Source organism: Clostridium sp. BL-8 (assembly GCF_002006495.1).
In the GTDB taxonomy this organism is placed as follows: Bacteria; Bacillota; Clostridia; order Clostridiales; family Clostridiaceae; genus Clostridium.
In genome coordinates, this window is the sequence record NZ_LZZL01000016.1 from 1 (window position 1) to 80838 (window position 80838).

Annotated in this window: 70 protein-coding genes and 4 pseudogenes; 10 read left to right on the top strand and 64 right to left on the bottom strand. The window is 29.4% G+C overall.

Annotation, left to right across the window (positions count from 1 at the left end):
* Window positions 1–166: 166 nt before the first annotated feature.
* The 12 genes from CLOBL_RS07445 to CLOBL_RS07500 all read right to left on the bottom strand — a co-directional run bounded on the left by CLOBL_RS07445 (window position 167) and on the right by CLOBL_RS07500 (window position 14637).
* On the bottom strand, window positions 167–2344 hold the full coding sequence (locus tag CLOBL_RS07445) for a sensor histidine kinase (RefSeq protein ID WP_077858440.1): 2178 nt from the start codon (window positions 2342–2344) through the stop codon (window positions 167–169).
* A gap of 269 nt (window positions 2345–2613) precedes the next feature.
* Complete coding sequence (locus CLOBL_RS07450) at window positions 2614–3318, bottom strand: response regulator transcription factor (protein WP_077858502.1); 705 nt, start codon at window positions 3316–3318, stop codon at window positions 2614–2616.
* Window positions 3319–3578: 260 nt separating this feature from the next.
* On the bottom strand, window positions 3579–4835 hold the full coding sequence (locus tag CLOBL_RS07455; RefSeq protein WP_077858441.1) for an HD domain-containing phosphohydrolase: 1257 nt from the start codon (window positions 4833–4835) through the stop codon (window positions 3579–3581).
* Between the two features lie 236 nt (window positions 4836–5071).
* Window positions 5072–6580, bottom strand: a complete 1509-nt coding sequence (locus CLOBL_RS07460) for an IMP dehydrogenase (RefSeq protein ID WP_077858442.1) — start codon at window positions 6578–6580, stop codon at window positions 5072–5074.
* A 233-nt stretch (window positions 6581–6813) separates the two neighbouring features.
* Window positions 6814–7614: a histidinol-phosphatase HisJ gene (gene hisJ, locus CLOBL_RS07465; RefSeq protein WP_143323846.1), complete on the bottom strand. Its 801-nt coding sequence runs from the start codon at window positions 7612–7614 to the stop codon at window positions 6814–6816.
* 88 nt (window positions 7615–7702) lie between these two features.
* Window positions 7703–8173: a GNAT family N-acetyltransferase gene (locus CLOBL_RS07470; protein ID WP_077858444.1), complete on the bottom strand. Its 471-nt coding sequence runs from the start codon at window positions 8171–8173 to the stop codon at window positions 7703–7705.
* A gap of 128 nt (window positions 8174–8301) precedes the next feature.
* Window positions 8302–10230 (bottom strand): ABC transporter ATP-binding protein, encoded by a 1929-nt coding sequence (locus tag CLOBL_RS07475; RefSeq protein WP_077858445.1) that lies wholly within the window; start codon window positions 10228–10230, stop codon window positions 8302–8304.
* Window positions 10227–12002: an ABC transporter ATP-binding protein gene (locus CLOBL_RS07480; RefSeq protein ID WP_077858446.1), complete on the bottom strand. Its 1776-nt coding sequence runs from the start codon at window positions 12000–12002 to the stop codon at window positions 10227–10229. The genes CLOBL_RS07475 and CLOBL_RS07480 overlap by 4 nt, the downstream gene beginning before the upstream one ends.
* A gap of 21 nt (window positions 12003–12023) precedes the next feature.
* On the bottom strand, window positions 12024–12467 hold the full coding sequence (locus CLOBL_RS07485; protein ID WP_077858447.1) for a MarR family transcriptional regulator: 444 nt from the start codon (window positions 12465–12467) through the stop codon (window positions 12024–12026).
* Between the two features lie 332 nt (window positions 12468–12799).
* Window positions 12800–13006, bottom strand: a complete 207-nt coding sequence (locus CLOBL_RS07490; protein WP_009170540.1) for an alpha/beta-type small acid-soluble spore protein — start codon at window positions 13004–13006, stop codon at window positions 12800–12802.
* A gap of 122 nt (window positions 13007–13128) precedes the next feature.
* Window positions 13129–13923, bottom strand: a complete 795-nt coding sequence (locus CLOBL_RS07495; protein WP_077858448.1) for an HD domain-containing protein — start codon at window positions 13921–13923, stop codon at window positions 13129–13131.
* 174 nt (window positions 13924–14097) lie between these two features.
* Entirely contained in the window at window positions 14098–14637 is a 540-nt protein-coding gene (locus tag CLOBL_RS07500; RefSeq protein WP_077858449.1) for an isochorismatase family protein, read from the bottom strand.
* A 300-nt stretch (window positions 14638–14937) separates the two neighbouring features.
* Here CLOBL_RS07500 and CLOBL_RS29130 point away from each other — a divergent pair.
* From CLOBL_RS29130 to CLOBL_RS07515, 3 genes and pseudogenes are all read left to right on the top strand, one after another.
* Window positions 14938–15084, top strand: a pseudogene (locus tag CLOBL_RS29130) (spore coat associated protein CotJA); the annotation flags it as partial.
* A 96-nt stretch (window positions 15085–15180) separates the two neighbouring features.
* A complete protein-coding gene (locus CLOBL_RS07510) occupies window positions 15181–15432 on the top strand; it encodes a spore coat protein CotJB (RefSeq protein WP_009170536.1) in 252 nt (83 codons plus the stop codon).
* A 15-nt stretch (window positions 15433–15447) separates the two neighbouring features.
* Window positions 15448–15639, top strand: a pseudogene (locus CLOBL_RS07515) (manganese catalase family protein); the annotation flags it as partial.
* A gap of 230 nt (window positions 15640–15869) precedes the next feature.
* Here CLOBL_RS07515 and CLOBL_RS07520 read toward each other — a convergent pair.
* The 6 genes from CLOBL_RS07520 to CLOBL_RS07540 form a co-directional block, all read right to left on the bottom strand.
* Window positions 15870–16157, bottom strand: coding sequence for a hypothetical protein (locus tag CLOBL_RS07520; protein ID WP_077858451.1), 288 nt, complete (start codon window positions 16155–16157; stop codon window positions 15870–15872).
* A gap of 425 nt (window positions 16158–16582) precedes the next feature.
* Window positions 16583–17734: an AI-2E family transporter gene (locus CLOBL_RS07525; RefSeq protein ID WP_077858452.1), complete on the bottom strand. Its 1152-nt coding sequence runs from the start codon at window positions 17732–17734 to the stop codon at window positions 16583–16585.
* Window positions 17735–17975: 241 nt separating this feature from the next.
* Window positions 17976–18335, bottom strand: a complete 360-nt coding sequence (locus tag CLOBL_RS07530; RefSeq protein WP_077858453.1) for a hypothetical protein — start codon at window positions 18333–18335, stop codon at window positions 17976–17978.
* A gap of 600 nt (window positions 18336–18935) precedes the next feature.
* Entirely contained in the window at window positions 18936–19112 is a 177-nt protein-coding gene (locus tag CLOBL_RS27920) for a hypothetical protein (RefSeq protein ID WP_179117701.1), read from the bottom strand.
* Between the two features lie 174 nt (window positions 19113–19286).
* The gene (locus CLOBL_RS07535; RefSeq protein ID WP_077858454.1) at window positions 19287–19913 is read right to left on the bottom strand and encodes a hypothetical protein; all 627 of its coding nucleotides are present in this window, start codon (window positions 19911–19913) and stop codon (window positions 19287–19289) included.
* Between the two features lie 284 nt (window positions 19914–20197).
* The gene (locus tag CLOBL_RS07540) at window positions 20198–20653 is read right to left on the bottom strand and encodes an ATP-dependent metallopeptidase FtsH/Yme1/Tma family protein (protein WP_077858455.1); all 456 of its coding nucleotides are present in this window, start codon (window positions 20651–20653) and stop codon (window positions 20198–20200) included.
* 317 nt (window positions 20654–20970) lie between these two features.
* On the opposite strand from CLOBL_RS07540, the gene CLOBL_RS07545 reads away from it, so the two are divergent.
* Window positions 20971–22635 carry a recombinase family protein gene (locus tag CLOBL_RS07545; protein WP_077858456.1) on the top strand — a complete coding sequence of 555 codons (1665 nt, stop codon included), beginning with the start codon at window positions 20971–20973 and terminating at the stop codon, window positions 22633–22635.
* Window positions 22616–22993: pseudogene (locus tag CLOBL_RS07550) on the top strand (manganese catalase family protein); the annotation flags it as partial. The gene CLOBL_RS07545 and the pseudogene CLOBL_RS07550, both read left to right, overlap by 20 nt.
* Window positions 22994–23150: 157 nt before the next feature.
* Here CLOBL_RS07550 and CLOBL_RS27925 read toward each other — a convergent pair.
* The 15 genes and pseudogenes from CLOBL_RS27925 to nifH (CLOBL_RS07620) all read right to left on the bottom strand — a co-directional run bounded on the left by CLOBL_RS27925 (window position 23151) and on the right by nifH (CLOBL_RS07620) (window position 39871).
* Complete coding sequence (locus CLOBL_RS27925; RefSeq protein WP_179117700.1) at window positions 23151–23327, bottom strand: hypothetical protein; 177 nt, start codon at window positions 23325–23327, stop codon at window positions 23151–23153.
* 308 nt (window positions 23328–23635) lie between these two features.
* On the bottom strand, window positions 23636–23878 hold the full coding sequence (locus CLOBL_RS07555; protein ID WP_077858458.1) for a hypothetical protein: 243 nt from the start codon (window positions 23876–23878) through the stop codon (window positions 23636–23638).
* A 294-nt stretch (window positions 23879–24172) separates the two neighbouring features.
* The gene (locus tag CLOBL_RS07560; protein WP_077858459.1) at window positions 24173–27103 is read right to left on the bottom strand and encodes a helicase C-terminal domain-containing protein; all 2931 of its coding nucleotides are present in this window, start codon (window positions 27101–27103) and stop codon (window positions 24173–24175) included.
* Window positions 27104–27267: 164 nt separating this feature from the next.
* Complete coding sequence (locus CLOBL_RS07565; RefSeq protein WP_077858460.1) at window positions 27268–28041, bottom strand: homocitrate synthase; 774 nt, start codon at window positions 28039–28041, stop codon at window positions 27268–27270.
* Window positions 28042–28099: 58 nt separating this feature from the next.
* The gene (locus tag CLOBL_RS07570) at window positions 28100–29017 is read right to left on the bottom strand and encodes an isopropylmalate synthase (RefSeq protein WP_077858461.1); all 918 of its coding nucleotides are present in this window, start codon (window positions 29015–29017) and stop codon (window positions 28100–28102) included.
* A 391-nt stretch (window positions 29018–29408) separates the two neighbouring features.
* Window positions 29409–30620: pseudogene (gene nifB, locus CLOBL_RS07575) on the bottom strand (nitrogenase cofactor biosynthesis protein NifB); the annotation flags it as partial.
* Window positions 30621–30838: 218 nt separating this feature from the next.
* Window positions 30839–31222 carry a P-II family nitrogen regulator gene (locus tag CLOBL_RS07580; protein WP_077858463.1) on the bottom strand — a complete coding sequence of 128 codons (384 nt, stop codon included), beginning with the start codon at window positions 31220–31222 and terminating at the stop codon, window positions 30839–30841.
* A gap of 22 nt (window positions 31223–31244) precedes the next feature.
* Complete coding sequence (locus CLOBL_RS07585) at window positions 31245–31571, bottom strand: P-II family nitrogen regulator (protein ID WP_077858464.1); 327 nt, start codon at window positions 31569–31571, stop codon at window positions 31245–31247.
* Between the two features lie 139 nt (window positions 31572–31710).
* Window positions 31711–32691, bottom strand: a complete 981-nt coding sequence (locus CLOBL_RS07590) for a helix-turn-helix transcriptional regulator (RefSeq protein WP_077858503.1) — start codon at window positions 32689–32691, stop codon at window positions 31711–31713.
* A gap of 136 nt (window positions 32692–32827) precedes the next feature.
* A complete protein-coding gene (locus tag CLOBL_RS07595; RefSeq protein WP_077858465.1) occupies window positions 32828–34171 on the bottom strand; it encodes a nitrogenase component 1 in 1344 nt (447 codons plus the stop codon).
* Window positions 34156–35694, bottom strand: coding sequence for a nitrogenase component 1 (locus tag CLOBL_RS07600; RefSeq protein ID WP_077858466.1), 1539 nt, complete (start codon window positions 35692–35694; stop codon window positions 34156–34158). The genes CLOBL_RS07595 and CLOBL_RS07600 overlap by 16 nt, the downstream gene beginning before the upstream one ends.
* Window positions 35695–35810: 116 nt before the next feature.
* Window positions 35811–37196: a nitrogenase component 1 gene (locus tag CLOBL_RS07605; protein WP_077858467.1), complete on the bottom strand. Its 1386-nt coding sequence runs from the start codon at window positions 37194–37196 to the stop codon at window positions 35811–35813.
* 44 nt (window positions 37197–37240) lie between these two features.
* Complete coding sequence (locus CLOBL_RS07610; RefSeq protein WP_077858468.1) at window positions 37241–37582, bottom strand: Fe-only/vanadium nitrogenase subunit delta; 342 nt, start codon at window positions 37580–37582, stop codon at window positions 37241–37243.
* A gap of 38 nt (window positions 37583–37620) precedes the next feature.
* Window positions 37621–39024 carry a nitrogenase vanadium-iron protein, alpha chain gene (vnfD, locus tag CLOBL_RS07615; protein WP_077858469.1) on the bottom strand — a complete coding sequence of 468 codons (1404 nt, stop codon included), beginning with the start codon at window positions 39022–39024 and terminating at the stop codon, window positions 37621–37623.
* Between the two features lie 22 nt (window positions 39025–39046).
* The gene (gene nifH / locus CLOBL_RS07620) at window positions 39047–39871 is read right to left on the bottom strand and encodes a nitrogenase iron protein (RefSeq protein ID WP_077858470.1); all 825 of its coding nucleotides are present in this window, start codon (window positions 39869–39871) and stop codon (window positions 39047–39049) included.
* Window positions 39872–40778: 907 nt separating this feature from the next.
* Between nifH (CLOBL_RS07620) and anfO the strand changes: the two genes are divergently transcribed.
* Together anfO and CLOBL_RS07630 are read left to right on the top strand one after the other, a co-directional pair.
* Window positions 40779–41414 carry a Fe-only nitrogenase accessory protein AnfO gene (anfO, locus tag CLOBL_RS07625; RefSeq protein ID WP_179117702.1) on the top strand — a complete coding sequence of 212 codons (636 nt, stop codon included), beginning with the start codon at window positions 40779–40781 and terminating at the stop codon, window positions 41412–41414.
* A 102-nt stretch (window positions 41415–41516) separates the two neighbouring features.
* Entirely contained in the window at window positions 41517–42488 is a 972-nt protein-coding gene (locus CLOBL_RS07630; protein ID WP_077858472.1) for a hypothetical protein, read from the top strand.
* A 217-nt stretch (window positions 42489–42705) separates the two neighbouring features.
* Here CLOBL_RS07630 and CLOBL_RS07635 read toward each other — a convergent pair whose 3' ends face one another.
* From CLOBL_RS07635 to CLOBL_RS29135, 30 genes are all read right to left on the bottom strand, one after another.
* Window positions 42706–43689 (bottom strand): helix-turn-helix transcriptional regulator, encoded by a 984-nt coding sequence (locus tag CLOBL_RS07635; protein ID WP_077858473.1) that lies wholly within the window; start codon window positions 43687–43689, stop codon window positions 42706–42708.
* 240 nt (window positions 43690–43929) lie between these two features.
* Complete coding sequence (locus CLOBL_RS07640) at window positions 43930–45015, bottom strand: ABC transporter substrate-binding protein (RefSeq protein WP_077858474.1); 1086 nt, start codon at window positions 45013–45015, stop codon at window positions 43930–43932.
* A gap of 44 nt (window positions 45016–45059) precedes the next feature.
* On the bottom strand, window positions 45060–46100 hold the full coding sequence (locus CLOBL_RS07645) for a radical SAM protein (RefSeq protein ID WP_077858475.1): 1041 nt from the start codon (window positions 46098–46100) through the stop codon (window positions 45060–45062).
* Window positions 46101–46151: 51 nt separating this feature from the next.
* A complete protein-coding gene (locus tag CLOBL_RS07650; protein WP_077858476.1) occupies window positions 46152–46643 on the bottom strand; it encodes a hypothetical protein in 492 nt (163 codons plus the stop codon).
* A 28-nt stretch (window positions 46644–46671) separates the two neighbouring features.
* Window positions 46672–47757: an ABC transporter substrate-binding protein gene (locus CLOBL_RS07655; RefSeq protein ID WP_077858477.1), complete on the bottom strand. Its 1086-nt coding sequence runs from the start codon at window positions 47755–47757 to the stop codon at window positions 46672–46674.
* Window positions 47758–47873: 116 nt separating this feature from the next.
* Window positions 47874–48968, bottom strand: coding sequence for an ABC transporter substrate-binding protein (locus CLOBL_RS07660; RefSeq protein ID WP_143323848.1), 1095 nt, complete (start codon window positions 48966–48968; stop codon window positions 47874–47876).
* 89 nt (window positions 48969–49057) lie between these two features.
* Window positions 49058–49840: an ABC transporter ATP-binding protein gene (locus CLOBL_RS07665; protein ID WP_077858479.1), complete on the bottom strand. Its 783-nt coding sequence runs from the start codon at window positions 49838–49840 to the stop codon at window positions 49058–49060.
* Entirely contained in the window at window positions 49837–50913 is a 1077-nt protein-coding gene (locus tag CLOBL_RS07670; RefSeq protein WP_077858480.1) for an iron ABC transporter permease, read from the bottom strand. The genes CLOBL_RS07665 and CLOBL_RS07670 overlap by 4 nt, the downstream gene beginning before the upstream one ends.
* 90 nt (window positions 50914–51003) lie before the next feature.
* Window positions 51004–52092 (bottom strand): ABC transporter substrate-binding protein, encoded by a 1089-nt coding sequence (locus CLOBL_RS07675; protein WP_242953797.1) that lies wholly within the window; start codon window positions 52090–52092, stop codon window positions 51004–51006.
* 607 nt (window positions 52093–52699) lie between these two features.
* Complete coding sequence (locus CLOBL_RS07680) at window positions 52700–53683, bottom strand: helix-turn-helix transcriptional regulator (protein WP_077858481.1); 984 nt, start codon at window positions 53681–53683, stop codon at window positions 52700–52702.
* A 261-nt stretch (window positions 53684–53944) separates the two neighbouring features.
* Window positions 53945–55108, bottom strand: a complete 1164-nt coding sequence (locus tag CLOBL_RS07685) for an ABC transporter substrate-binding protein (protein WP_077858482.1) — start codon at window positions 55106–55108, stop codon at window positions 53945–53947.
* A gap of 45 nt (window positions 55109–55153) precedes the next feature.
* Window positions 55154–56308: an ABC transporter substrate-binding protein gene (locus tag CLOBL_RS07690; RefSeq protein WP_077858483.1), complete on the bottom strand. Its 1155-nt coding sequence runs from the start codon at window positions 56306–56308 to the stop codon at window positions 55154–55156.
* Between the two features lie 28 nt (window positions 56309–56336).
* Entirely contained in the window at window positions 56337–57137 is an 801-nt protein-coding gene (locus CLOBL_RS07695; RefSeq protein WP_077858484.1) for an ABC transporter ATP-binding protein, read from the bottom strand.
* A 7-nt stretch (window positions 57138–57144) separates the two neighbouring features.
* The gene (locus tag CLOBL_RS07700; protein ID WP_077858485.1) at window positions 57145–58206 is read right to left on the bottom strand and encodes an iron ABC transporter permease; all 1062 of its coding nucleotides are present in this window, start codon (window positions 58204–58206) and stop codon (window positions 57145–57147) included.
* Between the two features lie 17 nt (window positions 58207–58223).
* Window positions 58224–59399: a nitrogenase component 1 gene (locus CLOBL_RS07705; RefSeq protein WP_077858486.1), complete on the bottom strand. Its 1176-nt coding sequence runs from the start codon at window positions 59397–59399 to the stop codon at window positions 58224–58226.
* Window positions 59389–60864, bottom strand: coding sequence for a nitrogenase component 1 (locus CLOBL_RS07710; RefSeq protein ID WP_077858487.1), 1476 nt, complete (start codon window positions 60862–60864; stop codon window positions 59389–59391). The genes CLOBL_RS07705 and CLOBL_RS07710 overlap by 11 nt, the downstream gene beginning before the upstream one ends.
* A 235-nt stretch (window positions 60865–61099) precedes the next feature.
* Complete coding sequence (locus CLOBL_RS28920) at window positions 61100–61228, bottom strand: hypothetical protein (RefSeq protein WP_278281324.1); 129 nt, start codon at window positions 61226–61228, stop codon at window positions 61100–61102.
* A gap of 543 nt (window positions 61229–61771) precedes the next feature.
* Window positions 61772–64480, bottom strand: coding sequence for a nitrogenase cofactor biosynthesis protein NifB (gene nifB / locus CLOBL_RS07715; RefSeq protein WP_077858488.1), 2709 nt, complete (start codon window positions 64478–64480; stop codon window positions 61772–61774).
* Window positions 64467–65831, bottom strand: a complete 1365-nt coding sequence (nifE, locus tag CLOBL_RS07720) for a nitrogenase iron-molybdenum cofactor biosynthesis protein NifE (protein WP_077858489.1) — start codon at window positions 65829–65831, stop codon at window positions 64467–64469. The genes nifB (CLOBL_RS07715) and nifE overlap by 14 nt, the downstream gene beginning before the upstream one ends.
* 377 nt (window positions 65832–66208) lie before the next feature.
* Entirely contained in the window at window positions 66209–67573 is a 1365-nt protein-coding gene (gene nifK, locus CLOBL_RS07725; RefSeq protein ID WP_077858490.1) for a nitrogenase molybdenum-iron protein subunit beta, read from the bottom strand.
* Window positions 67573–69159, bottom strand: coding sequence for a nitrogenase component I subunit alpha (locus CLOBL_RS07730; protein WP_077858491.1), 1587 nt, complete (start codon window positions 69157–69159; stop codon window positions 67573–67575). Before CLOBL_RS07730 ends, nifK begins: the two co-directional genes overlap by 1 nt.
* A 17-nt stretch (window positions 69160–69176) precedes the next feature.
* On the bottom strand, window positions 69177–69560 hold the full coding sequence (locus CLOBL_RS07735) for a P-II family nitrogen regulator (RefSeq protein ID WP_009170519.1): 384 nt from the start codon (window positions 69558–69560) through the stop codon (window positions 69177–69179).
* 19 nt (window positions 69561–69579) lie between these two features.
* Window positions 69580–69906, bottom strand: a complete 327-nt coding sequence (locus CLOBL_RS07740; protein WP_009170518.1) for a P-II family nitrogen regulator — start codon at window positions 69904–69906, stop codon at window positions 69580–69582.
* Between the two features lie 79 nt (window positions 69907–69985).
* Window positions 69986–70807: a nitrogenase iron protein gene (gene nifH, locus CLOBL_RS07745; protein WP_077858492.1), complete on the bottom strand. Its 822-nt coding sequence runs from the start codon at window positions 70805–70807 to the stop codon at window positions 69986–69988.
* Window positions 70808–71284: 477 nt separating this feature from the next.
* On the bottom strand, window positions 71285–72214 hold the full coding sequence (locus CLOBL_RS07750) for a hypothetical protein (protein WP_077858493.1): 930 nt from the start codon (window positions 72212–72214) through the stop codon (window positions 71285–71287).
* 23 nt (window positions 72215–72237) lie between these two features.
* Window positions 72238–72843 carry a Fe-only nitrogenase accessory AnfO family protein gene (locus CLOBL_RS07755; protein ID WP_077858494.1) on the bottom strand — a complete coding sequence of 202 codons (606 nt, stop codon included), beginning with the start codon at window positions 72841–72843 and terminating at the stop codon, window positions 72238–72240.
* 108 nt (window positions 72844–72951) lie between these two features.
* The gene (locus CLOBL_RS07760; RefSeq protein ID WP_077858495.1) at window positions 72952–73917 is read right to left on the bottom strand and encodes a helix-turn-helix transcriptional regulator; all 966 of its coding nucleotides are present in this window, start codon (window positions 73915–73917) and stop codon (window positions 72952–72954) included.
* Window positions 73918–74040: 123 nt separating this feature from the next.
* A complete protein-coding gene (locus tag CLOBL_RS07765; RefSeq protein ID WP_077858505.1) occupies window positions 74041–74988 on the bottom strand; it encodes an ABC transporter substrate-binding protein in 948 nt (315 codons plus the stop codon).
* 474 nt (window positions 74989–75462) lie between these two features.
* The gene (locus CLOBL_RS07770) at window positions 75463–75669 is read right to left on the bottom strand and encodes a TOBE domain-containing protein (RefSeq protein WP_077858496.1); all 207 of its coding nucleotides are present in this window, start codon (window positions 75667–75669) and stop codon (window positions 75463–75465) included.
* A gap of 252 nt (window positions 75670–75921) precedes the next feature.
* Entirely contained in the window at window positions 75922–77442 is a 1521-nt protein-coding gene (locus CLOBL_RS29135; protein WP_077858497.1) for a GTP-binding protein, read from the bottom strand.
* Between the two features lie 332 nt (window positions 77443–77774).
* On the opposite strand from CLOBL_RS29135, the gene modA reads away from it, so the two are divergent.
* The 3 genes from modA (at window position 77775) to CLOBL_RS07790 (ending at window position 80411) form a co-directional block, all read left to right on the top strand.
* Window positions 77775–78581 (top strand): molybdate ABC transporter substrate-binding protein, encoded by an 807-nt coding sequence (gene modA / locus CLOBL_RS07780; protein ID WP_077858498.1) that lies wholly within the window; start codon window positions 77775–77777, stop codon window positions 78579–78581.
* A gap of 106 nt (window positions 78582–78687) precedes the next feature.
* Entirely contained in the window at window positions 78688–79362 is a 675-nt protein-coding gene (gene modB / locus CLOBL_RS07785; RefSeq protein ID WP_077858499.1) for a molybdate ABC transporter permease subunit, read from the top strand.
* A gap of 2 nt (window positions 79363–79364) precedes the next feature.
* On the top strand, window positions 79365–80411 hold the full coding sequence (locus CLOBL_RS07790) for an ATP-binding cassette domain-containing protein (RefSeq protein WP_077858500.1): 1047 nt from the start codon (window positions 79365–79367) through the stop codon (window positions 80409–80411).
* A 111-nt stretch (window positions 80412–80522) separates the two neighbouring features.
* Here the strand turns inward: CLOBL_RS07790 and CLOBL_RS07795 are convergent, their stop codons facing one another.
* Window positions 80523–80729, bottom strand: coding sequence for a TOBE domain-containing protein (locus CLOBL_RS07795; protein WP_077858501.1), 207 nt, complete (start codon window positions 80727–80729; stop codon window positions 80523–80525).
* Window positions 80730–80838: the final 109 nt, after the last annotated feature.

Consider the following 80838-nt stretch of genomic DNA (forward strand, 5'->3'; position numbering starts at 1 on the left):
TTGATTTTCTACATTTAACATTTAGATATTTACTTAGCAGATAGACATCCTAAATATAATTTTATTATTGCAACATATATAAAAGAAAAGAATAGAAAGAATTTTTTTTAACCATAAAGTACTTTATTTACAACTTAATAAAAAATATTCAAAAATGTTTATTAGCTTATTTTCTAAATTGAATTATAACTTTAAATAAATCTCCATCTATTTCTATATCAAATCTACCTCCTTGAACTTCTATAAAACTCTTTGCAATTGCAAGGCCAAGCCCTGAACCTTCCGTATTTCTAGATTTATCTCCCCTTTGAAATCTTTCTGCAATATCAAAAGCATTGAATGTTATTTCTTCAGCAGACATATTTCTCATAACAATTTCTACGTTTCCATCATTTTCAACTATGTCTACATATACTCTAGAACCTTTCATTGCATATTTAGTAATATTATTTATTAGATTTTCAAAAATTCTAAAAGTCTTTTGACCATCAAGTTTTAGTATGATTTTAGAACTTGGAAAATTATTTTTTATTCTTAAATCAGAATTTCTTATTTTATCCTCTAATTCTATTTGAGTCTGTTTCATTAGCTCTACTATATCTACATTCACTAAATTAAGTTTAATATCACCGCTAGTAGCTTTACTTACTTCAAATAAATCTTCTATTAAAAATTTTAATCTCTGAGATTTTTTATCAATAGTATCTATATATAACCGGCGTTCTTCTTCAGATATATTTTCATTTTTTAATAAATCTACATAAGTTATTATTGAAGTTAGAGGTGTTTTCAAATCATGTGATACATTAGATATTAGTTCTGTCTTCATCTTTTGACTTTTAACCTCCTCATCTACTGCACGTTTAAAACCTTTTTGTATAATTTTTATTTGTTCTTTAAATGGATTAAATAACCCCAAATCTTCATTTATTTCTACATCAAGATTTCCATCCGCAATTTGATTAGTAGCCTTTAAAAGTATTTTGAATTTCATCCTTACGTTATCTACATATTTTCTAAGCATAATAAATAATACTATTGAATACATTATTGATGCTGCTATTCCGAATAACCACATTATAGATATTATTGATAATATTACAAAATTTATTAAAAGAACTTTTATAATAACTTTGTTAGACTTATCAGTCAAATCTATATGTTCTACATAATCAATTAGGCTATCAGCAAACTTTTTTAATAATTTAAATATTTTAATCACTAGTAATTTTTCCTTGAAATATTTAACTATTCCAGTATCAAATATATACTTTAATAGCATATCTCCTGCAAAAATGAAATACAAGATTAATGTCCAAATAATGATATTTACCACAATTGCTATTGGATCTGCAATATTAGCTGTAATATATTGCCCCATCAGATCTTTTGCAAGCCTGCCTTTTAAGGTTTCTAAAATAACCTCTGGAGAAATGAACACCGAAAATAAAGCTCCAAATCCAAATATAATACAATTAATTTCAAATGGTATTTTAAAGAAAACATTAATTCCAAGAATATTGTTACCCCTTTTATATGGAATCAATAATCCTAATATTAATGCACAAAATAATATTATTGTTATTATTTTATGAAAAACACTAGTATTTACTTTATTTAATGAATTATCTACTATTACACTTATATTATCTGAATACTTTAAATCTTTAGAAATAGCATAAACAAAAGTTGCATTTTTAATAGGATTTATTTTAATATTCTTATCTCCATCAATATTGTAACCCCATATATTTCTCAAATTAAATGATGAGAATGTATTTTTTATTGTATTTTCATCAGCGCCATAAACATTATTAATTGAAATTGCGCCATTTTGATCATATTTTATAATCATGTACCATGCATATTTATCTTTTAGGTTACTATCGCTCGCACCATTAACTAACAAATTCAAATCATTATTAGTATTAGTCTTATTTTGAGAGGTATCATTTAGATAAACTAAATAATCAAGATTCCTTAGACCATTGTTTAAATCGTCTTTCCAAGAGCTTAATTCATAATTAAAATTATGAATTACATTTATATCATTAGTATATGCTTTGTCAGTAGCTCCTATATATATTTCATCTCCAGTTTGTTCTTCGTCATTTTTTTGATTTATTATATCTTTATATAATACATAATTACTCTTATAAATATCTTCTAACAATTCATGATTCTCATAAGGAACTGAAGGCTCCTCCCTCGTAAATTCTTCTATTTTAGGATATATACTAAAAATTCCAATAGATATTATTATTAATATTAAAAACGATATTATATTCTTACTATAAATTTTTATACCATTTTTTAATTGTATTTTATTATTCATATCACTCATTATAAACTCCTTTAAACTCTATTAATTTCCATTTCAAACTTGCATGTTGTACTATAATTTAAAGCATTGTAAAATCTAATAATTTTTATTTTTTACTCGAGTATTAATCTTATTATAATTCAATATCTTTAAGAATTTGGGACTATAAAAATAAAGAAATTCTAAAGAAATCATAAATGATAATTTAAAATTATTATGCCAAAAATAACTTTTCCAAATTAAATAAAGGTAACAAAAACTAGTTAATGCTACCTTTTAATTCGCTATTATTATTGTTTTTCAACTTTGTATCCAATTCCCCAGACTACTTTTAAATACTTAGGATTTTTGGAATCGATCTCTATTTTTTCTCTGATATTTCTTATATGAACCATTACGGTATCTGTATTAATAGCGGCTTCATTCCATACTCTTTCATAAATTTCCTCTGCTGAAAAAACTTTTCCTGCATTTTTCATTAATAGATGCAATATTTTAAATTCAATAGGAGTAAATTTCACTAACTCACCATCCAAAAATACTTCTTTAGTATCTGTATTTAATTCTAATCCCCCAATTGTGAAGTTATTATTTTTTTCTTCGAAATTATTTAATACACTTAAGTACTTAGAATACCTCCTAAGCTGCGAATTCACTCTAGCTAATAGCTCCATTGGATTAAATGGCTTAGTCACATAATCATCAGCACCAATATTGAGCCCCATTATTTTATCCATTTCTTCTGATTTAGCTGTGAGCATTATTACAGGAAAATCATAATTTTCACGAAGTTTCATGACCATAGTTATTCCATCCATTTTAGGCATCATAATATCTACAATGGACAAATGCATATCTACCTTCTTAATAATTTCAAGTCCTTCTTCTCCATTCCCAGCCTTAAATACATTATATCCTTGATTCTTCAAATAGATTTCAATACCATCACATATTTCCTTTTCGTCTTCCACAATTAAAACATTATATAAATTCATCATTATTTTACATCCTTACATATTTAATTCATAAATGAAAACTTTCACTTCTATTATGTAAATTTAATTTGGCTATACTTACCTAATACTTTTGAACATATTAAAATTATATACAACTAATATAAAAATAACTATGAGAACTTTCTAAAGAATTTCTAAAGTTTTCTTAAATCAATAATAAAAAAGATTATCTTGCAATAAAAAATTCTTTTTAAATAACAAAACAATCTTTTGATTTTTTATTAAGTTTTAATAACTACCTAGGCATAATAATTTAATAGCTCTCTATATTCATCATTTAAATTTAAATACTTGTCCATTAAGTCTTTAGAATCCTCCAATGCCTTTTTAATAATATAGTCATAATTTTTTATAAATAAATTTGTTATACTAGAATCGATTTTATTAAGGTTTATCATATTTTTAAGTATTTTAATTACGTTATCTTTATCAAATTCGTTTTTATAGCTTCTAATTCCAATTAGTGCACTAACAATATCACTTATTGCTACAATCCTCATTTCCTTAGTAATCTCTTTTTCTCTTAGACCAAAAGGATATCCTGTTCCATCTAATTTTTCATGATGAAGGGTACCAATATCTCTTATATCATCTATATTTAAATCACTTAGTATATTATATCCTATAATTGCATGGCTTTTCATAATTTCAAATTCTTCATCTGTAAGTTTTCCTGGTTTCTCCAATATATCTACTGAAATTCCTATCTTACCTATATCGTGAAGTGCTGCAGCAAGTTTTATTTCTAGTAGACTTTCTTTGTTTATGTCACACAATTTAGCTATTTGATAACTTATAGCTTCAACAATTATTGTATGTTTAACAGTTGCTTCACTTCTAAAATCGATACAATATGCTAGCATTTTACTATATGCTATTACTTCTTCTCTGCTAAGGACTTTGCTATCAAAAAATCCGTATAATTCCTCAACATATGAACCATTAAAAATCTTATTTAAAAAATCAAATCTTTTATCTGCTTCTAGAAATAACGAAATATGCTCTTTTAAATAATCATTTTGCCTTCCTAATATGTAACTTTTAACTGAAGTCTTCTCATTTTGATATACAAAATCTATATCATCTGCAAAGTTTAGCAATAATCCTTCTTTAGATATTGCTTTCATATTCTTTCTTTTGAAGAATTTATGTGAAAAATGATGAGTTAATACTATTTCATATAAATCACTAAGAGGTGAAAAATATTTTATAAATAATGAGCCATAAATAGCATGTTCAAATGGCGTTGTTGATTGATCAATTTCTGCTAATTTATCACTTTCTCCTACCTTATATGCACCTATATCATGAAATATAGATATAGCACAAATATTAATGATTTCTTCATCACTATAATTTCCTTGTGCTCTTAATAAATTCAACATTATATATGCAACTTTTTCTCCATGGTTCAAAAGTTTTGTCTCTGTTGAATTAATAGCCCTATGTATGATTGTTATCATTTGTCTTAATGTAACTTTTAAATTCTCTTTCATCTGTCCCCTCCGTATGTTGCCGCTAAATTCGTCTATTCATTCCAATATAGGCCTTTTTTTCATTATAACATCATACATTACCATAAAAAAGCTTTTATTAATCATGTTTACTAAAACAAAAATAATCTTGGAGTATTTGCCTATATTTACATGCAAAAAGCTGTGGATGTTACTCCACAGCTTAAAAATTTAACAATAAATTAAATGCTTATTTCAAAATTATCATGACATGTTCATTATTGTTGAGTATTATAATGATTATCTTTTAATATTACATCATGTGAACTTCCTTCTACAATACTTGTTGCAGAAACTAATGTTATCTTTGCCTTTTCCTGTAATTCAGGGATAGTAAGAGCCCCACAATTACACATTGTAGATTTTACTTTATTTAAGGATATTGTAACATTATCCTTTAGACTTCCTGCATATGGCACATAGGAATCTACGCCTTCTTCAAAAGATAGCTTTTTATCTCCACCAAGGTCATATCTTTGCCAATTTCTTGCTCTATTAGATCCTTCTCCCCAATACTCCTTCATATAGTTTCCATTAATATTAACCTTATTAGTTGGACTTTCATCAAATCTAGAAAAATATCTTCCAAGCATTATAAAATCTGCTCCCATAGCTAAGGCTAAAGTCATATGATAATCATGAACAATACCACCATCTGAGCATACAGGTATATAAACTCCTGTCTTTTCAAAGTATTCATCTCTAGCCTTTACTACATCTATAAGTGATGTTGCCTGACCACGACCAATTCCTTTTTGCTCACGTGTTATACAAATTGAGCCTCCACCTATGCCAACTTTAATAAAATCAGCTCCTGCTTCAGCTAAGAATAAGAACCCATCTCTATCAACAACATTTCCAGCACCAACTTTAATATTTTCACCAAAGTTTTTATGTATATAATCTATTGTTATTTTCTGCCACTCGGAAAAACCTTCAGATGAATCAATACATAATGCATCAGCTCCTGCTTCAATTAAAGCCGGTACTCTTTCTGCATAATCTCTAGTATTAATCCCTGCTCCTACCATATATCTTTTTTGTGAATCAATAAGCTCCTTTGAGTTTTCCTTATTAGCTGAGTAATCTTTTCTAAACACCATATACTTTAGCTTTTGATCTTTATCAACTAATGGCAGCATATTCAACTTATTATCCCAAATAATATTATTTGCTTCCTTTAAGCTTATATTAGCATCAGCATAAATCAGTTCATCAAAAGGTGTCATAAATTCTGAAACTTTGGTGTTTAAGTCCATTCGAGTTATTCTATAATCTCTGCTTGTAACTATACCAAGGAGCTTTCCATTAGGAGTTCCATCTTCAGTTACCGCCATAGTAGAGTGACCATTTTTTTCCTTTAAGTCAATGACTTCCGCAAGTGTAGTATCTGGTTTAAGGTTTGCATCACTTGTAACAAATCCAGATTTATAATTTTTAACTCTTGCAACCATAGCTGCTTCATCTTCAATTGATTGAGAGCCGTATATAAAAGAAATTCCTCCTTCTTTTGCTAAAGCAACTGCCATTTTATCATCTGATACTGATTGCATGATTGCTGAAACTAAAGGAATATTAATACTTATAGATGGTTCTTCTCCTTTTTTAAATTTAACAAGTGGTGTTTTTAAGTTTACATTTTGTGGGATACAGTCTGTTGAAGAATATCCTGGTACTAGCAAATATTCTCCAAAAGTATGTGACGGTTCATTAAAATAATATGCCATTTTATCTTACTCCTTCTTCACAATTTATAGATATTTTATTGATAATAATATCTATATTTCCTGTCATTGTCAATATAAAAACTTATAGAGCATTTTAATATCTTGAAAAGTTTTCTCTATCCATTAAATAAATATTTGTTTTTCTATCAATTTTAATACTTAAAATTTCAACTTATTCTATCCATTTTTTACCACATTGAAAAATATTTATTGTGAACTACTCAAGTCTCTAACTATTCCTTATCAAAATCTCTTCCAACATCACTGGCTGTATGAGAATCTGACCCATAGACTTTTTTTACACCATATTGATCTACTAATTCTTTAAAAATGCCAGATACATATATTTCACCACAATATGGTTTTCTAAGGCCAGCTGTATTTACATCCACTTCATAATCTCTATTTTTAATTTCCTTTACTATTTCTTCTAAAAGTTCTTTGTTTTTATATTCTATCGGATATAAATTATTAAATATTCTTATTAAGTTTGGATGTCCAATGCGGTGCGGCTTATATTCTCCTAAATCTGCTTTTATTGCTTTAAGCAAAGTCTCATAATATGCATCATAAACTTTCTCTGTAGTTCCCAAGGCTTTTAAAGCTGCCTCGAATCCATCTTTTCCATCAATAGCTATATATTCATCTCCTATTTTTACGAAATGTACAGAAAGCAATCCATCATTCAGCTTTGAGCCATAAGTATTTAAAAGATTCTTTGTCTTCTCTTCATATCCTTCAATAAAATCTACTTCTAAACCTAAATTTATTTTTATCTTTGCTGAATATTTTTCTTTTAGCTTTTCAACATCTCTAAAATACATGGTTATAGCTTCATCATTTGGAGCACATTCATCTAAAAATTCTTTATCTTCTATAAAATACCCCGGGAACGGCATATGTTCAGTAAAAGTCATTTCTTCTAATCCTTCTTTTAGTGCCTTTTCTATATATAATTCAAAATCATCTTTAGTTCCATGAGGACAATATGGTGAATGAATATGTCCATCTCTTACTATTTTTTTCTTTTCCATAATAATCTTTTAAAGAAAGATTAATTTTCTTCATCTCCCTTTAAATACTCACATCCCTTCTATTCAAATTCATTGTACTAATTTCATTCTATTTTTCATATTCATACATGTGATAATTACATTCACTCATTCCCAAGGACTTATATGTAGCTTTAGCATTGTGATTTTCTTTTTCAACATATAACCTGATTCCTGCTAGTTCTTCATTCTTATCACATGTATTTTTAACATAAGCATATAACTCTTTAAATATACCATTTCTTCTATACTCCGCATCAACATATACACTTTGAACCCAGAGAAACATTCCATTTCTCCAATCACTCCATTCATATGTATGCATAATTTGTCCAACAACCTTATTGTTAATTTCATAAACATAATATTGACCCTTTGCAGGATCATCTAATATAGCTTTAACCCCCTTAGTAACAATATCTAAATTTAATTCCTTATCTTCTGTTTCTTTTGCTAAGTTATAATTAAATTTAGCTATTATCTCCAAATCATCTATATTGGCTTTTCTTATTCTTGTTAAATTCTTATTTATATTATCCATAATACCTCCAAATTTTCTTTATTATATATATTTTAGCATTATAAAATAATCATATATAGCATTTTTTATTAGCGATTATAAAAAAACAAAACCTATGTTTAGATTTTGCTAAACATAGGTTTCAAATTTTATATTACATCGCTATCTAAATTGCCTCCGCTAAACTGGCTATTATAAAGATCAGCATAAAAGCCATTTTTATCTAACAACTCTTGATGATTACCCATTTCAATTATACTTCCTTTATTCATAACAAGTATTAACTCAGCATCTCTAATTGTAGAAAGTCTATGAGCAATTACAAAACTTGTTCTATTTTTCATAAGATTATTCATAGCTTTTTGAATATATACTTCTGTTCTTGAATCAACACTACTTGTTGCTTCATCAAGTATCATTATTGTAGGATTCGCAAGTATTGCTCTAGCAATAGTTAGAAGCTGCTTTTGACCTTGAGATATATTTGAGGCTTCTTCATTTAATATTGTGTTATATCCATCTGGAAGAGTTTTAATGAAGTGATGAGCATGAGCGGCCTTTGCTGCCTGTATTACTTCTTCTTCTGTAGCTCCTTCTCTTCCATAAGCAATATTGTCCATAATACTACCGTTAAATAACCATGTATCCTGAAGAACCATTCCAAACATATTGTGCAGTGCTCCTCGTTTTATATCTTTTATATCAATTCCATCTATTGTTATGCTGCCAGAATTTATCTCATAAAAACGCATTAGCAGATTAACAAGAGTAGTTTTACCTGCTCCAGTTGGTCCAACAATTGCAATTGTATGACCCTGTTTTACATCCACGTTCATATCTTCAATAAGTGGTTCTTCCTTCTTGTAACTAAAATCAACATTATTGAATTTAACATCACCTTTAGGAAATTCTATAACCTTCGCATCTACTGAATCAGGCACTTCTTCATCTTCATCTAAAAGTTCAAATACACGTTCTGCAGATGCTATTGTAGATTGAATTACATTAGCAATATTAGCTGTTTGAACTATAGGCTGGGTAAATTGATTGGAATATTGAATAAACGCTTGTATGTCACCAATACTAATTTTACCTAATGTAGCCAAATATCCACCGACAACACAAACTATCACATAACCTATATTACTTACAAATCTCATCATTGGCATTATCACGCCTGATATAAACTGTGCCTTCCATCCAGCTTTGTAAAGTCTATCATTAATATTTTGAAACTCCTTAATTGAATCTTTTTCATGACCAAAAACCTTAACAATTTTATGACCTGTATACATTTCTTCTACATGACCATTAAGAGCTCCAATCTCTTTTTGCTGAGCTGCAAAATATTTTTGAGAATACTTTGCAATTAAAGTAGTTATACCAATATAAAGAGGTAATGTCAAAACTACTACTAATGTAAGCAATGGACTTATAGTTAACATCATTATAATAATTCCAATTATTGTAACTAAAGAAGTAATAAGTTGTGTAAGGCTTTGTTGCAATGTTGTTGCAATATTATCAACATCATTTGTTACACGGCTTAAAATTTCACCATGAGTTCTTGAATCAAAAAATTTAAGAGGTAAACGGGAAATTTTATCTTCAACTTCTTTTCTTAAATTATAAACAGTCTTTTGAGCCACACCTGCCATAATATATTGTTGAAGAAAACCAAAAATTGTACTAATTAAATATAACCCTAAAAGTAATAAGAGAATATTTCCTATATAACCAAAGTCTATCCCTGGTATTGCAACGTTTGCTGGCCTTCCTGCTTTAACCAGTTGAGTATTTTCAGCTATTGCAGTGTATTTAGCTACTATACCTTCGACTAATTTAGTTATAGCTTTACCTGATATTTTAGGTCCTACTATATTGAATATAGTGCTCATTATGGCAAATATAAAAACTAATATAAAATTCATTCGTTGAGGTTTCAGATAATTTAAAAGTCTTTTTAATGTTCCTTTGAAATCTTTTGCTTTAACTACCGGTCCACGTGCAAAAGAGCCCATTGGTCCTCCGCCAAAACCGCCTTGTCTTCTGTTTCCTTTATTACGATTTTCACTCATGATAATTCCTCCTCTGATAGTTGTGATGAAACAATCTCAGAATATACTTTGCAACTATTTAATAGTTCCTTATGAGTTCCAATACCAGCAATTCTGCCTTCATCTAAAACCATAATTCTATCCGCATCCATAACAGTTGCTACTCTTTGAGCAACAATGATTACGGTAGATTTAGAAGTTTCATTTTTTAGTGCTGCACGAAGTTTTGCATCAGTTTTAAAATCAAGTGCTGAGAAACTATCGTCAAAAACATATATTTCCGGCTTCCTAACAAGAGCACGCGCTATGGATAAACGCTGTTTCTGTCCTCCTGATACATTAGTTCCTCCTTGTGCTATTACATGATCATATCCATCTTCCATTCCATTTATGAAATCTGCTGCTTGAGCTACAGCTGCTGCATGTCTAATTTCTTCTATGGAAGCATCATCTTTACCATATTTGATATTTTCAGCAATAGTTCCAGAAAAAAGAACAGTTTTTTGAGGAACAAATCCTATTTTAGCTCTTATACTTTCTTGACTCATCTGTCTAACATCAATACCATCTACAAGAACTTCTCCATTAGTTACATCATAAAAACGCGGTATCATATTTATTAATGTTGATTTTCCAGAACCAGTACCGCCTATTATAGCTGTTACTTCTCCAGGCTTAGCACTAAATGATATATTACTAATAGCATCTTGTTCCGCACCTGGATATCTAAAGCTTACATCTTTAAATTCAACATAACCACCTTCATTTTCATTTATCACTGGCTTTTCTGGATCTAAAATTTCCGATTTCATGTCTAATACTTCATTTATTCTAACTGCTGAAGCTTGTGCTCTTGGAATCATTATAAATACCATACCAAGCATTAAAAATCCAAATAAAATCTGCATTCCATATTGCATAAATGCTATTAACGAACCAACTTCCATGCTTCCTGAATCTATTCTTATGCTTCCAAACCAAATTACTGAGACTGTTGTAACATTCATTATAAGCATCATTATTGGCATTAAAATTGCCATTATTTTATTTACCTTTATAGCATTATCCATTAAATCTCTATTTGCATCATCAAATCTAACTTTTTCAGTATTAATACGATTAAAAGCACGAACTACTCTAATTCCTGTAAGATGCTCACGCAATACTAAATTTAACTTATCTATTTTAACCTGCATCAATTTAAATAGAGGCATTGCAAATTTTAGAGTAAGTAAAATGATAATTGCAAGTAATGGTATTACTACCGCAAAGATCCATGTCAAAGTTTTATCTTCTCTTAAGGCCATAAAAACTCCGCCTAAAGCTGTTAATGGTGCAAAAAGCATAATTGAAAACATCATAACCATCACTGATTGAACTTGCGTAACGTCATTTGTTGTTCTTGTTATTAAAGTTGCTGTTCCAAGTTTATCAAATTCATGTAGTGAAAAACTTTCAACCTTTGCAAATAACTTATTACGAATTATTCTTGCAAATCCTATAGCTGTTCTTGATGATAGAAATGAAGAGACAATTGAACAAATTGCACCGCCTAAAGAAACAAGCAGCATAATTGCTCCTATCCTTAAAATATAATCTACTCCCTTATATTCTCCAGTATAGCTCCAAAATGAGATAGTTTGAGCTACATCTTTTTGAACAATTCCTTTATCAACTATATCTGCCATCAGTGTAGGCAAATACAAGTTTGCAAGTACTTGTGTAAAAGTTAATAAAACTATTATTGTTATATGAATTGCATATTGTTTTAAAAATTTGAACAATTTTATCATTAGCGCTTTCTCCTTTAATTATTATTCTTTTTCCTGCTCGTTTAAAAGCTTTTTTAAAATATATAATCCTTCAAAAATTTTATTAAGTTCTTCTGTGTTTCCCTTGCTTAATATATTTTCAATATTCTTTTCTATCTTTTTATGAAAACTTTTATATAGTTCTTCAGATTTAGGAGATATACTCACATATACAACTCTTTTGTCTTCTTCACTTCGTTCTCTAATAACCATTTCTTGTGCTTCAAGCTTATCTATAAGTCCGGATACTGTACTGTTTGATAAATGAAGATGCTTACTTAATTCTGTAACCTTCATTTTTTTATTGTGACCCAAAAGCCCCATAATCATACCTTGAGGCATTGACATACCAGTTTCTTTAATTATTTTCTTCATATTATTTCTGAATAAGCCCATTACTTCTTGAAATAACCTTGCAACTTCTATGCTTTCATTAATACTTTCCATATTCCCCACTCCCTAAAATTTATTTCGATTCAGAATATTTCGCTATCGAATATTTCATTGCCGAATATTTCGCTTTCGAAATAAATTATATACTCTTAAATATATTTTGTCAAACAATTAAAATAGAGAGTATCTAACATTATAAATTATCATTAAAATAACTTTTTATTTTAATAGATGCCGTTCTGTAAAGTACTAATTTTAAATATAAAAAAGCCAGTAGAACAAATATACTATCATAATATATATATCCTACTAGCCTTTATTAACTGTGAGGAAAGGAATCACAGCCTTTGGAGAAATAGTTATTCGCTATGTTTTTAGCTTACTTATTATTTTAAGCCTTGTTCATAGCTTTCAATCATGTGTTTAACCATGAAACCGCCAACGCTTCCATTTTGTCTTGAAGAAAGGTTTCCTTTATCTGTGCTTTCATAGTTGCTTAATCCTATTTCTGAAGCCACCTCAGTTTTTAAAGAATTTAAACCTTGTTTTGCTTCTGGTATCAATGTTCTGTTTCTTCCACTATTATTAGACATATCTATCTACCTCCCTTAAATTAAATAAATTTTGCTTGGCAGTAATATATTAACCAATACCACAAATTATAATCTATTAAAATGTTAACAAAAGTAGTATTAATACCTTCTACTAGATAACTTTAGATTTTTTCTTTTTTCACACTAAATTTTTCTATATATTGCTTAAGATGCTCATAAATGTGATTAATCTCTTCATTTTCCGGCAAACTGTTAATTAATATTTTTAAAACTTTTTTCTCTCTTATATAATTAAAAGAAGCAGAATAATTCAAATCTTTTATCCAACTTAATTCATATAATTTCCTATCATTATAATTTTTTAATGAAGAATTGCTAATTCTTTTTCCAGAGATAATATCTTCTAAAAATTCACTATTATAACCCGATGTAAAAGGTAAATTATCCAAAGCAGGATTGGGATTCTCTTTTCGCTCTTGCTCATATTCAGCAATTATTCTAAAGATATCCAGCTTATCAGCATCTCTAATCAGTTTACAAAACACCTTATCTTCTTCATTTAGTGCTTCTGGCAGTTCCTTCGTATTATGAAGACCTATGGCCTTCATAATAGTTTTTTTCCTCCATTCTTTTAACTCATCTAATACCTTGTTTTCTTTTAAAACCTTAATTCCAAGAGATGCGTGATTTACAGATATAAAATCCTTAAATGTTTTATAGGTTTTAAATTGTTCAAATCGCCCTACATCATGAAATAAACCTATTATTTCTGCTGTGTTAATTTCATCTTCTGATAAATTTAGAGACTTAGCTATATTCACACAATGTTTTGCAACATTAAAAGTATGTTTCGCTTTAAGCTCTATATTTTGATTTACTACACTATCTTCTCCGTAAAATTTCTTAACATATGAATTAAACCAATCATAATATTTTTCAACTATTTTATTGTCCATACTAATCTCCTTACATAACTCTAATTAATCACCTATTTTTTCTGTATTCACCTATTATAATATACTTATTGTCACAAATTAAAAAGGCTATTTATTTTAATGTTTTATTAAAATAAATAGCCGGACTGCATAAGGTTAAGATATATAGTTAGAGTTTTATATTTATTAATGATATTATCTCATTACCTTTACACTAAGTGCTTCTATAACGTCTAGAGCCTTATTATGCAAACTTTCGTCAAAGCTTGCGCAAAGTGTTCCATCGACAGTCAAATTAGCATTTATATATTGAGCTTGAAATATTATAACATTGCTTATAACGCACATATTGGTTACAACACCTACAAATTCTATTTCATCCAAATCTTCTCCAAGTTCTGAAGCTATTTTAAGCATATCTTTTGGAGCTATTCCAAAAGCACTCTTATTATAATGCATAGTATTTGCAGCTCCCACAAATTCCTTCAATTTTCCATATAATTCATGCCCATCAGTATTAATATAACAATGTGGAACTGGCAAGCTTTTTCCTTCCCTTGTTTCCAAGTAATTCTCAGAATGAGTGTCATAAGTAAATAATACCTTATTATCATTGTCTAAGTACTTTTCCACTTTTATATATATTCCTTCTTCTAAAGTCTCAGCCTTCTTAAACCCCAATGCACCATCAACAAAATCTTTTTGATAATCAATCACAACCAGTAATTTTTTCATAATATTCTCCTACTCTCTTAATAATTTATTTTCTAATACCATTATATAAAATCTCTAAAAAGGAAATTCTAAAATCTTACTCATGTGTTGACCTTATCTCTATAAATATTATTTGTCAAGTTTTAAGTAAAACACTTGAATAAGGTCCTATATAATTAAACTAGTTATCTTATATAACTTTATATAACAATCACCTGCAAAAAAATCCAAAATTCTCCTTTTTATTTATCACAATAATTTCATATCATGCATAAATTAATTATTAAGTAAGTAAGCCACTAATGAAGGAGTGAACCCCTTATGTACAGACATGATGACTGTATGTGTAAACAAAAAGAATATGCTCGTGCATATATATTACCTCAAAAATATGAGAATCTCTTTTCTTGCAAAGAAGGATTTTCTAAAGGAACAATATTTAAAGATCTTTATAGACCATACCACGATCACCATCACCATGATCACGACTGTGAATACGGCTGTGAAAAAGGTTATATGCCGAACTATGAATATAAAAAAATTAAATATGAGAGGTGATAGTATATGAGTCCGAGAGATATGTTAAATAGTATAATGATATATCAGTTTTGTGCCGTAGAGCTAAATTTATTCCTTGATAACTTTCCAGAAGATAAGAATGCTAGAGAAGATTATTCCAAAGTATCTTGTAAATTGACTAGCTTAATTAATGAATATGAAAAAAATTGTGGCCCTTTAACAAATTTCGGTTCAGCTTTTGTAGAAAATCCAAAAGCATGGGTTGATCAACCTTGGCCATGGGAAAATTATAAATAGGAGGAATATGAGTTTATGTGGTACTATGTAAAAACTTTGGAATATCCTGTAAATCTTAAATGTAAGGATCTTAATATGGCCAAATATTTAATAACACAATATGGTGGTCCGGATGGAGAGTTAGGTGCTGCTTTAAGATATCTGGATCAACGCTATACAATGCCAACAGGCAAATCAAAAGGATTACTAACTGATATAGGCACAGATGCAACGATGACGTAAAAGTAGAAACACTTCCCTAAAATATTTATAAAAGACATACATGATTTATTAACTGTTATTAACATACAACTAAAAATAAGATATATAGCTTGTAATTGAGCCATATATCCTACTAAATTCTTATTTATAGAAAGCTATTTACAGAAAAACTTTCACATACTCTATTAAACTATTATCATGAAAAGATGCTTACGAAAAACTTTTCATACAGTCTTTCATGCTTTTTTTCTCTCTTCTACTTTTTTAGCTATTTCCTTTGCTTTTTTTTCTGCAATTCGTGATGCTTCTGCCATTGCTTTTGCTTGTCTTTTTCCTTTCTCTTGAGCATTTTTCTGTGCTTCTTCTGCCATTCTTCTTGCTTCTTCCTTCGATCTGTTAGTTGCTTTTGCCCCCATTTCTATATTAGCCTTAGCTTCTTCTATCGATCTCTTTCTAGCAGCTTTAGCTGCTTCCTTCGCATTCCTACCAGATTGGCTGACTGATTTTTTTATACTTTTTAACATTAAAAATTCTCCCTTCTGATTTCAATTAATTTAAAATAAATATTTATACTTAATTATGTTATAAAAAATTCATTAAAAATTATCGTTAGGATTTCTTATTATAAATATATTCAAAAGTAAAAAATTATTTAAATAAAAATTAAAGCATACTTGTATCATAAAAAAAATAATGATAGCAAACAATATTTCTACTGTTAACTATCATTATTTTTTTGGTACTAGATTTGTGTCTTTTTATCTTCTAGGGAATTATACTTATTACAACCTAATAATATCATAATAATTTAATAAATAATTACGTTTGTCTTAAAACACCTATTATCATGCTTAAAAGATACATTATTTAATTCTTTCACTTTTACTGCTATAACTTTTCTTTTTATACCAATAAACTATTCTCAATAAAGGAAGAGGCGGCAATTAATTTACTCCATTTTTATACCTTTTCTTCTTAATCTTATATATACTTCTTTACGAAACAAGACATAAGCAACTGAGGAAATAGGAATAAATATAATCATGCCAGCTACACCTAATAATTTTCCTCCTAAAGTAATTGCTACTAATACCCAAATAGCTGGTAACCCTACTGAGCTTCCTACGATTTTGGGATAAATTAAATTATCCTCTATTTGTTTGATTACTAAAAAAACAAGTAAAAAAATTACTGCCTTCACGGGATTGACCATTACAATTAATAATACACTTAAGATACATCCAATTGCTGAACCTAATACGGGGATAATAGATAAAATAGCAATTAAGATACTAATTACTAAAGCATATGGTACTCTTAGTACCATAGTTGCAATTAAAAACATTATTCCTAAAATTGCAGATACAGTACATTGGCCTATAAAAAAATTTGAAAATGTCAAACTTGTAAATTTTAATACAGACAAAATAGAGTCTACTTTTTCTTTTTTCATAAAAGCATACAATGCTTTCTTAAATTGGCTTCCCAACTTATTCTTTTCTGCTAATAAATATATAGCAAATATAAATCCCAATATAAGTTCTAAAGTAGTACTTGCAAAAGCAGTTGCTGCTTCTATTGTTGATAGTAATGCTGAACTCATGCCATTAAAAATAGTTGACTTCACATTATTTAAAACGCTATTCCAATCAATCCCTATATTGTTAATTAAATCTATAAAATTATTAGATAACCAGCTATTGCCATCCAACCATTTTTGGAACATTCTTACTGAACCATCAAAAGCAATTGGCAATATCTTGGCAGTCTCAATAATATTGGGAATAATTATTGCTGAAATTAATGTAAAAATCACTATTATAATGATACATGAAATTATTATGCTTACAGCTGTGATATGTTTCCTAATTATCTTTCCTATACTATTATTAGGTAAATGCAATAGCTTTTGAGAAAAAAATGTAACTGGAATATTTAGAATAAATGCAATACATCCTCCTAAAATAAATGGAAAAACTAAATCATATATTTCTGTTAATATGCCTGTAATATTGTTCCAATAATTAAATACTATATAAAGTACAAACGCTAATACTATAATAATAGCAATTTTGTTTCTAATTTTTTTTTCTAATTCCACTATCGTATCCTTCCTTCTATTAATTGTATTTTTTATATTCCCATTTACTCAAATTTAAAATAATATCATATTTTTATATTATCATATCAATGTATAAATTATAACATAATATAGAAGTTTGTTTATTTAACCAAAAATCTAATACTAATTAGGTAACTAGAATATTAACTTAACAATAAAAACACTTGTAAGATGTATGAATAAAATTCTATCTTACAAGTGTTTTTATTGTTACCTATCCTTATTCACATGGATATATATAGTTTGCTTTGGTACGAACATTTAATTTATCAAGATCACAACTATAATTTTCTGGAATCACAAATACTATATCACGTTCAATAGTTCCACATGACTTTGTACTACTAGCATCTCTAGAAGCCATTGTAATAAAACCTTTAAATGCAAGTATTTTATTATTTTCATCATATACAACACATGCAACAGCAACTTTTTTCCCAAGGCATACATTATTTATTTTTACTTTTGCTGTAACTAATTTCGCACCATGTCTTTCCATATCTATTGGATCAGCATTAATTGTTCTACATAATTCACATGAATCTTTAGTACATCTAGTAGAATTAAAATATTTCCTCATTCAATACAACTCCTTTGTACTTCTAAATTTAATATAAGATAATCATTTGAGTAATTCGTAATTTTATATATACATATATCTTAGTATAATTTTTAATACGATATATGTTTCCATTGTAATATTAATATCTGTAAAATTTTTCTTATACAAAATTCAGAATAGTTCTATCAATGAGTTTATATAAAGTTTTTATTCTATACCACAATATATAATTATAATCACTATTTTGTGCTTTCAATATGTATATATGTTTATTTATATAAATCATTTCACAGGCCTATCAAGTATATATTTAAATTAACCATATGAAGTACTATATATTTTACTCCAATAATAACAAATATCTCGTACATTCTAAGAATATACGGGATATTTAATAAATATAGGTATATAATAGGAGTAATTCCAATGACATAATAAGGGGTACTGTCATTGGACTTTATCCTCTCAATATAATATACATTCCAAAATTTCATTTTCCGTCCTAAAAAGTCGAATTTAAGTAAATTTATAATAAAAAATAAGTTCCATAATACAATTTAATATAATGTACTTAATATTAAATATTGTTTAAATTCATGAGTCTAATCAGCTTTTTTACTAAGTTTTTTTAATTTTCTTTTTCATATATTCAAATAATTCTTCTACTTTTTTCTCTCCTAGCTGTTTTTCTAAAATATCAATCATAGCTTCTGCTTGAGACTTCTTTAGTAGCTCCATTCCTTCTACTGTTTCTGGGTAATGAACTCTCACTGTTATAGCTTGCCTAGATTTCATCTTATTCCTCCATTATATTTGCTTTTATAATATGCAAATATAAAAAAATAGTTCCTAACAATTCTTTTTACAAATTTGCTTTTGCTTATAGTATTTTTAACGATTATTCTATTAAATAAAAAATACCTCAAATTCAATTTTGAATATTGAGGTATTATAAAACTCATTATATTTTCAGAATATGAGCGGTAATTGTAAATCTGATGCAATTTGTTTTTTAGTCTTTTTGTCCAAAACACCACCTGAAACAGCATTAATAATGTAGTTGTCTATCTCATCATTTGCTTGATTCTTTTTAATCAATATTAGAGCATTCAATATGTCCATCAATATAGATTTTCTCATAGTTTCTCTAAGATTCCAAATGTTTAAAGACATAATCTTATTTGCGATTCTATTATTTAATTGTTCCTTATATGGAATTATATTTTGTATTGATTGTAATCCTTGCCGTATTATTATTAATTTATCATCATTTAGAAAATTAAAATATTCATCAAATATTTTTTCAAACTTATTATCCTCATCCCATTTTACATTATCTGCAATGAGCTTTAATCCGATAATTCTTTGATATGAATTTTTGTTCCTAAGTTTTTCTATAAATACATCCCAAAAGAAGTATACGTCCTTAAAATATGCTGAGTAATTCTCTAGCAGTAACAATGAATTATATCTTACTTTATCATTTTTTTCAGATAGCCATTCAACAAACTGTGATATGTCATTTTTGTTAATAACTTTAGATATATTCTGTATATCATTCTCTTTTAAAATCATTAATTGATCAGCTGTAATCATTATAACTCTCCTCGTATAATTTATTACTCATTAAATCTACTATATCATAATAGAATTAAATTGTTAATCATTTACATTTAACTATTTAATATAATATTTTATTAATATTAAGGAGCATCTGCCTTTCTACAAATGCTCCAAGAAGTCAAATAGCATTAATATTTAAAATTAGTGAGTATATACATGACTTTTCAATAAATTATCTTAATTTTTTATTTTCACCTATATTATCATAATAGTTTACTATTTTGACTTTCAGTACTTTGAATCAGGTAGAAATTAACTTAAATATTATCCTTATTTTCTAAATTTCTTATTTTAATTAACAGTCTTTTCTTATCACTTTTTAATGATTTATTTCTCAAAATAAAATATACAAACAACAAAATAATAACTAATGCAATTAATTTGCTTACAATTGTGGATCTTACTTGTGTTATGATATCGTAATTCACCTTTAATTTTTGAAGCTTAGCTACCAAGTTTCCATCATCTATATTAAGTGTATATAGAGTTTTACCTTTGTATTCTGAATTATCTCTTGGTGTTATTTTTATTTCCTCATCCATTATAACAACTTTTGAAACTTGATTCTCATCTAGTAGACTCATGAACTGATTGTAGCTAATCTCTTTAGTTGTATTTGGTTTTCTTAAATAGTTAAGTCCAATTAGAAAGACTATTAATATTGTAAGAAATATAACAACCATTTTCATAACCTTGCGTTTATTTTTATGCATTTATCTTTACTCCTTTCAAAAAACAGTGCCATATACAATCTCTATTTATTTTCAGTAAAATATTGTAATTACTATAACATACATATTAAATTAATATTTTATTCTTAAATAGTTAAACGATCCATCTTTAAATTTCCTTAAGTATGCATTAGCATATAATAACAAAAATATTTTCTAGAACTTATAATTGTATTGTAAAAAATTACACCTTTATAAATATCTGTATTAGGTCATTTATCCCCTCCCATCCTAATAAGATAACTATAAATAAGTATTTAAATATAATTACTATAAGCTTTAGAAAGGATTGATTCAGATTGAAAGCAGGAATATATTCTCGTAAAAGTAAGTTCACTGAAAAGGGTGAATCTATAGATAATCAAATTAATATGTGTATACAATATGCTAAAAGCATTGGCATAGATGAATATGAAATTTATGAAGATGAAGGTTTTTCTGGTGGCAATACTAACAGACCTAAATTTCAAAAACTTATGAAAGATATAAAGTCTAAAGAATTCACTCATCTTATTTGCTATCGACTTGATAGGATATCTAGAAATGTTGGTGATTTTGCAAGCACTATAGAAGTATTAAATAAATATGATATAGCATTTATATCAATTAAGGAGCAATTTGACACCTCTTCTGCTATTGGTAGAGCTATGTTGAACATTTCTGCTACTTTCGCTCAACTTGAAAGGGAAACAATTGCTGAACGCATACAAGATAACTTACGAGAATTATCAAAGACTGGAAGATGGCTTGGTGGTCCTCCTCCACTTGGTTATAAATCTATTGAAATCCTTAATAACAACTTAAATGGTAAAAATAGAAAAAAGCATATTCTTGAAGTTAATCCTGCTGAAAGTCATATCCCTAAACTTGTTTTTGAATTATTCATGAAATACAAAAGTTATCAAAAAGTAAGTAGATTATTAGAAAGCAAAGGGATACTTAGCAGAAAAGGTTCTCTTTTTTCAAGAAATCTAGTTAAGCAGACTATTAATAATCCTACCTATTCAATTGCAGGTAAAAAAATATTAAATTATTTTAAAATGTGTGGTGCCGAAGTATTTGGATATGAAAACATAAATGGTATTAATGGCGTTATGGCTTATAATAGACGAACTGAAAAAGGAGGCTTTGCTCCCATTAATAAGTGGATTATCTCTGTTGGCGAACATCCAGGAATAATTTCTAGTGATACGTGGCTTAAATGCCAAATGATTGCTGATGAAATAAAAGAATCTAATACATCCAATAGGAAAGGAACAAGTCAACAAGCTTTATTATCAGGATTAGTTATATGTAAAGAATGTAACTCAGCTATGGCACCTAGGCAAAACTTAAATGGCAAATATACATATAGATATTATTCATGTAATTTACGGAATTCCAACGCTAATAATTGCAGTAATGATTCACTAAATGCCTATGATGCTGAAGATTACGTGGTGACCACCTTAAAATCATTAACTCATGAAGATATAATAAAAAATTATGAGGAACTCAAGAAAAAAAATATAATCCAAATTAATGATCAATCTGAGCTTACTTACTTTACAAAAGAAATTGAAAGCAATAAGAAATGTATTAATAATTTAGTAGCAAAAATGATTTATCTTGATAATGATCCAGAATTACTTGAACCATTTAAAATAGAACTAAAAAAGCTTACAGACAGAAATAAAGAACTTAATTCATTAATTGATCACTTATCATCAGCCAATAGACAAATTGAAAATACTGATGAATCTTTAGATGAAATTTTGAGTATTTTAGATAATTTTAAAAAGTTCTATGATTTTGTTGAAGAATTTGAGGATAAAAAAAGATTAATCAAGAGTCTTGTTAAATATGTTGTTTGGGATAGTAAAACAAGAACCTTAGATATTATATTAATTGGTTCAAGTAAAGAACGTCCACGACAAGTTCTTTTACCTTTAAGCAATAGTAGCAGAAGAAATGGCTCATGTTGAGATTATTGCCACTATGGTATATCAACTTATGGAAAATGCAACTATAGAAGAAATAAAAAAAGCTGGACTTGCTGGACATTATGCTGATCATAGAAAGGCTCTATTTTATACCGATGCAACTGGTAATCCATGGACAGCAACGTATATACAAGCAAAAGGCGATGCTATTGCAGATTTGCATGAAGATTTAGCTGCCGAACAAAAAGCTAGAGCTACTTATGAAAATTTAATACACCTAACTGATGAACCTCAAATTAAAGAAATATTAACTTTTCTAAGAGAGAGAGAAGTCGTTCACTTCCAAAGATTTGGAGAGTGTTTAGACCATGTTCAAGATGCTATGTGCATGAAAAAATAATTTGTATTTATATAGATTATTATATAAATAGAAGACTGCCTTAAAATGATATAACTCATTCTAAGGCAGTTCTTACATTAATAACTTATAAACTATTTTATAGTTAGTGTTTTCAATTTATAATATAAATTTCCTACGTTTATCATACATTAAAATATTAACTTAGTTTTTCTTCCAATTGTTCTAAATCTCGTATAATCATATTTATTACCTCTATCTTTGATTTAGCATATTCGTTTTGTGGCAACCATTTCAATCCACTTTCTAAACATTCCCTTGTATTTCTATACTCAGCTAATAACTGATCTATATTTTCTGCCATTCCTTTAAACACATTCCTCTCTGAAGCAATCTAAAATCATTTTATTTTCTTTGATATCTTATTTTTATTATTTCCTCTTTTAATAAAATTTATGCTATTCTCTACATTTATATAAATTTTCTGTGCAATATATTCCAATATAATACTTTTAAATTATCAAATAAATCGATTTCTAAGAAACTATAGTTTAATATATAACCTATATTAAACAGTAATGAAATCTTTTGTTCAATGTTATACTCCGGCCGTATCCTTAAGTTAATATTATACCTTGGTTCACTCTACATGCTACTTACTACTTATTAAACATTTATACTATATTATTCATTCATAAATTCAATGAATTTTTCCTTCTTCATTAATAATGATAAATATGCTCCTGATAAAGTAAAAAATATATTTATTATTGGAACAATAGCAATAACAATTAAACTAAGTAACATCTTCCTATTATATTTACTATTTTTTAAATTAATATTATTCTTATTTAAAAGTATTCTAATTAAAAATAATATTAATGCTATAAAGCTAAATCCTATTGATAATGAATATAAATAGAACATGACATCCAACTCCTTTAAATATAATTCTCTCTCATCCCTTATTTACATTTTATACCATTACATAATCCTTTTCTATCACAATTATGTACTTATTTTCACTTTTTATCCTCATTTTTTTCGTATTTATCACATGTTCCTTCAATTCCAATTTTGGACATTACATTATATTCTATTTTATTTTGGTGTTAACTTACATTTGTAAGTGAAATTATATTTGAAATACATAATAATATTAATTTTCTAAAAAGAAGCTGCAAATTTACATGCTTACTTTAAAACGTGTAAATTTGCAGCTTAAATTTTTCCATTTAACTTAAAATTGATATTTTCAAAAAAATATTCACCATTGTCAACCTTTGATAATTCCCAAAACATCTTATGCTTCTTTGATTCATTATTGAATTCCTCTTGAATATTTTTATTGCTATTTTTAATGGAATTTATAATTTTATTAATATTACTTCTTCTCCAATTATTATAATCAAATCCCATTTCAGAAAGTACTTTAAAAGTTGATGAAATTTCAATTCTTGGGCCTCCAAGATCCCTCTCTAGATTCCTAAGGGTATATGAATTTTGACCTGGATCTAAAATTATAAAGTATCCATAATCAAAAGTGCTTCGGATTAATCTTCCATATATCTGCTTAGTTTTTATGCATACTTGAGGATAATTTACATCCTGATACCCCTTTTTCTGATATGTAGTTACAGCTCTTAAGATTGGATATTCTGGACTATAATTCGGAATTTTATCTAGCATAACACAGCTTAATGCATCTCCAGGTATATCTATTCCTTCAAAAAACCCCTTACTTCCAAGTATTATCACTTGTCTGTTTTTATCATTAAGAGCTGCTACGGATTTTTTGCTAGTATGAACTTCTATTTTAGATCCCCTTGTAATTAAATCTAATTCCTCACTTACAGCATTTCTCCTAGCATTATTATTAAATAATACAAGTACATGGCCATTTATTTTTTGTGCAACATTATATATGAATTTTGAAACATTTTTTATATAAGAAAAATCATCATATCTTCCTACATCATTTAATGCAAAAATTTTTGTTCTTCTTTTCAAATCAAACGTTGGTGGAATGACAAATTCTTTAGCTTTTTCCTGACCTAAATGTTTTTTTATCTTATTAAATGAATTTTCTATTCTAAATGTAGCTGATAAAAAAGTTGTACTTTTCACATCTTTAAGCATATGCTCATTGACTAATTCCCCAACATTTAGAGGAATACTCCTAAATTTAAATTCCCTATATTCAGAATCTACTTCTAAAATTTTAGCATAAAAAACTGAACTTTCTAAAAATCTATCAAGCATGTCGAAATTAGCTTTGAGCTTTGCTATATAATCAGATAAATTTTTATGATCCGTGTCTCCACTCACTTCATCATCCAGTGTAATATTAGAAACATAATCATTTAAAATTTTATATAGCGGATATATACTTTCTTTTAGAACTGAAATTTCAGTTCCAATAGCTTTTGTTAGTCCTTTTAGTTCTTCCCTTGGAAGAAAAAACTCAGTCGTAAAATTATATTCGCCACTAACAAGCCTCATGCTCCTAAAATCATTTAGTAATATATTCATATTAACTATTATTTCACTAACTAAATATGTAAGTTTATCTTTTTCTATAGTTTCTCTATATCCATAACCTGCATTTAAATTTAGAAGCATTCCTATGATACTTGGATGTCCTTTTTCTATCATATCTAGAAGCTCTAAAAATTGCAGATATGAAAACTCTTCTGCAAAAAAGTCATAACATTTTTCCATCAAATTATGACCTTCATCAATTATAATATGATTTATTTTCTTTTTTTCACCATAAGGCCAGCAGGATAATAATGAATGATTTATCACAGTTATATTTTCTTCTGGAAGCTCATTATACCTCTTCCTTAAAAAACATGCTCTTGTACATTTATCTAGCTTGCATTGCTCACTATCACAATTTATTTCATTAATGTATTTATCCAATTCAAAATATTTCTGCATAGAATAATTTATATTTTCCATGTCTCCATAATTTCCATTTTCACAAAGTCTTCTAAGAAAAAGCTTTGTCAAATTGCCTTTTTCACTGAACTCAAAATCTTCGCATTTGCTCAATCGCTCTATGCAGAGATAATTCCCTTTCCCTTTTATGGCACCATACTTTAATTTGTCTTCTAATCTTAACTTTTTAAGTATAGTTGGGATATCTCTTTCTATGAGCTGATTTTGAAGTTCTTTTGTGTTCGTAGATATAATAAAGCTAGAATCATCTTTTCTATTCTTCTGCTTATTTAAATAAGTTTCTATTGCCGCTATTATTACATATGCAAAAGTCTTACCACTACCTGTTGGAGCTTCGATAAATATTCTCTCGCCTTTTTCAAAATTCTCTCTTATTTTCCTTGAAAATTCCTTCTGATCCTTTCTGTATTGGTAACCAAAATCTCCTCCATTATTCCAAATATCTTCATTCTCAAGTAAATTCTCATATAATGTATAATCTATAGGAATTTTCTTTAAGTTAGTCTCTTTCTTCTTACTATCCTCATAATTTACATATTCATGTTTTTCGTATGTAAAAAATGGAGGTTTTAATAAGTACTTAGTCCATGACCAATTATTTAGATATTTATATTCTTTTACTATAATTTCATATAACGATTTATTTCTCTTTATATACTTCTCTTCTCTTACCCATTGCCTTAATAGAAGGGCATTTACTACCTTTAACGTATCAATTGAATCTGATAATCCTCTATGGTTTTCATCTTTTCCTAAGTTAGTAACTTCCTTTATTAATGAATCCAAATTAAACTCTTTTCGCCATGGTTCCAAAATTGCTGCAAGCTCCATTGAATCCATTATAGCATTCTTAATTTCAGGAATATGAAACCCTAAGAATTTCTTTTCAAAGGCTGCATTATGACATACCAAAGGGAAATCTTCCAAAAATTCTAAGATCTCTTGTCTTATTGAATTTAAACTTGGAGCATTTAACAACTCTCTTTCATTTAATCCCTTACATAAACTATAAGTACTTACAGGCACTCTTCCTCTTGGTCTAATTAAGGTTTCATAAGTAGTAATAATTCCATCCTTAACCTTAACGGCACCAATTTCTATAATTTCTGAACAACTTTCATCGAGTCCAGTTGTTTCAATATCCAAATATATAACATTATCTAAAATACTACTTAATTTGTTTAGCATAATTTCTCCTAATTAAACACCTTCCAATTCCTATTCCCTTATATTTTTATTTAATCCATTATAACATAAATAGAATAATTGAACATCTGTTCTTATTATTTTTTACACTAATTTATAAATTAATTTGTATGTATTTAGTATATATAAAAACTGGAACAAAATACTTATTTTGTTCCAGTTTTTGATAAGTTATTATTTCTATATAAATAATCCTGAGATACTCTAATAAATTCCTGCATATTACAATTTCCAGATCTTTCTCCAATACCATCTAGAGTACAATCTACATATTTAGCTCCACTTTTTACAGCTTCTAATGAAATAGGAATTGCCATTCCAAAATCATTATGAGCATGTATTTCAATCTCCATATCTGTCTCTTCAATGATCGTTTTAATCGGTTCTTTAACTAAAGATGGCATTAATATTCCTACTGTATCTGCATATCTTACTCTTTTTACCCCCATTTCTCGAACTATTTTACATAAGCTTATAAGGTAACTTGTATCTGCCCTTGAAGCATCTTCAAATCCAATCGTAACTTCATAATTTTTATCTCTAGCTAAAAATACACATTCTTTTAAATTCTTCCTAACCCATTCTTTATCCTTATTTAAATTTGAATAAATCTGTATATCAGATGTTGGAACACTAATATGGATGATATCAGGTTTACAATCTATTGAGTTTAAAATGTCATTTTTATTCATTCTATTCCAGGTTGATATTAGTGAATTTTGTCTCATATTTAAGATTCTCTTAATACACTCTTTTTCTATATCTCCCATAATTGGTATTCCTGCTTCTATTTGATAAATATTATTTTCATCCATATATTTTGCTATTTCTACCTTTTCATCAATCGAAAAAGCACGTCCAGCACATTGCTCCCCATCCCTTAATGTAGTATCTACAATATATACCTCTTCTGAATTCAATTTTCTCACCTCATATTCTTACTATCTATATAAAGACATTTCTGCTCAAAGAACATTATTACTTAAAATTTCCGCAACTTTTGAATAATTGCTTTATTTCATCATCATCTAAACCTCTCTTATTTTGTGTTGAAATTATTCTTATTTTCTCCAATATATTACTTAAGTTTTTATTATTATATTCGATATGCAATTCTTTTAATTTTATCTCTAACGCACTAATTCCAGAATGTTTGCCAATTATTATTTTTCTCTTTCTTCCAATCTTACCTGGATCATATGGCTCATAAGTACTTGGGTTTTTTACAATGCCATTTACATGTATTCCTGATTCAACATTAAAAATATCTTTACCAATAAATGGCGCGTTTGGCTCTATTTTTATATCCGTTATTTCTTCAAACAACTCAAGTATATCTGGAAACAATACATAATTGCCCTTCGGCTGCATATTTTCTAAAAATTCAAGAGAACCTAGTACACTTTCCAAAGATGTGTAACCTCCTATACCGGAAAATGTTGTTACTATCTTTTCTCCACCTAATCGAATCCATTCTAAACTCATAGCAATTGCACAAAAATATTTATTCTTTATACACATTTGAACGCTATTTCCAAACCTTTTTATTATATCTATAAATATTTTATTATAATCATAGAATATAATATTATCCAAGCCTGCTATTCTTAAATTATCAATATGCTTATAATACGATTCAACACTTTCTTCATAATTCCCATTAATTTCTCCTTGTATTTCTATTAATTCCTCACTTATTATAAATTTTATTTCTTCTTGTACAAAATTCAGATCTTCATATAATCCTCTGGGTACTTCAATAAAATCACTTCCAATTTGATGTAATAGATTAATAAATTTTATTACTAGTGGAATTTTCTTTCTAATTTTCTCTCCATACAACAAATCAAGCACAACTAACGTTTTATCTATTATTATTACATTTTCTTTACTCATAATCCCACTCCTTTATATTAAAACAGATAATTAAAAGGCAAATATATTTCATTATAAATTAATTACGAATATAATATTCCTTTTTAAGACCTACCTTGTTCTATTACTTTCAGTATCTGCATCCTCAGATGAACTAAATTCAAATATTTGGCCTTACTATACTTTTCTATAAAATAAAAAAACCTTCTAATATATTTAGTATATTAAATAGGCTTCTTTGCCAATAAAAACAACCTAAAAATCCCATTTATAATCAGTTCATTTTTAGGCCTCTTTACCTCTTATTTCATTATTATAATATTATTCTATTGAATTAATATTACCATAGTATTATATTATTTTATATACTTTTCTATTATTTTTTTATTAATTTATGTCTAAAGTTTTTTTATTAAACTTTAAGAATATTCTCAACTTCAATTCCCTTTATAATTGATTCTGCTGCCTTTATTACTGCACTTTCAATTTCATCACAAGTCATAAATACATCTATGCCTTTACTTTTAAATTTACTTGAAGGGCTGCTTCCTATTCTTAACGACATTACTCCATTACAATCCGATAAAACCTTTAATGTTCTTTCAAATTTGTTTTCTTCTTCATAATCATCTTTTCCAGTACAATATTTATCAACATCTCGTTTTTCAATATATTCAACCTTATTATCTTCATAATCATAAATATAAAATTCAGTAGCATGTCCAAAATGCAAATCTACAACCTTTCCAGTTTTAGATGCTATTGCAAATCTCAAATTTTTTTCTAAATTATTGTGATTAGAGAATTTTAAGGACTGATCATCATCTAATGTTCCAATAGCATCTGCCCTACATTGTTTGCAATGATACATTTGTGCTAGATGATTCTCACACACTTTTCTTAACTCCATTATTTCTTTATTACTAACCAAAGGCATCTGTTCAAATACGCTTCCTTTAACCGGTATCATCTGCATTATATTCGTTATTGATGCTCCAAACAGTTTAACTTTTTTAACTATTTCTTCAATATGTTTATCATTAATTCCTTTAAGCATTACTATGTTAACTTTACATATTATTCCTCTTTCACTTAGATACTTCAATCCAGATAATTGATTATTTAAAAGTATTTGAGCTCCATCCACCCCAGTATATGTATTACCTAAATAATCAACATACTTATAAATTTTAGCAGTTATATTAGGGTCAATTCCATTTATAGTTATTGTAATATGACTGACTCCAAGTTCAATAATTTCTTCACAGTAAAAAGGCAACATTAGTCCATTAGTTGATAAGCAAAAAGTTACCTCCTTATCATATTCTTTAATAAGTCTTAAAGTTTCTTTTACTTCTTCAAAATTTGCTAAGGCATCACCCGGGCCTGCTATACCAACAACTGTTAAATTAGGCATTTGATTTTTAACAATCTTATATTTTGCTAAAGCTTCCTTTGGCGATAATACTTCTGTTGTTACCCCAGGTCTACTTTCATTCATGCAATCGTATTTTCTTAAGCAATAATTACAACTGATATTGCATTTTGGTGCTATTGGTAAATGCATCCTTGCATATTTATGAGCAGAATCACAGCTAAAACAAGGGTGCTTCTGAGTTTTTTCTATCTTGGTGTTTATGTAATCTTTAATTTCAATATTATTCAAAATAATTCGCCTCCTTTAAATTATTAAATCCCACGTTTTTTATACGTAAAAAATGTAAGTCCTATAGGCAAATTATTTTTCTAATTTATAGGACTTACACCTATACATATCAATTTAATATTTTTTTAGTTTATACTTATTTTACACACATCTTTTCACTTAAAATTCACACATTATCACAGAACTTCTTCTCCTGCTTTACCATCTCTTACCCTATAGCTTTCTTTAATTGGTAAAACAAATATTTTTCCATCTCCAGGTGATCCAGTGGAGTTTATTTTAATCACTGTATCAACTACTTTTTTAACCATATCATCACTTACTATTATAGTAATTAACCGCTTTGGTATTAGCCTTCCTTTTTCTGAAATGCTTTCATCATATGATGCTGGGATTTTCTTTCCTGCATCAATGTAAGTTTGAGCCATCGCCTGATCTAAAGATTTCTTTCCTCTGCCAAACACTTTTATAAATGTTACAGCAGGAAATCCTGCTTCATATAAAGCATCTTTAGTTTGACTTACTTTATTTAAACGGATAATACATATTACCTCTTTCATATTTGTTTTCCTCCTTAATCTTTTATAAGCCTTCCTTTCCACTGCTTACTGTATAGACTTCCTCAACTTCTGAAATAAATATCTTACCATCTCCAAAAGTTCCCTTGTCACCTGTTCTAGCATTTCCCATTATTATTTTTACTACTTCATCCTTGTCTTCGTCATTAACTGTAATCATAAGCATCTCTTTAGGAAGTTCATCATATTCCACACTTCCTACTCTTATTCCCTTTTGTTTTCCTCTTCCAAATACGTCCATCTTTGTAATCTGTGGAAATCCAGCATCTAACAGTTCTGATAGAACCACATTTACTTTTTCGGGTCTAATAATTGCTCGAATCATGTACATAAATTAACCACTCCTATCATTTTATATATGCCTAAAGTAACTTCTTGTATCTATAGAAATTACTCTGGTAACAAAAACTAATATAAAAAAAAGATCTAATTCATTATTGAATCAGACCTCTTTGTCATAATTATTTATTTTAAGTTTCACTTACTATCTCACCTAAATGAGAAATATTATATCCACCTAAGCTTGAAACTTCTGCTTTAAAATCTTCTGAATTAATTGTTTCGAGAACAGCTTTAACACTTGGCAGATTTAGTTCTTCTTTCTTAATAATTAAATCATATTGCTCCTCTTGTAGCGGAATAAAATCAATATTTTTAACTTGATATGATGCCTTCTCAGATCCAAGACCAAAGTCTGCTTCTCCCCGAGCAATAGCACTAGCAACCGCAACATGTGCAAGGCATTCTTTTTCGTATCCTTTTATGCTGCTATGAGGGATTTTCATTTCTTGTATATGTTGATCTAAAAGTATACGTGTTCCGCTTCCTTTTTCTCTATTAACCATTATTATATCATCCCGCTTTAAATCTTCCCATGATAAAATATTTTTTGGATTTCCCTTAGCAACATAATATCCTACATTTATATATGCTAAATTTATTAAAATGCATGGGGTACCTGGAAGCATTTTTTCTACATAAGGAGTATTATATAAACCGCTTTTTCTATCCCACATGTGAGATGTCGCTATAGTTGCCTTACCTTTATACATAGAGTATAAGCTATTATAGCTGCCTTGATAATATCTTAAATTATGTATTCCACTTGTATGCATCTCTAAATAACGTGATAATATATCTAAAATTATATCCTGACCACAAATTATAAATTGTGGAGGTAAACTATAATTGGTATTATATAAATTATTCAAGCTTCCAATCAATTGGATTGAGTTATTTTCGCTATCACTATCATTATTATTTTTCTCTATACTTAATACCGTCTTGGTTTTATTTTTGTAATTTTCTACATCCTTTAAATCAATACGCAGCTTTTTACCAACCTTATATGAATTAATTGAATTCTTTTTAATTAATTCATATACAGTGCTCTTGGATATTTTCAACATATCAGCCACTTCCTGAGGTGTTAGTGGGGTATTTTTATCCATAAAACCCATCCTTTCTTCTCCAATCTAATAGATAGTTTTACTATAACAATAAACATATAGTATTTCAATAATAAAGTTTTAAATATCCCCACTCCGCCATTTTCTAAACACTCACTAAATATTTAATTTTATAAGTTTATTTAAAACTTTCCTGCCAATCAATCTCCTTTGATCTATAGGCTCTTTCCCAATCATTTCCTATTATTTCCAGAATATTTAACATTCCATCATATCCCATATATGCTTTATCAACATAAACATCCCTATTGGTAGGATTAAAGTTATCGAAAGCTAATTTAATTCCAATTTCTTCTCCTATATATTTTTCCCATGCTGAACCTATGATGGAATCAATATCGCATTGTTTTAGTGCTTCCTTTATTTGATATCCATCAACTCCAAAGGCAACTTTGGGCTGAATTCCAAGTTCTTTCAGTTCCATTTTTAATATATCAATGCTTTTACTATTCTTCGATCTTATAAGTATGACTTCTGGAATCATCTCAAGCTCTTTAAAAAGCATTCTAATAATACCTATCCCCATAGTTGCATCAGCTGAAATTGCAATTCTACAGTTTCTATACCTTGGTATTATCATAAGTGCTCTTCTTCTAAGAATGTTAATAACTAGGTCTTCTCCATCTTTTATCAACATTTCTACTCTCTTTTCTATATTGAAATATTTTCCGAGTTCTCTAAGCCACCTAGCTGTGTTTTCTAAACCAATTGGAAGAGGAATATCCTTTAATATTAATGGAACCCCATGGAGTTGCTCCATTTTGTCACAAAATTTATACCCTATATCCTGACTTAGAAGAATATTTGCTGATGCTTTACTTGCATCTTTTAAATCTTCTAAAGCTATATCATATGGTATTACTGTTTGAATCCTTATGCCTAAAAAATTGAATACTTGTTTAATCCAAGCTAAATCTGCCCACCAAGTTGGATTTATACTACCTTGAGGTGCTATTATATTTACAGTATTAGCAATTTTATCCTCACTTTTATCAATAAATTTTAGAAGTTCCATTAAGCCAATATCTATTCCATCATAATAATTTCCTCTAAAGCCACCAGCAAATACTGGGATTAATTTAGAATTTACTTTATCCTGAATAGAATCGCATAATCCAATAATATCTTCACCAATAATATCTGCTGCACAAGTTCCAACTACAAACATTACTTTAGTATTATAAGTTTTATCTGCATCCAATATAAGATTAGTAAGCTTTTCTGATGCTCCTAAAATTATATCTGATTCAAATAATCTGGTACATCCAACTTTTCTTTTCGTAAAATCAACTTCGTGACTGTCAAAAGCTGACGCTACAGTAGCTGCGCAGCCCTGAGGAGAATGTATTGCTATACTTACATCTTTTATTCCAGCAATAACACTTGCAACACCTTCTAGGGCACAGCTTACAACTGGATCTTTACTATGGCTGCAGTTGTCAAATTTTAGCTCATCATACATTTTCCTCTTCTCCTTTCTCCATACATAGTGCAATCCGGCATATCATTTCCAAGCTTTGAGGTAAGTGAATTTGCAGTCAATCCTACATTGTTTTCTTTAGGGAAAACTATCTGCTTAAACATAGCACTTCTCTCTCTAAATGAATATTGAAGTGCTGTATTAATACATTTCGCCACCTTTAGTGCTCCCCTAAATCCAAATCTTGGGCGATTTAATATTGCATTTAAATCTACCACTGGAATCTTAGGAAAGCTTAAGGAAGAGCCAAAATATACTGTAGTTTTTGGATTTAAATCTCCAACAAAACTCATTAATTCTTCTTCAGTTTCTTTCATAGATTCATATTTTCCAAAAGCAAGTGTTCCCTTTGTAATTAGTATTTTAGGATCCATACCGGTTTCCAATAAATAATCTATACTTGTTTGCCTTGCATCTGTACTCCACGGATGAAAATTATATATAATTACATCCATTTCAAAATCTTTTTCTAGCATATGTGCAATAGATAAACATTTTACTGCATCATGTCCTTCAATTATAGCTGTTTTTCCTTTTAAATTTGCTTTAGCCTGCTCATATTCTTCTTGTATTTCTTCAAATTCTTTTTTAATTAATGCTTCTGCTTCAGTTTCCATATGCAAATATTTTGCTGCGCCCATTAACCATTTTTTAGTTGCTTCTATTCCATATGGAAGTATAGTTGAATTAACTGGAGTATCAAATTTCTTAAGCATTGTATTTCCTATTGCATATCCAATATCTAAACATAAAGCGCAGTTAACAGCTACACTTGGAGCTTTTTTTAATTCTTCTAAAGTACAGTTACCAGCTATAACAGAATTAACCTTTGCTCCCATCTCTGTTACAAGTCTCACTAATTCCTTGACATCAGTTTGAACTTCTGTTCTCTCCGCACCCATCTTTCCACCAATTATATTTACTGAATGTTTTAATTCTTCTTTTCTCTCTGCTGTTGGCTTGTCCATTAGCTTTACTACCTGCTCAAAAACCAAATCAAAACCGCTTCTATATTCTCCTGCAAAACCTTCACAATGAATAGGCATAATTTTTGCATTTATTTCTTTACTTTTTTCTTCTACTATAGCATCTATGTTATCTCCTATGATTCCTGTCGCACAACTTGAGGCTACAAAAATCACATCAGGATGATATTTTTCTTCTACTTCTAAAATTGCTTTTTCTAATTCCTTATCTCCACCATATACTATTTTCTTTTCATCCATATTAGTGCTTATAACTGGTTCATATGCAATTCCACTATTTCTAGAATTTGTAAGCTTATAAGTCTTTTTTACCCCATAAGCGCAACCACTAGGACCATGTGTTATAATGATTGAATTATTTATACCACTTAACACCTTGGTTGCAGTCCAAAATTTGCAAGGACGTGTATGACTTCCCTGAAGACTTGTAGGAATTTTCCCTTCCTTAGCTAACTTATACAGTTCACTTAATCTTCCTTGAAAAACTATCTTGCTTTCACTACTCAATTTTGTATCCATAACACTCGCCCCCTACTTCAATATTTTTTTGCAGAATATGTCTTAATGCATTTATTAAGACATATTCCTTTTAATTTTGTGAGATTTTATCCATTAAAATTAACTTTTATTTCATTTTACCAAACATTTAATACCCATTCTCTATCATGTGTGTATTCCATGTGAGAGAATAATGCATTAGCAATAGTTTCTGCTAAATATATAGCTCCGTTATATCCTATGACCGGATTTCTATACACTCCTGCTCTGTCAAAAGTCGGAAATCCGACTCTAACCATTGGAATTTGATTATCGATAGCAATAAATCTTCCTTTTGAATGACCCATTATTAAATCAATATCTACTTGTTTATTTTTGATTCTACTTTCTAACTCCCAAAGATCAGCATTAGTTATTATTTCCATATCGAAATCAACTTTATTCTTCAATTCCTCGACTCTTGAATCTTTAGCATAGCCTTTATTATCATCACCTAATAATAGCAATACTGGTTTCAATTCCATTTCTAAACAGAATTCAGCTAGTCCTAAAACTAAATCTGGGTCCCCATATATAGCCACTTTTTTATCAGCAAAAAACATATGCGCTAAATCAGCCATTGTATCAATAGCCTTACCACGTTCTATAGCCAAGGATTTAGGTACTTTTCTACCTGTTAATTTTGTCAAATTCATTAACAATTTATCAGTATTCTTAATACCAATTGGCATAGCATCAATTACTGCCGGTACTTTGAATTTATTTTCTAAAAGTTTTGCAGCTCTGCCACCTTCATATTTACATAATGCTAAACTAGCTTTAGCATTGGCAGAATCTTGTAAATCTTCCACAGTAGTACTTCCGTGTGCAAATGAATCTTTACCCGGCATAGTAGGTGCATCAAAGCTCTCGGTATCCATTAAAAAGTTTCCTTCTATCTGCATTTCTTCGAAAATATGTTTAATTTCTGTTACATCCCCTGGATTTACCCAGCCTGTGAATACATTGATTTTATTATTATGCTTGTCTTTTTTAGCTACTTTTGATATAATAGCTTCGACAGCAACATCATAACCAGTGATTTGGCTGCCTGTGTAACTTGGTGTATGGACTGGTATTAATATTACTTCACGATTAGGGAATTCTTTCTCAATTCTCTTTTCTAATTTTATTACCAATCCATCGATATCGTCGCCAATAGTTTCAGTTGAACAAGTTGTTATAATAGGTAGTATTCTTAATTCTGGATATCTACCTATCATAGTCATTACTGCCTCTTCAGCTTGAGCTAGCCCTCCAAAAACGGCTGTACTCTCATGAACTGATGACGAAGCAATATCAAAGTTCTCATTAAAATGTTGTGCAAATAAAAGCCTTACAAACATACAGCATCCTTGTCCACCATGAACAAGTGGTATACTGTCTTTAATTCCTATACCTGCAAATTGAGCACCAGCTGGCTGACAGGTAAACATAGGATTTATTATTCCTTTTCTTTCTTTTTCCTGTAAAGAACAAGACATACTTTCACCTCTTCTCTAAAGTTAATCATTCTTAATTTTTTTTCTTAATAGAATTTGACATTAAGTTCACCATTTAATGTATTTGTCACAGTAACACCAATTAATTTTTCCTTAACCTTATCTATTAACTCCTTAATTCCTTTTTCGTTTAGTCCTTCAATAAATTTCAAGTCTCTTTTAATATCTTTGACCACTATTTTAGCCTCACTATAATAATGTTTATCTGTCAAACTATCACCTAAAGAACATTTACTCGTTATTAAAAGTTCTTCTGTTGCACTTAAAATGCCATTAATATTATTTTCTCTATCCCAACTTCTAGAATAAAATTGCCATAAATATTTTTGTTGAATATACTTATATAACTCCGTTACATTTTCTTCCACAATCTTCACCTCTTTCAATAAGTTTTATAAAGATTCACTTATAGTATTGCTTTTGATTGTGCTACAATATCGTCAGCAGCTAATTTCATTAATGGGCTGTTTACTGCATTGTATATATCTCTTGCCATGTTTACAGCACCTTCAAATCCCATGTATGGACCATTATGATAAGCGTGTCCATTAACATATGGTAAATGAACTTTCTTAATTAAATCCCCAACTCTAGGACCAGTGAAAACTACATCCGGATGTACCATTTCTAATACATCAAAAAATTCAAGTTCATTAGCATCATCAATATATATAGCACCTTCATGTCCTCTTGAAATAACTTTTTCAAAATCTTCTTGATGACCGAACTTAGAAGACATTGCAACAACAGTCATTCCCAAATCATCTTCTAAAGCTTTTGTCCAATGCCACAATCTTGGTCCGCCTGTCCAAATAGCAACCTTCTTACCACTTAAACGTTCCTTGTACCAATCCATTTTAGCTTTATATTTCTCCATCTCTTCTTCAATAAGTGCTTCAACTTTATCTTCAATATCGAAAAATACTCCTACTTTTCTAAGAGCTTCAGCTGTATAAGAGAATCCCCATGTATCAACATCAAGCCTTGGTATTCCATATCTTTTATTTAATTCATTTGCAAGATATCCTGCTGATCTTGCACAGTTTACAACACTTACTTGTGCTTTATGCATAGAGCGACATTCATCATAAGTTGCATTTCCAGTAAAATCTGCTACAATTTGAATTCCCAATTTTTCAAAGTAGTTATGTAATACATAAGCATCCCCTTGAATATTGTAATCACCAATTAAGTTAACAGTATATTCACTTGTTATTTCAGGTTCTACTGTTCCAACCTTTTCATTTATCCATCCAATATTGAGAACGTGATGCCCTTTTGATTGGCTTACTCCTGCAAACCCTGGACATTCAACAACGAATATATCAACATCTCCAAGTTCTTTTTCAACTTGCTTTGCTACTGCCTTTGGATCATCGCCTATTAATGCTGTTGCACATGTTGTATAAACAAACATTCTTTTTATATCTGGCATTTCCTTAAAAGCTTCAATTATACTTGCTTTTAATTGTTTTTCACCACCAAATACGACATTACTTTCTTTCATATTGGTAGACCAAACATATTTTAATTGGAAGTTGTCATTATCACTTGGATATCTTTTTGTATGCCACGTATCATAAGCACATCCAATTGGTCCGTGAATCATTTGAATAGTGTCCTTTAGAACTCCGCCAATTACCAGCTTAGCACCACAGAAAGCACATCCTCTTTCTGATAATGTACCAGGAATAGTATTTTCATTTGAAAGTGGTAAAAATTCTGTTATATCTTCTCCTGGAGCCTTTATATAAACATGCTTTTTACGTTCTGGTATAAGTTCGTCACTTTTAAATAGTTGTAATGGCATTTCCTACACCTCCTATTATTTTTTATTCTGCTATTCCGTATTTAACAACCATAGCTTCCAATTCATCCATACTTAATGGAGTTGGAATAACTAAATTTGTGTTATTTATGATCTTTCTAGCAAGTTCTCCATATTCTTTAGCTTGATTAGACTCCGGATCATACTCAATTACTGTTTTCTTATTGAATTCTGCAACTTGTACTATGTTATCTCTAGGAACAAAATGTATCATTTGAGTTCCTAGTGCTGCTGCAAATTCTGCCATAAGTTCTTTTTCTCTATCAACCATACGGCTGTTACAGATTAATCCACCTAATCTAACACCACTCTGATTTGCATATTTAAGAAGCCCACGGCTAATATTATTTGCTGCATATACTGCCATCATTTCACCTGATGTTACAATATAAACTTCTTCTGCTTTACCATCTCTGATTGGCATTGCAAAACCTCCGCATACAACATCACCTAATACATCATAAAATACATAATCAAGATCGGGAGTATATGCGCCTAAGTTTTCCATAAGGTTAATTGCTGTTATAACTCCTCTTCCGGCACATCCAACTCCTGGCTCTGGTCCGCCTGATTCAACACCTTTAATTCCTAAAAATCCATCTTTAACAACTTTATCAATTGATATTGCATCTTCTCCTTCTTCTCTAAGAGTATCCATCAATGTTTCTTGTGGTTTTCCTCCTAAAATCATACGAGTTGAATCAGCCTTTGGATCGCAACCATGTATAAATACCTTTTGATTGTAGAATTTTGCCATAGCAGCTGCTGTGTTTTGTTGTGTAGTAGATTTTCCTATTCCACCTTTTCCATAAAATGCAATTTTTTTCATAATAAAAACTCCCTTCATCATATATAAAATAATTTATTTTAATCATTATTAATAAAACTTTATAAGCGACTCAATTTTACTAAGAATCAGCAATAAAATTATTATTGTTTAATGATATAAAATCATAATAAGTATTGATAATTATATAAATACTGCTAGTTAAAATTCACATCAAGATTTTTTTATTAAATGCAAATTCCTAGATTTATATTCATCTTAGATTTCAATTATAAAACTATTTTCGCAATATTTATTTTTTAATATTTGATCTTAATACTTGAAATTTTAATATACATCTTTGTATAAGGAAATTCTTCAGAATTGATTAAGAACAAATGCTGTATGTTATAGCTAACTATACATCATTGTATAATAGAATATTTAGATTAATAACATCTAAATCATGCATTATAACTACTTAGATTGCAATTATACGCCTTTGTATAAGAAGATTTGTCTTTGTATCTTAAATTAAAAGATATCTTCAAATTACATCATTACTAAAGCTTGTACGTCTTATTCCATTTTATAATGTTCTATCACGTTAAGTTTTCTGTATCTAATGTAAAATGTCATTTTGCTTTATATAAAATTAGAAACTTATGTGTTCGAGTGCTTAATTTCCTGTTGTTGTTATTATTTTACGTTCTCCTTTATTACTTGTCAATACTTTTTTATTTATTTTTTCCATTTAGTTTGTTTTAGATTGTTTTAATCATATTATGTGTATTATAACTATTCTCCTTTTACATAAAATATTATTATATTCTCATTATTTTTATATTATTATTCTATTTTGTATTGATTTTGTACATTTTTCACTCTATAATTATTACAACATATTATATTTAAACTCATTTCACACATGTTTTATATTTATCACATATTAATTAGGAGAGTGATTATTATGAATTCAATTGCAGTTTTAATTAACAACACTGGAGAAACATGTTCTTGGTTAAATAACGGAATAATAAAACTATACAAACGAACTGGCGAAAGCTGGACAGAAACAAAGAGCTTAGATTACTCTTTATCTGATAATAGTAATATTATCAGTCTAAGAAAAACCTTGTCTGAATTGCTAGAAAAATTAGAAGACTGCAAAGTCTTTGTCGCAAAAGAAATATCCGGACAATTTTTTAGCATTTTAGAATCCCACTTTTTCAATGCATATGAGCTGGAAGGCCCGCCAAACACTTTTTTAGATTCAGTCTTAATTTCAGAAAACAAACTAAAAAAAGAAGAACTTATCTTAGCATCTCAATCCGCAAATAAATTTTTTCCCGAAGTAGTAGATAAATTCGGTAATTATACTATCAACTTAAAAAGACTATTACAGGAAGATGCTATGGTTTCATCCAAGCAAATATTACTACCTTTTTTGAAAGAAGAAGAATTTGAAAGTTTAGAAGTAGTCTGTGACCATGTTCCAAAATGGTTTGATAGAGAATTAGCAGGTATGGGTTATAATTTTCACATAGCGAAACGTAAAGATGGAAATATTAGCGCATCAATTTTTCCAAAACGAAATTCCAAATAAGACAAACATAAAAAAACAGATGATTATAATAAATTACTTTTTCAATCAAGACCAACATCATAAACAATAGACATAACGAATAGTTAAGGAGGGAACTTTATTATGGAATCTTTCAAAACCAAATATGGAGAAATTACAGGAATAGTAAAACATAACTTATACGAAAATGGTACTTTAAGAGACTGCACTATAGGCAAAGCTAATATTTTAAAAACAAAATATGGAGAGTTAATACCTCAATACGATTATGTTGATATTAGAAGAAAATATATCAAATCAATTTCATTTTTTGAGGACGGAACACTTCAGCGCATATCTTTAAATACCCAAACACGAATAAGCACCTCTTTAGGGCCCATTTATGCTGAATTAATAACTTTTTATCCAAATGAAAATATTAATAGAATCTTTCCTTTAAACGGTCAACTTTCTGCTTATTGGGATGAAGATCAGGAATTTGCTTTATCAAAGAAAATCCCTTTAACTTTTCCTTTTGGAGATTTAGAAGTAATATCTACAGGCATATATTTTTATGATAACGGGAATGTAAAAGGAATTTCCCTCTGGCCAGAAGAACGCTTAGAAATAAATACACCTATAGGAAAGCAGTCTGTTCGACTTGGTTTTTCTTTATATGAAAATGGTGATATAAAAGCCTTTGAACCAAGCTCTCCGCTTTCAGTTCCAACCCCTATTGGAAACATAGTTGCTTTTGATTCAAATAATTATACCTTTTTCAAAGAAATGAAATCTGTTAATTTTACCGAAACCGGATCTTTAGAATGCATACTTACCTCAAAAAATAAAATTCAAGTCATAGATTCTACTATAAAAAAGACACATTTCTTTGAGCCAAAATACTATGATGATTTAGGTAATGGAGAATACTATATTTATCCTTTAAAAATAGCATTCAAAGATGATTTTGTATATTTTGATGATATAAATAAGTTTTCCATTAACGAATGTACTTTCAGCATCGGAGATTTCAACTTACCAGATGCGCCTAAATGCACAAGCGATTGTTCAACTTGTATGTCATCTTGTTCATCTGGATCTATTTCAATAATATAAACTATATTTACAAAGAACAAATAATTTATGCCTATTTAAGCAAATCTCAATATGTTTCATTCTTGAGAGAAAAGCTAAAATAGGCATAAAACTTATATATATATATGTTGCAATTGATTTTCTACATTTAGATGTTTACTTAGCGGATAGACATCCTAAATGTAATTTTATTATTGCAACATATATACAATAACATATTTAAAAAACAATATTGTTTTTAATTTAATATAGTAATTTTTCCAGTTTCACTAATATCATAACCACCAATCCCCTGCAGTTCAAGTTTAAAATCAGCCGAATTCAATATCTCTAACACGGCTTGTATTGCTGGTGTATTTAAATCTTCTTGCTTTATTATCAAATCATATCTTTCTTTTTGTATTGGAACAAAATCAATATTTTCTACTTGAAGAGCTGTTTTTTCATTGCCAACTCCTACATCAGCATCCCCTCGCGCTACTGTGCTCGCAACAGCCAAATGTGATAATTCCTCATGTTCATAACCCCTGACTTGATTATGGTCTATTTTTTGGATCTTAAACTGCTCATCAATTAAAACTCTCACGCCGCAACCTTTTTCTCTATTAATCATTAATATATCAGGCCTAGTCAAATCAATCCAAGAATTTATTCTCTTAGGGTTGCCTTTCGAAACATAAAAGCCTTGCATTCTGCATACTAAATGAACAACTATACAAGAAATTCCAGGCAGCAATCTTGGAATATATGAAAGATTGTATTCGCCAGTACTTCCATCCCATAAATGAGCTGTTGCAACGCTTACATTCCCTCTATAAAATTCAACCAATCCGTTATAGCTCCCTATATAGCGTCTTAAAGCTCTAAGCCCTTTAGGATGTCGTTCCAAATGCCTTGCTAATACATCCAGCAAAATATCTTGACCACAAATTATAAAATCTTTATTTTTGTTATTATTTACAGTTTGAGAATAGTTTAAAGAACTATAATTAGGTATATTTACCGCACTATTCTTATTTTCATCCTTTTTAAGATTTTGAATTTTGACACTTGTTCTTGTTCTATTTTTATACTCTTCGATATCCTTCTCATCTACCCTAACTTTTCTACCTATTCTATATGAAACGAGTTCTCCTCTTTTTATTAACTCATATACAGTGTTTTTTGAAATATTTAATATTTCAGCGACTTCTTGAGTAGATAGACCTGCACTTGTCTTCATAGAACCCCTCCTCTAAATTCTCTAGCAAAAGTTCTCATTAATATATTTATTATCTGACATATTTGTATGATTTGCAAGTATTATAGTTCTATTATTAAACTTTTCTCACATTCTAATATATTATTTAATAATGTTTCGTATATTTTTATATAATTATGATTGAAATAATATAATTTCTTATCTTTAATAATAAAAAAGAAGACACTTTTTGTGCCTCCACTAACAGCTTGATTTTTTTCTCTATTTCCTTTCAAGAGCCAAATCTTCATCTGTTATTGTATCAGAATAATAAAATTCCTTATAAAAATCTTTAGCTTCATTATTTAAATTTATTTTAACTTCATCTGGATATAGTTTATTAGCTGTCCACATTAGATTTAGTATAGATTCATAATGATCCATGCAAGCATATTCTAATGTTGTATAAACACGATTATTTTTTACAGCATTAATATCTTTCCACTGATCATTAGATAAAATTTCATTTTTTATATTATTCGAACCAGTAATAATTACATCAGGATTCCATGAAATTATTTCTTCTAAAGGAGTCTCTACTGATTCACTTTCCATTAAACTTTTATCTATTTGATTTTCATCATAAAAGTTTATTCCTCCTGCACTTCTTATTATTGACGACTGAGTAGTTTTAGGTCCAATTGTATTTGTTGCCACATTCGATGTATAATAAACTTTTATTTTTTTGTTTTCAGGTATTTTAGATGTAATGTCTGTAACTTTTTTTACTGAATCATCCCAATAATTCACAAGTTCTTTTGCACCCTTTTCATTCCCTACAATTTCACCGATAAGTTCAATTGACTTTTCAAAATCAGAAAGACTATCCTTCGAAACACCAATTACTGGTACGCCAAATTTTTCTGACTCATTATCTATTTGAGGATCTCTATTTAACGTCAATACTATATCAGGTTTTAGCATTATAATCTGTTCTGTACTTACATCAGAATACATACCTGTTGCAGGTAGGCTTTGGAATTTCTTTATGTCCTCATCTCTCATAAATTTTTGAGGAAATACTCTATCGTTAGAATCTGAAAAATAAGTATCTTTATTTACCAATTTGTCAGGAGCAAGCCGCCAAACAATATATTCCGGATCACCATGAATGACTACAATTCTTTTTATTTCAGACGGTATTGTAACCTTCCTACCAGCTAAATCTGTGATAACTCTAGTTTTGGGACTCTCTGTTGAATCCATTGAATTAGCAGCTATCTTTTCTGGTTTTCCACAACCTATTAGCGATACATTAAGCATAAATATGATTAGTGTAATTGTTAATAATTTTTTATTTCTGCCCATTTGTATTCCCCCTTAAATTTAAAATTAAGTTGTCCATAAAAACATTATTTATTTTCTAAATTGTAACAAAATGATAATGTGTCGAAATATCCACATTTGCCTCTACAATTATTCTTGTTGATGCATTCATTTATGCAGCTATTACTTAGCATTTCTTTTCTTAAAATTCCATATTTGTTTTCCCATATATCTTTCATATCATATTCTTTCAAATTAAAGGTAAATCTATCATTATTAGCAAAGGAACATGGTTTTACATTCATTTTTTCATCAATATAAACAGAAAAGAATCCACATTCACACGAATCAATATAATCAGCATTAACTCCTGTGTATTTCATTAATAATGGCACAAAGCAAGCATCAAAACCAATTCTGGTTATACATTCATTATTCTCGACAAGAGATATAAACTCCATAAGCTTTTCATCATCCATAGATAAACATTTGTCTATTGTAGCTCTCCCTGCCGGCTTATATGTCAAGAATATTATCCCATTTATTTTATCTAATAATTCATTATATTTTCCTTTTAAAATATTAATTGCTTCATATATAGATGTGTTGTCCAAAACAAAATGAATATTAGTTTTTATCTCTGAATCCGTAAGAACTTTTACTTTTTTCATATTTAATTCTTCAATTCTATTTACAGAAATGGCAACAGCACCCACTTTACCTTTTATTTCATTTGCTATCTCTTCATTTAAATGTATTCCATTGGTTGTAAAATTAGCTACAATACCTTTTTCATTTGTCACATTTATTATATCTATGAAATCCGGATGCTCTAACGGCTCTCCTCCACCTAATGCAACTTGAAATACATTACCCCATTTTTCACTTTGCAAAGCTGATAGAACATATTCATATTCTTCAGTCGACATAAAAGAATTATTGTTTTCGCTTCCTTTATAACAAAATTCACATCCTTTGGTACAATGATTACTTATGGAAATATCCGCAAGCTCTGGCCACGGTGCATATTCCGGATTAACATTAACCGAACTCCCCCATCTCATTGTTATCCCTGTTTCTGTATCCCCATAAAAATTATACTTTTCGCCATGTCTTCTCACTATCATAATTACCCCCACAACGTTTTTTGAATTTAATAGCTAGCCTACCATAATTTTTCAACCTTTTATATTTTTATGGCACTTATCTGTACCATTTTTTTCACAATAGTTACATTTTTCATTTTCACAATTATTCTCTACTGTTTTATCCATATCTTTTATTACCTGAACAGAACCAAATCCCTTAAATTCATTTGATAACCTCCCATTTACAAAATATTCACCATATATATATGCCCACAGCTCCTCTTTACTAAAACTACTAAAATCTATTTCTTCTATAGGCTTATCAAAAGATATATCATACTTACAATCACGTTTTTTAATAAGAGCATACCTTTTCGAATATACTTCCCTATCTAACAATTTTACCTTTTCCCCATTATTTATTAAATCTTCCCTCACTGCATTATATATTCTGCTTCTTTTAACATCACCAGTATAGAACTCAGGTTTCTTATTTTTCATATATTCAATAAAATCTAAATTCATGGTAATTATATAACTTACCGAGCTGCTATTAGTTACAAAGTCTGTTCTTATTTTCATATTTATCGACTCCTCTTTATTCTTCTTCTTACTGAGGTGGTTGTCCATTTAGAATTTGTTGTACTTCATCATCAGAAAGTTCATAGTTAAAAAATTTTTTATAAAACCATTTAGTTTCTTTCGAGACATCAATATCTTTAAATATATCTGGCTGTATTATTTTAGCAGCCCACTGAATCTGCAAAGCTTCTTCAGAACTATATCTATCCCATGAAAATGCTCCATCTGGATTAATATATACCTTCCCATTTTTAACAGCATTAATTTTCTTCCATGTTTCACCACTTGTTATTTCATCCAAATTCTTCTTTCTATCCGAACTTCCGACTGTACTACTTACTATAAGAATATCTGGATTCCAGCTCATTATCTGCTCAATAGAAACTTCTTTTGTGCCACTGAAATCCGCTGCATTTGTACCTCCTGCTGCTTGTATCCAAGAATCTATTATAGTATCTTTCCCATCAACCTTAAGAGGAGAATAATCAGCTATGTGAACCACTTTAGGTTTTTTATCCTGCGAAATCTTGGAAGTTTCATTTGTAATCATCTTTAATTTATCATCTAGATATGATATATATTTTTCAGCTCTTTCTTTACCATTTTCGCCCAGGATATCCCCAGTCAATGTTACACAGCTTTTCATGCTGTCAAAATCTTTAAAACCAACTTGAACAACTGGTATCCCAAGTTCTGTTATTTTACTAACATTTTTATTTCCGGAAGATATAAATAAAACGTCTGGTTTAATTTTTACAAGTTCCTCTACATTTATATCCGTTGCATCAACATTAAAAGAAAGAGATGCTTTGCTCATTCCTGGAGTTACTTTAAATAGCCATGGTTTTGTCTTGTTCGTAAGTGTTGTTGCTGTTATTTTATCCCCAGCTCCAAGCATTGCAACAATTGCATTATGAGCTCCCCAGGCATCTGCTATATTATTAACCTGGGAGGGAATTTCAACCTTAGCTCCACTAGAATCTGTAATTGTCACTTTTTCTGTCTTATTTTCAAATGACGTTTCCTTTGTCTGAACATTCGAACTCTTGTTACATCCTGCCAATAATCCAATACATAACAATAGACTTATTGGTATTCTTAATTTCTTTGCCATTTAATTGCCTTCTTTCTGGATAGCTTGGATGTAAAGCCATCTTTACTTTTTTTCATAAATCGGATTATATTCATTGTAAAATCTCTAAATTTAATAAAATTATTGTAAATATCCATCTATACTCTTTGATTCATAATATCATCCACCTCTTGGTCACTAAGATCATAATTATAATAGTTTTTATAAAATTCTTTAACTTTCTTATTTATATCTAAATCTTGAAATAAGTCCGGATGTAGCACTTTTGCTAACCATAGAGGCTGCAATGCGCCTTCAGCACTTCTCACCGCCCAAAGATATGTTCCCTTTGGATTTAAATAGACTTTATTGTTTTTTACTGCCTCAACATTCTGCCATTGACTTCCATTGGATTTATCAACTATATAATCATAAGCTTCTTTGGTATTAGCTATTATGACATCAGGTTGTTCTTTTATCAAAAATTCAAAATCCTCTGATACTGTACCTGATGTTGGACCTGTAGATATATATTTTGATACTATATTTTCTCCACCTGCTGCATTTATGTATTCAGTATCTATATCTTTATCTGGTATAGTACTTATTGATCCTTTTGATGCATCTCCACTAGCAACAAAAACTTTTATCTTTTTAGCATCTTTAGTTTTCTCTTTAACATAATTTAAATTATCATCATAATATTTAATAAATTCTTCTGCTTTTTTATCAGAACCATCACCAAGAACTTGCCCTACAAGTTTTACAGTATCTTTCATATCATCTGTAGTTACTAATTTAACACCAACCATAGGCACGCCCGCCGCATCCATTTGTGGTCTTTTATCTTCATCAATAGAAGAAAAAACTACATCTGGCTTTTGGGCTAATACAGTTTCTACATTAATAGTCCCAGAACCTCCCCCCGAGTATGCCGAGGCTACATCTTTTATTCTTGGATAAATTTTAGCAAAAAAACTTGTTTTTAGAGCATCCTGAGTTGCTACGATTTTATCTCCGCCACCAAGCATCAATACTATTTGATTTAATGCGCCTGTAGTCGAAACTCTACTAACCTTTTGAGGCAAATTAATATCATGTCCAAAAGCATCAGTAAGCTCTCTTTTTTGACTATTATTAACTTCTGTTGATTTTGATGTTTCTGTTCCACCCACTTGTTTTGCACCACAGCCGATTAACATACTTGTAGTAACAATTAAACTAGATATTACGGCAATTATTCTTTTATTCATTAATATTTCCCCTCTCCACTTTTCTATTTTTGTGTTAAAAATCCTTATTGATTATAAGATGTATGATAAAATAATCTATATTAACAAAATCAATCAAGCACAGGAACACACGATTTTATTAAAATACCGTTATTATTTATACTGCTGATGATTTTTACATCAACTCCATAAGCTGACTTTAACTTATCTTCAGTAACTACATCATTTACACAGCCTACTGTAAATTTATTATTTCGTTCAAGTAAAGCTACCTTTGTAGAACATAAAAAAGCATGATCCGGGAAATGAGAAGTCATTATTATACCTAGCCCATTCTTCGATAGTTTATTAATCTGTTCTAGAACCTTTACTTGATTTCCAAAATCTAAATTAGATGTAGGTTCATCCATAACCAATATTTCAGGTTCCTGAGTTAAAGCTCTTGCAATTAAAGCCATCTGCCTCTCTCCGCCACTTATTTCTGTATAAATCTTATCCTTAAGATAAACTATATCCAAAGCTTCAAGTGCTTTTTCAGCAATTTCAACATCCTTTTGAGATGGTGATGCAAACATTCCCAAGTGAGCTGTACGCCCCATTACTACTATATCTAATACTGTAAACGGAAATGGCGGCACATGAGCTTGTGGTACATAACCGATAACCTTGGCAAGTTTATTTTTCTTCCAGCTTTTTATATCATGACCGTCTAATTTAATCTTTCCTCCATGGAGTTTTAAAAAACCTAATATACTTTTAAATAAGGTTGTTTTACCAACTCCATTTGGTCCAAGTAAAGTTAAAACCTCTCCAGATTCAACTTTTACAGATATATTTTTGACTATAGTTTTAGAATTATATCCACAAGAAACATTATCAATATCTAAAATCATTCCGCTCTCCCCTTTCCTTTTAAAAGTAAATAAATGAAAAATGGTGCACCTATTATTGCTGTTAAGATTCCAAGTGGTATTTCTATTGTAAAAAGACTTCTAGCCACATCATCTACAAGAATCATAAAAGTAGCTCCTATTAATAGTGAAGTTGGAAGTAGTATTTTGTAATTAGGTCCAACTATCAATCTAGCTATATGAGGTATAATTAAACCTATCCATCCAATCATTCCAGCAACAGCTACTGAAGATGCAGTAAGTAAAGTTGCACAAAAAATAATAATCAAGCGTATCTTTTTTGTATCAATTCCCATTGCTTGAGCTTCTTCTTCTCCAAAAGAAAGAACATTTATCTTATACCTAATCAAAAATAGAGGAATTGTAGTAATAAGAATCGGCCCTATCATCACAAGAACATCTTTCCATGTAGCTGAATTCAATCCACCCATAAGCCAAAAGGTTATAGCCGGAAGCTTGTTATCTGGATCAGCAACATATTTTGTTATGGAAGTAAATGCTGAAAATAAACTTTGAACTACCATTCCCGTTAAAACCAATATTAAAATAGCGTTATTTTTTCGTCCAACTATCATACTAAGAAAATAACTTAATCCAACTGCTAATATTCCAAAAATAAAAGCTGATATCTGTACTTCCATCCCAGTAAAAGATAATAATATAGCTAACGCTGCACCAAAACCAGAACCTGCAGATGCTCCTAAAATATCCGGTGATACCATTGGATTTTTAAATAATCCTTGATAAACAGCTCCCGCCATTGATAACGCTGCACCAACAAAAATCGAAACAATAATTCTTGGCATACGTACACTAAAAAGAACAGTTTCAACCGTATCAGGCCATGTCTTTTCAAATCCAAAAACTTTTCCTAGCATTATATCTACCATTTGAGAAACTGGTATAGCATAACGTCCAGTGCAAATAGATATTATGATTGCTGCTATTAGTAAGAAAACCAGAATTCCCATTATGGAAAACATTTTGATTTTGCCTACCTTCTCCAATAAATTTGATTTATGAGTAATTTTTTCATATTTTTTTGTAATATCCATAACACCAACTCCTATCTAATATAATTAATTTTACATTCGTAGTTCATCTAACTTGCTATTTCCTCATTTATTTGTTTCTCTAATAAATCACTATCTTGCAGTTGCATTTTTTAATAAATCCTGTACTTCATCATCGTTAAGATTGTAATTATAGAAAATCTTATAGAAATTTTTCATTTCCTTACTTATATCTAAATTTACATATTCAGGATATAACAAGTTTGCTAACCATTGAGCACCGAATATTCTTACTGCAGAAGGCGGACGATCAAATAAATTAAACGGCAACGATGGAATCTTATATATTTTTTTATTTTTGACTGCATTAATATTTGACCAATTTGAATCACTATAAACTTTGCTATAAAAATCCCCTTTAGCAGCTGTAGCACCTTCTAAAATTACATCTGGATTCCAAGATAAAACTTGTTCCATAGATACATCTGCCATGGACCCAACTTTTGTTTCTGATATATCAGCAACATTTTTACCTCCAATAAGATCCAAAACTTCAGTATGTACATTTCCTGAAATATCAGTTTGAAGCCAGCTTGTACCCTCTGCATAATAAACTTTTATCTTTTTATCTTCAGGAATATTTTTTACGAGTGATTTTATATTATCAAGAGTTTTTCTTGAATAATCTGCAAGTTCTTTTGCTCTGTCTTGTTCACCAAGACACTCGCCAAGAAATTCATATACCTTATCAGTTGAATCAATATCAACAGATACTTTAACTACTGGAATATTAACCTGTTTTTGAAGATCATCTGCTGCATAGACACTATCTTCATCTGAACATACAATTAAATCTGGCTTTAATTTTATAATACTTTCATAATCAAGTTTCTTATCAGAAGTTGTCCCAATCACCGGAAGATTAAAAAATGTTTCATTAATGTATTTCTTAGCTTCTGGCTTTAAAGCAAAACTTAAACCAATAACTTTATCTGGTGCCAAAGTATATAAATCCACCGTTGTATTATTACTAAGTGAAACTACCTTATTCACTTTTGCTGGTATTGTCACTTTTCTACCTGACATATCAGTAACTTCACGAGTTGATACTTTTGAATTATCTGATTCTTTTTTGTCTTGTATTTTTGTACATCCAAATAAAGAAATAATGCACATAAAAACAATTATTAAAGCATTCAAATTTTTTAAATATTTTTTCACTAATATTCCCCCTTAATTATTATCTTTTAATTTATACATAAACATCATTTTTGATTTAGATATAAGTTTTCATCCTTAAATTCTATTAATTTTAAAACTCAGTTGTAATTAAGAATCTAATTAAAATTGCTAGGAGTGAAACATTTTTAATTACGATTCTTAATTAAACCTATTTATAAATAAAAAACATTGGTGTAAAAGCTTTTATTTAAAACTTTTAATTCCAATGTTCATCTTCGAATAATATTTTTAATAATAAAAAAGCACTTATAAAAATAACTTGTATTTTTATGGTGCTCCTCTTTGAGTCTTTAATATAATTTCATTAGATTTCGTTAGTTTTTGTACTGTTTTATTTATATTACTATCAATTTATTCTCTTGTCAAGTATTTTTAAACAGTATTAAACATATCTAAACAGGATTAGTTTAATTTTTTTGTACATCATTTAACATAAATAAAAAAATACCTGAATTTTTATAGTAATCTCTGCCATTCTTAAGAGAAAATATAATAAATTCAGGTTTATCAATAATAGTTTTTAATAAAATTTAATTTTAAAATCCATACGCTCTGCCGTTTTTTGTTTTTTAACTATAATAAAGTTTTAGGTTTCTCCAACAATTTTTCCTGCATCTGATAAATCATATCCTTTCGCTTCACTCATTTCATCTTTAAAGCTTTCAGATAATAAAATTTGGATAATAGCATTAATAATAGAATCTGTTGAATTATCTTTTCTTATGATTAAATCATATCGTTCCTTTTGCATTGGTATAAAACTAATTTCCTTAGAATGTAAATAAGTATTTTCTGTACCTATTCCTATATCAGCGCTTCCTCTAGCAATTGCACTTACAATGGCTGTTGGCATAAAAGCTTCTCTATCATATCCATTGATTTTGCTTCCGTTGATCCCATTTAACTTCAAATACTGATCTAAGAGAATTCTACTTCCACTACCTGGTTCTCTATTAATAATAGTAATATCATTTCTTTTTAAATCTTCCCAGCCTTTAATTTGTTTCGGATTGTTTTTCGCTACATAAAAACCTTGAAGCCTATAACATATATTTATAATAACTGTAGAGATACCTGGAAGCATGCTCTTTACAAATGGGATATTATATTCTCCTGTTTCTCCATCCCACATATGAGCTGCAACTGCTTGAACTTCATTCTTATATAAAGCAAACAATCCAGAATAACTCGCTTCATATGCCCTTAATACATTAATCCCTTTAGAACTATATCTTAGATTTCTAGATAAAACATCTAAAATATTATCTTGACCGCAAATTATGAAGTTATTTAAAGCATTTCTTCTCTCTTGAAAGTTATTATGTCCAGTAAAGTGCCTGAAATCAGGTTCAGGAATTATACTATCTCTTTGAATACTTTTATTAATTTTTTTTTCACGAAGCTTTCTATTTTTAAGCTTATATTCTTCTACATCAGCGACATCTATTCTAAGTTTATTACCAACTTTATATCCATTTAATTCTCTTCTTTTTATCAGTTCGTATACTGTACATTTAGATATCTTTAACATATCTGCAACTTCCTGAGGTGTTAATATTTCATTTTCCATCTAAATTAACCTCCAATCTTTTTCCTGTGTCTATTTTGTTTATTTACTCAAATTGAATTTATTATATTTTAACATTAAATATATAAATTTACTATGTTTTATGCTATTAATATTAATACCATCTCTTTATTCATAATTTATATATTTTTCGCTATCTCTATTTATTATTTAATAAATATAAAGTTGATGTAGGATAATGTTTATATTATTTTACATCAACTTATTTACTTCAATTGTTACTTTTCAAACTATGAATGAATCTTATTTCCAATCTTCAAAAAACACTCCTGAATATTCGATAGGCATATATTTAGAAAAAAATTCTTTTAAATCTGCATTTGGATCAACGTTCTTGAATTGTTCCGGCCATAATTTCTTCGATATATATTCAATCATTGCAAAACCATATGGATACTTAGCATAATTAAAATGGAAACCATATAATTTGCCATTTTTAATAGCTGAAAGATCACTCCAACCAGCTCTCTTTGTATATTCTCCTAAATGCTCTTTAGATTGTTCATCATTCATAAAGTACCCAAATCTCATAATATTTGAATTAGGATCCCAATTTGCCCCACCTATCATAATCATATCCGGATCTGAAGTTAAAACTATTTCAGGATTTAGAGCATCCATTCCATGTCCTTCTCCTATATTTTCAGCACCCAGCCTCTTAAGAAGTGCTCCAAGTCCATTAGTTGTATCTCCTCTAGTAGTTCCAATTTCACTAGGCGTTACATTTCCTAGTTCAAAATAGACAGAAGGCTTCTTGGGACTTTCTTTTATAGCTTCACTAGTAGTTTTTAATACATTATCTATTTTACTCCTAGCATATTTCACCATTTCATCTGTTTTTTCTTTGTACCCTAACATTTCACCTAACATAGACATACTATCAAGCATACTATACAACGGATCATTTTTAGGGTTAGAACCATCTCCATCGATAACTACTACAGGTAATCCAGCTTCCATTAATTTTTTAACACTACCCTTTTCTATAAATGCATAATCAACAATAATAATATCTGGATCAAGCTCTATTAGCTTTTCACTACTTACTGAATCATCATATACACTTCCACATTGTACAATCTTACTCATATCAAAGGTTTGAGAGTACTTATTATACATATCTATATCATTTGCTTTTAAATCTTGCCCTACAGAGATTACTTTTTTATCAAAATCTTTTCCAAGTATTGCTGCTAATATATTTGTATCCATATAACGCAAAGTAACTATCTTCTTGATATCAGTTGATAAAGTTACTTGCCTGCCAGCCATATCTGTATATGTTTTTGTTGCAGCTGTGCTTTTTACAGCTTCATCCTTTTTACTTGTTTCCCCGCATCCCACCAAGGCGATAACCGTTATTATTGAAATTAAAAAGCATATTAATCTTTCCTTTATCTTTTTCATTTCAGTTCCTCCTCTTAGTATATAGTTATTTAAATATTACCTCGATTACTTATTCCATTGAGCCCATTGTATACCTGAATATTGCATCTCCATATATTTACCAAAAAATTCTTTTAAATCTTTGTCAGGGTCTAAATCGCTAAATTCTGTTGGATATAACATCTTCGCCATTTCTTCAACTCCTGCAAAACCATAAGGGCGAATATATAAATTGTAATGGAGCGCATAAAGTCTTCCATTTTTAATTGCATTTAAATCAGACCATCCAGTTCTTTGTGTATAAAGACTTAAATGTTCACTAGCACTTTCCTGTGTTGCAAAAAATCCAAGGCGCATAATATTATCATTTGGACTCCAATTAGCTCCGCCTATGATAATGATATCTGGATTTGAGGCAAGTATCTTTTCAGCATTTAATGGTTGACCTGTAACCCCTATACTGATACTATCTGCACCAAGTTTGTCCCAAACATAGCCCCAGCTAGTTTTTACATCACCATCTGTCTGACCAACCTTATCTGGAGCTACATTGCCACATTCCCAATACAATATTGGCTTTTTACCTCCACTTGAAACGACCTTTTGAACTCTTTCTAGTACAGTATCAGTTTTTCCTTTAGCATAATTAAACATTTCATCAGCTTTTGATTCTTTACCAAGCATTTTCCCTACCATTTGCATGCTCTTTAAGGGTCCATAAAAAGGATCAGAATTATTATCCATAAAAACAACCGGCAATCCTGCAGAAACCATTTTTTGTATGCAATTTTTATTGAAGAATTGTTTATCAACAATAATTATATCTGGATTTAGATCTACTACAGCTTCCACATTTATTGCATCATCATAAACACTTCCAAGTTCCTTCATATTATCAAGATTTTTATACACTTTGGAAAACATATTATATCCATCAATATCGCTACTTTTAAAACTTTGACCTACAGCCACTAATTTTGTATCTAGTTCTTTACCTAAAATTGAAGAAAGCATATAGATATCCATTGTTCTAACTAGAGCAATACGCTGAATATTAGTAGACAACTTCACTTCCCTACCAAGCATATCTGTAAACACAGCAGTAGAATGCGATACTGCTTCGTTATTTTTTTCTGCTGTATTACATCCAATTAATGATACTAGCATAACCAAAATAAATAATAGCTTTAAAACTTTTCTTTTAATATGTATTTGCTTCATTGTTATTCCCCCTTACGTATATGATTAATTAAATTTGAGATACTAATTTATATTTATCAGTTTCAGCAAAAATATCTACAAATTCTATAACTTGTTTACCTTGTTTATTTACATATATTTCACTATCAATCTTATAAATTTCCCTTACCATTTCTTTTGTTAATACTTTTTCAGGTGTTCCATGAGAATAGACCTTTCCTTCCTTCATGACGACAATATTATCAGCATATCTGGATGCGAGATTAATATCGTGCATTACAATTATCACAATCATTTTTTTCTCATATGCTAAATTTGATATTGTATTAAGCAAAGAGAATTGGCGATGTATATCTAGATTATTTAATGGTTCATCTAAAATTAAAACCTCTGGTTCTTTTATTATTGATTGAGCCAACAACACCATTTGTAGCTGCCCACCACTTAATTCGTTAATTTTATTTTTTGCTAAGTGTTGTAATTCAAAGGCATCTAAAATATCATTTACCTTTTGTTCTTGCTTTTTATTAACCTTAAGAGTCAATGTATTCATAAGCCCTAAAAGTACAGCTTCAAAGACAGTTATTGATGCATCATTTTGCGATGTTTGTGGCAAATAACCTACCTTTTGCTTAATGAACTCTTTTTTCTGCTTGTTAAGTTTTTCTCCTTGATAATACATCTCTCCATCACATTTATATATGTTTACAATACATTTAATAAGTGTAGATTTTCCTGAACCATTTGGACCAATAATGGCTGTTACATTATTATCAAAAGCCAAATTAATGTTATTTAAAGAAAATTTAGAAGAATGTTTATAACTAATATTTTGTATTTTAAGTGTCATTTTCTTCTCACCTACCTTGTTTTAAAATAAGTACCAATAAAAATGGAATACCAATAATTGAAGTAATTATTCCTAATGGAATCTGTACCCCAGCTATAGCTACCTTGCTTAGGACTGAAGAAGTAGATAACATCAATGCTCCAGTGAGCATTGATGCTGGAATGAAAAATCTTTGTTCTTCTCCTACCAAAGACTTTGCTATATAAGGTGAAACAAGTCCAATAAAACCTATAGTTCCAACAAAGCAAACCGAAATGGAAGTTATTACAGAAGATAATATTAAAACCTTTGTTCTTAACTTTTCTACATCAATTCCCAATGCAGTTGCAGTGTTTTCTCCCATACATAATGATGTAAGTCTCCATGATTCTCTAAATAGAATTGGTGTCACAATTGCAAGTACTACAAAAACTATGGTATCTTGTTCCCATGTTGCTCCTAAAATCGAACCCTGTGCCCAATTAGTTATACCTCTTAAAATTTCATCTGGTACAAAATACGTAAGAATGGAATTTAATGCTGTAAACATAAAACTTATAGCAATCCCAGCTAAAATTATTGTTCCTCTATCCTTTTTTGCTTTTCCCACAGAATAAATAAAAAAAGAGGATATTAATGAGAAAGCAAAGGCAAATATAGGAGTGGCATAATTACTCATAGATTTCGGTAAAAATCCATATCCAAAGATCAATGACAAAGATGCTCCAAACGATGCAGCCGCGGATATTCCCAAAGTATAAGGACTAGCGAGATTATTATTAAGTATAGTCTGCATTTCCATGCCTGCAACTGCTAAGCCTGCACCAGCGAGTAGTGCCATTGTTGCTATTGGTAATCTCATTACCCTAACAATTATGTTTACTTTTTTACTTAGTGACTCAGGATTAGTTAGTGAAGTAATTACATCAAAAATATTTAATATTGCTGGTCCAGTTGATAAATCAATTACAAAGCTGCTTAATACAAGTAATGCTAAAACTATCAAAGCTATTACCTTTCGAAAAATAACCAACTTATAATTTTGTGACTTTTCAACAATAAGCTCTTTAGAATTTGAATTTATATCCATAAAATCTTCCCTCCAGACTAATTAGAATTAAGCATATAAAAGTACGTCAAATTCAATATATCTTCAATCAAAAATATCACACCATCGACCCCTGCATAACTGCTTTTACTTATACTTATTTTATCAAATACCGGGTAAGTATATTGCAGGAAAGGAATATCCAATTCATCAGCTACCCCTCTATCAAGAGATGATCCAAAAATCATTACTGAGTTTGATTCTACAACATCATCACGCATTATCTCCTTGTCTTTCTTTCGTTCAGTATCAATTAAAACCTCTACAACCATTCCTAGTTCAATTTCCAAAAATCTCTTCATACCATATATTCTTGCCTTGTCTCCTAAAACAGCTACTGGCATCCCCCTAAAAGCGTCTATAAATGAATGGAGCTTATTTATTAATTCTAATGCTATAGTCTCCTTTTCATAAAAACTCTTTGGTATTTCAGTTGATAATGATTCCAATATTTTATTAATAAGATTTCTACTGCCTACTACTCCATATGGATAACTAACAGTGATATATGGGGTTCCAAATTTTTCTTTTAACATTTCTCCAACAAACTCAAATCCATCTAGTACAACATTTAACATTGCTGACGGTACTTTCATAATGTTCTGATAGCAATCATAAGGAAAAATGGAATTAATATATACACAATCTTTCAGCATATTTTCAATATTAATTAAATCAGAATCAACCTTATAATCATCTGAGAGAAAACCAATTAGATTAATTGAATTTTCAATAATTTCTTTTGGAGTCATTTCATTAATTAATAGTTTAAAGGCACTCTCCATACCTCTTATTCCTGAATCATTAAATCCAGGTTCATTTAACAAGAAAATATTATCTAAATTATTTTTCCTCTTATATTTGTTAATGACTTCCCCTGCATCATCATTTATTATTTCAGGTATACATCCAGTTATTACATAAATGACTTTTGCCTCATAAAGTTTTACTGTATTTTCTAAAGACTCTTCTAAAATTTTTTCTCCTCCATTTATTATTTCCTCTTCATAGATTACTGTAGATGTTTGTCTTATATCATTTATTTTTGATGTTATATGAAATGCTAATGTTCCCCAATTACAACCAACTGTTGAATGGATCAAGATCACGGAATCTTTAATGCTTATAACCACCCTGTATGCTCCGAATAACCTACATTCACTATCACAATTCATATTTTTTCCCTCCTCTCTGTAACCAGAGAATATCCCACATTTTTCTACTTACCTCTTCATTAATATCCATATCTCCAGAATTTTCTAAATAGGACCCTGTATTTTCATTCGATACAGTTCTATTTAATATATCTATATAATGAAGAATAAATTTTTCATAATTATCAAAATCTAATGGGATAAATGCTGGCGGATTAATATATTTGGAGCTTTTATCACACATATCTCCAATGTATATATCTGAATCCTCTTCTAATGTGATCATTTCATCATTATTGAAATTAATTTTCCAAGGTACCTCATAATCTAATTTGCTTAAACTATCTATTATATTCTCTTTTGCCATCTCAAATAATTGATTTTCAGAAAACAAACTCATATACCTATTTTGTTTTACTGTAACAGCTATATATTTTATTTTCAGTTTTAATACATAACCATAGAAGTTTATTAATTTACATATGTTTCTAAAATCCTCACAATATATAACACAAGTATATTTGCTTAATTGAAGCAATTGATTTTTTAGTTTATCTTCGATATCAATTTTTCTCTTATTTAAGTACTTATTTAATTTCTTATATGATCCAATTTTCTTAGCTACATCAAGATAAAATTCTTCAATTCCATCTAAACCACTATAGCCATAGTCTTCATTTCTTACTATCATAAATTCAGTTCCATATAATTCTTTCATTTTTATTACCCATTTAACACGACTAGTTATTATATTGAGTGCTGCTCTAGGAGCTGTTTCTAGTTCTTGAACAGAGCAGTTTGGTATAAATGTATTTATTTTTATTCCCATCTTCTCGAATTCTTTTTTCATGCCATTTACAATAGGATTTTCATTTGTTCCCCAATAAAAACCGCATATATTTATTAGATTATCATCTACTTTTTGAGGTTTCATTACCTTTTGTACTATTGCTTCCATCGCTTCCGAAAATCCACAGCTTTTTAAATTGCCGTCATCTATTTTTTTATTATTTTCACAGATGCTTTTTCGTGCATTACTTCTTTTATCAGCATGAGAAATCTTTTTTGATTTTACATATATTAGCTTACAATTAATTTGAGGCTGTATTTCTCTAACAACTCCCTCTATATCATCATTAGTCACGTCAACAGAAGATGCTGGAATTATTCCAATTAAGGATGGATTATATTTTTTCACTGTTTCAAGAATTGTTTTCTTTAATTTTTCACTACCTCCCATTATAATATCTTTCTCTTTTAATCCTGTACATTTTAGATTATATGCCGGCTTCCAGCTCCTTCTACAAACATATCTGTAATGAAATCCACATCCACTAGATCCATGTAAAATTGGGATTGCGTTTCTAATTGTTGAAATTGCAAATATAGCTCCAGAGACCTTTCCACTTGGTGTGAACTCATGGATATATGGAATTCTATCATAAAGATAACTATTTTTATAAAACTCTCTTAGATTTGCATACATGTTATCACCACTTTCTAAAATATCAATGATCTTTATCTGTCCAAATCCATATTTTTAAATAAAAAAAGCACTAATAAAAATAATTTATATCTTTTTTAGCACTCAACAGTGAGTTATATTATAAAATATATTTAACTTCTTAAAATTCTTAATTTATAATATATTTCTCATAATCAGTTTTTATGTATTATCATTTTGTTTTGTAGGCTAATTTTACATTATTTTTTAAATATTCTTATAAATAAAAATTATAGAACACCTCTAAATCTTTTTCCGGATCTAAATCTGTAAACTGATCAGGATAAAATGCTTTTATTAATAGCCACGATAATTTTTTTAATAATTTTTTTTTATTTTCTTTCATTAATAATCCCTCCCATTTTAAATTTCACTATATTTTATTTCATTTAAATCCACAGTTTTATTGCATCCTGCTGACATTAAAATTATCATTTATAAACATAGTATTAAAGCTATTTATCATATCCTTATTAGTTTTAAAATAAAAAGCACTATTTAAAAAGAAATTTTTCTTTTTAAATAGTGCTCAACATTGAGATTATAATTCCTAACCAAACATAAACTATAATATTCTATAATTTCATATAGCTTTTAATTAAGTTTTGTTTGGTTTCGTTTAGTTTCGTTTATTATATAATATATTATAATCTATTTATTTATTTGTCAAGTACTTTTTCTTATGGATATTTAAATCCAACTTTTTAAGTAAAACCATTATATTTCACTATGCAGATTTTATTACTGTTAGTATTTGCAACACAAAAAAAGAATTGAATAACATTATATTCATTCAATTCCTCTTTCAATACTTTAAATTATATAAATTGATTTATTAAATCCCCTCATTCAACCTTTCCAATAAACTTTTGTACAACTTTTACACCTGCTAGCTACTAAGTGAACTAAGCATCTCCTTAACCTCAGTCCCCTTTAGAATAGCTTCAGCAGCTTTTACAACTGCAGTTTCGATAGTTTCACAGGTCATAAACACTTCTATGCCCATATTTTTGAATTTCTTTTTAGGTTCATCCCCAATCCTAAGGCATATAACTCCTGCACAATCATTAACTACTTTGGAGAGTTTAGTAAATTTATCTTCTTCCTCTTCACATACTTCCTTACCATTGCAGAACTTATCTACATCTCTTTTTTCAACATATTTGGCATCTCCGTTTTTATATTCATAAATAAGGAATTCTGTTGCATGTCCAAAATGCATATCTACTCCAACTCCACTCTTTGAAGCTATTGCAAATCTAAGAGTTTTTTCCTCTATATCCTTAACTTGAGGCCTATTAAATTTTTGAGATTGATCATCACCAAGTAGCCCAATAGCATCAGCTCTGCATTGCTTGCAATGATACATCTGTTCTAAATGTTCACCGCATTTATTTCTTAAATCCATTATTTCTTTATTGCTTGTAAGAGGCATGTTTTCAAACACACTCCCCTTTACAGGTATCATTTGCATTATATTTGTAATTCTAGCACCTAATGTTTTAACTTTCTTAACAACTTCCTCTATATGCTTATCATTAATTCCTTTAAGCATTACTATATTAACCTTACACATTATACCTCTGTCAGCTAAATATTTAAGACCAGACAATTGATTGTTTAAAAGAATTTGTGCTCCTTCTTCCCCTGTATATGTAACCCCTAAATAATCTACGAATTTATATACCTTAGCAGTTATTTTAGGATCAATAGCATTCATAGTTATTGTTACATGGCTTACTCCTAAATCAATTAACTCTTGAGCATAGAATGGAAGCATTAAACCATTTGTTGATAAGCAGAAAGTAACTTCTGGATCATGTTCTCTTATAAGTTCAAGAGTCTTTTTAACATTATCAAAATTTGCAAGTGCATCACCTGGACCTGCTATTCCGACAACCTTTAGATTATCCATTTTAGATTTTACTAACTTATATTTTGCAAATGCCTCTTCTGGCGATAGTACTTCTGTTGTAACTCCTGGTCTGCTTTCATTGACACAATCAAATTTTCTTAAACAGTAATTACAACTTATATTACATTTTGGAGCTATTGGAAGATGCATTCTTGCATACTTATGAGCTGATGAACAGCTAAAACAAGGATGGGTCTTAGTCTTCTCTTCTACTACATTTCTATCTACAACTTTAAATTCCACTTTTTTCTCCCCCTTAAGTTCTAACTCTTCACTTTTTGCAGTTAGTTCTATGTTTTTTTCTTCTTTATAATATTCATTATATAAATCTTCTCTAAACGTTGATTCTGTTTTAGCTAGCATAACATTTGCAATTTTATCGCTTAAATCAAGAGAACCTTCATATCCAATGGATAATATTCTCTGTCCGCCAACTCTGTCATGTATTGGGAATGATGCCCTTACTAACGGCACCTTATGTTTCTCTTCTATTCTCCTTCCATCAGAGCTTCCGAGCATGACATTTACATCGTTATTTAGTACATAATTTTCTATATCTTTAAAGTCTGCTTTATCTAAAATTGTACATTTTTCTGCAAATAGGTTATCAGAAAGTTCATCAACTTCTTTTCTCAAACTTTTTTCAAGTCCTGGGCATACATCTGCTGTTGCAATTAAAGCTGGAACTGATCCATTTTCCACTGCTAATCTTGCACAAGAATAAACAAAATCTGGTTCTCCAAATATAGCTATTCTCACTTCTGCATTATATTTATGAGAATCAATCATAGCATCTAAATATCGTCCTCGTTCTTTTATATACTTTTCTGGAATTTCTTTTCCAGAAATTTCAGCTAATACTTTTAAGAAATTATCAGTATCTCTAAGACCTCTAGGCACGTTGATTCTATGATTTTTTACTCCAAAAGCTTTCTCTAAGTAACTTCCAACAGAATATTCTTCCTTTATAAATGTAGACAGTTCTATTGTAGCTTTGGCGCCTCCCATATGTTTGATTTCGTCTATACTGGTTCCATTACTTGGCAGTCTATTATACTTTTTACTATGAACGCCATCTAAGTTTTCAGATATATCTGGAAGTAATATATAATCTATATTAAAATCCTCTAGCATTGTCTTTAAATATCTAGTATCTGCACTACTTATTGGTCCAGTAACCACGTTCACTTTTTGATTCTTAGTACTATCCATTTCTGTATTTTCAACTACCGCTCTTAATGCTGTAAAATATCCACCATATTGAGTTCCTCCATATCCTGGAGATTGTATTGGTATTAATTTAATCTTACTTTCAGGATGTTTTTCATAAAATATCTTAGATAACCTTTTTACATCTTCTCCAATGGTTTCAGCAAGACAAGTTGTCCCTATTCCTATTACCTCTGGATTATATAGTTTAATTAAGTTTTCTACACCCTTAATTAAGTTATTTTCCCCTCCATACACAGTACCTTCTTCTGTCAGTGAAGATGAGGCAATATCTACAGGTTCATTAAAATGAGTTGCCATATGTCTTCTAATATATGTGCTGCAGCCTTGTGAACCATGTAAAATCGTCATACAATTTTTAATTCCATAAAGTGCTGTAGCAACTCCCATAGGCATACACATCTTACATGGGTTAACAGTTAGATTTACAAAACTTTCTTTAGCTGTCTTCATTATCTTCACTCTCCTTTACATATTTCCATACAGGACTGTTTATTGAAAGATTTATCTCTTTAGCAAAATTTACTGCTCCGATAAAGCCACCAAGAGGGTGCTTTCTTTCATGATTATGATCGCAAAATGCTACTCCTAATTTATAAGCAAGAGGCCTTTCCTTTACTCCTCCTACTAAAATATCAACATCCTGTTCAATCATAAATTTTTCCAATTCATAAGGATTTGCGTCATCTAAAATTACAGTTCCTTCATTAACCAAGGAATTTATAATCTCATAATCTTCTTCCTTTCCAGTTTGTGTTCCAACCATTACTGTGTCTATTCCAAGTTCATTAAATTGTTTTATCAAAGATATAGCTTTAAAACCTCCACCTACATATATAGCAGCCTTTTTGCCTTTTAAATTTTCTTTATATTTATTTAAAATAGGCATTATCTTTTCTTCTTCCTCTTTAACTAAAGCTTTAGTCCTTGCCATCATTTCCTCATCATTAAAAAGACTTGCTATTCTGATCAGAGAATTTTTAGTATCTTCTAAACCAACAAAACTAATCTTAACGAATGGAATTTCCATTTCCATTTCCATTCTTTTTGCTAAATATGTCATGGAACCTGCACATTGGACTACATTAAAGCTTGCACTGCTGGATTTAATTAATTTATCATAGCTTGCATCTCCAGTAATAGTTGATATTACTTTAACGCCCATCTTGCGCAGATACTCTTTTACAATCCAAATCTCTCCTGCCAAATTAAAATCCCCAAGCATATTTATTCCTTTTTCTTTAGGTAATATATTTCTTGAAAACAAATTCATTAGTGCATTGCATGCCATTTTATAACCTTTAGATTTGTTTCCTGAAAAGCCTGGTGCCATTACAGGTATAACTGGTACTTTATACTTTTGCTCAGCTATTTTGCAAACAGCTTTAATATCATCACCTATTACTCCAACGATGCAGGTAGCATAAACAAAGATTAATTTCGGATTATGCTTTTCCATTATCCCTTCAATTGCAGCAGTTAGTTTCTTTTCTCCACCAAAAATAACATCCTGCTCACTTAAATCTGTTGAAAAACTATTTCTATATAAATCTTCACCACTTGAAAGACTTCCTCTTATATCCCAAGTATAGCTTGCACACCCTATTGGTCCATGAACTATGTGATATGCATCAGTTATTGGATTCAAAACTACTCTTGCACCGCAATAAACACAAGCTCTTTGGCTGACTGAACCTGAAACACTATTTCCATCGCACTTCATAGAATTTTTATTATTGCCTTCCTTAAAGCAAACAAAATCTTCTCTTTCTTCAAGAAGCGAATTACTTATTCTCTTTTCCATAAAGTTTGCACCACCTTTCATAAATGTAAAATTAAACTCTTGAAATTTTATGCTATTTAAAAAGCTTAGAGTTTAATAAAACCTGAAAATTAACAGTTAACAACGAACAGCTAACATTAAAAATATTATATATTCAGGCATTTTTCGTTAATTGTTAACTCTTAACTATTAACTTGCTTTACCTTATTTCTTTAAATAATTATTTTTTATTATCTTTAAAAAAATTACATTTTTTTATAGAAAAAATGAGCAATTGCTATGCTTTAACATATACAATTGCTCATCATTGAGTTTATTTATAACAACACATATCTTGTATTTGAGGGGTATTATTTTGGTTAATACTTATATTATTTTGCACACCTTTAGATTTTAATTTACATTACTAATTCAAAATCTTCATCCTTAGAATCTCTATCCTGTCTGTCCATTAATGCACCAAGCATTAATTCTAGTAATCTCATAGCACCTCTGTATCCAAATGTTGGCATATAAGAATGAACGTATCTGTCTAATACAGGGAAACCAATTCTAACTAATGGAATGTCTTCAGCTTTTGCTATATATTTACCATGAGTTCCACCCATTAATAAATCTACTGATTCATTCTTTATTAATTGATGTAATTCAAAAAGATCAGTATCTTGTTTTGCAATACAGCCTTCAACACCAAATTCATCAAATAATTCTTTCATTTGCTTTTCAAATACATTAGATGGAGTTCCTGTAATTACATACTTAGGAATCATTCCAAGTTCTAGCAAGAATTTAGATAAAGCAATTAGTACATCTGGATCTCCATATAAAGCCACTTTTTTCTTATCATAATATGCATGAGAGTCAATCATTATATCAACTAATTGTCCTCTTTCTTCTTCGATTTCATATGGAACTTCTTGCTTGCTAAACTTGCTTAATTCCATAATTAAATCATCTGTAGCACCAACACCTATTGGCATTTTTAAAGTTGTATAAGGAACTTTATATAATTTTTCAAGTGTAGATGCACCTGCTTCAGAAGCAAAGCTTCCAAGGGCTAATGTTTTTTCACAGTCACCTAATTCAATAATATCTTGAATCTTTGTACCACCCTTTGGATACATATCATATTTTCCAGTCATTGGAGCATCTAAAACTCCACTTGTATCTGGTAACATTGTAAAATCTACACCCATAAGTTTTAACAATCTCTTTACTTCACGCATATCACCAGGATTGACAAATCCAGGTATTACGCACATTTTTCCATTTTTCACTCCAGTTGTTTTAGATAAACCTTTAATGAAACCTGAAACCATATTAGAAAATCCAGTAATATGTGATCCAACATAACTTGGGGTATTTGCATGTAACACGTATTTTCCTTCTGGAATATCTATATCCTCAATAAAGCCTTTTAAGTCATCACCTATAGTTTCCGATAAACATGTAGTGTGAACAGCAATTATTTCTGGATCATACATATCAAAGATATTTTTTACAGCAGTTTTAATATTACTACCACCACCAAATACGCAGGCACCTTCACTAAATGATGAACTCGTTGCTATAGCTGGCTCCTTAAAATGTCTAGATAAGACTGTTCTGTGGTATGAACAACATCCTTGTGATCCATGACTGTGTGGCATACATCCATGAACTCCAAGAGCTGCATACATAGCACCAACAGGTTGACATGTTTTACTAGGATTAATAGTAATAGCTTCTCTTTTCTTAATTTCTTTAGGAGTTAAATCTAACATTATACCTCACCTCCAAATGTTCCTTCTAAAATTGATTCTGTTTTCCATGGAGCCACAGTGTATCCCCATGCTGGTGTATATAAACTCATAGTTAAATCTCTACCAAAGTTTACAGCACCTCTAAATCCTGCATAAGGTCCGCTATAATCATAAGAGTGCAATTGTCTTGATAATACGCCACCTTTTTGAATGATATATTTATCCTTGATACCAGAAAAGAACATATCAACTTTTAATTGTTTAATGAATTCTTCAGTTTCAAATTCATTTAAATCATCAACTACAATTGTACCTTTCTTCATATCTTTCATCATACCTGGATAATATTCTAAGTTAGTTATTTCTTTCTTTAATTCTTCTAATTCCTCGTCAGTTTTTACTGGTCTGTATTTATCAGCAATCTTTTCTACTTCTAATACTTCAATGTTCTTTAAATCTGCATCTTCAACTATAGTTGGTATAACTTCTCTACCTTCATAGTCATCTCTATGAGCAAATTCAAAACCTGCAATTAATGTTTCTACGCCTAAATCATTTAATAACATTTGATAATGGTGAGACCTTGATCCACCCACATATAAACCTGCAGTTTTTCCAGTAAGCTTGCTTCTATAATACTCCATAGGTTCTTTAAGTTCTTCAAGTTCTTCTGCTATTACTTGTTCAGTTTTAGCTGTTATTTCTGGATCATTGAAGAATTTAGCCATATCTCTTAAAGTTCTTACTGTACAATCAACACCTATAAAATCAACTTTTATCCATGCAGTTCCATATTGAATTTTCATCATTTCTGCTATATAATTAATTGAACGGTGACACTGAACTAGATTTAATTCTGCACAATGAGCTTTACGTAAATCGTCAATACTACAATCACCAGTCATGACAGATATTACTTCATAGCCTATTTTATCAAGAATTCTTTCTATTTCCCAAGCGTCACCACCTATGTTATATTCTCCAAGAATATTGACACTATGTTTGTTTGTTTTGTATTCTTGAGTACCTATTACTGATTTAATAAGTTTGTTATTTGCAATATGGTGACCAGCTGATTGTGACACACCTTTATATCCTTCGCAAGGGAATGATATACAATCAATTCCATATAATTTTTTTGTTTCTTCTGCAACAGCTGGAAGGTCATCTCCAATTAATCCAACTGGACATGTTGCACATATAAATATTGCTTTTGGATTAAATATATCTACAATTTCCTTAATTGCTTGTTTTAATTTCTTTTCTCCGCCGAATACTATATCACTTTCACCTAAATTTGTACTAAAACAATATTGAATGAAGCTTCCATCACCTTTTTGTGGTAAAGCCTTATTTCTTCTTGTTCCCCATGAATAATATCCACATCCTATTGGTCCATGAGTTAAAACTACAATATCCTTTAATGGTCCAAGAACAACTCCTTTACATCCTGCATAACAACATCCTCTATGTGTCATAATTCCTGGTATAGTTCTTCTATTTGCATCTATCTCTTGTGTTTCTTCTTCAAGTTCAAGCATATGTTTTTTTCTATTTTTGTAGACTTTTGCACTATATTTGTCTAAAACGCTATCTACTTTACTCATTTTTTCACCTCCATATATTAGATGGCTTCATCGCCCGCTTGTCCGTCTCTTACTCTGTATACTTCTTCAACTGGTATTACAAATATCTTCCCATCTCCTGGAGTTCCAGTCGAATTAATATCAATTACTGTATCTATTACTGTTTTTACTTCTTCATCTTTTACTACTAATGTAATAAATCTCTTAGGAATTAATCTTCCTCTTTCTGATAAGTTTTCTCCATATGGTGTTGGTGGTATTTCCCCAGCTTCCATATAAGCTTCAACTAAAGCCTTATCTATAGATTTTTTACCTCTTCCAAGTACTTTTCTGCAAGTAATTGATGGGAAACCAGCTTCAGCAAGTGCTTCTTTAGTTTTATTAACTTTATTCAAACGAATAATACACATAACTTCTTTCATAAAGCTACTCCTCCTAATTTTATAATAATGCTTTCCCGCTACTTACAGTGTATGCTTCTTCAACTGGTGAAACAAAGATTTTACCATCACCAAAAGCACCTTTTTCTCCTGTTCTAGAATTTCTCATTATAACTTTTATAACATCATCTTTATCTTCATCTTTAACTACAATTAAAAGCATTTCTTTAGGTAATTCATCATAATGAATTTCACCTACTTTAATTCCTTTTTGTTTACCTCTTCCATATACGTTCATCTTAGTTACCTCTGGAAACCCCGCATCCAATAATTCTGAAAGTACAGTGCTAACCTTTTCTGGTCTTATTATTGCACGAATCATATACATATCTCTCTATCTCCTTTTATTATATATTTTGCTTTTAGATGTTATTTATTTTGAACATATACATTTCAAATTTTTTATCCTAGATATCCATTAAGCCATATTCCATTAAGATTTCTTCTAATCTCTCTTGTTTCATTGGTTTTGGAATAACAAACATTTTGTTCTCATTTATATTCTTAGCTAATGTTCTATATTCATCTGCTTGATCTGCTTTTGGATCAAATTCTATAACTGTTTGTTTGTGTATTTCAGCTCTTTGAACCATATTATCTCTTGGTACAAAGTGAATAAGTTGGCTTCCAAGTTCTTTTGCAAAAGCTTCTAATAAGTCTAATTCTTTATCAACTTTTCTGCTGTTACAAATGATACCGCCTAATCTTACTCCACCAGTTTTAGCATATTTTTGAATACCTTTTGAAATATTGTTAGCTGCATATAATGCCATCATTTCTCCAGAAGCAACGATGTATATTTCTTGAGCTTTACCTTCTCTGATTGGCATTGCAAATCCACCACATACAACGTCTCCTAATACATCATAGAATACATAATCTAAATCATCTGTATATGCTCCTAATTGTTCAAGCATTCCTATTGAAGTAATGATACCTCTACCTGCACATCCAACTCCTGGTTCTGGACCGCCTGATTCAACGCATCTAATATTTCCATATCCTGTTTTCAAGATTGCATCTAATTCGATTTCGTCTCCTTCTTCTCTTAAAGTATCTAGAACTGTTTTTTGTGCTAAACCTCCGAGAACTAGTCTTGTAGAATCCGCCTTAGGATCACACCCTACTATCATTATCTTCTTTCCCATTTCAGCTAAAGCTGAAGTTAAATTTTGTGTGGTTGTAGATTTTCCTATACCACCCTTTCCATAAATAGCTACTTGTCTCATATAAGTTTCCTCCTTTAAATTTGAATGTTTTATTATACAACCCCATCAGGGGATTATATCAATAATTGTAATTTTATAACTATAATTAGCTATAAAAAAAAGAATCTATTTCGTTTGACTATTTTAAGCCATAACAAATAGACTCCCTTGCCTTTAATATGATATATATATTACAATAAAATATATTAATATAAAATATTAGAAATAATCCTAAACTTCATTAAAATTATTATTTTATAATATATATGATGTAATAATGTAATAAAAAAAATCTAAGAATTAGTCTCTTCCTTGAACTAAACCTTAGACTTCGTTGCCTTAAATATTATTTATCTTTGCTTTAATTTCTATTTTGTTGTTGAAATTATAATATCACAAATATCACTTTTTGCAAATACTTTTTTAATAAAATTTTATTTTTTTTTATGATAACGGTTTAATGCTTATATTTTTTGCATTTTTAGCTAAAATCTCTTATCAGATTACTACATCTCCTGTGAGCGTCATACGTTTTTCACCAAATTCTTTTATTTCAAATCTATTTCCTTTAATTTCATATTCATATTGAGAATTAATAATGATTTTATTTTCTTCAAATTCTATACTTAAGGTTATTGTATCTAAAATTTCACTATTAGAATATAATCTAACTTTTTTGGGCGAATAAATACTCTTTTCACCTTTTTCTGTATAAACTGTTACAGTATTGGTAGATGTAATTAACGCTTTAACAGTTCCATCCTCATTGAATTTTAACGAATTCGTATCTCCATGAATTCCAACTGCATTAATATCATATGCATCTATCTTTCCAATAGGTGTATTTATTGCCACCGGCCTAAAGGGTTCACATGACTTAATCTTGCTATTTTCATACAAAGAAAAGCCTATTCTGCCCATAAATTTGTATTCCCCTATTTTTAGCTCAATTCTTTCTTTAGGCCATAAAGTCAAGCTCTTTAATTCACCACTTTTATAATAATGCAATGACATAATCTTAGCCTCAAAAGATGAAAATTCAAACTTAAATTTGTATGCTTTTGCTAAATTATATTCATCTTCTTCAGACCAATAACCAGATAATTTTCCATCCAGAATAAATAATCTGTTTATTTGTCCACTTTCATAGAAAGTGATTTTTTCAACTTCAAATTTGCCTAATTTAGTATTAATAATAGTTGACGTATCTAAAGCCATACTCTTAATATTTCCATTTTTATAAACTTTCATTGGTGGAAATTCCTTTCTTCTTTCATAAGGAAAATCATATAACGGAACTAATTTATATCCCAAAACTTCTAATTCACTTTTTTCTTCTAAATTATAAGTTTCAGGCTCTCCTGTAGAATAGTAACCTGCAATCTCAGCTCCATTTAACGTACCATACTTAGTTTCTATTTTTCCCATAATAATCATCCCTTCCTCAAGAATTACTTCTTATTAATTATTACCTTATAATCATTTCGTCCAATCTGAATAATTTCTAGTTTCATTTCACCATTATTTTCCCTATCCATTAACCAAGGTGGTACATGACAACAGCGTACCTCTATTTTTTCTGTATCTTCCTTCTCCCAATAAGGAATTATAGCCTTTTTGGAAGACAATTCTGGATTTGTCAATTCTAATTCCTGCAAATCTATTAGATAATATCCCTCTTTAATTTTTTTGCCAACTTCTACTTCTCTTGCCTCTAATTCTTCCTGTTCTAACTCTTTTACTACAATTTCATCTAAATAATCTAATGGATTACCGTCCAATTCCCAAATACTGAAATCTTCCATATAAAATGTACTATAAGGAATTCCAAATGCCTTTTTCACAATAATACTTTTACATTCCTCAAACTCACTAAGCAATTTTTGATACTCTGAGCGTATTTCATTGATTCCTCGTTTTCCACTAGTTCGATTAATTAAGATAACTTTTTTAACTCTCCAGGCATATTTGTCCTTCATAAATATTTTAATATATTTTGCCTCTTCAAAAGTACTTATTACATCCTTTTCTTCTAAAAATGCTCCTATTTCATTCATGTTGCCTCACTCCTTCGAACTTAATTTTTAAATAAAAAAAGACACAGTTAAAATACTGCGTCTTTGCAAACTAATTTAATGATTTGTAGTTTTATACTATAACATTCTTCATGTTTTAGCAAGTATTTTTCCTATATCTTTTAAATCATATCCTCCCAAACTTTTCATTTCTCTTCTAAACTCTTCACTTTGAACAGTACTTAACATCAATTTATATATAGAATATTTCATATCTGCTTCTTTTATAACCAAATCATACCTTTCTTCTTGAAGCTTTACAAAATCAATCCCTTCTACCTGTCTTGCAATTTTTTCATTTCCTATTCCAACATCTCCTTCACCTCTGGCTATACTTCTTGCTACAGCAAAATGCGATTGTTTTTCAACATTATACCCATTAATTTGTTCATTGGATATATTGTCTGCTCTTAATTTTTCATCCAGGAGAATCCTTATTCCTGAACCTTTTTCTCTATTAACCATAGTTATATTAGGATTAGTCAAGTCACTCCAGGTATTTATATTATATGGATTTCCTTTAGCCACATAAAATCCAACATTTCTATAAGCCAGATTTATTATTAGACAAGGAATTCCAGGAAGCATCTTTCTAACAAAAGCTACATTATATTCACCTGTATCCCCATCCCATAAATGTACTGAGGATGCTGAAATTTTTCCATTATACAAGTCATAAAGACCAGCGTAACTTCCAGTATTAGATCTAAGCACTCTTATATCTCCTGCCTTTGCTCTTATGCTTTCTGCAAGCACATCTAAAATTACATCCTGTCCAGATATAATAATATCACTATTATTGCCTTCAAATTTCATAACATTATTTATTGGCTCTTCTTTTGTAGCTTCATTTCTAAAAACTTGATGATTATTATTTTTATAAGGCATCTTCTGATTATTTATATAATTTTCAACGTCATTTTTGTCTATTCTTAATTTTTTGCCAACCTTGTAACCAGGTAATTCTCCTCTTTTAACCAATTCATAAACAGTATTTTTAGTTATCTTAAGTAATTCGGCAACTTCAATTGCCGTTAGGGATTGCTCCTTTTCCACAGAACTCCCCTCCTTCTTCAATAATATATCATTCTAACACTTAAAAATAAGAATTTCTAGTAAAAATATAATATTTTCCTCTTTAGAATTGTAACACAAATCAAAGTTCCCTATTATTCTAAATCATTTTTTCAAAACTGTATTTAATTGTATTATTAATTCATTTACATTATTTTGGGCTATAAAATCCCAGCCTAGCCAGTTTAATTTGTAGTTATGTTTTTCTAAATATTTTAAATAGTCATCGGGATGTGGCAAAAAAGCATTTTTGCATATATTTTTGACTTCTTCACCAGTAAAATATTCTATTATTTTTTCCATACTTTCAGGAGTGCTCTCTTGAACAAGTAAAGTTACAGGACTTATTATAGCTCCATCTTCTGGCCATATAACTTTAGCATTTTTATTATTTTTAAGTATGTTAGCATAAAAATGAGGGACGATACTTATAGTTGGAGAGTTTAAAACATCTTTACCTATATTTTTAACCATTTCAGCAGGATGTCCTGAATAACCAATAAGCTCTTTTAACTTCATAATTCCATCCATACCATAATCTTTATAAATTCCTAATAGGGTAGTTTCGCAATATTTGCCTTTTTTCCCTCTGATAGCCACTTCATTTTTGAAAGAACTGTTTAAAAGTTCACTCCAGGATTTAGGAATATCTCTATTATCTAATTTGCTTAAATCTACTACCATAACCAAATAGTTTAGTGCCATTATATAATAATTTCCCTCTAAATCATCAAATTCATTCTCTTTAAATTCATCTTTCCTTTTGTTTATATTTTTAAAATATTTTTCTTTAATAGCTTCAGTTCTAAAATCTCTTCTATAAAAACTATTTACTCCAGAACTTATAATTATTTTAGGAAGTTCATCTTTCTTTGGAATATTTGATGATTCATCCATCCACATAACTTCATAGTTAGCATTTCCCTCTAACAGATATTTAAATTCACAGGCATTTTTCAATTCATCTATCATATTATTAAATCCAATCTCAATTGGAATCTTAATAGGGCACGGTAAAAATCCTAGAAAATCATAGTCATTTTTATCAATCATGGTCTTCACGTTGTAAACGCCTCCTTTAATATTTATATTATACACAAAACTCCAAAAGAAACACAAAAATCACCAATTGTATTCTTGTCCAATCATAGCCAAACAATACAATACGCAATACAAATTCTCTATTTTCCAATATATAATTAATCAATTTGTATCAAAAATGATGAAATTGTATTATTTTTTAATTCCCTATTGCATTTTTATAATTCAAGTGATATATTATAAATACAAAACAGTTCAAAACACAACAAAACATTTATAATAGGTTATCTTCCAAACTATTTTTAATATTTTGTCATGTTGTTTTGAGTTATTTATAATTTAAAAAAGAATATCTCAAAATTAAATTCAAGATACCCTTTTTTATGATTTTTGTAATAATGTACTTGCTTTAAATTATTTATAAATATATTGCTTTGATATTTATAAATATAATACCTTAGTTTTCGTACTATTGGAATTTGATTTTTAAGCCATAACCATCACTGATGTTGCCTTAATTACAGCGGTTGCTTCAGAACCAACTTTTAAATTCAGTTCTTTTACAGCATCCAATGAAATAGTTGATGAAATAACGATATCTTTAGCAATTTCTATTTTTACTGATGCGTTCACAGCTCCTTCGTTAATTTCCACAACTTTCCCAGATAATTGATTTCTTGCACTTAATTTCATTTTATCTCCTCCTAAAACATAGTTTTTTTCACATTGTGATTTATCCACTAAGTGATTAGTAACTTATATATTTTATGGTATGGTCGGAAATATATTTATACCTTAAAATCACCAATATATTACTTTCCTTTGTGGTTTCTTTTTTATAATTATAACTAACAGCAGCCCCTCTTTCAATCATTTTCTCATAAATATTCGAATATTTTTATTAAATCAATCAAAATTTAAATAAATTATTTTCATTTTGATTTTTTATGTAAAATATCCATCCAAATTCCAATCTATCAATTCTCCTCTTCGTAAAGCGCTTCTAATTTTTAAAAGCTTATTGTCGATTTTTTTTATAATTTCTAAATTTTCCTTTTCTTTAGCATTTGTTATAACTATTTTATTTATTGCACCATTTTTTATTACTAATCTCTTATGTCCAAGCAACGCCAGGATTGGATCATGAGTAGACACAAGAACTATTTTCCCTTCCTTGATCAGCAACTCTAAAGCCTTACTTCTATCAACTCCAGCATTTTCTATCTCATCAATAAGCACTATAGGTGAAACGCTTAAAAATGCTGTGTCCGCAATCATTAAAGCTCTAGATTGACCTCCACTCAATGCTGTTACAGGTGTATTTTCTGTAAATCTTTCTCCTGCAAGCATATTCGCATGATATATGATTCTATCTGTAATCTCTTTTGTTTCATCAATTTTTCTACTTTTAGCATGCATTTTTATAAACTCTTCAGTAGATACATCCATCACAAAATTCATATTTTGTGAAAGCTGCGCAACCAATTTCCTTTCATTTAAACCTCCTCCAAATATTTTTATAATTCTACCGGTTGGTGTATCTCCACTTGCAATACATTCTATATCCTCGAGCAATCTGCTTTTGCCTGAGCCAGTAGGCCCAACTATACAAATTATTTCTCCACGATTTATTGTAAGATTAACTTTTTCAACATTTCCATCTTTATCGTGACCTCCTATGATTGAAATAGCTGTAACATTATTATTATCATTTTCTCTTTTTCTGTAAATTTTTTCTCTTAAATCACTGCTTATAATATTATCAACATAGTTTTTTTTCTTATCAAAATTTATTTTCTTAATATTTCCTGTTTGATAGTCCTCACCTATCATTGTTTCACCAAGACAATAGGAACATAAAGCTGATGGCATCGTAAATCTAAGTTTCCTGCCTTCAATGGTTTCTATTGAATTTGCTTCTTTTAAAAATAAACTCAACTCATATGCGCCTTGTCCGGTAAGTCCATTAACATATAATATTTTAGCCTTAGGATTTGTTTCTCTCACCATAAACCCAAAGACTTCTCTTTCAGCTTGTGATACGATATCTCCTTTTGTAATTACTATTATATCTGCAAACTTAAGCATAGGTCCTATTTTTTTAGGAGTATTCACTCCCGAGAGAATATCAATAACACATACAGCCAAAATATCTTTTATGTGCGGAGAACATCTGTTACATAAACCTGCACTTTCACTTATCAATAAATCCAACTGCTTTTCTAATCCATGCTTTATACACTCTTCAATATTACTTATATAAAAATGATCTGGGCATAAATTTCCTGATAACCCTACCATAGTTTCAACCCCTGCCTTTTTGTATAGCATATCATCATAGGTTGTAAGACAATCAAATTTTACCACACCAAATTTATTTCCATCCGTTTTCAAACAATCAATGACTTTTAAAATCACTGAAGTTTTTCCAGCAGATGGAGGACCTGAAAATGTAACAAATTTCAATATTATCAATTCCTCCTCATCATAAAACTCAACAACTTGCATAGCAAAATAGCAAATAAAAAAAGCACCTCAAAACTCTCATACATTTCTGTACACTCGCCTTTGAGATGCTAAAACATAATATTCCATTACTATATTTATAAATATAGAGATTTGAACATGTTTTGTCAAGTTTATTGAAAATAAAATCTCTATATTATATTCTGTATTGCAATTTTTCAAAATTAATGCTAGTATTATAAAAACTATAACAATTAGCAAAAGCAATCATAAGTAATTTAAACATAATAAAACATTACTAAAATAATTAAAAGAAATGTGAGGTTTTATTTATGAAAAAAAGAGTTATATTTTCAACGTTAATGACTTTAATTTTATCTGTATCAATTATTTCATGCAGTGCACAAAAAGCTCCAACTACAAATTCTAGCGGTAATTCGTCCAGCGAACCAGCAGTAGAATTAAATATTTCTGCAGCTGCAAGTTTAAAGGAAGCAATGGGTGATATTCAGACTGAATATCAAAAAGTTAAACCTAATGTTACTTTAACTGTCAACTTTGGTGCTTCTGGTTCTTTACAGCAACAAATAGAACAAGGCGCTCCATGCGATATTTTTATTTCAGCAGGTCAAAGCCAAATGAAAGCTTTAGATGACAAATCTTTATTACTTGAGAATACTAAAAAAGACTTAGTTAAAAATGATTTAGTTATGGTTGGTCCAAAAGATACCACTTTAACAGGACTTTCAGACTTAAATACCGATAAAGTTAAAAAAATTGCTGTTGGAGAACCAAAAAGTGTTCCTGCCGGACAATATGCAGATGAAGTTTTCCAAAATCTCGGTATCAAGGATGCTATAACTCCAAAACTCGTTTTCGCGAAAGATGTAAAAGAGGTTCTTGCTTGGGCAACTTCTGGTAATGCTGATATTGGATTTGTATATAAAAGCGATGCTTTAAGCAGCAACGATGCAAAGATTATTGACACAGTTCCGGAAGATAAGCATTCACCTATAACATATCCAGTTGGAATAATTAAAGCTAGTAAGAATCAAGATGCTGCAAAAGCTTTTGAAGATTTCTTATATACTGACACATGTAAAAAGATTTTCGAGAAATATGGTTATGGCTTAGCTTAAAATAATAATTTAATTTATACATTCAGGCACATATAAAATTTATAAACCAAAGATGGTTATATTTTTAATGTGCCTTTATTCTATATTTATGTAAGGAGGATTTAATATGGATTTTTCACCCCTAAGGATTTCTGTTGAAACAGCTATTCTTTCAACCGTAATAACATTTTTTTTAGGCATTATAATCTCTTACTGGATGGCAAATTTTAATGGAAAATCTAAAGGAATAATTGATGGACTGTTTACCTTGCCATTAATTCTCCCACCAACTGTCGTAGGTTTTTTTCTGTTATTGATTTGTGGTAAAAATGGTCCTATTGGGAAAATATTAGAACTTTTTAATACATCTATAATTTTCAGCTGGAGTGCTACAGTAATAGCTGCTATCGTAGTATCTTTTCCAATGATGTATAGAACTACTCGTGCCGCCTTTGAACAAATAGATATAAACATTCTTTCTGCTGCTCGGACTCTTGGTCTTAGTGAGTTTAAAATATTTTATAAAATTTCTATCCCACTTGCTATGCCCGGTATTATAGGTGGATTAGTTCTATCTTTTGCTAGAGCTATAGGTGAATTTGGTGCAACTTTAATGTTAGCTGGAAATATTCCTGGTAAAACTCAGACTATGCCTCTCGCTATATTCTTTGCTGCTGAAGGTGGAGATATGGAAAAAGCGCTTCTTTGGGTAATTATAATTGTTGTTTTATCATTAATTTTAATATTACTAATGAATTATTGGGCAGAGATTCAACTTAAACTTATGGGAAGGAGGTCATAACAATGTCATTATATATTGATATAGAAAAGCATCTTTCCTCTTTTAATTTAGATGTTCATTTTGAGCATGAAAATGGAATTTTAGGCTTTTTAGGTGCATCTGGTTCAGGAAAAAGTATGACCTTAAAATCAATAGCTGGATTAGTAGCTCCTTCTCAAGGCAAAATAGTAGTTAATAATAAAATATTTTATAATTCTGATGCCAAAATTAATCTAACTCCTCAAGATAGAAGGGTTGGATACTTATTTCAAAATTATGCTTTATTTCCGAATATGAATATCATAGATAATATTGAGATTGGTGTTTCTAATCTAAAAGATACAGAAAAAAAAGCTCTAAGTAAAGATTATATTAAAAGACTAGGTCTTTCTGGATTGGAAAAGCGTTATCCATGGCAATTATCCGGAGGTCAGCAGCAGAGAGTTGCCTTAGCTAGAGCACTAATAATTTCTCCTGATATACTACTATTAGATGAGCCTTTTTCTGCATTGGATCAGCACTTAAGAAACAATTTAGAAAAAGAATTAATGTCCATATTGAAAAATTATAATGGTAATGTTATTTTTGTAACCCATGATATAGCAGAAGCCTATAGGGTCTGCGATGATATTATTGTTTATGAAAATGGGAAATCTCTAAAAAAAAGAGATAAAAAAAATTTATTTAAGCATCCCAAAAATCTTTGTGAAGCAAATTTAACAGGATGTAAAAATATTTCCAAAGCAAGAAAAATCGGAAAATATACTATTTACGCTGAGAATTGGGGCCATGAATTTATAGTGAATAATGAAGTTCCTGAAAATGTTCAATATATATGCATACGAGCCCATGATATAGAAATTTGCAACAGTAACACTAATAGTAATACATTTTCATATCAGGTGGATAATATTATAGAGAATCCCTTTGAATATACCTTGTACATGAAAAATAACAATAATCCTATTTCAACTCAAATTGAATATAAACTTGAGAAAAAGAATATGACTTTTTCATTAAATGATACTATTTTTTTAGCATTTTCAAGCGACAATCTGTTTTATTTTTAAATACCTGCAAAAAAGATTGACATTATAAAATTATGTTACATAAAAAGCAATGAAAAATCACTATCTCAAGGATTCTTCACTGCTTTTTTCCTATAATTATTGACATTATACCTAAGCCATTACCATAACTGATGTAGCTTTAATAACTGCTGTAGCTTCAGATCCTACTTTTAATCCTAATTCTTTTACCGCTTCCATAGAAATAGTAGAAGAAATAGCTACATCCTTTGTAACTTCTATTTTTACTGTTGCATTTACTGCTCCTTCCTTTATTTCAACAACTTTTCCTTGAAACTGATTTCTAGCACTTAATTTCATCATTATCTCCTCCTGTAGTTTAGATTATCTTTATTATATATTATAGACAGAAATATTTAAATATATATATTGAAATTATTTTATTTTTTTCATATTTATGTAAAATGAT

Excerpts from the sequence above, each read along its gene's own strand:
- CLOBL_RS07445 (WP_077858440.1), bottom strand. The coding sequence starts at position 2,344 with ATGAGTGATATGAATAATAAAATACAATTAAAAAATGGTATAAAAATT.
- CLOBL_RS07450 (WP_077858502.1), bottom strand. The coding sequence starts at position 3,318 with ATGAATTTATATAATGTTTTAATTGTGGAAGACGAAAAGGAAATATGT.
- CLOBL_RS07455 (WP_077858441.1), bottom strand. The coding sequence starts at position 4,835 with ATGAAAGAGAATTTAAAAGTTACATTAAGACAAATGATAACAATCATA.
- CLOBL_RS07460 (WP_077858442.1), bottom strand. The coding sequence starts at position 6,580 with ATGGCATATTATTTTAATGAACCGTCACATACTTTTGGAGAATATTTG.
- hisJ (WP_143323846.1), bottom strand. The coding sequence starts at position 7,614 with ATGGAAAAGAAAAAAATAGTAAGAGATGGACATATTCATTCACCATAT.
- CLOBL_RS07470 (WP_077858444.1), bottom strand. The coding sequence starts at position 8,173 with ATGGATAATATAAATAAGAATTTAACAAGAATAAGAAAAGCCAATATA.
- CLOBL_RS07475 (WP_077858445.1), bottom strand. The coding sequence starts at position 10,230 with ATGAGTGAAAATCGTAATAAAGGAAACAGAAGACAAGGCGGTTTTGGC.
- CLOBL_RS07480 (WP_077858446.1), bottom strand. The coding sequence starts at position 12,002 with ATGATAAAATTGTTCAAATTTTTAAAACAATATGCAATTCATATAACA.
- CLOBL_RS07485 (WP_077858447.1), bottom strand. The coding sequence starts at position 12,467 with ATGGAAAGTATTAATGAAAGCATAGAAGTTGCAAGGTTATTTCAAGAA.
- CLOBL_RS07490 (WP_009170540.1), bottom strand. The coding sequence starts at position 13,006 with ATGTCTAATAATAGTGGAAGAAACAGAACATTGATACCAGAAGCAAAA.
- CLOBL_RS07495 (WP_077858448.1), bottom strand. The coding sequence starts at position 13,923 with ATGGACAATAAAATAGTTGAAAAATATTATGATTGGTTTAATTCATAT.
- CLOBL_RS07500 (WP_077858449.1), bottom strand. The coding sequence starts at position 14,637 with ATGAAAAAATTACTGGTTGTGATTGATTATCAAAAAGATTTTGTTGAT.
- CLOBL_RS07510 (WP_009170536.1), top strand. The coding sequence starts at position 15,181 with ATGAGTCCGAGAGATATGTTAAATAGTATAATGATATATCAGTTTTGT.
- CLOBL_RS07520 (WP_077858451.1), bottom strand. The coding sequence starts at position 16,157 with ATGTTAAAAAGTATAAAAAAATCAGTCAGCCAATCTGGTAGGAATGCG.
- CLOBL_RS07530 (WP_077858453.1), bottom strand. The coding sequence starts at position 18,335 with ATGAGGAAATATTTTAATTCTACTAGATGTACTAAAGATTCATGTGAA.
- CLOBL_RS27920 (WP_179117701.1), bottom strand. The coding sequence starts at position 19,112 with ATGAAATCTAGGCAAGCTATAACAGTGAGAGTTCATTACCCAGAAACA.
- CLOBL_RS07535 (WP_077858454.1), bottom strand. The coding sequence starts at position 19,913 with ATGATTACAGCTGATCAATTAATGATTTTAAAAGAGAATGATATACAG.
- CLOBL_RS07540 (WP_077858455.1), bottom strand. The coding sequence starts at position 20,653 with ATGCATAAAAATAAACGCAAGGTTATGAAAATGGTTGTTATATTTCTT.
- CLOBL_RS07555 (WP_077858458.1), bottom strand. The coding sequence starts at position 23,878 with ATGTTCTATTTATATTCATTATCAATAGGATTTAGCTTTATAGCATTA.
- CLOBL_RS07560 (WP_077858459.1), bottom strand. The coding sequence starts at position 27,103 with ATGCTAAACAAATTAAGTAGTATTTTAGATAATGTTATATATTTGGAT.
- CLOBL_RS07570 (WP_077858461.1), bottom strand. The coding sequence starts at position 29,017 with ATGAGTAAAGAAAATGTAATAATAATAGATAAAACGTTAGTTGTGCTT.
- CLOBL_RS07580 (WP_077858463.1), bottom strand. The coding sequence starts at position 31,222 with ATGAAAGAGGTAATATGTATTATCCGTTTAAATAAAGTAAGTCAAACT.
- CLOBL_RS07585 (WP_077858464.1), bottom strand. The coding sequence starts at position 31,571 with ATGTACATGATTCGAGCAATTATTAGACCCGAAAAAGTAAATGTGGTT.
- CLOBL_RS07590 (WP_077858503.1), bottom strand. The coding sequence starts at position 32,691 with ATGGATAAAAATACCCCACTAACACCTCAGGAAGTGGCTGATATGTTG.
- CLOBL_RS07595 (WP_077858465.1), bottom strand. The coding sequence starts at position 34,171 with ATGTATGATGAGCTAAAATTTGACAACTGCAGCCATAGTAAAGATCCA.
- CLOBL_RS07600 (WP_077858466.1), bottom strand. The coding sequence starts at position 35,694 with ATGGATACAAAATTGAGTAGTGAAAGCAAGATAGTTTTTCAAGGAAGA.
- CLOBL_RS07605 (WP_077858467.1), bottom strand. The coding sequence starts at position 37,196 with ATGTCTTGTTCTTTACAGGAAAAAGAAAGAAAAGGAATAATAAATCCT.
- vnfD (WP_077858469.1), bottom strand. The coding sequence starts at position 39,024 with ATGCCATTACAACTATTTAAAAGTGACGAACTTATACCAGAACGTAAA.
- nifH (WP_077858470.1), bottom strand. The coding sequence starts at position 39,871 with ATGAAAAAAATTGCATTTTATGGAAAAGGTGGAATAGGAAAATCTACT.
- anfO (WP_179117702.1), top strand. The coding sequence starts at position 40,779 with ATGAATTCAATTGCAGTTTTAATTAACAACACTGGAGAAACATGTTCT.
- CLOBL_RS07630 (WP_077858472.1), top strand. The coding sequence starts at position 41,517 with ATGGAATCTTTCAAAACCAAATATGGAGAAATTACAGGAATAGTAAAA.
- CLOBL_RS07635 (WP_077858473.1), bottom strand. The coding sequence starts at position 43,689 with ATGAAGACAAGTGCAGGTCTATCTACTCAAGAAGTCGCTGAAATATTA.
- CLOBL_RS07640 (WP_077858474.1), bottom strand. The coding sequence starts at position 45,015 with ATGGGCAGAAATAAAAAATTATTAACAATTACACTAATCATATTTATG.
- CLOBL_RS07645 (WP_077858475.1), bottom strand. The coding sequence starts at position 46,100 with ATGATAGTGAGAAGACATGGCGAAAAGTATAATTTTTATGGGGATACA.
- CLOBL_RS07650 (WP_077858476.1), bottom strand. The coding sequence starts at position 46,643 with ATGAAAATAAGAACAGACTTTGTAACTAATAGCAGCTCGGTAAGTTAT.
- CLOBL_RS07655 (WP_077858477.1), bottom strand. The coding sequence starts at position 47,757 with ATGGCAAAGAAATTAAGAATACCAATAAGTCTATTGTTATGTATTGGA.
- CLOBL_RS07660 (WP_143323848.1), bottom strand. The coding sequence starts at position 48,968 with ATGAATAAAAGAATAATTGCCGTAATATCTAGTTTAATTGTTACTACA.
- CLOBL_RS07665 (WP_077858479.1), bottom strand. The coding sequence starts at position 49,840 with ATGATTTTAGATATTGATAATGTTTCTTGTGGATATAATTCTAAAACT.
- CLOBL_RS07670 (WP_077858480.1), bottom strand. The coding sequence starts at position 50,913 with ATGGATATTACAAAAAAATATGAAAAAATTACTCATAAATCAAATTTA.
- CLOBL_RS07680 (WP_077858481.1), bottom strand. The coding sequence starts at position 53,683 with ATGGAAAATGAAATATTAACACCTCAGGAAGTTGCAGATATGTTAAAG.
- CLOBL_RS07685 (WP_077858482.1), bottom strand. The coding sequence starts at position 55,108 with ATGAAAAAGATAAAGGAAAGATTAATATGCTTTTTAATTTCAATAATA.
- CLOBL_RS07690 (WP_077858483.1), bottom strand. The coding sequence starts at position 56,308 with ATGAAGCAAATACATATTAAAAGAAAAGTTTTAAAGCTATTATTTATT.
- CLOBL_RS07695 (WP_077858484.1), bottom strand. The coding sequence starts at position 57,137 with ATGACACTTAAAATACAAAATATTAGTTATAAACATTCTTCTAAATTT.
- CLOBL_RS07700 (WP_077858485.1), bottom strand. The coding sequence starts at position 58,206 with ATGGATATAAATTCAAATTCTAAAGAGCTTATTGTTGAAAAGTCACAA.
- CLOBL_RS07705 (WP_077858486.1), bottom strand. The coding sequence starts at position 59,399 with ATGAATTGTGATAGTGAATGTAGGTTATTCGGAGCATACAGGGTGGTT.
- CLOBL_RS07710 (WP_077858487.1), bottom strand. The coding sequence starts at position 60,864 with ATGTATGCAAATCTAAGAGAGTTTTATAAAAATAGTTATCTTTATGAT.
- CLOBL_RS28920 (WP_278281324.1), bottom strand. The coding sequence starts at position 61,228 with ATGAAAGAAAATAAAAAAAAATTATTAAAAAAATTATCGTGGCTATTA.
- nifB (WP_077858488.1), bottom strand. The coding sequence starts at position 64,480 with ATGAAGACAGCTAAAGAAAGTTTTGTAAATCTAACTGTTAACCCATGT.
- nifE (WP_077858489.1), bottom strand. The coding sequence starts at position 65,831 with ATGGAAAAGAGAATAAGTAATTCGCTTCTTGAAGAAAGAGAAGATTTT.
- nifK (WP_077858490.1), bottom strand. The coding sequence starts at position 67,573 with ATGTTAGATTTAACTCCTAAAGAAATTAAGAAAAGAGAAGCTATTACT.
- CLOBL_RS07730 (WP_077858491.1), bottom strand. The coding sequence starts at position 69,159 with ATGAGTAAAGTAGATAGCGTTTTAGACAAATATAGTGCAAAAGTCTAC.
- CLOBL_RS07735 (WP_009170519.1), bottom strand. The coding sequence starts at position 69,560 with ATGAAAGAAGTTATGTGTATTATTCGTTTGAATAAAGTTAATAAAACT.
- CLOBL_RS07740 (WP_009170518.1), bottom strand. The coding sequence starts at position 69,906 with ATGTATATGATTCGTGCAATAATAAGACCAGAAAAGGTTAGCACTGTA.
- nifH (WP_077858492.1), bottom strand. The coding sequence starts at position 70,807 with ATGAGACAAGTAGCTATTTATGGAAAGGGTGGTATAGGAAAATCTACA.
- CLOBL_RS07750 (WP_077858493.1), bottom strand. The coding sequence starts at position 72,214 with ATGGGAAAAATAGAAACTAAGTATGGTACGTTAAATGGAGCTGAGATT.
- CLOBL_RS07755 (WP_077858494.1), bottom strand. The coding sequence starts at position 72,843 with ATGAATGAAATAGGAGCATTTTTAGAAGAAAAGGATGTAATAAGTACT.
- CLOBL_RS07765 (WP_077858505.1), bottom strand. The coding sequence starts at position 74,988 with ATGATTGATAAAAATGACTATGATTTTCTAGGATTTTTACCGTGCCCT.
- CLOBL_RS07770 (WP_077858496.1), bottom strand. The coding sequence starts at position 75,669 with ATGAAATTAAGTGCAAGAAATCAATTATCTGGGAAAGTTGTGGAAATT.
- modA (WP_077858498.1), top strand. The coding sequence starts at position 77,775 with ATGAAAAAAAGAGTTATATTTTCAACGTTAATGACTTTAATTTTATCT.
- modB (WP_077858499.1), top strand. The coding sequence starts at position 78,688 with ATGGATTTTTCACCCCTAAGGATTTCTGTTGAAACAGCTATTCTTTCA.
- CLOBL_RS07790 (WP_077858500.1), top strand. The coding sequence starts at position 79,365 with ATGTCATTATATATTGATATAGAAAAGCATCTTTCCTCTTTTAATTTA.
- CLOBL_RS07795 (WP_077858501.1), bottom strand. The coding sequence starts at position 80,729 with ATGAAATTAAGTGCTAGAAATCAGTTTCAAGGAAAAGTTGTTGAAATA.